The following is a 96,640-nucleotide window of genomic DNA, read 5'->3' as shown; positions in this document are numbered from 1 at the left end:
TTCTTTTTACACAATTATAGGGACTTAATCCTTTTTCCAAGCCTTCCAGCCGAGCTAGTGGTCCACTCGGCAAAGTCGACCACTAGCTCACGGCTTTTCCCCCGTTTCCTGCCCTTTTCCGGCCTTCCCAACCCAGCTAGTGGTCCACTTGGCAAAGTCGACCACTGGCTCGTGGCTTTTCCCACGGTTTCGCCCTTTTTCCGGCCTTTCCACCCGAGCTAGTGGTCCACTCGGCAAAGTGGACCACTGGCTCACGGCCTCTTCCCCAGTTTCCGCCTTTTTCCAGCCCCCTACATAGCCAATGGCCCACTCCTTTGAGTGGGCCATTGGCGCAAAACTATATTAGCGATGAATATCGGTATCTTCCTGGGTCCACTGGGTCTCTAGGTGGCTGACATAACGGAAGTCTTTAGTATAGAGCTGCATGCGCTGGCGAATAATCTCGTACCAGTCGGCGCCCTCGGTGACCGCGTAGCGATTGTAGTCGGCCATAGGCACCGTTTCGTAGAACTCGGCATTCTCGGCGCCCGTAATATAGATTGGCATGAACTTCGGATCAGTGACGGTTACTTGGCCGTCTTCGCCGCGTTTGAACGTCACCTCGGTGATGCCCCCTTGCTTATTAGCCGGGTAAATTTGCCCCGACATGAAGCTAGCCTGGGAGTAGATGGCAAAGGTCTGCTTGCCGTTAAACCACTGCATAGGTTGCAAGACATGCGGGTGGCCGCCCAAAATCAATTTGACGCCAGCATCGCTCAGGGCTTGGAAGACTTGCTCCTGAGTTGGATCTGGAGTAGTGTCATATTCCTGACCTAGCTGCAAAGTCACCACTACAGCATCGACCTTGTCTTTGAGGGCCTTGACATCTTCTACCATCTGAGGCAGGTCTACCAGGTTAATCAAATAAGGCTGGTCTTCTGGCACGGGCACGCCGTTGGTACCGTAGGAATAGGTCAAAATCCCTATCTTAATGCCATTCTTCTCGATAATGCGCGGGGTATCGTGATCTTCCTGGCTCTCAAAACTCCCTACATAAGGCATCTGCGCCTCTTTGAGGTTAGCAATAGAGGCTAGCGCCCCACGCGCCGAATAGTCCAAGGTATGGTTGGTCCCGTTGGTCACCATGTCCACACCGATGGCCTGAAGGGCCTTAATAATCTGCTTAGGCGCGTTGAAGGAAGGGTAACCAGTCACCGGATACTGAGGGTTGGCCACAATGACTTCCATATTAGCCAAAGTCACGTCAGCATAGGACATGTAAGGGGCAATCTGCGCCAGCATTGGGTAGAAATCATAGGCGCCCCCTGGGTTCTCCCAGCTGATGCCATCCTTGTGGAGCCGGTCGACCGCTGATTTGTAGAAAGGATTCTTGACGCTGGCCATCTCGCTGACAAATTCATGCAACAAGACATCGCCAACTGAGCGCAACTTGAGCTCCCCTTCTTTGCCTTCAAAAGGCGTCTCCTGGTCCTTAGCCTTGAGACCTACCAGAGGTTCTGCTAAGACCAGGGGCTTGGGCTCACTGCTAGAGCTCTCACTCACCACTGACTCAGACTCATGCGTCTGCAAATGATCGTGAGGCTGGCTTGCTAGGAGGCCAATCATGGCGAATCCGGCCACCAGAAAGAGAACAAAGGCAAGCCCAATAAGCTGCGGACGATACTTACTGAAAAACTCTGATTTCATAAACAAGACCCCTTTGTAGGAAGATAAGTGCTATAATTACAAAAATAAGACATTTATATTACATATTTTACATCCGCCCGGTCAACCCCGTCAAGCCATTCCCCTAAAAATATTAGAAAATTTACTTGAATTTTCGTCCTTCGCCCGCAAAAAGCAAAAAAACGGCAGAAGCCTTGGCTTCTACCGTTATCATCTATTCTTAAGCCTTACCGAAGTAAGCCTGAATCCCTTGGACTAGACCCTTAATGAGCTTGTCCTGGTAGGCAGCTTGATTAAGTTTCTGGAACTCCTCGGCGTTATCCATGAAGCCTAGCTCCACCAAAACAGCTGGCATGTCCGTCTTACGAGTCACATGCAGGTTCTGAGGACGTGCCCCTTGGTCACGGCCGCCTGTCATCTTAACCATTTCGCGTTGCAGAAGTTGAGCCAGACGCTTACCTTCTGTAATCTTGCTTTCTGGGTGATAAGGCATGGACATGAAGCCTTCTTCCTCAATGCTGTGATCGTGGAAGAGGGACAGAATCCCCTGCACCTTACCTGACAGAGCCGCTGGCATGGCGTTGTGGTGGACGCTGACGAAGATATCCGGCATGAGTCGGTTAGGCTCAAGCTCACGTTGGCCTAGTGGAATTTCCTTGTCGTCCACCCGCGACTCATAGACCTCATAGCCCAGACGACGCAGTCGGTCAGCCAGTGGCCGGGTAATATCTAAGTTCATGTCCTTCTCGGCACGACCAAAGGCCACTGCCCCGGTCTCGGCACCACCGTGACCTGCGTCGATGTAGACAGTCCGCTTGCCCATTGGCACTTCCACTAAGTCAGAACGTTTAGCATAGGCGAAGACCTTGTTATTGCGAATCAGCGCTACTTCAGCATTCTTAGCACCTGGCAGACTCGCCACGCCAAAACGTTGACCGAAGTAGTCCTTAACCGGCACAGTCTGGCGCTTACCATTAGCATCCAGGACCTGAAGCGTCGTGCCAATGCCGCGAACCTTGACTTCGTGGTTAACTAGACGCTCTTGGTATTGCAGCTGCAGACGACCACCCGGTGCTGTCAGCAAGAGGTTACCTCCTTGTTGGCTGAGGCTACGGTCACCATGCCAGATAACTTCGCTGGCATTGCCTACGCCGCCTACTACTTGATAGACTTGTCCCTTACGGATTTGGCTAGCGTCGAAGAAGAGTTCGAAGAGACGCGGGTTTTGAGTGGCTTTCACTTGGACATTGACCTTATGACGGCCATCCTGAGATAGGACTTGGGCACTCACTTCCTTAGCTGGCGCCGCTTCTCGATAGCCGGTCGCATCATAAGTTCCGTAAGACAAGTGAGCCAAAATCTTAGCTACCCCGTCTACTAGAGAGAAGTCATAGAAAGAAGTCGAAATCCCCTTGTCAACTGGCTTAGCAGGAGCCACCTTCTTAACTAGGAAGCGTTGCTTAGCTACCATGGCGGTCAAGTCCCCTGACTCTTGCTTGTAGCTGTTATCGCCTGCCCAGAGGGCTTCTTCCTTATTGTCCACACTAATCAGCACCCGGTAAGTCTGGTCGGCCTTAAGCGCCGTCCGGTCAAAGTCTAGGTTGAAGAGTCGCGGGTTTTGGCTAGCCCGCACCCGCAGGTCTACTTGATGCTGACCCTTGGTGGCTTCTAGGCGAGCCTTGATGACAGCTTGTGGCGCCACCTCGCGGTAACCCGTCGCATCATAAGTCCCATAGGCAATATGAGCCAGAATGGTCCCTACCGTGTCAGTCGCCGAAAACTCATAGAAAGAAGTGGAAATCCCCTTTTGCACTGGGGCTGCCTTACGTAGGCTGACGCGTGCGCCTTGGGCATTGAATTCTAAGCCGGCCACTGCCTGCTTATACTGGCGGTCGCCATACCAGAGTTGCTCCTGGTTATCAGCTACCTTAATCATGACCCGGTAGGCCATGTCCGTCGCGAGAGCTTTGGAATCGAAGCTGAGCTCGAAGAGCCGTGGGTTCTGGGTTGCCTTAACTTCTAGAGGCACATGGCCTTGGCCAGTGGCGGACTGGAGTTGCGCACTAATCTGGCTCTTAGGGGCCACCTTACGGTAGCCAGCCTCATCGTAATCCCCATAGGAAATATGAGCGAGGAAGGTCCCACGCCCGACTGATTCGGTAAACTGGTAGAAAGAAGTGGAAATACCTTGGTCAACGGGCTTAACCGGCGGCTGGCTGTTAGCCTTAGGGGCTAAATCTAGGGCAGGTACGGCTGGTAAGGCCGCCGGCTCTGCATGGCTAGCTGAAGCCGACTCACCGGATCCTTCCTCCGACTGATTGGCTGACGACATATCAGAAGTGGCTTGATCAGCGCTAGATGCCTGACTTTGAGCAGCAGACGCCTCTTGCGCTACTTCTTGGCCTGTTGCAGCGGGGGCCACTGCTGGGGCCGATGCTTGTAAGGGGTCCTGAACTTCATGGCTGGTCGGCGCGGCTGGACTGACTGATTCAGCCTGCACCTGATCCAAAATCATGACAGAACCCAGGGCAACGACCACTAAGGCCGCTAAACCATGTTTCTTCATTTTGGTGATTCCTCCTAAAAAAATACATTATTCATGGCTTGTAAATCCTTGTCTATCATACAAGTAAGCCATTCAAAAAGCAATAGATTTTTTATAAATTGGTAGCAAGACATCAAATTCTTATCTGCCAGTTAAGATGGCGTTAATTATTGTCATCACATGGTGATAGACGTCATGCGTTGGCTTAGGTCTTTTATTTTTTCAGTCAACTATACTATAATAGAAACTAACAAAAGGAGGCGACTTCAGCCCATGCAACTCCATAATGTCATTGTCTACGACTTCGATTCGCTTGTTCAGGCTCAGGATTGGCTTAGACATCCTCAGACTGCCAAGAAAGAATTCTTCGCCAAACTTCGCACAGCCATCCTCTTATCAGGTAATTTAACCCTATTTTATGCCAATATCTTTGATGGTATCCTCTTCTTACAATTCACGCCTCAGGAACTAGCCGAACAACTTGGCTGTCTACCGAGCGAACCGCTTCCCTTCATCGTCTATGGCCCCTCTACCCAGTTGACTTCCCTCTATGAAGCGGTTCAGGCTCTGGGCGCCAACTCTTGTCGCCTAGCCTACGGACTTCAAGTCCAAGACTTGGACTGGCTCTATCCTAGTCATCAACCCGCTAACAACCCCGCTCCCCAAGATTTTGAATCCTGGTATCAGGCACGCGTAGCCCTCTGGTTGCAAGCCATCGAGACAGGTCGGCTCAGCCTCAAGCCATGGCGCCAAGCTCATTTCCCTATGCAACAAGTCTTGCAGAAGGCTGTACAATCCATCCAGTCCCTACCCGAATCGACCCATCATCTCATCTTGACCCTCTGTCTAGCCCAAGAAGGCCAAGATGATGACAGCATCTGCCAAGCCCATCAAGCCCTTCAAGGCAGCAGCAAGATCCAGTTAGCCCTAAGCAAGCTTCGTATTCCACAAGACGTCATCGCTAAACGCCTACGGGCCCTCCAGCTAATCCATCGCCTGGGAACCACGCCGCAGGAAAAGCTCGTCGTCTTCACCTGGTGGAATGCGGCTTATACCCGTACCATCGCCCGCTTATATCAAGCGGACTATATCAACTTTGGTAGCTTTTTAACGGACGACGAGCGTCGCGACCAAGAGATGATGACACCACTTGGTTTAAGCCCCAAGCGCCATCATGTCTTAACGCGTTATTTCCGCCCCTTAGAATCCTCGTCACTCGTGATTACAGGGAGCATTCTATCGGATATGACCAAACTATCCGCCTTCAACTACGCCCAGCTAAGAATTAATGCTCGCGAGTTTTTCCAGGCTCAGACCCGGCCACTCAACCCCAACTCCATGCGGGACTTGGCCCTCATGGTAGGAGACTCCCTACCAGAATTCCAGAGTTTCAATCGCAAACGCCTCATCGTTTATTCCAAGTTTCTCTTGATTGCGATTCTGGCTACTCTATCCGTCTTATATGAACTTAATGTTCTAGAAAATGGCTCTTGGCTAGGGATTGCGACCATCTGCCTCCTAGCTGTTCCTTGGGATGAGCTCCAAGACTTACTGGCCATCCATCAGACTCAATCCGCTAGCCAACTTACTTTTATGGAGGACTTAATCTAATGACTAATCAATGGAAACCCATCTTCACCTATCGTGATCCAGATTTTATCCAACTTGAAGAGAAGAAAGCCCCCCTTAATCCGCAACCAGGGCAGCAACAATACGACCAAGTTCGCTTGACCTTAAAAGCTGGCCGACCTGGTGCCGTCGGCATTCTAGTCCGTGATCAGCAAATTGCCCTAGTCAGCCAAGAACGTCCTGCCATCGGCCTCACCCTCTGGGAGCTGCCCCGCGGCATGGGCGAAGCCAGTGATCAATCCCAAGTCGCTGGTGCTATCCGAGAAGTCCGCGAGGAAACGGGTGTCATCAGTCGAGACGCCCAATATTTAGGCACGATTTATGCTGATAGTGGCCTACTCTCTAACCCAATCTATGTGGTAGCCATGGCCTTCCAGGAACAGGCACAAGCCTTGGACCAAGAAGTCTCCCAAGTTGCCTGGTGGTCTCTAGAAGAGGTCCAAACCGCCATTGCCTCCGGCCAACTCTGCGACGGCATTAGCCTAGCAGCCCTTAACCTCTGGCGTTGCGCCGGCTATCCCCTCTTGGACGCTTAAGTTCCAAGGACTCTATACAACAATACCCCTAGCTACAAATGGGCTTGTAGCTAGGGGTATTTTAAAATTTGTTTATGATAGAGCACGTATTTCAGCTCTTCTCTACCCTATCTATTAGTGTAGACACTAATAGATAGGAGCACTTAATTAAGCCTTGCGTCTTTTTAAGAAGCCCAGGGCCAGCTGACCTAGATAGCTGACGAACTGCTCGCGACTAAACCAGAGAATAACCAAGTAGATTAGGCCGAAGACAGAGGCCGAGAGCGCCAAGGTCCAGAATGGCGAGATCCAGTTTCTGAATAAGAAGGTGCTCAGCGTTGCCAGGACCGTCGCCAGGCCAATCTTGCCTAGGTCGGCCAGGACGACCATTTCTCTGAGTTGATCGCGCAAGTACCAGGACTGATAGAGGGTGACAAGCAATTCTGCCAAGAGCGTGGAGAAGGCCGCCCCGGCTACCCCCCAGCTTGGAATCAAGACTAGGTTAAGGGCGAAGTTCAAGACCGCCCCCCAACAGACAGAGGACAAGACCACTCGCTCCTTGCCTAGCGGCAGGAGAATCTGAATCCCTAATAAATTAGACAGACCAATCAAGACTATGGTCGGCATGACAAGCTGCATAGGGAAGACCGATAGCAGGAATTGTTCCTTAGATAGGAAGAGAATGGCCGGTTCCGCCATGACGATAAAATAGGTCGAGAGCGGAATACTAGCGAAGCAGACGAAGGCGAAGGCCTTGCGGGTCACCCGCTTAAAGGCTTCATGTTGCTCGGTCTGAATATAGTGCGACAGTCGAGGTAGGAGCACCCCACCCAGGGCTGTCACTAGACTAATCAAGATGTTCTTAATCTTAATGGCCGCATCATAATAGCCTACGGCTTCCTTGCCAATCATCATCCCTAGCATAACAGAGTCCAGACTGGTATAGATGGTGGTGGCGACAGCCATAAGGAAGAACTGCAGGGCCGGGAAGAAGTGACGCCAGATTTCCAAATTAGGCTCTAGTCTGAAGCTGATATAGTGGCGGGCGTGAATGAAGTTAAGGACATTGGCCCCCACTGTCGCAAAGACCAGAATCCCCCCATAGATCAAATAGTCCGAAGTCGTATGAACCAGGAGGAACATGAGCACCAGGGACAAGCATTTGAAGGCAATGGAACGAACCGTAATATAACGGTACTGCTCCAAGCCCCGATAGAGCCACTCCATACCGAAGAGGTTGAAGACAATCCCTACCCCGTTAATCAGGAAGAGGATCTTATCTTCCGCAAACCTTGGCACCAAGGCAATACTGACCAGATAGAGAGCCAATGCGCCTAAGGTGGTAATGGCATTGAAGAAGAAAATCTCCTGAACCGTCTTGTTGAGCTCCCGCTGCTGGTTACGTACCCGCGCGACCGCCCGAATCCCATAAGTCGGAATCCCCACCATGCCTAACATGGTGGCATAGCTAGCCACCGAAGTAGCGAAGGCAATCCGCCCCGTCCCTAGTGGCAGCAAGGTCCGCGAGATATAGGGAAAGGTAATAATAGGAAAGATAAAGGACGACACCGTTAAGATGAAGTTCATGATAAAGTTGATTTTAATGGATACTTGTTTGTGTTGGGTCATGATCGACCTCCTTATCAATAAATCATCTAACGAACCCAGCTTGCACGGTTTGGCCACAGTCTAACAAAGAGCCGGGTTAAGTAATAAGCGGCTAGTCCTGTTAGAACTAAACGCAAAATCATCATAAGGACTAAGCCACCTAGGGACAGCATGCCAGCTGGTCCCAACAAGGCTTGGCCCAGACGCAATAAGACATAGTTCAAAGGGTCAGAGAAGATATAGATCCCTAGGCCATTTAGCAAGACTGCCTTTACAAAGCTAGACTCCAAGAAACTCTTCTGCTGAGCCAGTGACTCAGCCAAGAGATAAGTCAGTCCCATCCCTGCGACAGCCGCCAAGTCATTGACTAGACGTTGCAAAGCTGGAACGCCAAAACGCCCTACATAGAGCGATAGCAATGAGCAGACAATAAAGGCTGTCAGCCAGATAGTTAAGAAAACCGCTCGCTTAGTCCGGAAATAAGAAGTCAAGGTCTCGCGATAGGTCTCGAACATGGCTCCTAGCATATACCAAAGGAGAAACTCCATCGGTAGGCTAATTAAGGATAGCCCAACATAGGCACTCACTAGATGGAGCCCCCAAAGTGGCAGGAGATACCAAACCTGCATACGCGGCACCAAGAAGTAAGCTATTAAGGCCACAACGAACAAGGTATAGAGATACCACAAGTGCGAGTTACCTAAGAGGGTTAATTGGCTACCTTCCGCCATTAAGAAATTAGCCTGCCCAAAATAGCCACTCAGATACTTAAGAGGTACTAGATAGAGCAAGGTAAAGACTAGATAAGGAATCATGAGACGCTGCCATTTAGCCTCAGCAAAGCTACCAAAGCCTGACCAACGCCCCTTCTTAGTCTGTAGCGCGAACAAGGCGCCCGAGATAGCCATAAACAGAGGCATATGGAAGAGATAGATGACATAGCGAAATTTATCTATAAGATAATACCACTTGAATGACGTTCCACTGGGGGCAAGCGCTAGTATATTTACACCACCAAATTCATTTCCTACCTTATAATATGAGATATGACTAACTAAAACTAGGAGAATGGCAAATACACGTAATACCGTGTATTCATTAATTCGTTTAGACTGTTGCATCGAATCTCTCCTTCTTCATAATTTAGTGATTTAGGGTAATCTTATTGATAAGCGCCGCATATGCTGTCGCGGCAATCACATTAAAAAGCATCGTATTGTAGAAGATAGTTGTTAAAATCAAGATGAAGTACAAGCTAATGGCACACTTAGTTCGATTAGTAGAGGCGCCCGGCGCAAACAGTGCCATAAAAGGTGCAAACTGAACAATACCTTGTATGATGCCACCTTGAGCTAAAACAACGAAGAAGCTATTGCTATATCCATAGTTTGGTCGAATTGCACCGTTCATATAGTATTCAATACTTCCAAGACCACTGAAACCCCACCCTGTAATGAGGCGCTCGCGCCAGGCATTAAACCCAGCTACATAATCATCCATTCGAATAGCGGCCGAGTTACTAGCAGCCTTATCTTCAATTACTCGAGTTAAAGCATATACAAGTGCTGGAGTCGCCAATAAAGATAGAAAGCGAAAGCGGCTTTTCCGCACCAACAGCACGTGAGCTAAGAAACCTATCCCAATAACGTAAATCCCAGTTGTTGAGAAAATTGTTGCTGCTGTTAGTAGGATAACCACTAACCTCCATTTGCTTAATTCTTCTAATAGGAACAATTCGATGATAAAGGCCAAAGAAATAATCAAATTCCACATTGGCCCCTCTGTGAAGAAAGCACTATTGCGAATAAAGGTAAAGCCCATAACACCAATACGTTGAGTTTCATAATACAAATGGTAGTAACTATTTACTATATTACCACCACTCCAAGCATTCACAACTGTGCCACTTGGCTTTAATATCCCTAGGAGGCTCCCGAAGAACCAGAAAAAGAGGGATAGAACTGCAAAAACTACCACAATTCTATTAAAAGCTAGCAAGAAGTCCTTTAACTCTTTACGAAAAATCATCAGAGTAAGTGTCACAATAAATACCGGTAAACCAATCAAATTCAACAAGATGAAGTCTCGGCTTAAATTTTCTGATAGATTTCTTAGCAACAAAACACCTTCTATTCCATAATAGCCACCTAGTATTAGCATAGTGTTCTGGAATAATTTCGATGGGATTCTTGTTTCATATATTAGAAATGCACACTGTCCAATTGAATAAACAAGCAAAGTCACAAACCATAAGAGACGGTTTTGATGAACAGCATACATGGTCTGGCATTGCAATATTAGTAAACAGGCCCATATATAATAACTAAGGGTCGCAATTCTTACTTTCATTCTTTCACCCAACTTCTTTCGATTCTTCTGTACATACTAAAAATACTACCATTATCTTAGACTTTTAGCATCTTGATAAGACGCAATTTTCTTATTAATTAACGGTTTGATTAACCAACTGAGTACGCCTTTTGTCTGATAGTTAATGTAGGCAAGCCCACTTGTCTTATTACCTAGATTTAACTTGAATTTGAAACCCTTTTGCTCCATATATGCAAATAGCTCTCGATTCAGTTGATCTCCATCATCACTTCGAGGATTTCTTTCATTAACAGCAAGCTTGCCACGAAAAGTAATATCAGTAAAAAGAGGCTATTTTCAAAATAACGAGCATAAAACGAGGTATTCAATAAAGTAAAAAACACAAAGATAGATAGGCACTATAGAATAAATAGGTTGGTATACGAGATGGATATAATTTGATTGTCACTTAATCACCTTCACATTTGTTTGCAATGAGCTAGGTCTTGTTCCGCTTCCTTACAAGCAGATAGAGTCGGGGAGTCCAGAGAAAGAGCTGGTACTTCAACTTAAACTGGAGACTAACATGGTGCGATTGCCGAACGGTGTCCTGATAAACACGCAAGCGCCGGCGTATCCCATCAAGCTCTCCATACTGCTTAGCATTTGCAATTAGATCAATCAACCGGAAAGAGCCAGCCACACATTTGATATTGAGCGCAGCCTCCACCCGCTCAGCTTGATTACCAAATCCAGGCAAGAGCGCTCGATTTGCCTCCACCGCATCATAAAAATCATAGTGTTTAAGGCTAAAGTTTGAATTAACCGTACTTCCTGACCTTTGGTAATAATGATAGGTCACCAAGGGGCTTACCACAATCGTCTGAGCTGCTAAAACATGGGCAGCAGCAACAGAAAAATCCTCATAAATTTTCCCTACAGGAAATGGGTGGGACTCAATCAGCGACTTGCGATAGAGCTTACCACACGCGGAAACAGTCGCTTCATGATTATAGAGCATGGCCTCCAGAGCTTCTGCTTGACTGGATGTAGAGAGCCTGAAATCCGCTTCCATCAGTGTATACCCATTATAGGCTTCGTACACTGTGGTCAACTCAACCTTAGTCGAGACTAGGTCAGCCTTGTAGCGACGTTGCAATTCAATCATTAAAGACAGGCTGTACGGCTCGAGATAATCGTCCGGATCAAGGAAGGTCACCCACTCTGCCTGAGCCTGGGCTACCCCATAATTCCGTGCGTCAGATTGGCCACCATTGGCCTTGGCATAGTAATAAACATGGTCATAGCGAGACGCATACTCTTCACACAAGCGACCCGAATCGTCGGTAGACCCGTCATTGACAAGAATCACTTCATAGTCTGTATAGGTCTGGGCCAGGAGACTCTCCATAGCATAGTGGAGATAGTTCTGTACATTATAGACCGGTACAATAACAGATACCTTCATGTTAAGCTCCTTTCTGATTAGAGTGCTTGATTGAGCAGACGATGATAGTAGGTGTCGCCTGTCGCTGTGAGGGAAATCTTATAGCTACATTTATAGAGCTGAGTCGTTGACTTCACCCGGTCCCATTCGCTCACATCAACGAAATCATTGGCATGGTTAGCGATAAAATACAGGTCCTGATTATTCTGAGGAACCGCATCAATCGCCTTCCGAATGACATCTGAGTACCGATAGCCAATGTCCAAGAGGTAGTCAATAAGAAAATAATCAATCGGTAATCTATACCGTGTAAAGTATGCCACCTGAAAATCCCGCAAAAATCGGAAAATCACATGATTAGCTGAACCTGCTAGGCAGAACATTGCCCAGCGGTTATTGGCCACATACTTAGGATACCATTCTTTACCACGTGCAGGAATGGTATAAAAATCATTTGCTAAATACGAAGCACTACTTGTATCGGTCACATAGAGAGTCGAGTCGAACCAGACGCCCCCATAATCAGACAGGAGACTGCAACGAATCAAATCTGATAACTTGACGACATCAATGTCGCCTTGATCTACAAACATCCTGAGGCTATCTGGCACCTGGAAGTAGTCACTGAGATTGTCTTGAGTCAAAAAAGTCCAATTAAAACCATATTGCTCAGCAAAAGCTTCCTGAGATGCAAGCGTAGCTTGCACCAAAGGTGGTGCCGCCTCACGTCCTTGGAGCCAAAGGGAGAAAATCCGTCGTGGAGTGGTTTTCGACTCGGATGCCGGGCCTGTGAAGTCATAGTTTTCCAAGAAATCTTGGAAATCACGTTCTAAATAGGTTAGAATCGCCCGATGTTTGGCTAAAAAGCCATGATGAACCAAGGGGCGAAAGAAGGGAAGAGGAAGTTTGGCGAGCTTAGTTAGCACCTTATCCAGAAACTGAACCCACATAATCCTCCCATTAAAGACTTGCCGGTAGCGCGATAATTCACGCCACTTCTGTCTGATTTTGCCCATGGAAACATCTCCCTTCTAGTTAGTTCGGGTATTCTTAAAACGCTTGAGATAGTGGCGTAATAAGCCAAAGAGACGATAACGACTGAGTCGCAAGACATACACTAACTTGCTTGGTGCTTGCCGCTTAAAGTCCGGTGCTAGGGTAGCCTCGAAGGCCAACAGTTCTTTCTTCCCTTGGCGAGTATCCGGTAACATCAAATAGAGTCGAACCTGTAAATTAATCATACGCTGAATTTGAGCTTTGACGACTTGGGCGCGAATCCCTTTCAACTTACCTGTTTGGTAAAAGGACACAAGTCGGTAAATCACGTTTTGGTGCATGGCCCGGTTCTTAAGATAACTTTCAAGGCTGACACTCTGACCCACGCTACCTAGTCGATAGCGATAGATAGGGGCATCAAACAAGCTAACTGTCTCGATATAAGGCATAGGGTAAGTGATATATTCCATATCGACATAGAACATCTTCTCACCCAAGCGCACCGCATTATTCCGCAAAATAGAGCTTTTAATGGTCATGGTATGCATACCTAGTGTATGTTGCGTAATATTTAATAGTTCATCGAAAGTATAATGATGTTCTGGTGTCACACCTTGAAATTCGTGGTACAACTCTTCTTGATTGCTGTCAACATAGACCTTAGTATAAGGCGACACTACCAAGTCATCATCCACACCCGCTAGATAGTCTAGGAGCGCGTCAAAGGCCTGAGTATCCACCCAGTCGTCAGCATCTACAACCTTGAAGTATTTACCTCGGGCCGCTTCAATCCCGGCGTTAACGGTAGAGCCATGCCCCCCATTTTCCTTGTCGATAACCCGTACTACCTGTGGGTAGTCAGCCGCAAATTGATGGCCAATGGTCGAGGTCTCGTCTTTGGACCCGTCGTTGACAATCAACAATTCAATTTGATCAAGGTGGCGACTAGCCAGAATAGTTGGGACCGTCTCAGGTAAGTAGCATGCTGCATTATAGGACGGCATGACTACGGTCAATAATTTTTCCATCTTACTCTCCTAATAGTTCATGAATCAGGCCTTGCCATTGAGCCAGGATTCTTGCTTTATCGAATTTTTCGGTATCATCCATGGACCGGTCAGACATGGATTGTCTAAGGTCGGTATCCTCAATCAAGGTCTGGATGCGCGTCACCATGAGGTCCACATCGTATGGCGCCACTAGATAGCCATTGCGGCCGTCACTGACAATCTCAGAAGGTCCAGTTGGACAAGCGAAGCTGACAATGGGCAGACCATACTGCTTAGCTTCTAACAAGACCAAGGGCAGGCCTTCATGATAGGAAGTCATGACATAGAGGCTGTGGCCTGGATAGATATGGTCCATGCCTTTGACATTGCCCTTGAAGTCTACTTGTTGGAGACAGCCCGCTGCCTCCAGACTCGCTACTAGGTCAGCCTTGATGCTATCCTGACCTTCCCCGTAGATATCCCAAGTCCAATCCGGATTGGCTGGCAGGATTTGACTGGCAACCTTAGCCAACAAATCATAGCCCTTTTGTTGACTAAGCCGGCCCACCGTCAGAATTTTCTTAGCCGTCATATCAATTTCAGGCTGGCCCTCTAAGGCTTCTAACCAGTTGTAGATAAAGCTGACCTTGTCGGCTTTCAAATGATACTTTTCAATGTAATTTCCACGGTCTTCATCGGTTAAGGTGACTACTTTATCCGCAAACTTAGCGCCCAGAAAACGCTGAACGCGGCGCCCTCTGCCGTCATCAAAGGCCAGGCTATGATGGTCGCAGAAGACCGTCTTAATGCCAGTCCCCATGCAGGCTAAGAGCATGATGGTGTTAGTAGCGGGCGCAATGGAAAAGACCAGTTGAATGCCATGTTGCTTGAGATAGGTCCGTAGGGTCCGACTGGCTTTCCAGGTTAGCTCGCGTACCCGCGGATTGCCCTGGAAGAAGTTGTGAAAATGAACAGCCGGGTCCAAGTCGAAGGCCAGACCCGCCCCATCCATAGTCATGGACAAGAGATGCACTTGATAGTCGGCAGACAAGGCATTGGCTAGATTGACTGCTACCTTCTCAGCGCCGCCGACATGGCTGAGATTATAGCGTAGAATTGCAATTCGTTTCATGGCGGCCTCTTAGCGCAGGACCTTGCGTAAGGATAGAATCATAACCAGACCATTCAAGATGAAGTAACCTACTGTGAAGAGATCATTCCACCCCAGAAGAATAGCAATCAGCATGAAAACTTGCGGCATGCCAGAAATGGAAGTTAAGTTCAAGGCAATGATTTCAGCCAGGCCAAAGTTCTGACGACCTTTGAGTTGTTGGCTTTCTTGCGTCTTCACCGTGTTAATGGCCTTATGCATGACCAGGCGCGGGAAGATGACGAAGGCTCCTGACAGAGCCCCCATGACTAGTAGCCATTCAGGTTTCCAAATACTGAGCGCTGAACGATAGCTGGCCGCTACCCCCATGGATAAGTAGGTGATAAACATGGCAGCATATCCGCTCATGGCGTCAACTACACTACCCATTGGCGAAGAAATCCCCTTGTAACGGGCTAGGTTGCCATCAACCCCATCCAACAAATTCCAGAGGAAGAAGCATAACCAGGCCAGGACTTGACCGGCTAGAGTAGGAATTAGCAGCGTAACTAGCAATCCTATGCCTAGTGGAAGTAAGGATAAATAAGACACCTGGTTAGGCGTGATCGAGGTATTAATGAAGGGAATGGTTAATAAATAAGAGATTGGTCGTCCCACATAAAAAGCGAATAAATCTTTCTTGGCTTCTTGCCGCTTTTCTGGTGACATGGTCTTAGCTTCGATATCATTAATTGTGACCATTGGTAACTTGGCTCCTTTATTTTTTGAGATAACGGTATAAACGAGGACGAATTTGTGACTGGATAAAGCCTAGGATAGGCACAAAGAGTCCTTGTGGCAAATGGCGATTGAGGCGCGTCATCAGCCCATCCTCTTGCTGAATATATTGACCCTGATAGTAATGCTTAAAGTCCTCGATCCCAGCCACTTGACTGCCCTGCACCCAAGGGCGTTTGGAGGCGAAGCAAGTAGTAAAATGTCGCACCACTGGTTGGGCCTTGGCTTCCGCCAACATTTCTTCTGAATAATAATTGACTGGTTGCTTAAAAGCCAACATGGACCGGTAGTCAAAGTCATAGAAAATCGTCATGGCATTAAACCGCGGATGCACTTGCTTGTAGCGGTCATAGAGCGCCGCATTGAGAATACCTAAGTCAGCTTGTAGGACCTTGCCTCGAAATTTTTGAATAATAGCGATGAACTTGTCTTCAATTTTGTCCTGACGCCAAGCATCCAAATCAATCCATAGCACACCCGAGTTAAACATAGGCCGGTCAGCTGGAATACCCAAGACTTGCTTATACTGCTTGTTGAAAGTGTCCGATACCCCCATGACAATAGCCCCATCGAAAGGTGTCTCCACCAATTGATCTAGCGAGCCTTTGATGACCGTATCCCCATCTAAATACAGGACCTGGTGGACTGATTCCGGTAGGATTGTCCCCAAGAATAGGCGACCAAATTGACTCAAAGAGCCCCGGTCTGACTGCAATTCTGCTGGCAAGGTCATATCCTCTAACCATTCAATTGGCGCTTGATTGTACTGACGAGCTAACTGCTCTAACTTGAGCTTACTAGAATCGGTCACACCATAACTCAAAATCCAAACACGTGGGCTGAGGTGGCCATTGGTCTCATAAAGCGAGGCCAGCGAGACAGCTAAGATATCCACAAAATTATCACTTGTTGCGTATACAATATCCATTATTTTTTCCTCTTTACCGAAAAATAAACCGATAATTTCACATTATCGGTTCAGCACTATTAAGTTCAGGCTTACTCTGCCTTCTTACCATAATTGCCATAGTTCCCGTAAGAACCATAGGCACCATAGTGACTTGCCTTAAGGTCTACCTTGTTGAGGATAACCCCTAGGAATTTAGCTCCTGTATGTTCTAGGAGTTCCTGAATTTTCTTAACCGCACGGCGCTTAATCGCACCCGCTTCAACCACTAAAATGCTGGCGTCACACTGATGAGCCACGATAGAGGCATCGGTGACTAAGCCTAATGGCGGCGTATCCACGATGACATAATCATAGTGATGACGGCAGACATCGATTAGCTCTTGGAAGGAATCCCCCTGTAAGAGAGCCGTTGGGTTAGGTGGCACTGGGCCAGATAGAATCATATGTAAGTTAGGCTCTGTGGTCCCGAAGACAATCTCCTTAACGGTTGCTTCACCTGCCAAGTAGTGGGTCAAGCCCACCACCTTGGAGCGGATTTTCATGCGGCCGACGAAGACGGAGTTACGGGTATCCGCATCAATCAAGAGGGTGCGTTTGCCTAGGGCAGCTAGGGAAGTTGCAATGTTCATGGCAACCGTGGACTTCCCTTCATTATCCTTGGTTGAGGTAATGGCAATTACCTTAATATCCTTACCTGAGAAGAGAATATTAGTCCGAATGGCGTTATAGTATTCTTCCGCCTCTGGAGAAATGAGTTTTTTATTTAATCGTGGTTCAACTTGTTCCATAGGGTACACACCTTTCTACTTGAGCTTAACTTGAGGGACAACCCCCAAGAGGACCATACCTAAGCCGTCTTCCACGTCTTCTGCATAACGCACGCGGTCGTCTAAGAGTTCTCGCACCACGATATAACCTGCTGACAAGAGGAAGCCTATCGCTGCCGCCAAGAGGGTGTTACGACGAGTTTTGGGTGAAGATTTAATGTTGGTTGGTTTAGCTTCCTCCAAGGTGGTCACATCGTTAACCTTGGTGACGCGTTTAATTTGTTCAGAAGCCACTTCACGGACACGGTTAGCCAGATTGCTGGCCTTTTGTGGGTCGCGGTCAGAGACAGAGATGGATAGAATCCGTGTATCACGAGGAGAATCTACCTTAACCACACGTTTGAGTTGGCTAGGGGTCATGCTGAGGTTCTCAGAATTGATGACCTCCGACATAACGGTGTCAGACAGGATGATTTCCTTATAGTCCTTAACTAGGAAGTTCCCTAACTGCAAGTCTTGGGTGGTGACGGCCTTGTCTTCGGTCTGGTTAACCACATAGACGCGGGTAGTCGATTGGAAGGTTGGTCGAATGACTACTAGGTTAACGAGTAAGGTCGCAACTGCTAGCACAACCGTAACAAAGACAATGATAAATTTAGCCGCCCAGAGCTTGCGCAAGAGGGCCATCAGATCAATTTCAACAAATTCTTGCTTTTTAGTTTCCATGGGGGTGTGAACTTCCTTTTCCTATTATTTTTTCAGGGTTGGTGACAAAGAGTTGGTGGGCATAATCGGCTCCATATTTTTTAGCTACAAAGGCATAGGCTTCAGCCATATAATAAGGACGTCTTCCGACATTGTGCGCATCACTGGCAATGATATCGATTAAGTCCGCATCTAAGAGTTGGCGAGCCCGCTTCTTGAGCACCTTGTAAGGGTCAAAGAGCCCCATTGGCAGGAGACTAGCCGCATTGACTTGAATTAGACAGCCTAATCTTCTCATTTCTTGCACTCGTTCCGGATGCTTGTGGAAGGCGTCGTAACGCTCAATGTGAGCAATGACCACATCATATGCCAATCCTTGAATGGCTCGAATGGCACGTACAATTTCCCGGTAAGGGAGCCCATAATCGAATTCCACCAAGACATAATCACTGCCGGCTAAAGTCAGAATTTGTCCTAACTCTAGTCGGTCAAGCATACTATTAGAATAGAAGACTTCTGTGCCTAAATGCACAGTCAGGTCTGGTGCTACTTCTTGAGCAATAGCTTGAAGGTCCTGGAAATGCTTGTCAATAGTGGAACGACTAGCCTCGAAGCGCCCTTTGCGTTGGTGCGGTGTCGCGATGAGGGTCTTGATACCTTGATCATAAGCTTGACGCAAAAGTGCCCGCGTCTCATCCAAGGACTGAGCCCCGTCATCCACGCCATAGAGCACATGGGAATGTATATCTATCATGCTTATGCCACCTTATCCTCTCACTCAATATCACTGGCACTCTAGGGGGCGCCAAATTTGTCCAACCTATTGTAACATAGCCGCCATTAAAAGTATATAGACCTGTAAAAGTTAATCGGTTTCTTCTATACATTTTGCTCAATTATGTTAAAACTGAAAGTTAATCCGCTAATTGCTCTCCCTTATACTTCTACTAAAAGAGTTGATAAATTAGCGATTCAGCCACTTTCAATTCGTATAAGAACTTCTTCTAGCTTCTATAAGCTAGCTTTAAATTTTTTTTGTCTCCTCTGATATTAATCCTCTATATAATCAGATTCTGATGACGACTTTTGTGTCGCCACCACGCTCTTAACTACGTTGCTTGTGCTAAGACCTAACAATCACTATACAAATTACCTAGTCGACTCTAGCTAGCGGAAGACCCCCTTGTTAAGCTAGCACACAAACAAAGCAAAAGGCAGGGGATAGACCCCTACCTTTTAAGTTTACTTTATGCTATTGTGCCTCGCGTTCTTTCTTCAAGCCTAAGCCGACCATGAGGCTACCTAAGCCGGCCATGACCGCCGCCCAGAGACTGAGTGGGGCTTGGCTCTCACCGGTTGCGGGCAGTTGGCCTGCTGGCGCTTGGGCGACATCGCCACCAAAACCAGCGAAACCGGCACGCGCCACAGACAGAGGATCAATTCGGTCTGGCGCTTGGTTTTCTTGATCAGGGCCAGGCTGAGGCGCTTGATCTGGCTTGGCCTTAATCCGCAAGATCGTCGCCGTTAAGGGTTGCAAGGTGACAGATTCCGCATCATAGGCTACCCCTACTAGATCCGTCAAGGCCTGAGTCCCGGCACGGGCCCCATCCACCAAGGCTTCCGCCTTATCCAAACCAGGGAAGCGCTCAGGGTTGAAACGTAGCTTGCGAACCTTATTATCCGCGTTGACTACCACCACATATCGGTCGCCATTAGAGTCCACCGCCTGATAGGCAATGACATTGTCGCTATCCGCAATGTCTGGCGACGTCATCATGGTCACCTGGTCGGCGATTTCCTTAGCCGTTCCTTTGCGGAAAGCATCAGTAGACTTACGTAAGGCAATCAAGCCGCGAGTATAGGCCAGCGTCGCTTGGTTATGAGGATATTTGCCATCTTCCGCTACCTTACTCCAGTCAAAGCGGTTAATGATGTCGGAAGAATCATAGGAATCGTGAACGAAGTATGGATAGTCGAATGGTTTGCCCTGCTCATCGACTAAGAGATGGGTCTTATAAGGCGCCTTGTCGTCATCCACCTTATTCTTGTAGGCAGGGTCCAACAATTGCTTGGTCCGCCCCATTTCCTGACCGGAATGGATAAATGGCGTCCCTTGGGAGGTCAGAATCATGAGGTTACCCAAACGAATGCGTTGATGAATCTCAGCCGCATGGGTCTTAGGATCCTTCTTAATGGATTGGGCGATAATATCATGCAGAGTTAAGTTGTCGTGAGCAGCAATGTATTGAATCACATCTCCCGGTGCATCTGCAATAAAGTTACTTGGGTTGGCAATAATATTATTGAAGATTTGGTAGACACTGCGTGGTGCACCCGTTAAGAAGCGTGGTTGCCCTTCAGATGGGTAGCCGGACTTGAGCTCGTTACGAATCTCATCGGAGAAGACCGCCACACCATCAGTCGACCGCATCCAGTCTTGGTCGGCCGCTTGAACAGGCTCCCCTTCGTCCCCGACAAAGGTCCGCCAACCTTCCCCAAGCATGAAGACCTTAGGATTGAGGGTGCTAGCTGCCCGGTAAGCTTGGGCAATGGCTTCAGCATCATGGTCCCCCATCATGTCGAAGCGGAAGCCGTCCACTTTGAAGGTGTCGGTCCAGTATTTAATGGAATCGACTAGGACCCGACGCGCCATCTTATGGGTAGTCCCTAGACGCCCGCCACCAAAGCTTTCGCGTGGACTTCCATCAGCATTCATGAAGTGGTAGTAACCTGTCTCAATGTCTTCAAAGATATGGGTCTTAGCCGTGTGGTTGTAGACCACGTCCATGATAACCCCCATGCCTTGGTCATGGATAGCCTTGATTAATTGCTTGAATTCTTCAATGCGGGCTTGAGGCTTGCTTGGGTCGCTAGCATACATACCGCTGAGACTGAAGTAGGACTGTGGGTCATAACCCCAGTTGTAGTTATTGTTTTGGGTGCTTGGTTGGAGCTCACGCTGAGCACGAGCACTTTCATTAGCAAAGTAGTAACTCATGACTGGCAAGAGCTGGATATGGGTCACACCCAGTTGTTTGAGGTAGCTGAGACGTTCCGCAAAGGCTGAGAAGGTCCCAAATGGTGACTTGAGCTGACCTTCTAACTTAGGATCAGAGGTAAAGTCGCGGACATGGGCTTCATAGATGACCGCATCTTCACGTTTCTTGAAGCCTGGAATATTGGCATAAGATAATTTTGGCCCAATCTTATTTGGATCCACGATGGCAGCCTTGGCTACTTTTTCCTTGGCAGTGGCTTGGTCCCATTTGGCTAAGGACTTAGCATAAGGGTCTAAGACCAGAACCGACTGACCGCCACGCTCCACTTGGTAGTGGTAGAAGTAGCCGTCCAGATTCTTGGCTGGCGTGTTTTGGCCATCCAAGGTCACCGTCCACAGGCCCGTGCTAGCGTCCTTAGTCAAAGGCACGCGCGCTACCACTTGATCCGGATTGTCCTTGTCGTAGAGGACAGCCGTCACGGCGTCCGCGCTTGGCGCCCAGAGGCGCATAAGGGCGGAACCGTCTGCCTGTAGGGTAGAGCCTAACTCGCCCTGATAATTATAGAGAGAGTCCGTTAGCTTCCAACCGGTCTGGCTGTTGACGGTCTCGTCGTGGTAGGTCAGCTTAAGCGGCGTCCGGCTGACATCCTCTTGAGTTGTCAGAATCAGGCGCTTGTTAGCTGCGTCGACTTCAATCTTAGTGACTTTTACCGGCTGACCGGTATTCGTGCTAACCGCCAAATCTTGCTGGACTTTGGCTAGGTCCAACTGATCCACTGCCGTAAAGTTGGCTAAGACTTGGTGCGGCGCCGTCACTTCGGCGCGGGTAATACGTTCAGATAAGGTCTTAAATGGCGTCGTGTAGACCGTGTCTTCCTCATCATGCAGGTAAACTTGCTCATGGTTGGCGCGGTCGCTGAAGCTCATGTCTTTGGTTTGTTTTGAAGTTGCTTTGTTCACGAGTAAGAAATGAATGTCCTTTCCAAGTTCTGTAATAGGTAGGTCTAAGTAGCGACCAAAAGGCCCGCTCTGATTGAATTCTAGGGCGCCCTTAGGCCAGTCGCTAGATGGGTGCTCCACATCCTTACCCCAGACCCAGAGACCCCAGTTGTCATACTGGCCGTCAGCCCGGTGATAGTGGACGCGCAGGCGATTCTTGTTGGCTGGAATTGGCTCTTCCACGCTAGCTTGGTAACTCTCATCCAGCCAGGCTTGCTTCATTTGCGGGTTGGTGATGGCTAGGCTTAGGTCCTCGGTAAACTTCTTGCTGCCATCGTTGACGTTGTTGAGCAAGTAGTTGATGGCGGTCGCCTGCGGTGTCACCGGCACATCTAGGTAGTAACCATAGGCCGTCTTCTTGTCTTCCGAGAAGCGCATAGCTCCGGTTGGCCAGTTGTTGGACGGGGCTTGGACCCCGTTACCCCATACCCAGGCCCCGATTTCACTAATGTTATCGCTTGGCAACTTAGCAAAATGCATGCGGAAATGCCCCGCCGGAATCTCCGGCGCTTGGTTGGCTGGCGCCACCTGCGGCGCCGCTGCTGGGGTAGCTGTAGGGCTGGCGCCTGACTCGGCGGTGGCTGGTTGGGTGGTGTCGGCTGGGGTGGCGCTGTCAGTTGGCTTGGTGCTGTCGGCCGGGTTAGTGCCGTCAGTTGGCTTGGTGCTGCCGGCCGGGTTAGTACCATCACTTGCTTGAGCGCCTTCCGCCGCTTGGCTGGCATCAGCCGATTTCTTGCCATCAGCTTGGCCCGCTGAAGTGTCTTGTTCAGCCGGCTTGGCGCTATCAGCCTGCCCAGCGTCTGCTTGACTCGCTGGCGCTGCATCAGTTGCCGGCGCTGCTTGGTCTCCTGCGTCAGAACTTGGGGCTGGCGCTAACTGGCTAGTCGAGTTTTCTTCTGAGGTTTGACTAGCAGCCAAGACTTGAGCACTGCCCGGCAGGAAGTATAGAGTAGTCGCTACTAGGACAGAAGCCACTCCTACACTGAGTTTCTTAATGCCATAACGCTCTTGGCGTCGGACTTGAGTTGATCGCATATCTTTCATAGTTCAGATATCCCTTCTATATTATAATGCGCTTTCATTATTTTATTATAGCATGCTCTACCCTTCTTGGCTCCTAGCCAGGCCATTTTGTTAACGCTAACAAACTTTCTTCCAACCAAAGAGGGCTCCGCCAGTCCATTGTTCTGCCTATCAATGGACTGGCCTCACAAGAATCACCGAGAAACGCCCTTTTTGATAGAAAAAGCTCGCAGCTAGTCCATCGTTCCTCCTATCAATGGACTGGCTCATGCCTCCCCTCTGGCTTGGCCCTTTCTGTCAGATTTCTAACCTAGCTGGTAGTCCATTAGCTCATGCCTTTCGCCACATTTCGGGTACTTTTTACCTGTTTCCTGCCCAGCTAGTGGTCCACTCTCCAGAGTAGACCACTAGCTCGCAGCTTTCACCTCGGTTTCGGCCCTTTCCCCCAGTTTCCCACCCAGCTAGTGGTCCACTCTCCAAAGTGGTCCACTAGCTCGCGACTTTCACCTCAGTTCCAGCACTTTTACCTCGTTTCCTACCCAGCTAGTGGTCCACCCCAAAGAGTAGACCACTTGCTCGCAGCTTTCGCCTCAGTTCGGGCACTTTTACCCGGTTCCAACCCAGCCAGTGGTCCACTCCAAAGAGTGGACCACTGGCTCAGGGATTCTGCCTTGTATGTCACCTTTCCCCCATACCAAAAAGCCCCTGTCCTAAGGACAGGGGCTATACCATCTAGGCTTCTGGCGCTAGGTGGGATTTGATGACCATGAGTTCGCTATCTTCGATGGCTTCCAGGGAGTGTACTTCGTGAGGAGCCATGCGAATGATAACGCCGGGATAAATTTCGGCTGTCTCCTTCTCATCAGAGAAAAGAATCCGCCCTTTGACTGGGACGACAACCACCGTATAAGGGACGTGGTGCTGGCCAATGGCTTGCCCGGCAGGTAGGACCAGGTGGGTGACTGTCTGGCTAGGCGTTTCCACCAAATGCTCAAAACGCTCAATGTCTGTGCGACCGTGATAAACTTTCATACTTCAAACTCCTCTCTAATTCATAATTCTATTATAGCACAGTTCTTATCGATAAAAGCCATTAAACAGCTTGCCCCAACATTATCTCTATGCAAAAACCGCACCCCTTGCATCGTGGCAAGCAGGTGCGGTTCATGTCAATGCTTAATTTTGTCCAGCAGCTTATTCTCCCTCATTTGTAAAAATAAGCCTACCCCAGCCCAAGAGTCCCTAATCTCTCGAGCCAAGCCTCCTCAAGCGCAGAGCCCTCGCTCTGCACGCGCACCTGATACTGATGACAAAAATCTAGCATCTCCTTGTATATATGACGATCCGTTGAAAAAACGCCTTAAGCGTCTTAGTAGCCCTATCTATAAATAGCAACTACCTGACCATGGATGGGTGAAAATCCATTCAGCCATCGAATCCTTGACTTGAGGCACTTGAGCAAGCCTCTTCGTCATCCCTCTTACTTAGAAGGAAATCCTATGAAACTATATATTCGACAAGGAATCAGTACCCCCATACTCGACTTCCTTGTTGAGGAGTTTTATCAGGTTGCAAAGGCATTATAGCATGTCTTAAGTCGCTTGAAAAGAGTATAGACTCATTTTTTGTAGAATTATGCACTTTTTTGACAATCGACGATTTTTCTAAAGTTTTGGATGTTTTTTAGAAATAAATTAGGACAGAATTATCAGTCATATCATCCGCCTATATTCCTTGTAAAATAAAGATTATCATGTTTTTGAACTAGAGCTCTAGCCAGGCTAACATACTTAACAATATTGAAAATCTCTTTTCACCATTCAATATTCGAAATTTGTATATATACACAGACATTTGTATAGACTTTAATCCGATTTGTCGCGAAGTTTCACTCACGGCTCTCAATCGTGTCCGAACGCAAAAAAAGAGACCCGGCTATCGCCCGGCCCCTTTGTCTTCAAGTTTGTCTTTAACGCCCGCTACCATGCTACGACCAAAGCCCTTAATATGAGCTAGAAGGCCTAATAGACTGTCCCAATAAGTATCATCACCGCGCACCGCCAACATGACGGTCTCGCTCCCCATGTAAGCAGCCAGGAAAATCAAGAGGCTATAAACCAGATTGAGGACTTGCACACCTGTTCCTACCTCATGCTGCCAGTAACCCCAGACTTCTTGAACGGCATAAAGAGCTAGGATCAAAAGCAAATACCATACCGCCTTCTGCCATTCAGGCGTGAAACGTGATTTGCGGCGCAACAAAAGATAGCCCGCTACACCCGTTAAGATAATATTTACAGTCACTAGTAAGAAGTTCAGCATCTTACTCCCTCCTCGCATCATATCTTTCTCTACTTCTAGTATAGAAAGTTTAGGCTTCCTAGGCAAGGAAAAATTTGGGCCAAGGCCAAAAATCAGTCTCTAGACCGAGCTTTTGTCCAGTTTAAAACTACTTGTAGTTTTTTTCATAATCTCCCCCTATTTTGATGCGTGCTAGTTGCCTTTTTATGCAAAATTGCTATAATGATGATAGTATACTTGCGCACAAGGAGCAACAACATGAAAAAGGCAAAACTCTTCGCCCATATTATTCTTATTCTATTAGCTATCGGGACAGTAGATGTCCTAGCCAACTTCAGTGGCTTAGATCTCTTGACCCATCTCGATTCCTGGGTAGGTCGGCGCCCCGACCATATCTCGGCGCCTAATGAGTCTAGCCGCGAGTCGTCCAAGGACTCCTCCTCTAGCGACAACTCCAAGGAATCAGCTGAATCCAAATCGGAAAGCTCCTCTTCTAGCTCATCCTCTTCATCTAGCTCTACCTCATCTGAATCCTCTTCGTCATCTAGCCAATCCTCCGAATCTCGGCCAGGAACCCAAGACAACGATGACCAAGACGCCCCAACCAGTCCAAACACCCGTCAAAACGACGACTACACAGCGCCAGTCACACCGGCTACCCCAGCGCCTAACCCGGACCCAGTCCCACCAACACCGGTGGACCCAGTGGTCGAACCCCAACCAGACCCAACACCTGACCCAGCCCCACCAGCCGACGGTGGCGGCGGTGGCGGCGGCGTTGATGGTGCGGGGGAATAAGTAGATAGAAAAATCCCAATCCATGATGAATTGGGATTTTTTGTTACTATACTTTTATATAGAGATGGTATATTCTTATCCAAGTCAAAAGGGTTAGGTACTTAACTCACTTAAAAAAGAATAGTTCATATTCCACAATAAACTACATTCCAAGACCTATGGCTACTACATTGCCTCGAAACAGATATAATTTAATATCGTTGATTTCTACTAATACTAGTGGCTACAGATTATGCCTTCTGCTGCGAATAGAATCCACATGCTCTTAAGGCTTTAATTTAGTAAGTATAAATTTAACCATCACATTAAGATAATTTTTCATATAGTAATCTGGGATGCCATCCTTAACAATTGGCGTATAAATGCCATCCTCATCACAAGACACTTCACCGTTAAAATAAGAAATTATTATATTACCTTCCGATGCATCGAGTCCATCAACATTAATCGGTCCTTGAATACAACTTATAGTTAATGTGCTTTCGCTTCCTTCACTATCTATAACATCCATTGAATAATAGAAATCCAGTTTTTCATTAGTAACACTTGAAACCGCCGAAAATAGCTCTCCTGAATTATTATTACGCTTGAATTTCATTTCTGAAATATTAATATCTTCTCTACACCTAAGGGCCTCTATTATCTCAGCGGTCTTTTCTTCAAGAGCATTCCCAAATTCCTCAATTATCGCCCCTGCTTCTCTAATATTTACACCCGAATCGTTCTGCTTTACTTCAAATAATAGTTCTTTATATTTTCTAACAGCTTCCTGCTTTTGTTCAAGTGATTGTTTATCCGTATAAAGTTTCCTTAAAGCTCCTTCTACATATTTATCCATTTTATCTAGTAATCCATGGATTTTTTTATATGATGTTCTATCTAATATTTTATTATGAGCGACATGATTTCTACTTGACTCAAATTCTTCAAAACTATCGAAAAAACTACTTTCAAAGTATTCTTGGAAAAACATTTCCTTAAAATCCTCCTTGACAGTTAACTGCTTTTTGAGCATTTCAATTATTTGATGTTCTTTATTTTTGGTTACACCAACTAATAAAGCTTCAATAGCAGGGTCATAGGCTGGCTTCCATTCCATTCTCTTCATTGTTAATATCTTATATAGATCTTTAACATCGATAGCCATTAGGTGATCATCAATATTGTTGAATCCATAAACAGTCTTTTTGTATCCTGAGCATCTGGCCTTATACTTACCCTCAATGGCTAGTCCTGATTCTGATAAAATTCCCCACCAGTTTATTCCAATCGTCTTGAGCATGTATTCGTTTATGAATCTACGTATTTTATTCTCTATAATATAGAAACGACCATATAAATCTTTCGAGAGGAGAAATGCGTCTTCATCAAAAAGCCATACTATGTTTCTCCAATCATTAGCTATCGCTTTTTTTATAACTAGCTTAAGATTCTCTAGATAAGAATTTTCCTTATCAAGCTTATAATTGTTTGAGGTAATATCAATCGCCAAATGTTTTTCACTTTCGAAAGTACTAAAATCGAAGATTACATCTACGATAAAGCGCTCTTCTACTATGCTACAAAAAACAGTATTGGGATACTCGTCCTGCGTATATATAGTAATATCATTCTCAACTTGATTTTTTAACTCATCAGAGTTCGATAATATCGATTCCACATACCAATAATAATCTGAGATTTCTTTTTTTCCCCCAACTGCAACAAATTTAACTAGGTCCATCTTTTATTCCTCTCTCAAGAATTAGCTCTACTCATTATGCAAAATCAGAATTTTCAAGATACTCTCTTAATTCTACTTTCTCTTTATATTTCTCTAGCTCTATACGATACTCTTCAATATACTTTTTATGATCAATATAGTTGGCTCCACTTAGATTATCCTTTAATAATTTAAGAAAATTTATTTTTTCCATAATAATCGGAATCTCACTTCCAGACCATGAATAGGACAAAGAAAATAAGCTTATCTTCTTGAAGTCCTCGAACTTATTATTAGCTTTTAAAAATTCGAGAATATATTCTAATTTCCAATCAGGAAGAGCATTTACAACAATGTTTATCAGAGGTTTACATCTTTCAATTTCACTGATATTTTCTCTTAGTTTCTCAGTTAACCACGCTTTTTTCCGTTCTAATATAGCCATATCTCTTGCCTTTGTAAACAATAAACCTGCTATATCTTTTAAATAATAATATTCATCATTTTCGATGAGAGTCTTAAATGCGTAGTCCACACACTCTCGCCACTTATCGACGTCCCATATTAACTCAAAGATCTCATGTTCATTCCCATTATCACCAATATTACCTTTAGTCTTAACCCAATCCACATATCCATACCAGATAGCAGGATCTTGATTATATATTTTTATGAAAAGCTTACCATCGAAGTCAATTAGGTTACCCGTCGAAAGCGCATTAATATATATATGCGCTAATAACACAATATCATCCCTAAAGAAACTAATAAGGTCTTCAATATCATCTTCATTATGATACGCATAGTCAAAGAAACCCGCAAAGAGCTCTAAATTATCCCCTATAGCCTTAATTACATCTGCCTTGAGCTCACTATCTCTCTCAGCATAACGTGCTATCGTTTCAAATGTAGAAACTAAGCAGTTGTTATTTGCCAAATTATTTAGGATAAATGTTTTATAATGCGTAGCTGCAGACTCATCTATATTTTTTTCTGGTAGAATCTCCCAAATTAAAGATAACAATATATTTTTGTTGTCAAACACATGCTTATTCACAAAATCATACGTCACTTCATATCCGAAATGACTGAGCATATATTTTATCTGCCTATATCCACACATATCGCTAAATGGAGTATTCGCTTTAAAATAGCCCTCTAGGATCTTCAAATATAGATTTTCTCTCTCCTCTTCTATAATTTCAAAAACACAGTCCATCCCCTTCTTTAAAGCCCATTGGTCTTTGGAATCTGTTACCTCTTCCAAGAAACTGCAGATTCTAAATAATTCATGGAAATTCACCAAATCATAAGCTCTTATTTCTTTTGAGATAGTCTCTTTATGAAATTTCTCATCTTCTGCAAGTGTTCTTCCAATTGAATGTTCACAAGTCAACAATTTACAGACTTTGAATTCAGAATTATTTTCACCAATCATGAATCGTTGGTCTATTTTTTTTATGCCGATTCTTCTAGCTAATGATCTGTAATTTGAAATAATCCTTGCGTCAAAAAAATCTGGTTTTCTTTGGTCGATAACATATTTGTATATCGTATTAAAATCTGAATGTAGATACTTTCTAGACTCCTCTTCATTCAAACAGTTATATTGCATCCCTAAAAGAATACGATTAGTAGTATGATGATAGTCTTCATTTTTTCTTAAAGTAGCTATATTTTTCCATATACGAGTCCGCAAATTAGCCATTTCTTCAGTGAATTTAATTGACATTTTAATTAAATTCACTGATCTACTATCTTTATTCTTTTCTTCGAAAGACCTTGCAGTTTTTAATGCGGATTCTACAATATGTAAGTAAAGTACACTGTTATTATAATTGCGCCCCTCCTCAGAATAGTGCCACAACTTATTTAGTAAAAGTGCTTCATACTTATAGCCATAGTGATATGATTCCTTATCATATAAAAGTTTTCCACTCAGGGCAAAATAAAAATCCATTATTAAGTCTGGTCTTTTTTCAAAGTATCTCATCAGAAGATCAATAGCATCTTCATAGCTATCTGTGTATTTGAAGCCAGCTAGTATTTCTATTTCCCTAGTCTTAATATTATGGTGATTCTTCTTTGAGTTAATGTCATAATTGCGCAAATCAAAATCTACTACTACTCCTAACCTGATTCGATTGTTAATTATAGACAACGCTTTATATGGATTGACCAGATAAAATGATTCAAGGTACTCTGTATTTTGCCCCTCAGGTGCATTATCCCAAGCAGCAATTATTGAATCTTTAATATATTTATTGCATTCCTCCGAATAAAATATTTCCATTAACGTATTTAATGCATACACAGCTTTATTGCGATATCTTGGAAACGCAATAGAAATTAATTCTTTTACACTTATCCATTTTTTTTCGAATAGTACATGATACAATATATAATTTCCCAAGCTCTGATCCGCAATTTGTGTTATCTCATTCTTAAACCAGTCTATTAACTCTAAAGAATATAATTTCGAAATTATATCATCATCATCAAAATCAGCACCGTATGATTCCTTCAAATCACTGTATAGCTGGTTATCCTTATTTTTTACCGGGCCAGATACAGCAATGAAAAACAACATGAGAATATCTTCTTTCGTCAGTTTAGCCTCATCTATAATTCTTCCGTAGTAGTTCTTAAAAATATCCTCTGCGTTACGAATTGCCTGGTATCCATCCTCCCTCGATCTGATACCCGCAAGTAGGGCTAGCCTGATATTTCCGTTCGCAATTTCAGCTATTTTTTTGAGATACTGCGGATTCTTTATTCCTAAATTAGACTCCAGGATATCCTTTATCTCATCGTTCTTAAATTGTCCGATTTCAATTATGTTAGCCTCCGAATATTTCGATACTGCTTTTAACACGCTATGCTTAGCGTATTCTCTTACTGAAATAAGTAACCTGACATCAAAATCTGTTGGTAATGTCAATATAGTGTTAAAGATATTGTCTAAGCTTATAACCATATTAGCATCATCGAAAAAAATCAAATAACTTCCCGGATTAGAGATGTAAAACTTAATATCCTCATACAAAAAGTTCCCATTGCTTTTGACACAGTAAACTTCTGTAATACCATCATTCTCTCTTCTACACGCTTCTATGGCTAATCTAGTCTTTCCTATTCCAGACGATCCAGTCAGTACAGTAACTCTATTGTTTCGTATGCTATCGCAAATCTCTGTAATCTCTGACTCCCGGTGAAGAAGATTGCAATCAAGGGGTGCATTTATACCATTTGCGTCGTATGCTGTGACAAAATCTTCTATATCAAAAAACTGATTTGTGTCGATGGAAACTCCGAGTTCTGCTTTTGCTATATACGGATAATGCAACGCTAGATCGTGTGATAGTGTATCTATCCCAATAAGCTCAATCTCAACTCCTTGAATAGATTCCATAATATTATCAAAATCCTCCATATGGATGTTTGTAGAGCAATGACCACAAATGATTTTTTTAATTCTATTCTCAGATATTCGGAGTTTCGCCTCATCAAAACACGATAAAATATCTGCTTTTATTTTTCTTGCTGGCTGCGAGTTGACAGTTCCATAGTTAATTAGGATATAGTTTCCTTCATCTGTTAAGACGTAAGAGTCAGGCGTCCCTTTTGTTGGTTTATTAGTACCTGTATGAACTCCTAACGTTTGGATATTTTTAAACTTATACTTTTTATATAGATATATGTCAAACAGTTTTTGAAAAGCTCCCCCCTCCAACTGTAGAATTGCGCTTTGAATATAATTTACATTGCTCAATGTTCATTCCCCCATATATTGAGTTGCAAAGTTTTACCAACACTCTCTATCCCCTTTGATTGCATTCGAAAAATTTTATTCTCACTAGCGCGGCCTAATGTGTTGCGCTCTTCATGTTGTTTTCTTATGTTTCCCTAATACTAACAGAACATATTTATACTTCAACAAACCAGAGATTCTATAAGTTCATGAAGTTGTTATATATATTATAACATTATGTCAAACGATTTGTAAGGGTTTAATTTTAAGGGTACTCATCTTCGTGGCAAAAAAAATCATAGTCTTCTCTATTTTAGCAAATGTAAATGCATACCTCTTTTCACTTTGAAATTTTATCAGTGGTTTCATAGGAATGACAAAGCAACTTTCTGAGAAGTCTTTCCTTAGTTCTATAGAGCATGCTTTCTCATACTCTAGTCTCTACAGGATTTCAGCATATAAAAATTCTAACTCTAACTTAGCTTGATGTTGACTCAGCAATTTTTTAACTGACAGTAAACAAAACATCACAACAGAACAATAGGTATTCATACAATTACGAATATCTATGCCCATTTAACGGAGAAACAACGTGAGAGATTAGCCGAAAGATTCGCAAATTATGTCAATTTTTAAGGGCTAACGTATTCAAAACACATTCAAAGAAAGAAAAAAGGGGATAGACACCCTATTAAAACAAGGGACTGATTAATCTTTATGATATTGTTCTTGAAAGCGACTTTCTCTTTTGTAAAGGCCAGCAGCTCTCCAACTCTCAATCCATACCAATACAGAATTTCAAAGGCATAAAATGATTGCGATTTATCCTTAATAGCTTCAACAAAACCTTCATACCCTTCTCTTATCCAAAAAAGCATTTCATTTGCTCCCTTTTCACCATTTGTGCCCACATCACGATTAACATTGTTTTCAAACTATAGAATTTGCAATCGTGATTCAAGATACCGCTGAGTTGCGCCTGTATTGTCCTCAAATAAGTCAGAGAATAACTTTGTCCCGTATCATTTTTCATCATCATCTCATTAAACAGTTGATATGCAGTAGTTCTACTCACTTCTAAGAATTCTTGCACTTCTTATACGCCCATAAATATCTTGTGATTTTTTTCTTTCTTCTATTCAAAAACGGCGCCAAATTCTCTATTCCTATCTTGGGTTAGGACAAGCATCAATTTTATTAGCTTGTGTCTATTCGATTCATTATTCTTCTGTTCTGTTACTGGAGTTCATATTAGTTCTGTCGAAAGTGATTTTAAATTTTCTTTTTGATTATTATTTACTTCACCATTCTCACGCATTATACACAGAGAACTGTTTGCGCTTTGTACGATTTTGTGATAAAATATACGAAACGAAATCTAATTGTTTATAGAATGGAGCTTCCCTATGATATCCGGGCAAAAATTTAAAAGCTTCGATTGCTACAAAACTTCACTCAAAAGGAACTTGCAATTAAAGCTAGATTGACCGATGCTGTCTTACGAATTTATGAGTTTGTAATAAATCTCCCTCGAAAGAACAAATACAAAAAAATCATAGCAAATAGACTGTGATATTTCTGCCCTTATAAACCACGAACCGAACTCCATCCACGAGTTTATTCATACTTGTATTTGACCACGAAAAAGAAATGAAGCTTAGACCTCTGATAGGCGGCGCCATCATTGACTTACTGTCACATGATATTAACTCCAATGAATTTCTTGTGGAATGAGATGGAAATAAAACACTGTAATGGCAAAATCACAGATGGATAATTTAAGGATTGGAAGCTATCCAATCCAAAGAAATCAAGAAATCTAAAAATAAACATAAGATAGGTGTACCATATGGAAAATAATAATGAATTGATTATCGCTGGGGGTAATATAACTGCTGAGAGCTCAAAATTTCAGCAGTATCTGAACCTATTAAATCTACCGTCAGAAAACATCATTGCAGAAACCGATAATATAAATACTATAATAAGTGCTCTACCAAATTTATTATCCACTATCCCTCTAGAAAAGAAAAATGATGCAACTTATTTGTCAAAGTTCGTAGCTGCATCCGCAATAGGGTTATTTGACGCTGCGTTAAATTATGTTTGGAATGAAGTGGTAATCAACTTACGAGAAAAAATTATTTATTATGGTTTAGAAACATTTTATGATAATGCTTTAGGAGGAAAAACTCGCGAGGAATTTAAGACAGATGCAGATTTATCTGGTATTAAAGACAAAACACTTTTAGAGACTTGCAAAAAGTTAGAGTGGATTTCTGATATCAATTATAGGAAACTCTGTCACATCTTAGATATGAGAAATCAAATAGGTGCATCGCATCCTAATATTTCTACAATTAATCCTTACGAGCTTCTTGGGTGGCTTGAAGTATGCGTAAAAGATGTAATAAATGATCAGCCTTCTGCTTCAGCAGTAAATTCAAAAAAAATTATTGAAAATATTAAAAAAATGGATACTCCAATAGAAACAAACACCTTAGATGGGTATAAAATTTTATTTAAAGACTTATCTACAAATATAAGTTCCTCATTATTGGCTACATTATTCGGAATATATGTTTCCGAGAAAACCTCTCAACAGGTTCGTAATAACATCCTTTCTGTGTCATCAATTTTATGGGAATATACAACAGATCCTACTAAATACGATCTAGGCACAAAAAAAGAATACTACAAAAATAATCTTGATAAAGATAAAGAGGACTTGGCCTATACATTCTTTGAAAATTGTAATGGACTCCACTATTTAACGATAAACGAAAAAAGTCTTACTATAAGTGGCCTGTGCGATGATTTGTATAATGCTGCACACAGCTGGGATAACTACTATCACGAGCCACCAATCGCTAGAGAAATTATGAAATATATTAAAAGTAGCGAAAGTCTCCCCGAAGAGCAGACGACAAAATTATTGAACACTTTTCTTGAATGCAGAATTGGGCGAGAAGTACCGTATCAGAACGGAGTTTCACCTGGCGCAAAAGAATATTATGACTCACTTTTTAAATTACTTTCAAAAAATCAAGTAAAAATCACACTTGAACTACTTAAAAATCACCTTGATTCTTTTTATGATAATAGCAACGTAAAATCCAATAATGTAAAGGAAATCTTAGTAATTTTAAAATCCAATCAAATAGGTGAAAGGCTTAACGAAATTATAGATTTCCTGATTGTTGCTGCAAATAACAAACACCTACACACAGCGTATAAGGATAAAAACTTCAAAGACTTGTGTAGAGGAATAATTAATATCGAGTAAACCAAAAGAGTATTCTCAATAAAGAGAATACTCTTTTTATAAGCCACTTGGGGCCATTATTTGAATTACTCTTTTTACCACTTTGTACCATTTGTGTACTAGTGGGCCGATTTCATCGCATACTAGCATTACTATTACTTACTTTATTAAATTTCGCCTTCTAATCCTACTCAATCAATATGCATATTGTCACTCTTTAACACTAGACAAATACATTGAATATTTTCAACACACATTGATAACCATTTAACGTATTCACTCGTCAACGTGTTTTAGCTCACCATTTGATGGGATTTTTTGTAGCGAAACGCCATTTACTACCTATTCTTTATTCTCTGCTTCGTATATTTTTTTAGCCTTCTCATAGAAATCTAAATCTTTGAATATCATTAAGCCATACTTGTATGCGGTAGCGCTCCCTTTCTTATCTCTTATCTCATATGGAGTTATTCCAACTGCTATTTTATCACTTTTAACAAAAGCAGTCTTAAACTCATAGCTAGATGGGTCCAACGAGCTCAGTTGTATATTCAATATTAACGGCTTCTAGATATCCTAAAACACCATTGATTGAGAGTGGCTTTATCTCGAGCCCAATAGTCTTACCGTCAGTATTTGCATATAAACCACTATTCTTATCATCGCCCTTGTAGAACTTGAATTCCGTACCGTCCGGGAGTGATTCATTCTTCGGCTGATATCGATCCTCAATCTTAACAAACTTCATAAAGCGGTCATATGAGGCTTCCGCATCATCGTCAATGAGAGCCTCCATTTTTATAAAATGGTCCTTATATTGCCATGGGGTAGGGTCTTTGTCTTCTGCAAATAAGGTTGAGGGGATGGTGATAAGCGCAATTAACGCAAATAATGCAAGGAGTATTTTTTCATTTTAACACTTCCTTCTTTGAATTTACTTTTCAACACTAATTCTAAACTAAATAACCCACAAAGTCTATATTCAAAAAAGCCTCATATAGACGCCCCTTCTTTCTTAAAATCGACTAACTAGGTGCTCAGTTTCCCTATTCACTTCTTCAGTACCGTCAGTTAAGCCATCTCGCCAATATACCACATCACTTAGATTTAGAATGTTATTGTGCCCAGGCTCTCCGCATTCTAGTTTAGTATATTTTTGCGCTTTAACTACTCGGCAAATCCCTTCCTTCCCTGCTTCTTAGCAAACCTCTTGTTTATTTGAATTCAATTCTTTCAGGTGAGTAACCACTTCCTTAAGATATTCGACAACGCCCTCTTTTAAGGCTAATGTATTCAAAGCAAGAAAAAAAGGGATAGAAACCCTATTAAATCAAGGTTTCTATCCTCTTTACTTTATTCCCACTCTATGGTCGCCGGTGGTTTACTTGTAATATCATAGACCACGCGGTTAACATGGGCTACTTCGTTAACAATCCGAGCGCTGATTACTTGTAGCACTTCCCAAGGTAGGCGGGCGAAGTCACTGGTCATCCCGTCGATAGAGGTGACGGCACGAATCCCGATGGTGTAATCGTAGGTCCGGCCATCCCCCATAACCCCAACAGACTTGAAGCCTGGGAGTACAGTGAAGTATTGCCATACATCGCGTTCTAAGCCATGGTTAGCAATCTCTTCGCGCAGAATGGCATCTGATTCACGGACGATTTCGAGTTTTTCTTCGGTGATTTCGCCGATAACCCGAATACCGAGACCTGGGCCTGGGAATGGTTGGCGCCATACCAAGCTGTCTGGCATTCCCAGCGCTGTCCCCAAGGCACGTACTTCGTCCTTGAAGAGGGTATTGAGAGGCTCAATCAACTCGAACTGCATATCTTCTGGCAGACCACCCACGTTGTGGTGAGACTTGATAGTCTCGGCTGTCTTGGTCCCAGACTCGATGATGTCGGTGTAGAGGGTCCCTTGGGCTAGGAAGTCTACCCCTTCTAACTTGGCTGCTTCATCATCGAAGACATAGACGAATTCATTGCCGATAATTTTACGTTTTTGTTCAGGGTCGCTCACGCCGGCTAACTTGGACAAGAAGCGGTCCTTGGCATTAACCCGGATAATGTTAAGACCGAATTTACCAGCTAGGCTATCCATAACTTGGTCGCCTTCCCCTTTACGCAAGAGGCCGTGGTCGACGAAGATACAGGTTAATTGGTCGCCAATGGCTTTCTGTAAGAGCACCCCTACGACGCTGGAGTCTACCCCACCGGACAAGCCAAGCAAGACCTTACGGTCGCCGACTTGTTGGCGAATTTTGGCTACTTCAATTTCGATGAAGTCTTCCATGGACCAGTCGCCTTTGGCCCCACAGATATTGAAAGCGAAGTTGCGGAGCAAGTCATTCCCGTGTTCAGAGTGACGCACTTCTGGGTGGAACTGGACGCCGTAGATTTGACGGGCTGGGTTCTCGAAGGCCGCCACCGGGCAGTGATCGTTAGACGCCGTCACGCTGAAGCCTTCAGGCACTTGCACGATTAAGTCACCATGGCTCATCCAAACCTTCTCATGGCTACCTAAGCCAGCAAAGAGGCCTGTTTCACGTTGGTGAACATCTAACATGGAGCGACCATATTCGCGCTTGTTAGCAGATTCGACCTTACCGCCCAAGAGATGGGTGGTCAACTGCATGCCATAGCAAATCCCTAAGATTGGAATCCCTAATTCGAAGATGGCGGGGTCAATGGTGAAGGCACCCTCAGCATAGACGCTATGTGGTCCCCCTGAGAAGATAATCCCCTTGACATTGCCTTCGGCTTGAATGTCGGCTGCACTGGTATCATTGGGTAATAATTCACTGAAGACTCCAAATTCCCGAATGCGGCGGGTAATCAACTGGTTATACTGACTCCCAAAATCCAACACAATAATTTTCTCTAACGATGCCTGTGTTTTCATGCTTTGCTCCTTTACTTCATCTTATTATTGCCTATTGTATCAAAACCCTGTCCCGGTGTCATTAAATGTCGATGAGAGTTAGAATGTCTAGCCTCAACCCTATATATAACAAAAAAGGAGGGTTGCCCCTCCTCGGTGATGCGGCCAAGAAGACTCGAACTTCCACGGGGATACCCCCACTGCCCCCTCAAGACAGCGCGTCTGCCATTCCGCCATGACCGCAAAATCACTACTCGATTATTATAGCATCCTGGACTAAGCATGGCAAGCAATTTTTTCAGAATTTTATTGCTAGCCTCCTTGCCCTAAATAGAAAAGAGGCTGAGACAAAAGTCTCAACCTCTCTTATCTAAACTAGGCTTGATCTTCAGGACGTTTGGATGCAACGAGGCCTAATCCGGCTAGTAAGGATAGGGCAGCTGCGCTGAAGAGTAAGGTTTGATCACTTTCACCAGTAGCTGGCAATTGTCCCTTGCCCTCACTTGGAGTTACTTGAGCAGCCTGAGCCACCAATGGCCCGCCCGCTTGTTCTGCTGGGTTAGCCGGTTGACTTGGGGTAGCTGGCTGGCTAGGAGTAGATGGTTGACTTGGAGTTTCCTGACGCTTACCGAAACTTACAGCATAGAGGCTGAAGTGGTTAACAGTCAGGGCTACACGGCCGTCGGCCATCATTTCAAATGGCACTTCATTGACGATTTCTTTGGTGTCGCTGGTCAAGTAGTAAGCCTTGGTTACAGCCTTGTCTACTGGGAAGATAACCTTAGCATCACCTTTGACAGGGACTTCCTTGCCGTCTTTGTTGAGGAAGCTGATTTCATAGGCTTGATGCTCGTCTTCGCCTAGGGCTGCCAACTTCTCTTTGAGCGGCACAACAGATACTGCCACGATGCTTGGATCCAAGTGTTTGGTTGGAATCTTAACCGAAACGCGTGTATCGCCGTCATTATCCTCGAAGGTCGCTTCGGTCTTGTCAGCATTGAGGGTCACCTTAACCCCTTGGGTCTCATAGAGTGGCAACTTAGTGCCTGGTTGGTCTGGCTGACTTGGTTGATTTGGTTGACTTGGTTGGTCTGGCTGACTTGGTTGACCTGGCTGACCTGGCTGACTTGGTTGACTTGGTTGACTTGGTTGACTTGGCTCAGGCGCCTTGATTTGCTTGAGGTAATCAACTAGACGATCCAAGGCCGCCTTAGTTATCAGATTATCTTGGTTCAAGCCTTGATAATATGCTTCTACAGCAGTGGCTGCTTGACGAGCTACCTCACTATCAATGCCTTTAACGCGTGCAAGTTCCGCTTGATAAGCTGTCATATCCAATGGCGTATCCACTACTTCTGGCAAGACAAAGCGCAATTCAGCCGCTGATTGGAAGGCTCCGCCATCCCCATAGGATTCCGTCCCAGTAATGGTAGCTTTCTTAATCTTGATTGGTTTATCGAACGGAATAACCTTGGTTGTGGCATCATTTGCCCAGCCGTCAAATTCAAAACGGTGTTCCTTACCCGTCTCGTCTACCAAGACCAGGTTCCCTTTTTTGAGGCGACCGTTAGCACCATCTTGACGTGGGACATATTCAAATCGAGTCACTTCCAGTGGTTGCTTAAAGGTTACCGTCCCAGACTCGCCAATAGCACGTCGATCCCATGGTGTATGCCATAATGTCCCCGTATCCCCGTCAAAGGCATACCAGAACTCTTCCCCTTCGTGGGCTGGTGCTTCCACTGATTCGATATCATCCCATCCTGGGCTAGTCCGTTTGACTTGTAAAGCTTCCTTAGCAGCTTGCACGGCAGCTACCAGTTTGTTTGCATCTTCAACACTAATGTCATCTTCTGCTTCGGTCAAGGCTAAAATGGCATTCTTGTAGGCTTCTAGGCTAGCAGGAGTGTAGTTGCCATTGACCACTGGCGTATTTTCCTTGTAGGCTTCATCCACAATTAACTTACCGGTTAAGTTTACTTCTTCAATCTGAAGATTATCCATCATGAAGTCCTTATAACCGCGGAAATCCACGGCGCTACCGGTCTCACCCTTATTATCGGAGGCTTTGTTGGTAGAATAGATCCCGATCCAAGTATTGCCAGAATCAGAGGCTTGTACAATAAAGCTAGCCTTACCTGGCTTATCGGATCCTTCCCAGGTATTACGCAAAGCATGCATCTTAAGCTTGCTGCGACGAGTATATTCGCCATCCCCTTCAACAAAAGCATAAGCATCATGAGACCCTGCTTCATAGTCGAAGGTGACACGATAGGTCTTGCCAGCCTCGAAGCGGAAGTTTTGTGGAATAGTTTGATAGACAAGTCGATCCCGTCCAGTTAACCCATTAGTCTTGAGGGACCAGTTACCCTCAATAACATCGTTAATTTTCTTGCCGTTCCAGCCCCGTTGGGTATAAGGGTCATGGCGCTCTGACAAGTGAGTACGGTTATCAGAAACACCCTCTACGTTCCCCACAACAAATGGGAAAATTCCCTGTGGTACTTCTTCAAAATCTTGTTTGAAGGTACCCGGAGTCGTATTATGACCACCACTATACATATTGGACTGATTCTCGAAGATTCGAATTTCATCGAAGTAGGTAGCATCCTGATCAGCATCACGACCTAAGGTCAGAGTCACATTGCTAACATCGGATCCTGTTGTAAAGAAAACATACATATTTTGGAAGTAACTGCTATTGTCCACCGTCGCATTCTTAGCTGAAGTGTTATGGGCATGTGCTTGGACGTAGTTCTTAGCAATAGATTTATAGGTATAGTTGCTGATGGTCTGATTACCGGATTTAATGGTGATATCCGCCTTAGCATTACTACGGTTATCCACTCCAACATAGACAGCATAGCGGGTATTAGGCTTCAAATCCGTCAGTTTCTGTGTCAAGGTCACACGTTCCTTGTTCCCAGCAATACGTAGCATTTCATTAGCGCCTTGGGACTTAACAATTTGAGCATTTTGGCTATCCCCTGTCTTGGTCCAGTGATCTAAGGTGCCACTATTGAAACCTTGGTCATAGAGATGCATGCCTTCACTCCAGGTCATAGTGCGTTTGCCTTGAGCTACCTTGTAGAGAACATAAGGTTGATTAGCGAGCGCATCAATGGTGATGCGACCTTGGCTATCAACGGCTAGTTCTACTTGTTCCTGTTTACCTTGGTCGGTCAACTTGTAGAGATAGACCTTATCACCGCGCCAAGCTTCTGGCAGAGTCCAGGTGGTTTGCCCAGCTGTCTTGGAGAAGAAGTACATTTTCTCTTTGTCGCCAGTCAAGGCTTTACCGTTAGCATCCCAGTTCCATGGGGTCAGGTAGGCACCGGCATTTTCAATCACACGACCGTTGAGGGTGACCGTACGTTGACGGTAGCCGGCTTCATTTGGATCGTTAGATAGACGCTTGATGACGATTTGGTCACCCGCTTCATTAGCCAAATGCACTTCCATTTCTGGAATCCAATTGTAGGTTTGACCATTATCTGTCATTTGGACAGGGTGGCCGTTGACCCATTTGGTTACCTTGTAGTGTTGGAAGAATTTGGTCATGACATCGTGTTCGAAGAGGTTGGTAATATAACCTTCATAGTCACTCCGGCCTTGCCAACCCTCGAAGTCCTTCATGTCGTAACCACCCAGGAGCGGATAGTTGGCTGCCCCGCCATACCGTGGATAATCCCCTACCCAGGCATCTTTTTGGTGGTTGCGGATGAAACGAGCAATATTGGAGTTAATCCCCTTGTTGGTATAACCACCATAGGTTAGGTCAGCTGCCCAGTGTTGGAAGGTGGAATCATATTCGCCCCCGTGGCCCCACTCAATAGTGAAACGCCAACCTTGGCTGTTGATTTCCTTAGCAATCACGTGGGTAGCCCAAGCGCCGTTGTCCCCGGACTGGCCATTACCCCATACGTCTAGGTAAATAAAGTCGAGCCCTTCACCCAAGGTTTCCTTGAGGTCTTTCCACCGTTTGAGGCGGTTATGAGCTAAATCGTAAGCCGCATCAATGTTAATCCCTTGGTCTAGCCAGTTCCAACCATAGCTATAAGTCCCGTCTTCGCGTTTGCGCAAGATTGCTTCACTAAAGTATTTAGATTCTGGATAGGTTTCAGAAGCATTGACGTGAATCCCTAATTTTGCCCCGTATTGCTTAGATTTTTCAATCAGGGTCTTGAAGTCTTTGACGCCCCCAATACGACGACCAATATCGGCATAGTTGAGGTGGCCAGAGTCGTGCCCTTCACTCCCGTAACCCTTAAGCAAGACAGATTGGCCTAGGCCATCCGTATGCAGATTGACCTTCTTAATCCCGTCTAGGGTCATGAGGAATGGGTTTTGCGCATGAGAACCGAAGTTCATAGCAATCCGGTAAGCTACCAGATCCGGCACACTTTCAGAACCTTTAGGGTTATTCATAATCTTGCGGAAGGCAATGGCCCCATCCTGCCAGTCTACTTGTTTGTCCTTATTAAGGTCTTGGGCAAAGACTACCTTGCTACTTGGCAATTCGAGGGTATATTCAGGATAAACCAGTTTGCCATAGGCCCGTTGATAGTAGTAAGGCGAGCTTTGAATCCCGATATAGTTAACGCCGGCTACGCGTTGCTTGAAGGCGGTCAGACGCGTGAAGTCTTCAGAACCACCGCCGTAGCTAAATTGAGAGTTGCTCCAAACCCCGGCTGCGACTTTGTCAGAGGAAACAAAGCCATACATGAAGCCATAGGCGAAGTCATCCATCTTACCTGGCACTAGGTCCACATGGCTATCACCTGCCCGGTGGGTATTATTGGACATCCAAGAACCATCGAACTTAGCCCCAGTTTGATTAGAGCCGACAGAAACTAGGGTGTTACCTGGGAATTCAATCGTCGAAATCAATTTACGAGGATTGTCGATTTCCTTGCCCATGGTCACCAAGTTCTTGTTTTCTACCTTGGTCACATCAAAGTGCAGTTCATTGCCCACTACCTTGACTTGCACAGTAATAACCGCATCAATAAAGGCTTCAGGATTCTTAACCGTCAGCGTGTACTCGGCAGTCGCTTGATCCACCTTGCGGTAGGTCACTTGAGGCTTGACATCGGTCCCGTTAATGCTGAGCTTATCTAGTTTTTGCACTTGCCCGGTCATAGTTTGGCCGCCGAACTGATAGTGCTTGATGCGTGGGAAGAGGGTATCAATTTCAGCATCTAAGACGTCCGAACGAATGTGATCGTAGACGACATCTTGGTCGTTGGCTGCTAGGCCTGGATCTACTGCTCCATTATCTGGTTGACTTGGCTTGAGATTAGACTGGTCGTCTGCCTGCACAGCCACACTAGTCCGTTCATTGCCCCAAGTTGCCGCCTTGAGGTAAATTTTATTTTGCCCTTCTAAGGCCGTCTTCACTTCTTCTGGCACTAGTAAGGTATCAAAGAGGCTCTTCCCATTGTTAGTGGCATTGAGCTGACCATCCTTCTTGTAAGTGATAGAGAGATTGTTGACCTCTCCTGCTTTAGGGGCTGCTACCCGGCCTTTTTGATACCAGGTGCTAGCCTTAGGCGATTTATATTCCCAGAACCAACCATCGCGGTCGTAACCAACGAAGATATGGTTGGCAGGATCCTTATACTTGAGGAAAACCCCGAAGCGGGATTGTTTTTCTGTTGATAGGTCCTTGAAGGTCAAGTTGACACTGGCATTGCCGTCTTGATCCACTTCCAGTCCCTTTTTCTCAAAGAGGGCAGGGTTCTGGCCGTTATCATTCTGAGCAGTAGAAGCCAGTTTATTATAACGTACGCCACCTTCTTCCACGACTTCGACGGTCCCCTTACGGCTGCCGGCCGCAGTCCAGTCTGGTGCTACTGCTTTGCCTTCGGTGGTCGCAGGATTTTCCTCCTCAGTGGCAGCAGGACTTGGAGTCTCTGTCGCTGACGCCTCAGCTGGGCTGGCCGTCTCTGTTGGGGTGTCAGTCGCTGCTGGCGTATCTGTTGCTGTAGGGGCAGCTTCCGCACTTGCAGCTGGCTCAACCACATCAATGGCTCCCGCCGGAACAGGCTCTACCTCACTGGTGGCTGGGGTGTCGGAAACAGCTTCTTGGGCCGATGCACTTGGACTTTGGCCTAAGAGAAAGGCCCCAATAATGACGGAGCAAGTCCCAACACTGAGCTTACGAATGGAAAAACGACACTTCTTATCAAACAAGTTTTGAATCGAATTTCGCATGATAATCCTCCTTATAAAATATAATAGTTTCTTACCCCTCTATTATATTGTATCCCCTTACAAAATGAATTATAAATTCTTGCTGAATCATTTAGCTTTCTTGCGATATTTGTCTTTTAATTACGTTCCTTATGTCGGTAAATCTTGTTGTCTAGCCATCTCCATAATTTCTTAAATTTCTCTGTCTATACAGACCTCGGGCACAAAAAAGAGGCTGATTAATCAGCCTCTTGAAGATTAATGATGTCTGCGTGCTAAGTCTTGAAAAGGCAAGCCCCGGTCTTGGGCCCAGTTGCGCAAGTCTCCTGTCAGAATCAGATCAGTGGTCTGAAGTTCTTGCCAGTCACGTGCACCTAGAAGCAGATAGAGTTGGCGCAATTGCTCTTGCCAAGCTCTGACCCCTTCAATGGTCGCTTCAAGTCCCTTATTTTCCAGGCAGTGTAAGAAGAAACCGGCTAGCCCGACGGCTCTAGCCCCCATAGCGAGAGACTTAATAATATCAACCGGTTGATGAATCCCGCCACTAGCCAAAATCTCCAACTCGACAGGTGCTACTCGTGCTTCCAAAAGCGACTCTGCCGTCGTCTGGCCATATTGGTAGAGGGCTTGGAATTGAGGCGTCTCGTGCCGTTGATCTTCAATCTGGATGAAATTAGTTCCACCCCGACCGCTGACGTCCACTGTCTTCACACCGACTTCAGCCAAGCATCTTAAGGTTTGTTGACTCATACCGAAGCCTACTTCCTTAATGATAACCGGGCAATCCAGGCCATTAACTAAGCGCTCAATTTGCTTTAACCATTGGCTGAAGTCGCGGTCCCCCTCAGGCATGACCACTTCTTGGGGCCGGTTGAGGTGGATTTGCAAGGCATTGGCACCCATGGCCTCCAAGACTCGCTGAGCCGACTCTAGGCTGTGATGGGCCCCCAGATTAGCTAGGATAAAGCCATCTGGATTGACCTGACGCATCACTTGATAGCTAGTCGCCACTGTCGGATCCTTGACCATGGCACTAGCCGAACCAGCCGCTAGCGCTAGCCCCGTCTCCCGCGCCACGATAGCCAGTTGCTCATTGTATTGGCCGGTTAACTTGGAACCACCCGTCATGGCATTGATGTAAAAAGGAAAGGCATGCGTGTGCCCTGCCCACTGAGTAGTCAGGTCAATCTCATCTTGAGACAGGAGCGCCAAGGGATGGTGGACAAAGCGTAGTTGATCGAAGCAACTAGCTGTCTGAACCCCAGCCTGTTGGGCCAAGGCTAAGTGAAGATGGTCGGCCTTACGATGGGCCACTAAGTTTTCTTCTTGCATTAATTTCCTGCCTCCTCAGAGGGCCTTTGAGGCGCCCCTATCTCTAGTTCGACTAAGGTGATGCCGGCTGCCTGCCAAGCTGCCGCCAACTCTTTCTTGAGTCCTTGGCCTTGGCCGACCGCAATCCCGCAGTCTCCCCCTCCAGCCCCCGAGGATTTGGCCTCGAATTGATAGGCTTGAGCGATAGTCACCAACTCTCGTAAGGCGGGTGTCTCAATAGAGAGGGTATTGTGTTTTTCAATTTGTAGTAGTAAATGTCGGTAGTCGGCCAGGCGCGATTGGATGGCTAAGCTGTCGCCAGTCTCAAAAGCTGCCTTGATGGCCTGGACTGTCTCCTTGGCCGAACTTAGAAAGGCCTGATAGGCGGCACCAGACCGGTCCTGCCACTGACCAATTAGGTTGTCGGTAGAAGCTGGTACGCCAGTCCACCCCACCAAGACCTCTAAATCCGCCGGCGCAGACATAGGCTGGATGACCAGGCTAGGCCAGTCTTGACTCAGCAGGGATAAGATCGAATGGTTTGCTAGGGCGTCTTGTAGCCAAACTCGGTCTGGGGCCACATAGTAGAGCCAGCCGCCAAAAGCATTGACCGCTAAATCAGCCAGACTCCCCTTGGAACCTAGGCGCATCATAGCCATAGCAGCCAACTTATAGTGCATGAGCGGCGACTTAGCCACCAAGCCATAGAAAGCCAATAAGGCCTGGATGACTGCCACCGTCACTGCTCCGCTAGAGCCAAAGCCGTATTTACGGCCATTGTCAGCTAGTAGCTGACTGTCTATACTTAGGCGATAGTCTTGTAAGGGGCGTCCCAGTTCCTTAACTAGGTCTTCCACTAATTGCATAGCGGCTAGAACATAGCGCCACTGGCTTGAATCAGCCTCATAGAGATTTGCCCGCTCATAGTGCCAGTCTTCTAAGCCTGGCAGATTGGACTGTAGCAGGCCTCGTCCGGGCCAGGGACTGATGCCCACTTGGCAATGCAAATACTGGCCAACTGCGAAGAGCAGGGCAGGCTGGTCTGGGGCCAAAACAGCATACTCGCCCGCTAGGAAGAGTTTGCCGGGTGCCCAGCCCTGATTAGTCCCAAAATTCAATTCAGGTGCCAAATCAAAAAGCTCTAAAAGCTGGTCCATAGCTTCCATGGGCTACCTCCTTCTTAATCATTAATTGGATAAGGCGCCGGGCCAGGATAGGCCACCGCCAATTGCTTGGAGTCGAATTCAGTCATAAAACGATTGCGAATAGCCTCTGCTTGACTCGATGGGCAGAGGACCTTGACATTAGGGCCGGCATCCATGGTGAAATAAGCGGTAAAGCCTTCTTGCCGTAGTTGTCGCACCAAGTCCATAGCCTTGAGCGAATCCGCCTCCCAATAGCTAAAGCTTGGGTTGGCCGCAATCATAGTCGCATGCATCTTCATGGCATTGTGTTCGGCAATTTGGCCGACACGGTCTAAGTCATGGGCTAGAATAGCAGGTTGAATGGCCGCCAAATCCTTGGCGACTTCATCCGGCCACAAGGCATAAAAAGGCGAGGTCTCCATGGTCAAGGCCATGCCTTGGCGGCTAGAAATTTTCTTGGTCCCTTTATTAACCATAACGACTAGCATGGCTAAATCCCACTCGGCTGCCTCAAAAGGTTCAGCATAAGAAGAGTCGCTGTCCTCTCCCTGACCCGCATGCCAAATAACGAAGCCACCAAAGAGACTACGGCTAGCAGAACCTGAACCCTGACGGGCTAAAATAGATAGTTGACGTTGGGATAAGTCCAAACCTAAGGCGGCATTGGTCGCACAGGCCAAGGCCGCGTAGGCAGAGGCCGATGAAGCCAAGCCAGCTGCCGTCGGCACATGATTGGTGCTGGTTACCAGGGCCCGGCAATCGGTCTGGGCGAGGGCCCGAAAACAGTCTAGGAAGGCTGAGACTTTGGCTACTTGACTAGCCTCTTGCTCCTGGCCATCAAGAATAAAACGGTCATGAGTTAGCTGGGCATCAAAAGTCACTTGGGTATCGGTGTAGAAGGCATCTAAGGTCAGTGACAGCGAACTGGTCACTGGCAAGAAGAGGGCCTGGTCGCGTTTGCCCCAATACTTAATCAGGGCGATATTGGTATGAGCGCGATAGGTCGCGCTCCCTTTTGGCTGATTTGGCTGAATCATCGGGCTCCTCCTCTTTTTAAATGGCCATGGTCCAGGTGCGGCCGGCGCCTGCTTGACGCATGGCCTGACTAATGGCCTCGGCCTGCTGGGCTTGGCTGGATAGAGCAATGACACAGCCGCCCAAGCCCCCGCCCGTTAACTTGGCACCTAGGGCACCCGCTAACCAGGCGGATTTGACAATATTATCCAGCTCAGGGGTCGAAACCTTGAGCTGGTTGAGATAATAGTGGTTGTAAGTCATTAGACGACCCAAGGCCACCAAATCTCCTTGGCGAATGGCCTGTTGGGCTTGAATGGTGCATTCCCCAATAGCCGCCATGGTCTTCATGACCTGGTCAGGTCTGTCTTGCGCTAGCTGAGCTACTTGAGCGACAGCAAGCTTGGTTTGGCCTGCCTGGCCGCTATCGGCAATCACCAAATAGCCTCCTAAGTTCATTTGGAAGGCTTGTGGCGTTAGGCCCTTACGATAGAGGGCGGGCTGTGTGGTGGAGGTCATCAAGGTATCCAAGCCACTTGGCGCTCCGTGAGCCAAGACTTCAGCTTGGTTGACCATGTAGTGCAGCACTTCCTGAGTCAGACTGACCCCATAGTAATCGGCCAAAGCCCGAACCAAGGCAACCGCCACAGCGGCCGACGACCCCATCCCTCTTTCCTGAGGAATGTCGCTATCAATCCGGATATGAATGGCCGAAGCCTGATCTTTAGGTGCGCAGTGCTCCTGAGCCAAACTAATGGCGGCTTGAACATTTTGTAGTTCTTGAGGCGCATCTGCCAAAGGCCCCTTGTAGTAGCGGCAGGACAGGTAGTCTGCCTGGTGTTGGGTGGGTGTTACCCGGACACGGATGGCCACAGCCGGTACCGGCAAGGCAATGGCTGGGTAATCGTAGACAACGGCATGCTCCCCCATAAGGATGACTTTACCGTGGGCGGTCCCCATACCTACTGGGCTCTCCGCTACTTGGCTTTTTATATTTAATTCTTTATGTTGATTTTCTAGCATCTTTTTAGGCACAAAAAGGTCCCCTTTACGAGTCAATTCGTCATGTTCTATTGTAGCGCATCCCAGGAAAAAGTGGGATTTTTAGGGAAAGTTTTAAGCAATCTTAAACTTTCTTAGATTCTGTGGTAAAATAAGCCTAAGCATCCCCGTCAGGAGGTATCTCATGTCATTGGAAATGTTCACGCGCTACGCGCCCCAAGAGTGGCAAAAGCTCCACCAAGAGGGCCAACCCATACCCCAGGTCCATGAATTGGCTCGACTGGTCTCACTTAATGACCGCCTGTCTCAGGCAGACGTGGCCACCATCTATGCCCCTATGATTCATTATTTGGATATGATGATGACCTATCAACAAGCCTATCAGTCCGCCAAGTATCAATTTCTGCAGGGCCAAAACCATCCCTCGCTCCAATCCCACCAGCCTTTTGTCATTGGGATTTCAGGGAGTGTGGCGGTCGGCAAGAGTACAACGGCCCGGGTCTTACATGAGCTACTGAGCCGGACCTATCCAGAGCGCAAAGTCGCCCTAATGACAACTGACGGCTTTCTCTATCCTAACGCTGAATTAATTCGGCGTGGCATCCTAGGCCGCAAGGGTTTCCCAGATTCCTATGATATGCCTCGCCTCCTAGACTTCATGCAGCGTATCAAGACGCGTAAAGGGCCAGTCAGCTACCCCGTTTATTCCCACCAGGTCTATGATGTCTTAGTCGGCCAAGAAGCCGTCATGGAAGATCCCGACATTCTGATTGTGGAAGGGATTAATGTCTTGCAACTGCCACAGAACCAGAAACTCTATGTCAGTGACTTTTTCGATGTCTCAATCTATATTGACGCTAATCCTGTCCATATTCAACGTTGGTACATGGAACGTTTCGAGCTCTTGCTGGACTTGGCCAAACAAGATCCTCATAACTACTATTTCGAGCTGTCCCAAAAACCACGCGAACAAGCCCGGCAGTATGCTAACGAGGCTTGGCAGACCATTAACCTAGTTAACTTAATTCAAAATATCGCCCCTACACGTGAGCGTGCAGATCTGATTTTACATAAGGCCTCCAACCATTTGGTAGACGGCATTTATGTTAGAAATTACTAGAACCTCAACTAAACAAAAAGTCGCCACAAGTTAAACTTATGGCGACTTTTTATTTAAGTAATAGATTTAGAAATCTGCTGGCAACTTAGGCACAATCCCTAAGCCCTTGGTGCCATCACCCGTATGGGTACCAATTACGGGACCAATATTGGTATAGCTAAGTGGCATACCAGGATAGGCATCCTTCATCATTTCATCCAACACCTTTAAATCTTCTGGCGCACCAGCTTGGCCAATGCCGACATGCACGCCTTGAGGGTAGCGTGTTTGCCATTCTGCCACTAGTTCCACCATGCGACGGTAAACCTTCTTGGTTGTACGGATTTTTTCAGTGACAGCAATCTTGCCTTCTTCAAAATGTAGCAGGGGACGAATCTGTAAGATATTACCCAAGATGGCGCTGGAAGCCGACAGGCGGCCACCCTTAACCAAGTTATTGAGATCTCCTACCATGAGATAGACATCCGAATGACGAGCCGACCATTCTAGGCGACGCCCCACTTCCTCTGCTGACAAACCTTGGTCAATCCAGCCTAAGGTTTCCTTGACTAAGATTTCCATGACCATGCAGGATGAGCCAGAGTCTACCGCATAAGCGTCTAATTTATCCTCATACTCGCACAAGAGCATACGGGCAGTTTGATAGGTTCCGCTGATTTCACTGGAGAGGTGAATAGCATAAACCGTATCATAGCCAGCAGCCACTAATTGGTCCAAGAGGGCCAAGTAATCCCCTGGTTGGGGTTGAGAAGTTGTCGGTAATTGGCTTTCAGACTTGAGGCGGGTGTAAAATTCATTTAATAATTGCAGATCCGATGTATCCTTCATGACTGAGCCATCACTGAAATTAACCGACAAGGCAACTTGATAGACGTCTGGATGTTGGGCTAAGGCCTCTGATAAGTAGGCAGTAGAGTCAACAATCACAGCTGCTTTCATCAACATTCCTCCTTAATTCAAAAATACGCTCCAGAGGGATTATATCAAATATCGCGCCAAATGTCTTGCTATGTGGTAGAATAATCTGGAAAGGAGGCGCCCCAATGAACTATCTGACCATTGATCAAGCCAGTGTCCACGAAATCGAAATCAAGAAGTCCCGCTTCCTCTGCTATCTCTATCCACTCCAGGATCCAGCCGCCTTCCCACCAATCCTTGCCGCCTTGCGCAAGGAACATTACAAGGCTGCGCATCATTGTAGCGCCTATATTATCGGCCCTGATTCCCTGACCCAGAAAATGAGTGATGACGGTGAACCTGCAGGCACAGCCGGTGTTCCCATGCTGGAAGTGCTTAAACAACGTCAGTTGACTAATCTAGCCGCCGTGGTAGTCCGCTACTTTGGTGGGATTAAGCTAGGGGCTGGGGGCCTCATTCGTGCCTATTCCAGTGCAGTCAGTGAAGCCTTGAATCATGCCACGATTGTTGCTAACGTCAACCAATTGCTAGTAGCCTTAGAACTGGGCTATAACCAGGTCGATTCCTTCCAGTATTTTCTAGACCATAGCGACTTGGATGTCACGGTTATGGACACCGAGTATGCCGGCCAAGTCACCTATACTTTGGCTATCTATCAAGACCAAGCTGCGACCCTAGAAGCCCAACTACGCGACCGTTTCAATGGCCAAATAGGCTGGCTAGAACTAGGCGAGGAAACCGTCAATGTCCCCGTTAAACAAGCAGCTGACCAAGACTAAGATATATACAAAAGACCCGAGACAAGTGTCTTGGGTCTTTGTTTTCTCTAAAATTTTTCGAAGAAGCTCTGCAACCAGTTAACAAAGGCACCTTGCTTGAGATTGTCAGGCAAGACCTGGTTCACAACCGCTACATGTTGTTCAAAAGAGCGGTTCATGATTTTCTGGATTTCTCTCAGGCGCATATCGCGCCCCTGCTGTTCTGCCGTCGCAATCTGCTTGAGAACCTCGATATAACTGTAGGCCAGACTCAAAGTCAAACCAGAAGCAATGGCTCCCGTCACAGCGCCACCCGTTACTGTTCCTAAGCCAGGTAGAATCTTGAAGACAGATGATACCACGAGTTTACCCACCAAAGTCGTGCCACCGGTCCCACCTAAACCCATGACCAAGCTAATTAACTGAGATTTCTCTAACGACACCCCGAAGATGGCCGATAGATGAGCTAGCATGGTAATTTGCATGGGAACTAAAAGCGTCGCGTCCGCTACCGGAATTGGCACAAAGCCAACCCCAAATGCAGTCGTCACATAGGTTTGCGCCCAACGCCTAGCCTCTTTGACCTTTCTTGCCAAATCGACCTGTTGGGCGTTGATAAAAGCCCGGTGGACTGACTCCGGCACTAAACTTAGACTCAATTCCAGGAGCTCATTCAAACCATGAGGCGGAATCAGGGCCTGTTTAGGCAGGCTATAAGCCTTGGCCAGAATAGGCACAATCCCCTTAACTGGCAGGGTCATTGCCTGTAACTGATTAAGAAATTCCTGGTTACCTGGATCCAGTTGTTGGGTCAAGACCAGAATAACCGGCACATATTGGGCCAAGGTCTTGATGATTTCTAGTTCCATGGCTTCAATTCTAGCCATGGTCGAATTCAAGCAGTAGTAGACCACGTGAATTTTATCGCGCGGGTCGCCTTGACGTTTTTCAATCAGGAGATCCGACAAACTAGCTAAGACCTCCCGCTGGGATTCAGCTGTCAACTCCAGCCCTTTGGTATCATAGAGGGTCAGAGGCACGCCTTCCTTGGTAATACGCACTAGCTGTTGAGTAATGGGTAGCCCGGCCCCTGTGCTTGCCAGATTTTCCCGGAAAAGGGCATTAATGAGCGTGGATTTACCACTCCCAGTTTTACCCGCCACTAGGACATTGAGGGGCTGCATCTTGTCAACTTCAGTCTGGGTTTTATTGAGTAACTCATCCACCAGCTGGGTGTTGACCCGACGCTTGAAAAGTTGATTTAGTTGGCGCATAGGCCACCTCCTGGACTGACATTAGTCGTTGTTACGACTAGATAGAATAATCAAACGGAGCAACTGTAAGGCTGTAGCACTGGCTGCCGCCACATAGGTTAAGGCTGCTGCATTAAGCACCTTGCGGGCAGCCGGCATTTCTTCTGGGGCCAAAAGTTGGTTTTGTTCCAAAATTTTAAGTGCCCGCGCACTCGCATCGAATTCCACTGGCAGGGTCACCACTTGGAAGACTAGGACTAGGGAGAAGAGAATAATCCCGAATTGGACCAAGCCCATCATTTGGAAAATAAAGCCGGCAATAATAACTGGCATGGCCGCTGCTGAACCAATTTGGGTCACAGGCACTAAGGCATTACGCAAACGGAGCGGGAAGTAGTTCTCAGCGTCTTGAACTGCGTGACCACATTCGTGAGCAGCAACCGCAACGGCTGCAACCGAAGTTTCCATATCGGTCGCATCAGACAGCCGCAAGACCTTGTGACGAGAGTCATAGTGGTCAGTCAAATCACCTGAAACATGTTCGACTTGAACATTGTTAATTAGAGTTTGTTGCAGAATAGCTTGCGCCACTTGGCGACCAGTCGTGCCCTTGCTGGTTTCCCATTCACTGTATTTACTGAAGGTGGATTTTACTTTCCATTGGGCGTAACCAGCAAAAGCCATCCCGATAATGATTAAGAAGTAAGTTGGGTCAAATAAATATCTCATGGATATCCCTCCATTATTTTCAAGTTATACCTTATTATATCAAGTTTAAGGACCCTTGGCATCTTTTAGGCTGAGCCCTTTGGGAAAACTTAAGAAATCTACCATCCACCAAGTCATGACAAATGTCACATCATGTCATGACAGGCGCTACTACTAGCCTCCGATTTCTTGGCCTATAATAAAACCATCAACAGCAAGGAGGGAACTATTATGAGTCTCATTAATGTAAAAGGTGCCGGCAAGACCATCAAGGGCCGCCCCATCTTACAAGATATCAACTTCTCGATTGAGGCTGGCGAATGCATCGCCCTCATTGGTCCTAACGGGGCCGGCAAGACTACTTTGATTGAACTCTTACTTCATGACAAAATCCTCAGCCAAGGGAGCATCACCATTAAAGGTCTAGCAGTGGGTAACCGCAAACTCAAGAGCACTATCGGCCTCCTACCTCAAACTAATGAACTCCCTAAAAACCTCAAGGTCAAGGAATTAATCAGCTTCTTCCAATCCATCTATGACTACCCTTTGACGCAGGAAGAAATCCAAGATATTTTGCGTTTCAGTCCAAGCCAATACAATCAGATGACCCAATCCTTATCCGGTGGTCAACGCCGCCTGCTAAGCTTCGCCTTAACCTTGATTGGCCGTCCTTCCGTTCTCATACTAGACGAACCAACAGCTGCCATGGATACTTCGACACGCCAACAGTTCTGGGAAATTATCCATCGAATCAAAGAAACCGGGACCACCATTCTCTACTCTTCCCACTACATTGAAGAAGTCGAACACACAGCCGAACGTATTCTAGTGCTCCACCAAGGAAAGCTCATTCGTGACACAACACCACACCGTATGCGGTCAGAAGAATTAACCCAGTTCTTTACCGTCCCTTTGCGCTTCCAAGAAGTATTGGCTAAGCGCCAAGACATTATGGAACTGACTGAAAACAGTGATAACCTGACCTTCCATACTAAGAATGGTGCTGAAGTCTGGGCAGCCCTTAGTCAAGCAGGTTGCACCTTCAGTGAATTAGAAGTCGCTCGCCGCACCTTACTCAATAGTATTTTCGAAACTACCCGAGACGACCAAGAAAGCGAGGTAAAATAAAATGAAAAACTTACGCGCCCTCATCAAGGTAGAGACCTACTTTACATTACGCAATTGGCAGAGTTTAGTCATGGCCATCGGCATGCCCTTGGCTTTCTACCTCCTCTTCTCTGGTATCTATCAAGCGGAGATGCCTTATAGCTACAGAGTCTTCATGATGATTTCCATGACGGCCTCTTCTCTTCTAAGCTTCAACGTTTTCGCCCTACCCTATAATTTAACTGCAGATAAGCATAACAATTGGCGACGTTTTCTTCACCATTCACCGGTGTCTGTGGTACAATATTACTTAGTAAAAGCCTTACGCTTTGTCTTGCTCTATTCCCTCGCCATCGGCGTGGTCTTCAGCTTTGGTGGCTTAGTTCGTCAAATTACCCTACCGGCTGGTGACTATTTCATGGTCATTCTTATTCTCTTGGTCGGGATGATTCCCTTCTCATTTATTGGGGCCCTCATTTCCTACTTGCCAAGTGAAGAAACTATCTCCATGGTTGGGAACATCGCCTTTATGGCCATGTCACTCTTAGGCGGCCTCTGGATGCCTCTGATGTTTTTCCCTCAATGGATGCAAAACCTAGCCAAATGGATTCCTAGCTACCACTTAATGCAGATTATCCAAAACTGGTATACTAACCGTGTCTGGGCATGGGATTCCATTTTAGCATTGGTAGCCTATGGAATCTGCTTCTTAATCCTAATTGCCTTGGTGCAACGTAAAATTGAAGTAAAATAAGTCCTTTAGAAGGAGGGACCATCGTGTTCCAACGCCTGAAAATCGCGATGAAACAGACGCACATCATGTTCTATATCAGTCTGGTCTTCATTCTATTCCCCGTTATTGAATCCATCAATCAGTCCCCCATCAATTGGGGGCTTTTGGGCTTGACCTTTATCTTTTTAGTTTCCTATCTCTCCCTCTTATGGAGCCAAGACCAACGAATTGTCACCCTTAGTTGGATTTATGCGGCAGGCTATATCTGTTACTGTGCCCTTTCCCTCAATCCTAACTTTATTTGGTTCCTCTTTTATTTGGGCAATGTCATGGCCTATTGTTTTCCTCGTTCTTCCCTCTGGTCTTGGCGTTGGTTAAGTATTTATGGTATCGCCCTAGGCATCTATGTCTATCACACTTGGCGGGGCTTGGATTCCATTGAGTTATTCTATCTGGGCCTGCTAATTGGCTTCATCATCCTCTTTTCCATCGGGCAACGCTTCGGTCGATTGCGAGAGCTCATGCAGGAAAGAGAAGAAGCTAAAAATAAGCAAATCAACTTACTTTTAGCTGAAAATGAACGTCATCGAATCCGGCGTGACCTCCATGATAACCTAGGCCATCTCTTCGCCACCTTAGCTGTTAAGAGTGAATTAGCCACTAGCCTGATGGCACGTCAAAAATATGAGGCTGCCCAAGAACATGTTAAGGATATTCACAACCTTACCCAGGAAGCCATGCACCAGGTACGGGCTATCATCAACGACTTAGACCACCACGACTTGGCTAACGAACTCATCCGTCTGCAAGAAATGTTAGAAATATCTGGCATCCAGGTGGTCATTGACAACCAACTAGGTAACCTGTCCTTGACTCAGGACCAATCCTCCACCCTAGCTTTGTGCTTGCTAGAAGCCTGCAACAATATCATCAAGCACGCCCAAGCCAAGCATGTGCTAATCCGTCTCTGGCGGAACGACAATTTCCTCTACGCCTTTGTAGAAGACGACGGACAAGGTTTTGGCCCCGTGCAGGAAGGTGAACTCCACACCATCTTGGACCGCCTGCAAATTCAAGGCGGACAGCTCAACATCCTCAGCCGTCGCCAACCTACCCAAGTCCAACTTAAAATGCCCTACGAGAAAGGATAGGTGATTCCATGCGCCTCTTAATTGCAGAAGACCAAGCCATGCTTCGAGATGCCCTCTGTCAACTCCTAGAGCTAGAAGACCAAGTAGAAAGCGTCCACCCAGCCAAAAATGGCCAGGAAGCCATGGAGATTATAGGTAGCCAGACCATCGATATCGCCCTCTTAGACATTGAAATGCCCTACGCCAGTGGCTTAGATGTGCTAGAGTGGTCTAAGGCCCATCACCCTGAGGTTAAGGTCCTCATCTTCACCACCTTCAAGCGTCCCGGCTACTTCGAGCGCGCCCTCAAAGCCGATATCGATGCCTTCGTCCTCAAGGAGCGGCCTGTCCATGCCCTCATGGAAACCCTGGAAAACATCCTAGCGGGTAAGAAAGAATATGCGCCTGAGCTCGTTGATCGCCTTTTCACTCATCACAATCCCTTGACCCCACAAGAGCGCCAGCTCATGGCAGGCGTTAGAGAAGGGCTCTCTAACAAGGAGTTAGCCCAGGAGCTCCATCTATCAGAAGGTACCGTCCGCAACTACATATCTACCGTTCTGCAAAAACTAAGCGCCAAAAATCGGGCGGATGCCATCCGTATCTGCCAAGAAAATGGTTGGTATTAAAAATTTCGCCAAAGAAAAAAGACTGAGAAGTTAATGCTTCTCAGTCTTTTACTTTATCTTAGTCTTCTAAGTCCACGTTGTGGTAAACGCGTTGAACGTCGTCATTATCTTCTAAGACTTCAATCAAACGCTCAAATTTAGCTAAGTCGTCACCTGTTAAGGTCACTTCGTTTTGTGGCAAGAGGTCTAATTCTGCCACTTCAAACTCGCTAATCCCCATGGCCTCCAAAGCTGATTGAATGGCGTGGAAGTCGTTAGGTTCGCCGTAAACGACAACAGACTCACCTTCTTGCGTTACTTCACGGACATCTACATCAGCTTCTAATAAGCCCATCATGATTTCGTCAGCATCTTGGCCGGCGATAACGAAGACAGCTGTCGCGTCGAAGAGGTAGCTAACAGACCCGCTGACACCCATGTTCCCGCCGTTCTTACCATAGGCCGCCCGCACATCACTGGCAGTCCGGTTTACGTTGTTAGTCAAGGCATCCACGATAATCATGGAACCATTTGGCCCAAAACCTTCGTAGCGGAGCTCTTGGAAACTTTCATCGCCGCCACCTTTGGCTTTTTCGATAGCACGGTCAATGACATGCTTAGGCACATTATAGGTCTTAGCACGATCAATGACAAATTTCAATTTTTGGTTACTATGGGGATCTGGATCGCCTTGTTTAGCTGCTACATAAATTTCAATCCCGAATTTTGCGTAGACCTTACTGTTATTGGCGTCCAACTTGGCTTTTTTTTCTTTGATGTTGGCCCATTTACGTCCCATTCTTTCACATCACTTTCTCTTAAGATATTACTATTATAAGGCTAAGCCCCCGCTATGGCAAGGTCTGACACTCATTTGCCTTGCCAGTGGGCAAGTAGGCTTTTAGTAGCCCCCGACCTTGCGAATGACTTTATAAACCTGGTTGGAAACCCAACGTCCTACTCGCGTATTCGCTGTTGTTAAGCGGCCAAAGAAAGCATAACGCAAGACTTTGAAGGCCTCAGGGTTACGTTCTTGTAGGAAGTTCCAGAGGTCTTGGCGCTTAGCTATCGCTTCTGGGGTCCCAATACGATTGAGCAAGGCGCTAGAAATACTGTTGACAATCTCCAAATGTTTAAGCAAATACTGGCGAATGCTAGGGTGTAGCGGCTGACTAAAGTCAACTGCTTCAATTAAAATTCGGTTAACTTTGAGTTGCTGGTCAATCCGCCCCATCATAACTCGTTCATTGACCGACTGGTCATCGCGGCCAATCAGATAACGATAGAAGTCGACATCCAGATAATAGAGGCGCTGAACATGCTGAATCGGTTGATAAACAAAGACATTATCTACATAGAAGGTGTGTTCTGGCAAGATAAGACCACAATCTCTTAACAGTTGGGTCCGATATATCAATGAATGCATCATGAGATACTCGCCTACTGAGAAAGGCTTGACTTCATCCCAGCCAAAGAACTGATTAATAGGCAAATTACGCTCGTAGCGAACCGTTCGCTTGGCGCCTTCCTCTCCCTGCTCATAAACATAATTGGTCAAGAGAACATCCACCTGGGTATTCTCTGCTTCAAAGCGCTCAAGGGTTGCCATAACCGCCGCCAAAGCCGACTCATCCACCCAGTCATCAGAGTCCACTACCTTGAAATATTGGCCCGTCGCATGGGCTAGACCAGTATTGACGGCCCCACCATGCCCCTTGTTAGCCTGATGAATAGCCTTGACCTGGTCTGGATAGCGGCGCTGATAGTCTTGAGCAATGGTCAAGGTTTCATCCTTAGAGCCATCATCAATGACCAAGATTTCAATCTGGTCGCCTGCCGGCAAGAGGGACTCAATAGCCCGTCCCATATAATCTGCGGAATTATATGAGGGGATTGCCACAGTTAGTAATTTCATTAAATATTCTACCTTTCTAGTCGAAACATTGAAGTCAATGGCGCCTAGCCTTGGGCAGGCTTCTTGAAGAGGCGCTTGAGGCCAATACGGCCTTTTTTCTTATCTAAGACAGTGACTTCAACTTCCAAGATATCCCCCACAGCTACCGCTTCTGAAGGATGCTTGATGAATTTCTTGGATAGTTTGGAAATATGAATCAGGCCATCTTGCTTGACCCCGATATCCACAAAGGCACCAAAGTCGACCACGTTGCGGACCACGCCTTGTAGTTGCATCCCAACTTCGAGATCGTCTAAGGACATGACATCTTCACGTAAAATCGGTGCTGGACCAGCATCCCGGATATCATGTAGGGGATGCTTGAGGCCCTCAATAATATCTACAATGGTTGCCTGGCCTACTGCTAGCTCCTGAGCAAGTTGGGCTGGTCTAAGGGCACCTAAGGCCTCCACAGCATGATCAGAGCCAATCGCGTCTAGAGCTATACCTGCACGGTCCAGAATCATACGCGCTACTGCGTAACTCTCTGGGTGAATGCCGGTCTGATCAAGTGGATTCTTACCCCCAACAATCCGGAGGAAACCAATGGCTTGCTCATAGGTTTTAGGCCCTAGGCGCTTAACATCCTTAATTTGACGACGGTCTTCAAAGCGACCTAACTCATCACGTAGGCTAATCAAGTTTTTAGCGGTTGTCGCGGTCAAACCCGACACGTGTTGCAAGAGGGAAACACTGGCTGTATTCACATCCACACCTACTCGGTTAACAGTGGTATTGACCACAAAGTCTAGTTCCTCGGTCAATTGCTTTTGAGCCACATCGTGCTGATACTGACCCACACCAATGGACTTAGGATCAATCTTAATCAATTCAGCCAAAGGGTCTTGCAGACGGCGGGCAATGGAAACCGCGCTCCGCTCTTCTACCTGATAATCCGGAAATTCTTGACGGGCTAGTTCACTAGCTGAATAGACAGAAGCTCCCGCCTCGTTAACAATCATATATTTAACCGGTTGGTCCAAGGTCTTGATGACTTGAGCTACGAACTGCTCAGATTCCCGACTGGCGGTCCCGTTCCCAATAGCAATGACTTCAACCCCGTGTGCTTTAATCAAGTCTGCCAATTGGCCACTAGCCGCTTGACGTTGGCGTTCACCTGCTGGTTTATGAGGGTAAATAACCCCTTTATCCAAGACCTTACCGGTTTGGTTAACGACCGCTAGCTTACAGCCCGTACGGTAGGCAGGGTCTAAGCCCAGCACTGTCCGCCCCTTAAGAGGTGGCGTCAGGAGCAAATGCTTGAGGTTGTCCCCAAAGACTTGGATGGCTTGCTTATCTGCCCGCTCAGTCGCTTCATTGCGAAGTTCCCGCTCAATGGCTGGAAAGATGAAACGTTTGTAAGCATCTCGAATGGCCGCCTGCCCTAAGACACGCTTAGCTTCTGGGAGATTTTCAGCTAGGACATGCCGCTCCAAATAATTGAAGATTGGCGCTTCATCCACCTCAATAGATACGCTGATAACCTCTTCCTTCTCAGCTCGGTTGAGAGCTAAGGTCCGGTGCGCTGGTAGGTCGCTAAGTTTATTTTCGAAGTCATAGTACATCGCATAGACTTGGTTAGGGTCCGCCTCTTCCTTCTTGAGCTTGGTCTTGAGGATGGCATTATAACGCATGTATTTGCGGATAAATTCGCGGTAGGCAGCATTGTCTGACACCCATTGGGCCAGAATTTCATGGGCACCAGCTAGAGCAGCTGCCACATCAGTAACTTCTTCGTTAAGATATCCAGCAGCAGTCTCTTCGACGTCCCCTGCCTGCTCATTCAACAACCATTGAGCCAAAGGTTCCAAGCCTTGTTCAATGGCCACCATGGCCTTAGTCCGACGCTTCTGCTTATAAGGGCGGTAGAGGTCTTCTACTTGTTGCAAGGTGCTAGCCGCTTCGATTTGCCCAGCTAATTCTGGAGTCAGTTTTTCTTGCTCATCAATCAGACGCTTAACTTCTTCCTTACGCTCGGCCAATTGCGTGACATAACGATAGCGGGTCTCAATCTCGTGAATTTGGACTTCATCTAGGGCGCCTGTTTTTTCCTTACGATAGCGCGCAATAAAAGGAATGGTGTTGCCTTCGGCCAAGAGCTCTAAGACGACACTGACCTTATCAACCGGCAACTTAAGTTCCTTAGCTACCTCTTGTACTTCATGTGTTAATGTTACTGTCATGATTTAATCGTCCACCTTTGGTGCGTCCGAAGGAACGCAGAATGTTTCGAGAAGGGTCTCGTGATTGATTCGGACAGCCAATAGATGGCCACCGTATACTGCACCGCCATCAATGCCAATCAAATCACCCTCACGATGCCAAACATGATGAGTCTGGCCATCGTCATTCAGCCGGCCAATTGGGGTGTGGCCAAAGATAATTGGCCGCCCAGTCTTATTAGGCAGCGTATGGAAGGGTTCGCGAATCCAGACAAAATCGCGGCGTGAAGAATCTTGCCACTGGTCGACTTCCGGATTAACCCCAGCATGTGCAATGATGAAGTTGCCAAATTCTGTATAGAGGGGCAGGCCCTCCAACCAGGCTTGCAGCCACGGCTGAGTCTCCTTCAAGCAGTCAGACAGCAACTGGCCCGATTGGTCTTCTAGCCTACTACGCGTCGTCTCTAAAAATTCTGAGATGGTGGTCAAACCACCGTTACGCTTATAGCGGCCAAAGTAGTTTTCTGGGTCCGTCAAGGTCTCCAATAACATATCCTCATGGTTACCACAGAGACAGATAGCGCCATGACTGGCTTGAAGCTCCCTTACTTTTTCAACCGTGGCCTTCGAATTCGGTCCTCGATCAATCAAGTCTCCCACAAAGATTAGTTGTTGATCTTCTGGGCGCCAATGGGTCAATAGTTCTTCCAAAAGATGGTACATACCATGGATATCCCCAATAACAAATGCTTCCTGCTTAGTCAAGGCTATCGCCTCCTTCTCATTCAATCCTCTTCATTATAGCATAAAAGCCTTTAAAACACGATATCTAGCCCTAAAGCTCCTCGTTTATCAGACATTTTGTTACGAATTCTACACATTTTCATTCCGCCTATCCTTGCAGTGTTCAAAAACACGAACATTTAATTTTTTTTGAAGACAAATCCTCTTAGAACTAGTTCTATCTGCTACTGTCTATGCTATACTCAATTCTGTTCTATTAATCCAAACATTAGGAGGCTATTATTTTGGAACGTTTTTTCAAATTACGTGACCATGGAACGACCGTGGTAACTGAATTTATTGCAGGGATTACGACCTTCCTTGCCATGGCATATATTGTCTTTGTCAACCCGTCAATTCTGTCTCAAACCGGCATGCCTAGCCAGGCTGTCTTTCTAGCTACACTTTTTGCGGCAGCTAGCTCGACATTGGTCATGGGCCTTTTCGCTAATGTCCCCTACGCTTTGGCTCCAGGTATGGGCCTTAATGCCTTTTTCACCTTCACCGTCTGCTTCGGTCTAGGTTTCACTTGGCAAGAAGCCTTAGCCATGGTTTTCCTGTGCGGTATCTTCAACATCCTGATTACCGTCACTAAAATCCGCAAGCTCTTGATTGTTTCCATCCCAGAATCCTTACAACACGCTATTTCTGCTGGGATTGGGGTCTTTATCGCCTACATCGGGGTGAAGAATGCAGGCTTCTTAAACTTTACAGCCTCCGGTTCTAGCATCCTTTCTGTTAATGGCGGCCCAGCTAGCGCTACCCAATATGCTGGCGGGGTTACCAATGTCGTAGCTGATTCCGGTATCGTTCCAGCCTTGGTCAACTTCACTCAGCCATCTGCAATTCTCGCTTTGATTGGCTTAGCCATCACCATTATCCTCATGGTCCGTCAAGTCAAAGGTGCCCTACTCTTAGGGATTGTCATCACTACCGCCTTAGCCTTTCCAATGGGCCTAATTGACCTATCAAGTGCCAACCTAGCACAAAATTCTCTTGGCAATGCCTTTGGAGAACTCGGTCAAACCTTCTTAGTTATCTTCCGTCCAGAAGGTCTTCCAGCCCTCTTCGCAGACTGGAGCCGTCTCCCCTTAGTGCTGATGACCATCTTCGCTTTCAGCCTCTCTGATGTCTTCGATACCATCGGGACCTTCGTCGGAACTGGTCGCCGGACTGGCATCTTCTCAGCTGAAGATGAATTGGCTCTACAAAATAGCTCAGGTTTCAGCTCAAAAATGGACAAGGCTCTCTTCGGAGATTCTATCGGAACCTTGATTGGTGCCCTCTTCGGGACATCTAACACCACCACCTATGTGGAATCTGCCGCAGGGATTGGAGTTGGAGGACGAACAGGCCTTACTTCTGTCGTCACCGCCTTACTATTCCTAGCGACCATGTTTATTGCACCTTTTGTTAGCCTAGTACCTGCTGTTGCCACTGCACCTGCCCTTATCATTGTCGGTGTACTCATGATGGCTTCCTTCAGTGACCTCAACTGGACAGATTTCGCCGAGGCAGTGCCTGCCTTCTTCTCTTCCATCTTTATGGGCTTCTCCTACTCTATCTCTTACGGGATTGCAGCTGGTTTTATTACCTACGCTATCGTGAAAGTAACACAAGGCAAGGCCAAGGAAATCCACGCCCTCTTGTGGGTCTCCATCGCACTCTTCGTCCTTAACTTCATCATTCTAGCTGTTATCTAATGATATCTAATCACTAGCAGAGACTCTGTCTCTGCTTTTTTGCTATAAAAAAACTGAGACCTATGGTCTCAGTTGCTTATGCTTATTGTAACCAGTTAAAGTGCTGGTAATGGTTATTGATTTGCTCCCAATCTTCAGGGCCAAAATGAGCAAGGGCCTCTTTCATCAAAGTGGCTAAATCGGTCTTCGACAAGGTCTTCATTTGGTCGCTTGAAAACATATGATAGTCGCCCCCGCCGCAGGCACGGTATTGGGTTAGAGCTAGGGTATAAATGGCGTCTAAGTCCAACTCTTGCCCCTTACGTTCATCCACGATACTTACCACACGTTGCCCTACCGGCTGAGTCAAATCTACTGTGGTCATCAAGCCACTGAAGACATCAAAGTTATAATGCTTAGGCTTAGGCGCAATGTAACTTGGATTAATGGCCTTACGCCCATCCTGATCCAGCACCAGATAGTTGAGATCGAACTCCAAGGCATCCTTGATTGTCTGACCACTTACCTCAACAGTCGCAATTAAATTATAGTAAGGATAACTAGCTAGCAGAATTTCATTGGTAATAGGCCCATGGAAATCTTTAAAGGCCTCATTAACTAAGGCAATGGCGCTAAAATCGGCTCCTGTTTCCCGCAATTGCAATTGGTTAAGGAACTCAATATAAGGATGCCCGTAGATACGTGCTTCAAAAGCATCATGAGTAACAGGCAAAAGAGGTGCTTCTCCTAGAACTTGATTCAACCAAGCCGCCCCTTGGCTCAGCTCTGGTTCCATGACCTCGCGTACTGCCTGACTCGGACTCGTTTGGCTAGTTTCGTGCAAGCTCGCTTGACCAGAAACAACTCGATGGTCTTGATCCAAATCTAAAGTAACTTCCGCTACATACTGGCCAGCAAAGCCTGGTTGCACTACCCAAGTCTGTCCTACTTGTTGGCAAATCACACGGTGTTGGTGTCCCGTTAAGAGCACATCTAGGCCTGGAATCCCTTGCAGCATCTCAGCCCCGCGGTTTTCGCCCGTTAAAGCTTCAAGGGGTTCAAAACTATCCAAATCTCGTTCAAAACCACCATGATAAGCCAAGATTAAGACGTCCACCTGAGGTCTGATTTGCTCAGCATATTTCTTGGCCACTTGATAGGCATCGAGGAAGGCTAGCCCTTCATAATGCGCTGGTAACTCCCAATGGGGAATATACTCGGTTGTCACCCCAATAATCCCAATCCGGATGCCTTCACGTTCGGTAATGACATAAGGTTGGCCGAGTGCTGGTTGACCCGTTTCCTGCCAGACAATGTTGGCACACAAAATCGGTGCCTCTAGCTGATTCAAAATATTATCACGATAGTCTTGGCCGAAATTGAACTCATGATTACCAATTAATTGATAATCGTAGCCAATTATATTCATAGCCCGAGCGAAGACGCTACCGTCGCCCGCTTCCTGCTTGCAGTATGTGGCGAAGGAAGAACCCTGTATAAAGTCTCCTAAATCAATGGTTAGGACAGGATGATTAGCCTTTTCTTTCAATTTTTCAATCGTTGCTGCTGTGTTGAGCAATGAGCGCTCAGCATTTTCTGGTGCTTTGAGCCAGAAACCATGTGTGTCGCTGGTCATCAAGATGGATAATTGCCGCATAGTACGCCTCCTTAGTCTTAGCCCTCCTATTATACAGCATCCCGCCAAGCCTCTCAAGTAGCCTAATAAAGTCAAAATAAAAAGGAAAAGACCAAGAGGTCTCCAGCCCCTCAAGGTCTTTTCCCAAGTCAGTCAAGAAAACGAGCGATGCCTTACCCCCACGTAAGGTCGCACCATTTTCCGGCAGTGCACTCCTTGCATTGCCTAAGTCTATCATACAGCACTTGATTGGCAATGAAAAGGCTTATAGGCGGTCTGTAGATGAAGCTTAACACTTCTGACATCTGCCCTTTATTTGATTGCAAATATTACGCTCTTGTAACATTTGCCTAGACCAATCCTAGGCAAGAGCTTCTATTTGATCTAATAAATGATCGACGTAGCCGATCGCTGAATGCAAGGCGCCAGCATCCGCCATAGATACACCAGCATGTTCTGCTAAGGCTAACGGTCCCATGGTACCACCAGCTTTAAGAACTTCTAGCCATTTGTTGATTGTAGTTTGATCACCAGCAGCAATTTTTTGCCCTACAGCCGTCCCAATGGTTAACCCTGCTGAGTAGGTGTAAGGATAGAGGGCCATGAAGTAGTGCGGCTGACGCATCCAAGTCAATTCGGCACCTGGATTAATTTCCAGGGCATCGCCCCAGAATTCCTTAAGGGTTTCTAAGAAGAATTGGTTGAGACTGTCGGTATTGAGGAATTCATCACGGTCTACCGCTTCTAGCACCTTACGTTGGAAGTGTGCTTCCAAGAGGTGGGTGACCATGTTGTGGAAGTAGGTCCGAGCAATAAACTCAGCAATCAAGGTCCGTTTTTGCGCGGCTTCTAAAGGTTGGCTGAGCAAATATTGACACATAATCACTTCATTAGCCGTTGAAGGCGCCTCGATAAAGTAAAGGCTGGCTTCTGGTGTAATAGGCGATACATGCTGGTTGGTTAACTGGAAGTGCCCTGCATGCCCCAATTCATGAGCCAGAACAAGCACTTCGCTAAGTAAGCCTGTCCAGTTGAGCAGAATATAGGATGGACCATCGGCTACCGTCGCGCAGAATCCTCCGGTTGATTTAGTCTGGTTCATCGGATAGTCAATCCAACGCTCATCGAAGGCGCGACGCACAATTTCTTGATAGTCAGGGCCAAGGACCTTGAAGGTATCTTCTACCATGGCACGGGATGCCTCTATGCTGATGGTTTCAGCAGGCTCCTTAGAGAATGGCATCTTAATATCTGCCAAAGATACTTTGTCCAAGCCCTGTTCAGCTGCTAGTAAGCGCGCATAACGACGCATCACCGGCGCAAACTCTGACATAATGACATCAATTTGGCGATTATAGGCTTCACGACTCACATCTTGTTTAAAGAGTTCGTAATCAATGATTGAGTCAAAACCTCGCAACTTAGCTTCCTTCTTGCTCGTTTGCACATAGTTGAGGTAGTTAGCTGCTGCCGTGTGTTGATAGCGCGCCAAGCCATCATGGAAAGACTTCCATGAAGCATGACGTAATTCATAGTCGCTAGCCCCTTCGTAGTCCCCCTCAAATTTGACGAAACTATTTGGATAGGTCTTACCCGACACTTGGAAATCGTCGAAGGTCAAGTCCTGGAACTTGAGGGTTCCATAGAGAGAATATTGGTTGTAGAGCGAGCTCTGGAAACTAGATAAGAGCTCTTCAACCTCCTTAGAAAGGACGCTAGGCTTTAAGCGCAAGACTTCATTGAGATAGCCAGCATAGCGCTTGCCCTTGTCAGATTGACTAAACTCTCTCAGGTAAGCTTCATCCAAGGCTGATAACTCTGGTGCTAGAAAGGCAAGCTTAGCCCCGACTAATTCGAAGAGTTGATCCAACCCCACTGCATTGGCTTCATTCTGAGCATCTAGTTTGTCGGTCTCATAGGCTAGTGAACCATAATGAGAGACCCAGGAAATAGCCACTTGAATAGCCTCGTAGTCGGCTAAGGCCTTTTCTAATTGTTGCGCTTGGCCCAGAGTGCCCGCATAGTTAGCTTCAAATTCCGTCACCTGTTTCTTCAAGCCCTCCACGGCCGCTTCATAGGCCGCCTGGTCTTGATACAAGAGACTTAAATCCCAGGTCTCCGCTAATGGCAGTTCCTGTCTTAAAGGTAATGACATCTTACTTTCCTCCTTGTTCTGCACGTAATTCAGTGATAAAGCGTTCAATGCGTTCAAAGGCTTGCTTCAATTCATCGATTGAGTAGGCATATGATACCCGTACGAAGCCTTCACCTGACTGACCGAAGGCCGAGCCCGGCACAACCGCCACCTTGTGCTCCCGAATCAGACGGGTAGCAAACTCTTCTGAACTTAAGCCAAATTGACTAATATTCGGGAAGATGTAGAAGGCGCCAAAAGGCTCAAAGCATGGAATGCCTAAGCGTTTGAGCTCCGCCATCAAATAACGTCGACGTTGATTATAGCTGTCACGCATCATTTCCACATCACTAGCCCCATTCTTAAGAGCCATGGTGCCCGCATACTGGCTCATAGTTGGCGCAGCCATAATGGCAAACTGGTGAATTTTCACCATCTGAGCCAGAATTTCTTCTGGTCCACAGCAATAGCCCAGGCGCCAACCGGTCATGGCATAAGCCTTAGAAAAGCCATTGATATAGATAGTCCGCTCCACCATACCTGGCAAATCAATGAGCGAATAGTGCTTCTTACCAGTATAGGAAAGCTCACTATAGATTTCATCCGTAATAACCAAGAGATCGTGCCGCACAATGACTTCAGCAATGGCTTCTAAGTCCTCTTTGGTCATAACCGCACCTGTCGGGTTATTGGGGAAGGATAAAATTAAAGCCTTGGACTTAGGAGTAATCGCCGCTTCTAACTCTTCCGCCGTCAGCCGAAAATCATTGGCTTCCTTAAGTGGAATAGGCACCGGAACGCCATCCGCCAGGGTAATACATGGCAAATATGAAACATAGCAAGGTTCATGATAAATCACTTCATCTCCAGGTTCTAGACAGGCGCGCAAGGCTAGGTCGATGGCCTCTGACCCCCCGATTGTGACTAAAACCTGAGTGGCAGGATTGTATTGAACCGCATGATTGCGCGCGATGTAATTAGAAATCTCGGTTCGTAATTCCATCAGCCCACGGTTAGCCGTATAGAAAGTCCGACCTTTCTGAAGGGTGTAAATCCCCTCTTCGCGCACATGCCAAGGGGTATCAAAATCAGGTTCCCCCACCCCTAGCGAAATAACATCTTCAATTTCATTGGCGATATCGAAAAATTTTCGGATACCAGAAGGTTGGATAGATTGCACCTTCTGGTTGATAAAACGATGACTCATGGGGTTACCACCATCCGTTTGTGTTTGTCATCCTTTACGAACATGGTGCCGTGGTCTTTGTATTTAGTTAAGATAATATGAGTCGCTGTTGACTGAACTTCTTCAATCACAGACAAACGACTAGAAACAAAGAGGGCAATTTCCTTCATGGGTGCCTTCTTAAGCTCGACTAGGAAGTCAAAGCCCCCAGACATAAGGTAGAGGGAGTCTACTTCTGGGAAGAGATAAATTTTTTCTGCAATACGGTCAAAGCCTTGCCCGCGTTGAGGGTTGACCTTCAATTCGATAATGGCAGAAACACTTTGATCATCGGTTTTATCCCAGTTAATTAGGGTATGATAACCGACAATAATACGGTCGGCTTCAAGTTCTGCAATGGTTTTGATTACTTCTTCTTCGCTATAACCTAGACGAACAGCTAATTCAGCTGGTGAAATTCTACTGTTACTTTCTAATACTTTTAAAATCGCTTGGCGTTGATTCATGATGAAACCTCCTACTAGACTTGTGGCCAGTCTTTGCTGACACACCCTATTCCTATTATAGCACAAAGCGAGGCTAAGGCGAAAGACTGGAGGTCAGCGCCAAGCAAGTCGAATCTGCGCTAGAATAAAAAAAGCCGAGCGACCTCTTAAGGCTACTCAGCAAGTCATATTCAGAGAATCAATCCCCGACTTTGATTCGGTCGGTAAGATCTCCTGATTGACTAAAATCAATCGGATAATCTAAGCTAGGCTGCGGCATCTGGTAGCCCAGATAGGTCACAGCAAAGTCCTTGAGCCGGGCGCCCACTTCACGGAATTCACGCTTGAATCGGGTGGATTCTGTCTCTTCAGCCGCAAATCCGACGGCTTCTAGGCCCAGGCCACGCGCTAACATAAGCGCACGAGAGAGATGATAGCCCTGGGTGACGATAATAACTCGTTCCTGTCCCAGAACGTGTTTGAGCCGATAAAGGCTATCATAAGTCGAGTAGCCCGCATGGTCTAAATAAATCCGTTTACTGGCTACCCCATGCTGAACCAGATAGTCTTTCATGACTGCTACTTCATTATAATATTGATTGGTGTGGTCGCCACTCATAATGAGAGCCTTATTTGGAAATGTTTGGGCTAGCGCAAGGGCCGAATTTAGCCTCCCTGCCAAAACCTTACTTGGTTCCTTATTGTCGATAATCCCAGCCCCCAGCACTAGAATAGGTACTTGGTCGCCGGCCAAATCGGAGTCTTGGATCTGTTGAGGCATCTTGGTTTGGAATTGGGCGCTAACAATCACCCAAAGATTAATGGCTAGGATTAGCAAGAGCCCTAAGGATGCTAGGCCAAGGATTGCTTTAAAAATTGATAGAATCATTCTCACGAGCCTCCCTCCTTCTCAAATATCTCAGCTTTTATAGTATAACAGTATCCTGAAGAGAAGTCTAAAATTGTCAGTCCTGTTGCGAAATTTAACTCAGCTGTTATCCGTTTGTCACGGACTCTGCCACTTATCTATGGTAGACTATAGAAGATTACCCCGAGGGCTCCAGCCCCCAACTATCAAATATCCCATAGAAAGAGGAAACCCCATGAAATTACGCCATATCTTTTTATTTTTGCTGGCCATTGTCTTAGGTGCCGGCGCCACGATTCTCTATCTCAAACTCCAAGAACCTGCGCGCAAGAACAATCAGACTCAAGAATCTAGTTCTAGCCAGTTAATCAGCCAATCTTCTTCTAGTAAGCCTGAATCTAGCAGTAGCGCCTCTTCCTCTTCGGAGCCACCACAGTCTTTCCTGAATGAAAGTATTCCAGAAGACGCTAGCTACAAGAAGACGGTCTTGCCTGCCGAAATGGACGGTAACGAACTCAACAAGAAAATCAACGAATTCTACCAAGCCAACTACTCAGCAGAAGAGAAGGCTGCTAGCCAACAAGCACTTAGCCAACAAGAATTAGCAGATTTGCAAAACTACTTGGATCAAGCTGGCAATGTCAGTGGTTTGGAAACTAAGGTCGACCAAATCGCGGTTAAGTTAGGCAACCAAACCAGTTATGTCGTTCGTTTAGTTGTACCAATGACTCGCCAAGAAGCCAACAGTCGCGTCAAGGACAGCGATATCGAACTCATGAACCAAGCCTTGTCCTATGTCGGCAATCGCCTAGTCTTGGTAGCCTACTATGATCAAGCTAAGCAAGCGGTGGTGCCTGTCAGCCTATCTAACAGCTCCCGCCCCGCTCTCTTCTACTACAACGTACAACCTTAAAGTAAATCGAAGGCCACCTATCACTTAGGATAGGTGGCTTTATTTGCTTGGGAAAGGCTAATTTTCAGCTGAGTCTCGAACCGTGTCAATGCCTAAAACTACTGCCAAAACTAATACCGGATGAATAGTCTCATCATAGATTTCAATCTCGAAGGTATCGGACCAGGTCATAATCTTGCTCCGAATGGTCGCGATAATTTCTCCATCTGCATCATAAAGACTACAGCCCTTAAGCCAAGAAATACCATCCACTGTCCAACCTAGACCTTGAATCGATAAACGGGTACTTAAGATGCTGAAGCGCTCTTGAATGGTCGCCACTGCTTGGCCGCCAATACTAATTGTTAGGCGTTGGAAGAAGAGCTGCCACATAGCCTGAGTCACTGTCGCTAAGGCTGTTCCTGTCTTGGCATCTAGAATGGTCATCTGACGACGAAGCCAGGGCATACGGCCTCGAACTTGATAGACTACATTCCCTGCTTCATCATAAATCTCAAAGTTTTGGCGAATAGACATAAAATGTTGTTCCATATAGAATTTCATCATATTCTCTCCTTACTTGTGATAGGCGTGCCCCTTCATAATCCGAAAAGCCCGGTAAATCTGCTCGACTAGGACCAGGCGCATGAGTTGATGAGGTAAGGTAATCCGTCCAAAGCTGACCCGCCACTGAGCTTTTTGTTTGAGTCGCTCCGCCAGGCCTAGGGAACCACCAATAATAAAGCTTACCTTACTTTGACCATGTAGGGCCATGCGGTCCAAACGCTGGGCTAAATCTTCAGAAGAGATGAGATCTCCTTCAATAGCGAGGACAATGACCTGACGGCCAGCATCTAATCGAGCCTCTATGCGGTCTGCTTCCTTATCTAAAACTTGTTCGATTTCGAGGGGGGACATTTTCTCTGCGGTCGCTTCATCGGCCACTTCAACGATAGAAAGGTTGGCATAGGCGCCAAGTCGCTTGGTGTATTCAGCAATCCCTTGTTTGAGATATTTCTCCTTGAGTTTGCCGACACAGATAATTTCAATTTGCATCCTGATTCCTCCTACCTTTATCATAGCATTTTTTGATGATTTTTTGTATGATAATAAGGAATTGAATTAGAATCGAGGTTCTCGCTATGCAAGATCTATTCTCCCCGAGCAAATGGACCGCAACCCAGAAGCTAACGGTTAGCTTTCTGGTGGTTATTTTGACCGGGAGCTTTCTCCTCTGGTTGCCTATTTCCAACCAGCCAGGAACACATCAATCTTATTTAGACCATCTTTTCACCGCCGTCTCTATGGTCTGTGTGACGGGTTTGACTGTCCTATCCATTAAGGACACTTATACGGTCTTTGGCCAAATTGTCGGTATTGTCCTTATGCAGATTGGGGGTTTAGGGCTCATCACCCTGATTTCTGTCAGTCTCTTCTACCTGAAGCGACGCATTTCACTCAAGGACCAAACCACCTTGCAGATGGCCCTTAACCGTAATACCAACGACAACTACAAGGACTTTCTCTTTAATGCTTATCGCTTCACCTTCGCAGTGGAAGCCATTGGCGCCCTGGTTCTGATGACGGACTTCATCCCACGCTACGGTTGGGCAAAAGGCGCCTTCAATGCAGTGTTTGTTGCGGTTTCTGCCTTTTGTAATGCTGGTTTTGACAACCTGGGTAGCAACAGTCTCCAAGACTTCGTCCTCAATCCGACAGTTAACTTTACGGTTGCCCTACTCATTATCGCGGGAGGGATTGGTTTCACCGTCTGGGCCGAGCTGAGCGAAAGGCTGAATCACTACTTCCATTCTCGTCCGCGACTTTTGCGTTTGAGTTTCCGCCGTTTGAGTTCCCACTCCCGCCTAGCGCTGATAGCAACTGCTACCTTGTTATTTGGCGGAGCCCTTATCACTTGGCTATCAGAACTCAGACATGGCTCAACTATCGGTAATTATAATATCTTCCAGCAGTGGATGATTTCTTTCTTCCAGTCTACTGCCTTCCGTACGGCAGGCTTCTCGACTTTGAACTATGAAGCGACCCATCCCTTCACTAACCTAGTTTATATGATTCTCATGCTGATTGGGGGAGCACCTGGCGGTACAGCCGGTGGGATTAAGGTTACCACGGCTGCCATCATGTTCTTACTCTTCCGTTCCGAGCTCAAGGGCCACACTGAAGTAACTTTCCATAAACGGGTTATTCCAGCCAGCGCCGTTAAGCAGGCTATGACCATCATTCTCTTTTTCTTCACGGTCTTAATGATTGGCTATTCGCTCTTACTCTTGGAGCATCCAGATTTGAATCCTTACCATCTCCTCTTCGAGGCCATTTCTGCTATGGCCACTGTGGGTTCTTCAGCAGGGATTACCTCGCAACTTACAACTTGGGGACGCATCATTATTATGGGGATGATGTTCTTGGGCCGGGTAGGTCCCTTTACCGTCTTTCTCAGCTTGCTCCAACGTGACCGCAAAGAAATTCACTATGCCGATACTGATGTATTAATCGGCTAATCAGAAAGGATCTGTACACTTATGAAACCAAAACTTAATACTCGGATTATTGGCGTCTTAGGTCTGGGGGTCTTTGGCCGTACCGTCGCTAAAGAACTTAGCAAATACGATGTAGACGTTATCGCCATTGACAACCGACAAGCCAATGTCCAAGACGTGGCGGACTATGTTACTAAAGCGGCCGTTGGCGACATTACCGATTATGACTTCTTGAAAAATATCGGTGTTAAGGAATGCGACATTGTCATTATCGCAACCGGTACTAACCTGGAAAGCTCCGTACTAGCGGCTATGCACTGTAAAAAATTAGGTGTCCCTCGTATCGTGGGTAAGGCTCGTAGCTTAACCTTTGAAGAGGTCCTCTATGAAGTAGGCGTCCATGTAGTGGTCTCTCCTGAACGCGACTCCGGTGTCCGATTAGCATCTAAGATTCTCCGTAATAAGATTGACGAAGTACTACGATTAGACGATGATACCTCGATTGTCGAATTTACGGCGCCTGACGCATGGGTCGGTAAGACTGTCTTAGAATTAGACTTGCGTCGCAAGTACGAACTCAACCTAATTGGTATGCGGGAAGAAAAAGGCGAGAAGTTGAATTCTTCTATTGCCATCAACCACCCAATTGAAGCCAACACCATTTTGGTCGCGATGGCTAATTCTCATGTTTTTGAGAAATATGACTACTTAGGCTACTTTAACGACTAAACCGACTATCATAAAAAGCCATGGTTTGAAACCATGGCTTTTTTGCTAATACATTAAATTTAGGAAGGACGACGACGCATGAGGATGAGGCCAATCGCTGCAATGACTAGTAGAGCACCCACTAACAAGAATGGTAGGCGGTCCACCTCACCTGTATTTGGCAGGCCCTTCTTATTCTCTCTTTTGCTTTCTTTCTTGACCTCTACCTTACTACTTGAGCTTTGACTTTCTTTTGATTCAGATTTAGAGTCAGAAGGCTTAGATTCGTTAGGTTTTGAAGATTCGTTGGGCTTAGATTCACTTGGCTTAGAAACTGAGGATTGAGAAGACTCAGCTGGTTTGGATTCAGCTGGCTTAGAGGCTGTGGATTGAGAAGATTCGGCCGGTTTGGATTCACTTGGCTTAGACATTGAAGATTGGGAAGACTCAGCCGGTTTGGATTCAGCTGGCTTAGAGGCTGTAGATTGAGAAGATTCGGCCGGCTTGGATTCACTTGGCTTAGATTCTGAAGCTTGCGAGCTCTCTGCTGGCTTTTGTTCAGGCTTAGGTGCTGGCAATGAAATAACAGGTAGCACTTGTTTATCCGCTTCATCTTCCAGAGGCAACTGCGCTAAGTAGCTATCGAATTTTTTCTTGAGCGCCGCAAAATTTTGAATGGTTTGACTAGCATCATATACGCTAGCGGTCACCAAACCTTCAGACGTTTCGCGTTCTTTGGCTGGTTTATATTCCTTAACACCCGCCATACCATCTTTTTCAAGACCTTGTTCTACTAGCCACTTATGAGCCGCAGAGACAGCTTGATCACGATTACCCTCTACCAAGAAGTAGAAAACAAGCCCTTCTGTATTATCTTGGGCATTAACTAGAACATAGCGCACAATACTGTGTTCCTTAGCTTGCGCTACTTGGCTGGCCTCCGCCTCATTATTTGATGCAGTGGCTTGTGCTGCAACTGGATAGCTACCCAAAACACTGGCAACTAAACCCAAAACTAAGATTCCTTTCGACCACTTTTTCATGGTGAATCGCTTCCTTTCCTTTTGTTACACTTATTGTAACTCTGTTACAGAAAGATTACAAGTGAATCTTTGTTTTTTATTATTTATTTCCCGAATAATTCATAAATTCGCAACATTCCGCTTATTACCGGTCCAAATCGACAACGCAGATTATTACGTAGATGTTACAAAAATAAAAAGAGCCCCTGTTTTCACAGGAGCTCCAAGCTTCAATTTAACCTTGGGTCAAACGTTTGCGGATGTAACTAGAGCTATACTCGACAATCAAGATAAAAGCAATTAGACCAATTAATATGGCACCCACTTCATCCCATTTGTAGCCGTTAATCGCAAAAGTCAATGGTGCCCCAATCCCGCCGGCGCCAACAACCCCTAGAATCGTAGCGTCACGTAGGTTCATATCGAAACGGAAAATCAGGGTAGAGATCAAACTAGACCAAAGTTGCGGAATAATCCCGCAGCGAATTTTCTGGAAGGTAGAACACCCCGCCGCATCAAGCGCCTCAAGTATTGAATCATCTAAATCATCAATGGTTTCTGAGAAGAGCTTAGAAATCATCCCAATCGAAGTAACTGATAGGGTCATGACCCCAGCGAAAGCACCCGGACCGGTTACGCGGATAAACATGAGCCCGTAAACAAAACTTGGGATGGTCCGAACTGCCATTACGAAGAGGCGTGTAATGACAGTAATGGGCATTGGCATGACCTTACCTGAAGCCAGAAAGGCCAAAGGGATAGAGAATACAGCCCCTACAATGGTTCCCATGAAAGCAATAGCTGCCGTTTCTAGGAGCAAGTGGAGTACGCCGCTCTCACCTAAACCAAGTAAGGTTTCCAAGTTAGGGTGGAAAATCCCGCTAATAATATTGAAGGCAATGGTTGGGCCCTTTTCAGAAATATCAATAGAGCCCAAAGCTGACCAGGACCAAACAATGAGAATTACTAAACCAAGCACCCATAAGGCCTTGAAATACTTATCTGAGGTACGTGATTCATACATTTCATTAATTTTATTAATCATGATCCGAACCTCCTAAGTTAGTTTAGAGCGCAAGTAGCGACTGGTATACTCGATAATCAGGACTGTCACATAGAGGGCAACTAAAATCATGCCTAAATTCGTGTACTCACGCCAAGCAATCTTCTCATTCAAGATGACCCCAATCCCACCAGCACCAACCCATCCCAGAATGGCTGCGTGACGGACATTCCCTTCAAAAGTATAAAGGGAAGAAGCAAGATAGGAAGGTAAGACTTGTGGCAAAATGGCGCCTAGAAAACTATAAACCCGGTTAGCACCTAGGGCTTCCATGGCTTCAAAAGGTTTCATATCAACCGTTTCAATCATTTCATAGAGTTGCTTAGCCATAAAGGAGAAGGTGAAGATGGCAATGGCCACCGTCCCAGCAAAAGTCCCAATCCCAAAGACCAGAGTCAAAACACTGGCGTAAATCAATGTCGGCACTGTCCGAATCAAACTAAGAACTAATTTCATAGAGCCAGTAATCCACCGGTTAACAACCATGTTATAGGAAGCAACCACAGCGGCTGGAATGGCCAGTAAGGCGCCAATGACAGAGCCTAAGATAGACATTTTAATGGTATCTAATAGCGGTCCCTGAACAGAAGCCCAGTAATCCCAATTAGGCGGATACATCCGTCCTAAAATAACAAAGAACTGATTTCCTCGCTTGAGCAAGGTCGACATCTTGAAGCCAGTAAGTTCTATAGAATAATAGAAAGCTAGGACAACCAAGATGAGATAAAGCCAGGTTAGAGAACGTTTCTTGCTGACGGTTTTACCATTGGGTAGGGTTCGGGTTCGTGGTCCCCACATACGATGCCAGAATGCATTCATCATCATGTCCCCCTATTCAATCGCTTGGCCCTTGTAAATCACATCCAAGATTTCAGGTGTGACTTGGTCAGAAGGTCCGTCATAGACAACTTCCCCATCACGAATACCAATGATACGATCACAGTATTCCAAGGCTAATTCCACATGGTGAATATTGAGTAAAATCGAAATCTTATCATCGCGATTAATAGCTTGGAAATCTTCCATTACGGCTTTGGCTGTAACAGGGTCTAGAGCTGCGACCGGCTCATCGGCTAGAATAATCTCTGGGTTCTGCGCCAGCGTGCGTGCTAGGGCCACCCGTTGTTGTTGGCCCCCGGAAAGTTGGTCTACTCGAGTGTAGGCTTTTTCTAAGATTCCCACGCGGTCCAAGGCGGTCAGCGCTCGAATTTCTTCTTCCTTCTTATAGTAACCAATGAGAACCCGCCAAAAAGGAATATCTGGCACAAAGGCATTCATCACATTGCTGATGACAGATGCCCGCGTTACTAGGTTGAAAGACTGGAAGATCATGCCAATTTTACGGCGAAAACGGCGTAGGCTTTGACCTTTTAATTGGCTAACATTAGTCCCATTGACCGTTAACTCCCCTTCGCTAATCGGATGCATGCAGTTAATGGTACGAATTAGGGTAGACTTCCCCGCACCTGACAAACCGATAATCCCAACAAATTCTCCTTGTTCTATGGTCAAGTTGACATTCTTCAGAGCCGTCACCCCATTGGGATAGCGCTTGGAGACATTCTTGAACTCTATCATGTGTAATCCTCTCTTCTCATTATAATGGCAGACAAGACGCAATCCTTAGAGATACTCCTGTCTGTGCTCTCTTATCACAAAAAGAGCAGAGCCTCACGGAGACTCTGCCGTCTTGAGCGTCATGCGGACTAGTTGCCCTTAATTAATTTTTGCGCTTCGCGCTCTTTGTTGTAGTCTTCGTCTTTGGCTTCTTTATAACCGGTGTGGTTGTAAATCTTGATGACTTTCTTACCTTCTTCGGTCTTAGCAATATCCATCAAGGCTTTCTTGATTGCTTCGTTCAATTCAGGTGAAACAGTTGTGGAAGTCTTGCTAGCAGATACCGTGTCATTGACGATGTCTGGCGTTACGCCGATAACGTTAGTTGCTTCCCAGATAGGTGCTGAAGCGCCCATTTCTTTTTGCCACTTGTCAACGTTGTCGCGACGTAAGTCAGCATAACCAACAACAATATCAACTTGTTCAGCAGCCAAACGTGTCATGGCATTGGTATAAGAATCAGATTGTACCACGTTAGCTAAATCGGTAATCTTCTTACCAAAGTTTTCTTTGAGCCAGAGGGTTGGGTAAATGTAACCAGATGCTGATGAAGATGAGAGAACAGTCCATTTAGCAGAGTTGAGGTCGTCCCAAGTTAACTTTTCACCCTTATTGACTTTCTCAGCTAATTCCTTACCTTTGGCAGATGGGCCAGCTAAAACCAAGCCTTTGTAGAAAGTTACTTGCTCATCAGTAGGTTCGGTTGCTTTCTTGTCATTCCAGTCTTTTGGCTCAGCAGAGTTTTTGTTAAGCCCTTGACGAGTAGCAGTTAAGAGAACTTCCACATCATCAGAAAAGAGAACATAAGTCCCTGATGGGATAAAACCATAGTCAAGAGTCCCTGATGCTAATCCTTCCCCTACAGCTTCAAAGTTAGTCCCTACTGTGATTTCTACGTTCTCAACTTCAAAACCATTTTTAGCAAGTTCGTCTTTCAATAATTTCTTGAGCGGTTCAGTCGATGTTACGATTTCGTCTGGGTTACGTGACGGCACGAAACCAATCTTAATCGTGTCAATTTTCTCTGCCGCCTTGGCAGTAAACGGTGCGATTAATCCGGCCACAAAGGTCGCAATTAAGGTGAAGATGGCAAAAAGCTTCAGGCTTTTTTTCATTTTAAGGATCCCTCCAGCAAAAATAATAGATTCTACCCAAATTATAGCAAAACCCTTTCTTCCGGCAAGAAAAAAATTATCAAAAGTGCCTTTTTGCTGGGTTTATTTTTCAAACGTTCGTGTTTTTCGACCATTGCCTCAGTACTCAAAAAAGCCCATGCCTCTTGCCGGAGGTGTGGGCTATCATTATTGACTCCTAACGTTGGCCTGGGAATGGTAAGCGTGGAGTTTGACCTTCTTGACCATTCTCTTGCTCTTGTCCTTGACCTTGTTGGCCTTGTTGATATTGTTGGAGATTATTGTTGCTTTGTTGCTCAGGTTGGGCACCAAGTGTTACTTGGACTTTGGTTTCCTTTCCTTCTCTGAGGACGGTTAACTCTACTTTGTCACCTACATTATAGGCATAGAGCTCCCGACGTAACTCCAAGATATTCTTGATTTCCTTATCGCCAATCTTGGTGATAACGTCATATTTCTTGAGGCCTGCTGTTTCAGCTGGTGAGCCTTTGACCGTATCGGTTACCACGACCCCATCCGTTTGGTCGGACTTGAGTTTGAGAATTTCGGTCTTAGACCGGCTAGTGATGTTAGCTAAGTCATTTTGGCTAATTCCAATGAAAGGCCGGGTAACTTTGCCGTCTTTTTCTAGCTGTGCAATGACGCGTTGCACTTCCTTAGACGGAATGGCGAACCCCATCCCTTCGACGTCTACATTCGAGAACTTGCTTGAGTTGATGCCCACTAGATCGCCGTCCTTATTGAGTAAGGCACCACCGGAGTTACCAGGGTTAATCGCTGCTGAAGTTTGAATGAGCGTGGTCTCAATATCGGCTTGGCCGTCCTTGTTGAGGTCCATTGGCACAATCCGTGATTGACCAGAAATAATCCCTTGGGTCACAGAGTTAGAGAACTTACTACCTAGAGGTGACCCAATCGCAATGGCGATACTCCCTACCTTGGTTGCGTCAGAGTCAGCAAACTTAATGGCCGATTTGACATTCTTAGACGAGATTTTGATAACGGCTAAGTCAGACACCGCATCGCGGCCAACTAATTCGCCATCTTCTGTGGTCCCATCAGCTAATTTGACTTTAAGGGAATCAGCATTTTCCACCACATGGTTATTGGTTACCAAATAGGCTGTATCACCGTCAATCTTATAGATGACGCCACTACCTTCACCCGCTAATTTTTGGGAGGCACTTGGGTCTTCCAAGTCCACTTGGTTTTCACCTCCCGTGCCATAGCCATATAAATTATTTTGTTGGCTTTCTTTCTGGTAGTTTTGGATAGACACGACAGAGTCTTTAGCCTTCTCAACAGCCTTCATAATGGTTTCTTCAAATTCACTGGCTGTTCCTTGGGCTTGGACCGTATTAGTCTGATTTTGAGATGCCGTCGGTGTCACGACATTTTGCAAGGCCAAGCCACTTAAGATAAGCGCGCCCCCTGTTAAAGAACCTACGACTAATTTAATGATTTTTCTGCTTTTCATTGAACTTCCTCTTTTCTCTCCTATGAGTTTATTGTTTTTCTTGATGCTTCTATCCTAGCACTGACATGTGAAAAGAATTTGAAAATTATATTACAAAGCAGTTATTTAATTGGTAAAGAATACAGATTTCAAGCCCCATTTCACAGCAATTTCATTCATATTTTGATTGCTAGACCCCGCTAGCTTCTAAATAGGCTTATCCGCAGAAACAAAAAAGACCAGGAGCAAGCTCCCAGTCTAATCTTGATGACTAGCATTCATGAATCTTCCCACATTTTGGACAGCGTCCTCGCATGCGATTAGCTAAATCAATGAATTTGCAAACCAATTGGCTATCCAAAGAATAAATCACATGCTTACCTTCCTTCTCTGAGCGAATAATCCCATGCTTCCGTAAAGTAATCAGATGGTGAGAAGTCGTCGCTACGGTGGCATCGATTAAGCGTGAGATTTCATAGACGCAGAGGCGTTCATAGACCGTCAAAACATGCATAATTTTCACTCGGTTGAGATCACCCAAAACCTTGAATAAGGTTGCCTGTGCAGCCAGTTGATCTGGATCCATGACTTCCTTGAGTCGCTCACATTCCGTACTAATCACTTGTTCTTCTAGACATTCATATTCTGCCATGTCTTCCCTCCTTATAGGCCATGCATCATCATGACAGCCACACAGTTATTAATAATATGTACACAGATGGCATATTCAAGCCTCCTGGTTTTCAAATAAGTTAGTCCTAAGATTAAGCCCATGCCAGCGTAGAGGCCCCATTCTAAAGCATTAGCTGGTTGATGTAGGAGACCAAAAATGACACTGGATATCCCCAGACCTAGCCAAGGTAGCTGAGGCAATAGATACTTCATCACTAAGCCCCTGAAGAGAATTTCTTCGACAATAGGTCCCAGTATGGCCAAGGCCAAAAAGGTTAAGAGGAAAGGGGCACCCTGTGTCGATACTTGCAAGGCCGCCTGATTCTGCGTGGTCTCAAAGGCTGGGTTGTAAGCAATCAGGACTTGGTCATAAATTGTCAGGTAGCAATACATAATTCCGTAAATAGCAAAACCTCCGACTAGGAGCTTCCATTTATTGAGTGTCCAATCAAAGAGCTTAAAGCCCCAAATAGAGACCCCTAGGATTAAAACCACTAAAGCTATGGCCTCCAGAATGACAAAAGCCCAAGGATGTATATAGACCAAGTCACTTAAATCGGCACCTACTAAGTCATAGGAGTCAATTCCTGATTGAGCCAGACCATACTGTATCAATCCCCACTCGGCCAAAATTTGGCTGACCAGATAGGCACCAATCAGCAAAAGCACCTTCCACCAGCTGCCCTTAACAGGATCTTGCCAGGCTTGGTTCATTCTTTGCCACATGCGCCTTCATCTCCTCTTGCTTAGTTAATCAATTTTTCCAGTTGGATAAGGCCTTGGAACCAGTCCGCACCTAAGATTTCATTGAATTGTGCTTGACTTAAGACTGCATCCCCTGTCGGTTCCGTCAGTGACGCAGCTTTCATGTCTAAATGGTACTCTAGCGCCACCTTGCCTTGAATCAAGCCAACTGAGATTTTTTTATTGGCATAGTCCAAGCTGATGGTCCCATCGTAATCATCTGTGAACAAATCAAAGGTCTCTTTAAGTCTTGGAAAATCGGCTTGATGCTTCTTCATAATAGCCGTCCACTGCTTGCCAGCCTCATCCGATAATTCATAGCTTAACACTTGGCCGTCTTTCTTGCTTGGTTGGGGTTGAGTCGCTAGCCATTCCGTTAAAACCGCTTGATAGAAGGCCTGCCAATCTTGGCTGATTTGATAACTAGTTTGGGCCTGTTCTGTAGAATCTAAGGCTACAAATTTATCCTTGAGTGCGGTGGTCTTGCTTTCATCCAGATGAGCTAATTTATCTAGGGCCGTATCCTTAACAGCCTCCGCTTGACTATTAGCCACTTGCTTGGCAAAGCCCATCAAATCTTCAACTGCCTGCCAAGCAGCCGTCACCTTGCCCTCTGATAGCTTCATCATGGCAGTAAAAGGTAGGGCGTGTGAATCTGTTTGATGCAAGTAACGCATGTCACCAGAATTGATGGTAACCAAGGTTTTCCCCTTAGGTTGGCCATTATCACGGCCATCGATTAAGGCAACATTCATGACTACACGCGCTTGGTCGTGATAGAGAGCGGTTAGGATTGTTTCTGGCTGGTCTATTTTAATCTCTGGTAAGTCTTTATTGGGATCCTCTTGCTTACTAAAGGACTCACTAGAGTTGGAACTTTCGCTCGTCGGCTGACTGGCTTGTTCTGAGCCAAACTGGGTTACAGGCGATAAATCTTGGCGTTCTTGCGCACCAATCCGGGAAAGGGCCTGTGGCACCACTGAGAGTTGGTTGACTAAGATTAGGGCAAGGGCACATTTTTTAAGTGATAATTTCATAGGCTTTGACTCCTTTACTGTGGGGAAAGAGTAGCGTTAGTGTTGGTTTAAATAGGCTTTGACATCTGGTCCGACAAAGACCTGTCCTTGATCCGTCAACAGAATCGGGCGCTTGACTAACATGCCGTCGGTCGCCAGAAGCTCGAATTGCTGGTCCGAGCTTAAGTCATCCCAACGGTCTTTAAGGCCCATGCCACGGTAGAGCTGTCCGCTAGTATTGACTAGCTTCTTGGTCGAGCTGAGACTAGCCTGCTGGTACCATGTTTTTAACTCTTGAGCGCTAGGACGATCCATATTAATCTCGCGATAGTGATAAGTAAGGCCTTGGGCCTCAAGTAGTCGCTCTACCTCCCGGCAGGTCGAACATTTTTTTAGACCGATTAACTCCATGCTTTTCCTCCTAGCTCTACTTGGTTAAGTAACATTCAAGTAGGTATTTGATATTCTTTACCTCCTCATTCTACCACAAAAACCTAAGAAAAACTAAGGATATTCGCTAGACACAAAAAGACACCCCTTCCTCACGGAGAGGAGAGGATGTCTAGTATTCGCTCACTTAATCTAAGACAGACAAGCGCTTAGTCCACGGTGTTGCGGTGCACGCTAAGACTTGGTTAAGAGCTTCAATATTGGCCTTGCCTTGGGATTCTAGCCAGTCACGGCAAGCTTGGTCACCTTCTGAGGCGAAGATTGGCACAGCATCCTTCCAAGTTGCACGGCCACAGAGTACCCCATTGAATTCTGCACCTGCTTCTTTGGCGAAGTCCAGGGTTTCTTGGAAGAGTTGCGCAGAGACACCGGCACTGAGGTAGATGTATGGCAGATGGGTTACCTCGCTTTGTTCTTTAAAGAGTTTGAGAGCTTCTTGACGGCTATATACTGCTTGCCCCTCCGCAAAACCTTCCACAAATTTCATATTAACAGGCACTTCTACCTTCAAGACATCAACATGGTAGCGTTTGTGGGAGAAAATCTTCATGGCTTCCAACACTTTGTGAGGTTTTACTTTAGCAAATTCCGCCCCCTTTTCATCATTGAGGGTCGCATCATAGGAGACAATTTCTAAGAAGAAAGGAATATCTTCCGCCTCGCACTCAGATCCGATTCGTTCAACGAAGGCGTGTTTGCGTTCATTAATCGCTTCATCTTCATCCACATCATAGTAGAGTAGGAACTTAACCGCATCTGCCCCTTGTTCTTTGAGGCGGTAAGCAGACCACTCAGGTAACAAGTCTGGCAAACGACCAGGTTCAGAGGCATCATAGCCTGTTTCTTCATAGGCTAAGAGCAAGCCCGCGGCGATTGAACGACGTGCAGCCGCAGGTAAACCATACTCTGGATCTAAGAGAATAGACGATGCGTATGGTGTCAATTCTTCGGAAATGGCAATCTTAAAGTCTTCAACAGCGCGTTGTACATCTTCAACGCCACCACCTGAAGCAATCATCTTACGCAAGGAACCACGTTGGTCAATGGCTAAGGCTGAGATAACCCCAGATTCAGTCGATAGTTCTTGTAATTTTTGGTATTTAGCTTTTGATACTTGTCTCATCATTGTTCTCTCCTTTTATGAGGCTTGTTTTAGGCTTGGTAGCGAAGCTCGCCATCCAAATAAGTGGCCTCTAATTCTAATTGATCGCTGACTACTATGAAGTCTGCTTCATAACCAGGGGCAATGCGACCACAGACTGATTCAATGCCAACCGATTGCGCAGGTGTCAGAGAGGCCATGCGCAGGGCTTCTGCGGGGCTTACTAGACCCCAATCCACGACATTTTTAACCCCTTGTTTGAGCTCTAAGATAGAGCCCGCTAAGTTGCCGGTGTCCTTGAGACGGGCAGTCCCATCTTTGACCACTACTTCAAATTCACCTAAGCGAGACTGGCCTTCTCCCATACCACCAGCCCGCATACAGTCTGTAATCAAGACGGTTTCCTGAGGGCCTCTCGCACGTGTTACCACTCGCGCAGCCGCTGGATGAACATGGTGGCCATCACAGATCATCTCAGCAAAGACCTTGTCTAGGCTCAGGGCCGCCCCTACCATACCTGGGTTGCGGTGGTGAAGCCCGCTCATACCGTTATAGATATGTACAAAGATATTGGCGCCGGCATCAACTGCTGCAGCCGCTTCTTCATAGGTCGCATCTGAATGAGCCAAGGCCGTATAGACGCCTTTGGACTTGGCAAATTCAATGAATTCCTTGACACCCTTGCGTTCTGGGGCAATGGCAATCTTATTGACTAAGCCTTGTGACAGTTCGTGCCATTTGGCTAACTTTTCAACGGATGGGTCGCTCATGTATTTAGGGTTTTGGGCCCCTTTGTATTTTTCGGTGAAGAATGGACCTTCTAGGAAAATCCCACGAATCTTAGCCCCGGTCACCTCTTGATAGTGATTCCCGATAGTCTCGCAGACATCATTCAACAATTGAGCAGAAGATGTCAAAGTGGTTGGCAACCAAGAGGTCACCCCACAGGATAGGAGGCCTTCGGAAATCACCTTAATGCCCTCAAAGTCATTATCCATGACATCATGAGACTTGTAACCATGAATGTGGGTGTCCACTAAACCTGGGGCGACAATGGAGTTACTATAATCTTTGATTGGAGCATCTTGTGGCTCTTCCATCAGGATGGGACCAAACTTCCCGTCTTCAATGGTCAAGTAGGCCTTGTCAATGACTTGGTCATCGAGCACAATTTGCTTAGCATAAACATAGTATTTCATACGCTTCTTCCTTTCTTATCTAGGCGTAAGGATGAATGGTAACACCCTTCACAACACGATTGACCGTGCCACTTGGTGATGGCGTGTCTGGTTTGTTGTGAACATGAACAGACGCCAACAGAGCCAAGACCTGACCGACTACCAAATATGGGAAGGCCAGATAGGCATCCGGTAAGTGTCTGTGATCCGAATCGAAATCAAAGACCTCTACCCCAGGCGCAGCCTCGGTCCCCACTTGAACGGCCACGATGGTCTGGGCAATCTGATCACCAGCCAACTCTGCTAGGATATCTTGGTCATAGAGACGGGTGTAGGCTTGGTTGGAAACGAAAACCAGGGCCAAGGCCTCAGAATTTACAAAGGATTTAGGCCCGTGACGGAAGCCCATGCTGGAATCATAAACGGTTGCCAATTGCCCCGCCGTTAACTCTAGGATCTTCAATTGGGTCTCACGACCTAGGCCTTCAAAGCCACCCGATCCCAGATAGATGACCCGCTGTGGATTCTTAGCAATCAAAGCCTGAAGTTGAGCTTCGCGAGCCAAGACTGTCTCGGCCATCTTGGCAATCTGGTCGACATAAGCCGCCTTATCGGCATCAGAGGCAGGATCAAAGACTAGCAAGGCGGTGAGCATCATGCAAGAAAAACTCCCTGTCATGGCAAAACCTGCATCATTGGAGCGACTTGGTTGCAAGAGCACTAGGTTGTGGTCATCCCCTTGCGCGGCTTTAGCTAAATGGCCTTCTGGCGCACAGGTAATGGTTAATTGATAAAAATCCTTGACCAAGGACTGGCCTAATTGTACGGCCGCCACACTCTCTGGCGAGTTACCGCTACGGGCAAAGGACACCAAGAGGGTTGGCAAATCTGCCTGGAAGACGGTCGCCGGATTGGAGACAATGGTCGTCGTCGGCTCGTGACGGAAGTTAAGTCGAGACACGTCGTTAACTTGACGTAAATAATTTGTAATGGCTTGTCCAACATAAGCAGATGACCCTGCTCCTGTAAAAATCACTTCTAGGCGCCCATAAGATTCTAACAAGGCACCTATAAAGCCCTTAATTTCTTCCTGACGGTCAAGATACATTTGATAGGTTTCGCGCCAGATAGATGGTTGTTGCTTGATCTCTCGCGTTGTAATTTCAGCACCTAGTGCCTCTAACGCGGCTTTGTCTAATTCAAACATGGCCTAACTCCTCTACTGATTTTTCATTATATTTATATTCTACTCTGTAAGGGCTTTTCTTTCAATATGCGTTTCGACCAAAATTAAACTGAAACTTGTCTTAAGTAACAAAAATAAAAATTTTTGTCTGTACATGAAGCGCTACCATGTTTTTTGTGGTACACTAAGGGTAGATTAATTTATTGCAATTTTTGGAGGTATTATTCCATGGAAATACTTGTTTATGATCAGTTCGATGCGGCATCCGATAAGGCCTTTGACTTTTTCGTCCAGGCGCTGGCAACTGGTCCCAAAACCTTTGGCTTAGCAACTGGTTCGACTCCCGAAGCGCTCTATCAACGCTTAGTAGAGTCCGATTTAGATTTTAGTCAATCAGTTTCTGTCAACTTGGATGAATACTATGGCTTGTCTAGCGACCATCCAAAGAGCTATCACTACTTTATGCACCAACATCTCTTCCAGCACAAGCCTTTCAAACATTCCTATCTGCCTGACGGGGACCAAACTGATAGCGACTATGAAATCCAACGCTATAATCAAGTCCTAGCAGATAATCCCATTGATTTACAAATCTTGGGGATTGGCTCTAACGGTCACATTGGCTTTAATGAGCCTGGGGCGCCATTCGATGGCTTAACCCAGCTAGTCGATTTGACTCCATCCACTATTGAGGCTAACAAACGTTTCTTCGATCGTGTCGAAGACGTACCGACTCAAGCCTACAGTATGGGGATTGCTTCCATCATGGCCGCTAAGAAAATCATCCTCATGGCATACGGCGACAAGAAAGCTGATGCTATTTACGGACTGGTTGAAGGGCCTGTGACCCCTGACCTGCCAGCCAGCATCCTCCAGCGTCACCCTGATGTGACCCTCCTCTTGGACAAGGCGGCTGCAGCTAAACTTCATCTCTAAGAGAATTTCCCATTATATCATATATGATATAATGGGATTTTTTTTATTAGACTTAAAATCAGAGCAAGAGGGCTAAACTTCAGTGTCTAGCCCTCTTGCTTAGGAACCCTATTTAAAAGATCTGAATATCCTGGGCGGGCATCACTAGGAAGCCAGCTCCAATAATTCCGTTGTCTCCCCCCAGGTCTGTGACACGAATGTGAGGCAGAATATGCATTTGTTCTTTGTGAGCATACCGCTCCAGGACCGCCTTAATCCGCTCCACATAGAATGGATTCTTGACTGCCACGCTACCGCCAATGACAATTTCTTTAGGATCTAGGAGGCAGATCATAGCGAATAGTCCAATGGCCACCCCCATGGCACTTTGGTCTACTAATTCATTGGCAATTTGTTCCCCTTTGAGGGCACGAGCGAAGACTTGGGCTACCGTAATCCGATCATCCAAATAGAGGGCGCGAGCCATGGCCTCAATCCCAGGGCCAGCGCAGACACTTTCCAAAGGACGAAGGCCAGTAGAGGAGGGCACTGGCAAGAAGCCAATTTCACCTGAGAAGCCATCACCGCGAATAATCTGATGATTAACGATATTAGTGCAGGCAATCCCGGTTGAGACCGTCAAATAGCCGAACACATCCAGCGGCCCCATGCCAGCCAATCGATACTCCGCATAGGCAGCCGCCTTGACGTCATTCTCAATGGCGATTGGCACTTGGGCGTAGCGGTTCGCCAGGCGCGCTACCACCGGAAACTTCTCCCAAGGGATATTATTTTGGAAGATAGCTACCCCGTTTAGGCTATCCACCTTACCTGGTATACCTAAGCCGATACCGGTCAAATCCGATACATCCACCCCCGCCTCTGCTAGGCAGGCGTCAATGACACCCACTACGCATTCTAACATGGCCTCACTGGAAGAGGTATCGCTGGGCACTTGAACACGGTGAGTGATACGTCCCTGCTCGTCAATGATAGCCGCTGCTACCTTGGTTCCGCCGATATCCACACCCATTGCTTTTCTCATTTTCCTTCCTCCTCTCCTTTGGTAGAGCCATCCAGCCTTTAGTCGCGTTTAGGATGGTTAAAGTCGTAGTTATAGTCAAAGAGCACAGCTAGCAAACCAGCCAAAGCTAAGAGCATGCCCAAGAGATTTTCTCGGCTAACCGTGGTTTGAAGGTGAATGATAAAGCCAACGCAGACCAAGGCAACCAGAAGACGAATGAGAACACGAATTTTATGAGACATCTAAATCTCCTCCCATCGAATTTCGCTCGCAGCCAAGGAAACTTCTTTGCTAATTCCTTGACCATCATAGACAGTCGTGACTTGTGGCTCAGCGGTATTATTGACAACTGCATACTTGCCCTTAGCTGGGTAGGCATGAACCTCAACAGCTGAGTTGCTACTATGCCATTTATTAAAGTCAGCTTCCTTATGGGCAGCGTAGTAAAGAGCCCGCATGAGTAAACGCGTATTGTCAATGCTGTAAGGTAAGCCAGCTAGGTAGACCCCGCGGCCTTGACCATAATCGTGTGCCGCCATATGAACTTCGCCATTGCTGTATTCTAAAATTTCTGTCTCTTCACTTAGGGCATAGAGGTTATGCATGGACTCCCCGAAATCTGGCACCTGACCAGTCACTAAATCTGCCGTAATAAAGTGACTGCCTTGGGCTTGAGTGAAGTATTTGTCAGTCGATAGGGAGAAGCCTAACTCCTTATCCACCCCGAGAATTTCAGCTAATTGGAAGAAACGACCATTTTGGAGATGGGCACTTGGCTCACCAACGCCCACCAAACCGCCACCTTGGTAGACGAAGCGACGAATGGCACTTAACAATTCTGGCCGTGCCCAATGTTGACCACCACTAAAGGCGGTTCCGGCATCGCCTGCGTTAATTAAGACGTCCACATCTGCCGGCACACCGTCAGCAATCACCTGGTCAAAACTCAAGAAGACTACCTCAACCGCCGCACCACTGAGGGCTTCTAGAATCCCCAGATAGGAGTAGATTTGCTTATAGTGCAAGGCATGCGCCACCATGTGCGTTTGCCAGGTCCGAAGTGCCCCCCAAGCATTGAGAATCCCTACTTTTAGCCCCACATAAGGCTTGGTGTCTTTGACAATGGCGTAGATATCTCGGAATTCATCCGCCACTTCTTCGATATAGGAAACAAATTTAGGGAATTTATAGGCGAGACTGAGATAACCCCCATAACCAATCCGGTCAACGGGCTTACGCATAATGGCCCGGCGTGCTGTTAGCCAATTCTCGTTGGCTTCAATGGTCGGATCATTTCCTTCATAGAAAGTATCTGGGAAGAAGTATGGCAGGAAGCGACCTTCGGTATATTTAACATGTGGAATATCGGCAATCATCCTTAAGGTAGCTCCGCCGCCGACTGAGCCAACCACTGCGTCCAAGCCAATATCCTTGAAATAAGGGCCATAAGGTTCGGTCCCAATCCAGTTATCGCCTAGGAACATCATGGCTTCTTTGCCAGCTTCATGGACAATATCCACTAACTTCTTGGCTTCTTGAGCCACAAAGTGGCTTTGGAAATCGACATAGTCTAAGTAGGCCTTAGAAGGCACGCGGAAAGCCGTATTATAGTAACCTTGGTCAACAAAATCTTCCGGTCTCAGACGATAACCTTTGGCTTCTTGGAAGGCTAGGATGGCTGCTGGTGATACAGAAGCTCCATAGCCAAACCAGTCGACAAATTTCTCTTTGGCCTTGTCATTGAAGACCAGGGTGAAATGGTAGAAGAAGGTGGTAAAGCGGACCACATCCGTCTTAGGATTCTCTTGGCACCAACGTCTGAGGTAGTCACTCATGAAGCGGTTGGAATGTGGCTGACGCACATCAAAAGGAATATCGTGAGCCACTGAGTCGCCCCAATTATTAGTGATATGGTTATACATTTGAGTTGGGTCCCAAATCTTATAAACCAAGAAGGAAACCGTATATTCATGGAAGGGTTCTGCCCCTTCCACCATCACTAGGTCCCGCTCTTGATCCACCTGCCACTGGCTGCTTGGGACTACTTGGCCAGTGGTGCGGTTAATGACTTCCCACCACTCCTTAGGATCATGGTGATAGTCAGGTACTACTTGTTCCCGATAGTAGCCCTGCATGAAATCAATGGCTAAGCTTTCTTGGCTTGCGGTATGGAAGGGCGACATCAAATAGAGTTGTTGGCACTCTTCCATATGGTCTTTGATAAAATCATTATGATTTCGAGCTACAAAATAGGTCGTATAAATAGAAGCATCTAAATCTTTGACTGCCTCTTCTAACTTGGTCCCATCGGAATCGCGGATGGCATCAGCCCCCCAGCGATCTAATAATTCTTGAGTTTGCGCAAGGAAATTGCGCTCACTTGGTAACGTAAGTCTGCCTTTTGATTTGGCCATTTACTACATCTCCTTCGTCATCTAAATCTCATTATCAAGGCTTGGCTTATTCCTTGGAGCCGCCCGCTGTCATCCCCTCGGTCAGACGCTTCTGAACGAAAATATAGAGGATGAGGGTTGGCAACATGACCATGACCATGCCGGCATAGAGTTGGCCGTATTGTTGGGCCGCATTTTGCGCTGCCATTAAGTTCATCAAACCTACCGGCAGGGTCCGTAACTCTTGTTTATTCATCAGGGTAAAGGAAATGATATATTCATTCCAGAAGCCCAAGAAGTTAAAGAGAATAACCGTGATAATACTTGGTTTAGCCATAGGAATCATAATCCGCATCATGGTCGTAAAATGATTGGCCCCATCGATCGAAGCCGCTTCTTCAAAAGTTGACGGTAAGGTCATGAAGTAGCTAGATAAGAGATAGATGGTAAATGGCAGAGAAGTTGCCGCATAGACCAAGGCTAAGATGAAACGATTGTTTAAGAGTTCCGGCATCATGGCAAAGCCTTTTTTAGCATCGACCAACATCAAGAAGATGGGTACTACAATGTAGTTAACGTTGATGAAGAGTCCACCCTTAAAGAGTTGACGTAAAAGGCCACGCCCTGGGAATTCAAAACGCGCTAGAACATAAGCGGCTGGCAAGGCTAAGGCTAAGAGAAGAGCCAAAGCCATAGCCGTTACGACTACCGAGTTGAAGACATAAGCTCCCATGCTAGCCCGGTTCCAGGCATCGACAAAGTTCTGCCAGTAGAGCCCCATTGGCAAGGACCAAGGCGAACGGTAGAATTCTGAATTTTCCTTAAGTGAGGCCAGAAAGACCCAGCCCACTGGCACAATAATCGAAATAGCCAGGAGCGACAGCACTAAGTAGATAAAAATCTTGTATAAACGATTCGTTGAACGACTCATTTGACTGGCTCCTTTCTAGTATTCAAGAATGTCCCGCTTGGTTACGGCACTAACGACCGCTGACAAGACGAAGGAGAAGATGAAGATGACAACCCCAATGGCCATCCCGTAGCCATAGGATGAGTTGGTATAGGCTTGCCCATACATGTAGGATAAGACTACCGAGGAGGCCCCATTTGGCCCTTCACTGGTCATGGTTTGAACCAAGAGGAAGCTGAGGTTAATGGTAGAAATAATAAAGAAGGTCAAGGTGGTCCGAATGTTATTCCAGACTAGTGGCAGGGTCACGGCGAAGAACTGCTTGACCTTACCCGCCCCATCTAGATCAGCTGCTTCATAGAAGGAAGTTGGGATATTGGCCATTGATGCCATGTACATGACCATGTAGTACCCAATGGCCTGCCATACCAAGGCACCAATTAAGGCATAGAGCACCAAGTGCTTGTCCCCCAACCAGAGAATCGGTGGAGCCTGCTCCCCTTTGAAGATTGCCAAGAAAGAATTTAACATCCCGTTGTTAGGGTCATAGATGGCGGAGAAAATCCCGGAAATAACAACGATGGATAAGATATTTGGAATATAGAAAATTACCCGGAAGAAGTTTTGCCCCTTAACTTTCTCTGTCGATAGAATGGAAGCGAAGAGAATGGCAATGGCTAGGGTAATAATGGTCACCAGCACAATTAAGACAATGGTATTTTGGAAGGCCCGGATAAATTTGGTGTCGTTAAACAACTTAACGAAGTTATCGAAATAAACGAAAGTCTTTTTAGCTGAGAATCCACCCCACTTGTAGAGAGACATGCGAAAGACTTGAAATGTCGGATACAACATGAAGAGGGCGAACAAGAGGGTCGCAGGTATCACGCAAATCAAGGCAAAGCGGGTTTTGGATGCTTTTGAATTCATGATAAGTACTCCTTTCTAAATCGCCGTGCTGGCGTCTCTTATAAGTATGACCCTGGCTCATAAGAGGCATCAACACGTGCGTTATCAATAAAAGTCCCACTCCCACCAAGGCGGAAGTGGGCACTATGTCAATGCTTAAGCTAGCATTAGTGGCTGATGCTGTCGTGGAACTGTTTCATTACTTCTACGACGTTTGATTGCCAATCTTTCACGCTGAGGTCACCAGATACTACAGAGTTGAATGCTTCGTAAAGTGTTGCCTTGAGGTCTACCCCTTCGATAGCTTCAGCAGATACGAAACCACCTAAACCTGGTAATACACCTTCGTCATAGACTTTATAGAAGACTTGTTTTTCAGCAGGTAACTTGCTGATCAAACCTTTAACTGGTTGAACAGCCCCGTGTTTAGCGAAGATTTCAGCTGCCTTGTCAGAGTAGAGGAAGGCAATGAATTCTTTGGCTGCTTTTTGCTGTTTAGCTTCTTTTGGAATCCAGATATGTTCCAAGAAGGTATAAGCGTATTGTTTGCCGCCTTCTTTGAGGGTTGGCACTGCAGCCATGCCCCATTCGAAGCCGTCAGCACGTGGTGCATCTTTCATTTCGTCCACTACCCAGCTACCGTTTGGCATGAAGAGGGCTTTGTTGTCTAGGACTGCTTGTTGGTTCTTAGTGAAGCCGTCTTTGTTAGCATTGGCTACAGTAGTTGCTTCTGTGTTCTTAGCTAACTCACCTAAAGTTTCGAAGACCTTGGTTAAATCAGCGCCAGACCAAACTTCTGGATCGTAGTTCATGGCTTTGTTGAAGAGTTCTGCCCCACCAGCGGAGTAAATCACGCTAGAGAAGAAGGTGTCTAAATAGCCTGCTGTTGGATAGGTGAAGAGGGCAATGTTTTCTTTCTTAGCTTCTTCAGCTAATTTCCACATTTGATCCCAAGTCTTAGGTACTTCCCAACCTTTAGCTTTGAAGAGCGCCTTGTTATAGAAGAGACCTGTTGGAGAGTAGAACATTGGCATTAAGTAAGTCTTGCCATCGTTATAAGGGTTAGTTGAAGTAGAATCAGTGAAGCCTGGTAAGAGTTTTTCCTTAACTGTCTTATCTTCGCCTGGGACCTTCATGTCCAAGACATCAGTCAAGTCAGCTAAAGCCTTATCCTTGATTAAGGTCTCTGGCAAAGCTTTCTTACGGCTTTGTGCTAAGAGCACAACGTCTGGATAGTCACCAGATTGGAGACGTGGGGTGATCGCATCTTCGAGTTCTTTTTCCATGGTCAACTTGATGTCGACATTTGGATTGACTTGCTTATAGGCTTCAATGATTTCTGGCCATAACTTGGTCCCATAAGCTGTTTCGATGGCTGCGAAGTCTAAGGTCACCTTTTCTTCAGCTGACACATTGGCAACTCCGAAGAAACTTGGCAAAGCACAAGCTAAAGCAGCTGCTGATACTAAAGCTTTTTTCATGTAAAACACTCCTTATAAAATTTTATTGGATCTTACACTCTTATCATACCATAGGTGCAACCGTTTTACTTGCAGATTCTTGTTGTAAACTTGCAGATTCTTGCGGATTGTTGTATAATGTAACTAGATAAATGATAGCGTTTTAATAACTTTAAGGAGTGTCCCCACATGTATATTCGCTATACCATCACCCATCAACCTGAGGAAGTCAGTCAAAATCATTTCCAGGTTCTATCAGTTAATATTGTCTCCTACGATGCTAACTGGCATTCCACTATGCATCATCACAATTTCGCCGAAATTTTCTATTGTTTGGACGGATCTGGTTATCTGCTGACTGAATTCGGGCGGACCCCCATCCACAAACACTCTCTCCTACTGGTCAACCCCTTCATCGAGCATACGGAGCATACCTCCCTTATCTACCCGCTCAAGTATCTAGTAATAGGAATCAAGGGGCCAGAGATTATCCTACCCTCTCACGCTACAGATAATGGTCTATTTAGCTTCGAAGATAGCAACCATCAGTTCTATCGTCTTATCCGTGAAGTGATGACAGAATGTGAGTTAAACCAGCCTTACTCTAGCCAAATCATCGACCATTTAATTAATTCCTTGATTCTTAGACTTAATAATGTAGCTAATAGCCAGCTAGCTATGGCACGGGAGACGCCTTTATCTGCCAGTGTCAGCTTAGCTAAGCACTACATCGATAACCATTTCTCCAAGAACATTAATCTTGAGCAATTAGAAGAGCGAGCCCATGTTTCTCGCTTCCACTTATCCCACCAATTTAAGGAAGAACTCGGCCTCTCACCTATTAACTATCTCAATCAAGTCCGCCTGACACAAGCGCAAGAACTCCTACTGACTACCAATTATACTGTACTGCAAATTACTGAGATGGTCGGCTTTAACTCAGTTTCCTACTTCTCTAATAAATTCCACGAGGCAGTTGGCATGACACCGCGCGCCTATCGTAACCTCCATGCCTCAAGCCTGATCCAAACAGGCAGTCTCAAAGAATCGTATCGATTACCCGATAATTTGGCGAGAAAAAATTAGCACAGTTTCTTTATGAAAAACCACTGGCTCTCACGTCAGTGGTTTTGTTGTTAAATCAGTGAATTTTTATGAAAATATGCCATATCTTATTAGTCAATATCGCTACTTTTTACACTAAGTCTAAACAAGTAGCAAGTCTATGATAACAACAGTTGTTGCGCTTTCTCGGTTTTTATGGTATAATATAGTTATCAAAATCACAAAGAGGTGTTTTTTATGGTAAAAGCGAGTAAGGAACGTTGCGAAAACTTAGTTGCTCTGTTGGACGGTTACTCCAAAAAAGGCGGTCACCATCTTAACATCAACGTATTTGACCGGGATACTTTAATGGATGCTATGGAACATCCAGAAAACTACCCTCAATTGACTATTCGTGTGTCTGGTTATGCTGTTAACTTCAACAAATTGACCCGCGAACAACAATTGGACGTTATCAACCGTACAATGCACGAAGGCATGTAATCTTGCCTTTAGCCCTGGCGCTTGCTAGGGCTCTTTTATTGGCTCTATCAACCCAATATACAAAAAGAACCTTGAAGATTACTTCAAGGTTCTTTTTGACTCATGCTTTCCTATCATTTCTGATGGAAGAATACCGGCGGCCGGGGTCGAACCGGCACGCCCTCGCGGGCACTGGATTTTGAGTCCAGCGCGTCTGCCAATTCCGCCACGCCGGCATGATAATATATGAGGTTTAAGGCGGTAACCGGATTTGAACCGGTGAATGAGGGTTTTGCAGACCCTTGCCTTACCACTTGGCTATACCGCCATTTATGAATAAAAAAAACTGGGGTAGCTGGATTCGAACCAACGAATGACGGAGTCAAAGTCCGTTGCCTTACCGCTTGGCTATACCCCAATGATAATATAAAATAGGCGAACGAGGGGAATCGAACCCCCGAATGTCGGTGCCACAAACCGATGCGTTAACCACTTCGCCACGATCGCCATAATAGCACAACAGGGACAGTAGGAATCGAACCCACACTAACGGTTTTGGAGACCGTTGTTCTACCGTTAAACTATGTCCCTAAAAAGGAGGGCATGTTCTTCCCTACTATAATTAATGGAGGGAGGCAGATTCGAACTGCCGAACCCTAAGGAGCGGATTTACAGTCCGCCGCGTTTAGCCACTTCGCTATCCCTCCAATGGCTTGGGACGGAATCGAACCGCCGACACTTTGAGCTTCAATCAAATGCTCTACCAACTGAGCTACCAAGCCAATACGGTCCCGACGGGATTTGAACCCGCGATCTCCTGCGTGACAGGCAGGCATGTTAACCCCTACACCACGGAACCATTTTGGAAATGGAGGTTAACGGGATCGAACCGCTGACCCTCTGCTTGTAAGGCAGATGCTCTCCCAGCTGAGCTAAACCTCCAGGTTATTTAATTAATATTAAATTAATTATGATCCGTACGGGATTCGAACCCGTGTTACCGCCGTGAAAGGGCGGTGTCTTAACCACTTGACCAACGGACCATATTAACGGAGAGTATGGGATTCGAACCCATGAGACAGTGTTACCCGCCTACACGATTTCCAATCGTGCTCCTTCGGCCAGCTCGGACAACTCTCCAGCTAACCAACTCCGCAAGTAGGGCTCGAACCTACGACA

The 96,640-nt window shown here is 46.1% G+C and carries 77 protein-coding genes and 12 tRNA genes; 17 read left to right on the top strand and 72 right to left on the bottom strand.

Annotation, left to right across the window (positions count from 1 at the left end):
* Positions 1-342 precede the first annotated feature (342 nt).
* Together HMPREF3093_RS01200 and HMPREF3093_RS01195 are read right to left on the bottom strand one after the other, a co-directional pair.
* The gene (locus tag HMPREF3093_RS01200) at positions 343-1,686 is read right to left on the bottom strand and encodes a CapA family protein (protein ID WP_070755209.1); all 1,344 of its coding nucleotides are present in this window, start codon (positions 1,684-1,686) and stop codon (positions 343-345) included.
* 199 nt (positions 1,687-1,885) lie between these two features.
* Positions 1,886-4,231, bottom strand: coding sequence for an N-acetylmuramoyl-L-alanine amidase family protein (locus HMPREF3093_RS01195; protein WP_070755208.1), 2,346 nt, complete (start codon positions 4,229-4,231; stop codon positions 1,886-1,888).
* 252 nt (positions 4,232-4,483) lie between these two features.
* Here HMPREF3093_RS01195 and HMPREF3093_RS01190 point away from each other — a divergent pair, with 252 nt between their 5' ends.
* Both HMPREF3093_RS01190 and HMPREF3093_RS01185 read left to right on the top strand, forming a co-directional pair.
* Positions 4,484-5,821 (top strand): hypothetical protein, encoded by a 1,338-nt coding sequence (locus tag HMPREF3093_RS01190; protein ID WP_070755207.1) that lies wholly within the window; start codon positions 4,484-4,486, stop codon positions 5,819-5,821.
* The gene (locus HMPREF3093_RS01185; RefSeq protein WP_070755206.1) at positions 5,821-6,375 is read left to right on the top strand and encodes an NUDIX hydrolase; all 555 of its coding nucleotides are present in this window, start codon (positions 5,821-5,823) and stop codon (positions 6,373-6,375) included. Before HMPREF3093_RS01190 ends, HMPREF3093_RS01185 begins: the two co-directional genes overlap by 1 nt.
* A 147-nt stretch (positions 6,376-6,522) precedes the next feature.
* On the opposite strand, the gene HMPREF3093_RS01180 is transcribed toward HMPREF3093_RS01185, so the two are convergent.
* The 15 genes from HMPREF3093_RS01180 to HMPREF3093_RS01110 all read right to left on the bottom strand — a co-directional run bounded on the left by HMPREF3093_RS01180 (position 6,523) and on the right by HMPREF3093_RS01110 (position 25,316).
* Positions 6,523-7,983 (bottom strand): flippase, encoded by a 1,461-nt coding sequence (locus HMPREF3093_RS01180; protein WP_070755205.1) that lies wholly within the window; start codon positions 7,981-7,983, stop codon positions 6,523-6,525.
* 26 nt (positions 7,984-8,009) lie between these two features.
* Positions 8,010-9,083 (bottom strand): acyltransferase family protein, encoded by a 1,074-nt coding sequence (locus HMPREF3093_RS01175; RefSeq protein WP_070755204.1) that lies wholly within the window; start codon positions 9,081-9,083, stop codon positions 8,010-8,012.
* Between the two features lie 22 nt (positions 9,084-9,105).
* Positions 9,106-10,311: an O-antigen ligase family protein gene (locus tag HMPREF3093_RS01170; protein ID WP_070755203.1), complete on the bottom strand. Its 1,206-nt coding sequence runs from the start codon at positions 10,309-10,311 to the stop codon at positions 9,106-9,108.
* Between the two features lie 460 nt (positions 10,312-10,771).
* On the bottom strand, positions 10,772-11,740 hold the full coding sequence (locus HMPREF3093_RS01165; protein WP_070755202.1) for a glycosyltransferase family 2 protein: 969 nt from the start codon (positions 11,738-11,740) through the stop codon (positions 10,772-10,774).
* Positions 11,741-11,757: 17 nt separating this feature from the next.
* Positions 11,758-12,735: a capsular polysaccharide synthesis protein gene (locus HMPREF3093_RS09445; protein ID WP_083316226.1), complete on the bottom strand. Its 978-nt coding sequence runs from the start codon at positions 12,733-12,735 to the stop codon at positions 11,758-11,760.
* 15 nt (positions 12,736-12,750) lie between these two features.
* Positions 12,751-13,743 (bottom strand): glycosyltransferase family 2 protein, encoded by a 993-nt coding sequence (locus HMPREF3093_RS01155; RefSeq protein ID WP_070755201.1) that lies wholly within the window; start codon positions 13,741-13,743, stop codon positions 12,751-12,753.
* A gap of 1 nt (position 13,744) precedes the next feature.
* Positions 13,745-14,836: a glycosyltransferase family 4 protein gene (locus HMPREF3093_RS01150; RefSeq protein ID WP_070755200.1), complete on the bottom strand. Its 1,092-nt coding sequence runs from the start codon at positions 14,834-14,836 to the stop codon at positions 13,745-13,747.
* 9 nt (positions 14,837-14,845) lie between these two features.
* Positions 14,846-15,556: a CDP-alcohol phosphatidyltransferase family protein gene (locus HMPREF3093_RS01145; RefSeq protein ID WP_257244453.1), complete on the bottom strand. Its 711-nt coding sequence runs from the start codon at positions 15,554-15,556 to the stop codon at positions 14,846-14,848.
* Positions 15,557-15,572: 16 nt separating this feature from the next.
* Positions 15,573-16,520 carry a glycosyltransferase family 8 protein gene (locus HMPREF3093_RS01140; protein ID WP_070755199.1) on the bottom strand — a complete coding sequence of 316 codons (948 nt, stop codon included), beginning with the start codon at positions 16,518-16,520 and terminating at the stop codon, positions 15,573-15,575.
* Positions 16,521-16,591: 71 nt separating this feature from the next.
* Positions 16,592-17,290, bottom strand: a complete 699-nt coding sequence (locus HMPREF3093_RS01135) for a tyrosine-protein kinase (protein ID WP_070755198.1) — start codon at positions 17,288-17,290, stop codon at positions 16,592-16,594.
* 15 nt (positions 17,291-17,305) lie between these two features.
* Positions 17,306-17,995, bottom strand: a complete 690-nt coding sequence (locus HMPREF3093_RS01130; RefSeq protein WP_070755197.1) for a Wzz/FepE/Etk N-terminal domain-containing protein — start codon at positions 17,993-17,995, stop codon at positions 17,306-17,308.
* The gene (locus HMPREF3093_RS01125; protein ID WP_070755196.1) at positions 17,985-18,728 is read right to left on the bottom strand and encodes a CpsB/CapC family capsule biosynthesis tyrosine phosphatase; all 744 of its coding nucleotides are present in this window, start codon (positions 18,726-18,728) and stop codon (positions 17,985-17,987) included. Before HMPREF3093_RS01125 ends, HMPREF3093_RS01130 begins: the two co-directional genes overlap by 11 nt.
* 498 nt (positions 18,729-19,226) lie before the next feature.
* Positions 19,227-23,015, bottom strand: a complete 3,789-nt coding sequence (locus tag HMPREF3093_RS01120; protein WP_070755195.1) for a pullulanase — start codon at positions 23,013-23,015, stop codon at positions 19,227-19,229.
* Between the two features lie 711 nt (positions 23,016-23,726).
* On the bottom strand, positions 23,727-24,026 hold the full coding sequence (locus HMPREF3093_RS01115) for a cupin domain-containing protein (RefSeq protein WP_070755194.1): 300 nt from the start codon (positions 24,024-24,026) through the stop codon (positions 23,727-23,729).
* A gap of 903 nt (positions 24,027-24,929) precedes the next feature.
* Positions 24,930-25,316: a hypothetical protein gene (locus HMPREF3093_RS01110; RefSeq protein ID WP_070755193.1), complete on the bottom strand. Its 387-nt coding sequence runs from the start codon at positions 25,314-25,316 to the stop codon at positions 24,930-24,932.
* Between the two features lie 237 nt (positions 25,317-25,553).
* On the opposite strand from HMPREF3093_RS01110, the gene HMPREF3093_RS01105 reads away from it, so the two are divergent.
* Positions 25,554-26,093 carry a hypothetical protein gene (locus HMPREF3093_RS01105; RefSeq protein ID WP_070755192.1) on the top strand — a complete coding sequence of 180 codons (540 nt, stop codon included), beginning with the start codon at positions 25,554-25,556 and terminating at the stop codon, positions 26,091-26,093.
* A 265-nt stretch (positions 26,094-26,358) separates the two neighbouring features.
* Here HMPREF3093_RS01105 and HMPREF3093_RS01100 read toward each other — a convergent pair whose 3' ends face one another.
* From HMPREF3093_RS01100 to HMPREF3093_RS01090, 3 genes are all read right to left on the bottom strand, one after another.
* On the bottom strand, positions 26,359-27,816 hold the full coding sequence (locus HMPREF3093_RS01100) for a hypothetical protein (RefSeq protein WP_070755191.1): 1,458 nt from the start codon (positions 27,814-27,816) through the stop codon (positions 26,359-26,361).
* 34 nt (positions 27,817-27,850) lie between these two features.
* A complete protein-coding gene (locus HMPREF3093_RS01095) occupies positions 27,851-31,567 on the bottom strand; it encodes a hypothetical protein (protein ID WP_070755190.1) in 3,717 nt (1,238 codons plus the stop codon).
* Positions 31,568-32,205: 638 nt separating this feature from the next.
* Complete coding sequence (locus HMPREF3093_RS01090; RefSeq protein WP_143227629.1) at positions 32,206-32,457, bottom strand: site-specific integrase; 252 nt, start codon at positions 32,455-32,457, stop codon at positions 32,206-32,208.
* A 938-nt stretch (positions 32,458-33,395) separates the two neighbouring features.
* On the opposite strand from HMPREF3093_RS01090, the gene HMPREF3093_RS01085 reads away from it, so the two are divergent.
* Complete coding sequence (locus HMPREF3093_RS01085; RefSeq protein ID WP_070755188.1) at positions 33,396-34,832, top strand: hypothetical protein; 1,437 nt, start codon at positions 33,396-33,398, stop codon at positions 34,830-34,832.
* Between the two features lie 499 nt (positions 34,833-35,331).
* Here the strand turns inward: HMPREF3093_RS01085 and HMPREF3093_RS09740 are convergent, their stop codons facing one another.
* The 8 genes from HMPREF3093_RS09740 to mvk all read right to left on the bottom strand — a co-directional run bounded on the left by HMPREF3093_RS09740 (position 35,332) and on the right by mvk (position 48,394).
* Entirely contained in the window at positions 35,332-35,559 is a 228-nt protein-coding gene (locus HMPREF3093_RS09740) for a hypothetical protein (RefSeq protein ID WP_180363246.1), read from the bottom strand.
* A 605-nt stretch (positions 35,560-36,164) separates the two neighbouring features.
* The gene (gene guaA / locus HMPREF3093_RS01070) at positions 36,165-37,715 is read right to left on the bottom strand and encodes a glutamine-hydrolyzing GMP synthase (protein ID WP_070755185.1); all 1,551 of its coding nucleotides are present in this window, start codon (positions 37,713-37,715) and stop codon (positions 36,165-36,167) included.
* Between the two features lie 139 nt (positions 37,716-37,854).
* A tRNA-Leu gene (locus HMPREF3093_RS01065) sits at positions 37,855-37,937 on the bottom strand.
* Between the two features lie 132 nt (positions 37,938-38,069).
* Entirely contained in the window at positions 38,070-43,910 is a 5,841-nt protein-coding gene (locus HMPREF3093_RS01060; RefSeq protein ID WP_070755184.1) for an endo-alpha-N-acetylgalactosaminidase family protein, read from the bottom strand.
* A gap of 237 nt (positions 43,911-44,147) precedes the next feature.
* Positions 44,148-45,221, bottom strand: a complete 1,074-nt coding sequence (fni, locus tag HMPREF3093_RS01055; protein ID WP_070755183.1) for a type 2 isopentenyl-diphosphate Delta-isomerase — start codon at positions 45,219-45,221, stop codon at positions 44,148-44,150.
* Positions 45,221-46,366 carry a phosphomevalonate kinase gene (locus tag HMPREF3093_RS01050; protein WP_083316225.1) on the bottom strand — a complete coding sequence of 382 codons (1,146 nt, stop codon included), beginning with the start codon at positions 46,364-46,366 and terminating at the stop codon, positions 45,221-45,223. Before HMPREF3093_RS01050 ends, fni begins: the two co-directional genes overlap by 1 nt.
* Before the next feature lie 14 nt (positions 46,367-46,380).
* Positions 46,381-47,382: a diphosphomevalonate decarboxylase gene (mvaD, locus tag HMPREF3093_RS01045; protein WP_070755182.1), complete on the bottom strand. Its 1,002-nt coding sequence runs from the start codon at positions 47,380-47,382 to the stop codon at positions 46,381-46,383.
* Between the two features lie 16 nt (positions 47,383-47,398).
* Positions 47,399-48,394, bottom strand: coding sequence for a mevalonate kinase (mvk, locus tag HMPREF3093_RS01040; RefSeq protein ID WP_257244452.1), 996 nt, complete (start codon positions 48,392-48,394; stop codon positions 47,399-47,401).
* Positions 48,395-48,545: 151 nt separating this feature from the next.
* Here mvk and coaA point away from each other — a divergent pair, with 151 nt between their 5' ends.
* Positions 48,546-49,481 carry a type I pantothenate kinase gene (gene coaA / locus HMPREF3093_RS01035; RefSeq protein WP_070755181.1) on the top strand — a complete coding sequence of 312 codons (936 nt, stop codon included), beginning with the start codon at positions 48,546-48,548 and terminating at the stop codon, positions 49,479-49,481.
* Positions 49,482-49,547: 66 nt separating this feature from the next.
* Here the strand turns inward: coaA and HMPREF3093_RS01030 are convergent, their stop codons facing one another.
* On the bottom strand, positions 49,548-50,420 hold the full coding sequence (locus HMPREF3093_RS01030; RefSeq protein ID WP_180363245.1) for a DegV family protein: 873 nt from the start codon (positions 50,418-50,420) through the stop codon (positions 49,548-49,550).
* Positions 50,421-50,524: 104 nt separating this feature from the next.
* Here HMPREF3093_RS01030 and HMPREF3093_RS01025 point away from each other — a divergent pair, with 104 nt between their 5' ends.
* Positions 50,525-51,178, top strand: a complete 654-nt coding sequence (locus tag HMPREF3093_RS01025; RefSeq protein ID WP_070755180.1) for a YigZ family protein — start codon at positions 50,525-50,527, stop codon at positions 51,176-51,178.
* Positions 51,179-51,225: 47 nt separating this feature from the next.
* On the opposite strand, the gene HMPREF3093_RS01020 is transcribed toward HMPREF3093_RS01025, so the two are convergent.
* Entirely contained in the window at positions 51,226-52,431 is a 1,206-nt protein-coding gene (locus HMPREF3093_RS01020) for a YcjF family protein (RefSeq protein WP_070755179.1), read from the bottom strand.
* A gap of 21 nt (positions 52,432-52,452) precedes the next feature.
* Positions 52,453-53,139 (bottom strand): zinc metallopeptidase, encoded by a 687-nt coding sequence (locus HMPREF3093_RS01015; RefSeq protein WP_023392224.1) that lies wholly within the window; start codon positions 53,137-53,139, stop codon positions 52,453-52,455.
* A gap of 210 nt (positions 53,140-53,349) precedes the next feature.
* Here HMPREF3093_RS01015 and HMPREF3093_RS01010 point away from each other — a divergent pair, with 210 nt between their 5' ends.
* The 4 genes from HMPREF3093_RS01010 to HMPREF3093_RS00995 are packed head-to-tail and all read left to right on the top strand — an operon-like array spanning position 53,350 to position 56,717.
* Positions 53,350-54,246 carry an ABC transporter ATP-binding protein gene (locus HMPREF3093_RS01010; RefSeq protein ID WP_070755178.1) on the top strand — a complete coding sequence of 299 codons (897 nt, stop codon included), beginning with the start codon at positions 53,350-53,352 and terminating at the stop codon, positions 54,244-54,246.
* A gap of 1 nt (position 54,247) precedes the next feature.
* The gene (locus HMPREF3093_RS01005) at positions 54,248-54,979 is read left to right on the top strand and encodes an ABC transporter permease (protein ID WP_070755177.1); all 732 of its coding nucleotides are present in this window, start codon (positions 54,248-54,250) and stop codon (positions 54,977-54,979) included.
* 23 nt (positions 54,980-55,002) lie between these two features.
* Positions 55,003-56,109 (top strand): sensor histidine kinase, encoded by a 1,107-nt coding sequence (locus HMPREF3093_RS01000; protein ID WP_083316223.1) that lies wholly within the window; start codon positions 55,003-55,005, stop codon positions 56,107-56,109.
* A gap of 8 nt (positions 56,110-56,117) precedes the next feature.
* On the top strand, positions 56,118-56,717 hold the full coding sequence (locus HMPREF3093_RS00995) for a response regulator transcription factor (protein WP_070755176.1): 600 nt from the start codon (positions 56,118-56,120) through the stop codon (positions 56,715-56,717).
* 58 nt (positions 56,718-56,775) lie between these two features.
* Here the strand turns inward: HMPREF3093_RS00995 and HMPREF3093_RS00990 are convergent, their stop codons facing one another.
* The 4 genes from HMPREF3093_RS00990 to HMPREF3093_RS00975 form a co-directional block, all read right to left on the bottom strand.
* Positions 56,776-57,495 carry a YebC/PmpR family DNA-binding transcriptional regulator gene (locus HMPREF3093_RS00990; RefSeq protein ID WP_023392229.1) on the bottom strand — a complete coding sequence of 240 codons (720 nt, stop codon included), beginning with the start codon at positions 57,493-57,495 and terminating at the stop codon, positions 56,776-56,778.
* A gap of 102 nt (positions 57,496-57,597) precedes the next feature.
* The gene (locus HMPREF3093_RS00985; protein WP_070755175.1) at positions 57,598-58,611 is read right to left on the bottom strand and encodes a glycosyltransferase family 2 protein; all 1,014 of its coding nucleotides are present in this window, start codon (positions 58,609-58,611) and stop codon (positions 57,598-57,600) included.
* A gap of 44 nt (positions 58,612-58,655) precedes the next feature.
* Positions 58,656-60,833, bottom strand: a complete 2,178-nt coding sequence (locus tag HMPREF3093_RS00980) for a Tex family protein (protein WP_070755174.1) — start codon at positions 60,831-60,833, stop codon at positions 58,656-58,658.
* A gap of 3 nt (positions 60,834-60,836) precedes the next feature.
* A complete protein-coding gene (locus tag HMPREF3093_RS00975) occupies positions 60,837-61,577 on the bottom strand; it encodes a metallophosphoesterase (RefSeq protein WP_083316222.1) in 741 nt (246 codons plus the stop codon).
* Positions 61,578-61,840: 263 nt separating this feature from the next.
* On the opposite strand from HMPREF3093_RS00975, the gene HMPREF3093_RS00970 reads away from it, so the two are divergent.
* Entirely contained in the window at positions 61,841-63,298 is a 1,458-nt protein-coding gene (locus HMPREF3093_RS00970) for an NCS2 family permease (protein ID WP_070755173.1), read from the top strand.
* Between the two features lie 82 nt (positions 63,299-63,380).
* Here the strand turns inward: HMPREF3093_RS00970 and HMPREF3093_RS00965 are convergent, their stop codons facing one another.
* From HMPREF3093_RS00965 to HMPREF3093_RS00945, 5 genes are all read right to left on the bottom strand, one after another.
* Positions 63,381-64,934 (bottom strand): bifunctional metallophosphatase/5'-nucleotidase, encoded by a 1,554-nt coding sequence (locus HMPREF3093_RS00965; RefSeq protein WP_070755172.1) that lies wholly within the window; start codon positions 64,932-64,934, stop codon positions 63,381-63,383.
* Positions 64,935-65,274: 340 nt separating this feature from the next.
* The gene (gene pepF, locus HMPREF3093_RS00960) at positions 65,275-67,068 is read right to left on the bottom strand and encodes an oligoendopeptidase F (protein ID WP_070755171.1); all 1,794 of its coding nucleotides are present in this window, start codon (positions 67,066-67,068) and stop codon (positions 65,275-65,277) included.
* Position 67,069: 1 nt separating this feature from the next.
* A complete protein-coding gene (locus tag HMPREF3093_RS00955) occupies positions 67,070-68,254 on the bottom strand; it encodes a pyridoxal phosphate-dependent aminotransferase (RefSeq protein ID WP_023392237.1) in 1,185 nt (394 codons plus the stop codon).
* On the bottom strand, positions 68,251-68,739 hold the full coding sequence (locus HMPREF3093_RS00950; RefSeq protein ID WP_023392238.1) for an Lrp/AsnC family transcriptional regulator: 489 nt from the start codon (positions 68,737-68,739) through the stop codon (positions 68,251-68,253). Before HMPREF3093_RS00950 ends, HMPREF3093_RS00955 begins: the two co-directional genes overlap by 4 nt.
* 178 nt (positions 68,740-68,917) lie before the next feature.
* On the bottom strand, positions 68,918-69,607 hold the full coding sequence (locus HMPREF3093_RS00945; protein WP_070755170.1) for a SanA/YdcF family protein: 690 nt from the start codon (positions 69,605-69,607) through the stop codon (positions 68,918-68,920).
* A gap of 214 nt (positions 69,608-69,821) precedes the next feature.
* Between HMPREF3093_RS00945 and HMPREF3093_RS00940 the strand changes: the two genes are divergently transcribed.
* The gene (locus HMPREF3093_RS00940) at positions 69,822-70,499 is read left to right on the top strand and encodes a hypothetical protein (protein ID WP_070755169.1); all 678 of its coding nucleotides are present in this window, start codon (positions 69,822-69,824) and stop codon (positions 70,497-70,499) included.
* 57 nt (positions 70,500-70,556) lie between these two features.
* Here the strand turns inward: HMPREF3093_RS00940 and HMPREF3093_RS00935 are convergent, their stop codons facing one another.
* Complete coding sequence (locus HMPREF3093_RS00935; protein WP_070755168.1) at positions 70,557-71,042, bottom strand: LURP-one-related/scramblase family protein; 486 nt, start codon at positions 71,040-71,042, stop codon at positions 70,557-70,559.
* Between the two features lie 12 nt (positions 71,043-71,054).
* Positions 71,055-71,534: a 23S rRNA (pseudouridine(1915)-N(3))-methyltransferase RlmH gene (rlmH, locus tag HMPREF3093_RS00930; RefSeq protein ID WP_070755167.1), complete on the bottom strand. Its 480-nt coding sequence runs from the start codon at positions 71,532-71,534 to the stop codon at positions 71,055-71,057.
* An 86-nt stretch (positions 71,535-71,620) separates the two neighbouring features.
* Here rlmH and HMPREF3093_RS00925 point away from each other — a divergent pair, with 86 nt between their 5' ends.
* Entirely contained in the window at positions 71,621-72,997 is a 1,377-nt protein-coding gene (locus HMPREF3093_RS00925; RefSeq protein ID WP_070755166.1) for a TrkH family potassium uptake protein, read from the top strand.
* Positions 72,998-73,018: 21 nt separating this feature from the next.
* The gene (locus HMPREF3093_RS00920) at positions 73,019-73,705 is read left to right on the top strand and encodes a potassium channel family protein (RefSeq protein ID WP_023392244.1); all 687 of its coding nucleotides are present in this window, start codon (positions 73,019-73,021) and stop codon (positions 73,703-73,705) included.
* A 59-nt stretch (positions 73,706-73,764) separates the two neighbouring features.
* Here HMPREF3093_RS00920 and HMPREF3093_RS00915 read toward each other — a convergent pair whose 3' ends face one another.
* The 13 genes from HMPREF3093_RS00915 to HMPREF3093_RS00855 form a co-directional block, all read right to left on the bottom strand.
* On the bottom strand, positions 73,765-74,727 hold the full coding sequence (locus tag HMPREF3093_RS00915; protein ID WP_070755165.1) for an LPXTG cell wall anchor domain-containing protein: 963 nt from the start codon (positions 74,725-74,727) through the stop codon (positions 73,765-73,767).
* A 214-nt stretch (positions 74,728-74,941) separates the two neighbouring features.
* Entirely contained in the window at positions 74,942-75,751 is an 810-nt protein-coding gene (gene phnE / locus HMPREF3093_RS00910) for a phosphonate ABC transporter, permease protein PhnE (protein WP_070755164.1), read from the bottom strand.
* A 12-nt stretch (positions 75,752-75,763) separates the two neighbouring features.
* Entirely contained in the window at positions 75,764-76,588 is an 825-nt protein-coding gene (phnE, locus tag HMPREF3093_RS00905) for a phosphonate ABC transporter, permease protein PhnE (protein ID WP_070755163.1), read from the bottom strand.
* 12 nt (positions 76,589-76,600) lie between these two features.
* Complete coding sequence (phnC, locus tag HMPREF3093_RS00900) at positions 76,601-77,347, bottom strand: phosphonate ABC transporter ATP-binding protein (protein ID WP_070755162.1); 747 nt, start codon at positions 77,345-77,347, stop codon at positions 76,601-76,603.
* A 128-nt stretch (positions 77,348-77,475) separates the two neighbouring features.
* Entirely contained in the window at positions 77,476-78,501 is a 1,026-nt protein-coding gene (locus HMPREF3093_RS00895) for a phosphate/phosphite/phosphonate ABC transporter substrate-binding protein (protein ID WP_070755161.1), read from the bottom strand.
* A 196-nt stretch (positions 78,502-78,697) separates the two neighbouring features.
* Positions 78,698-79,996, bottom strand: coding sequence for a S1C family serine protease (locus HMPREF3093_RS00890; protein WP_070755160.1), 1,299 nt, complete (start codon positions 79,994-79,996; stop codon positions 78,698-78,700).
* 250 nt (positions 79,997-80,246) lie between these two features.
* The gene (locus HMPREF3093_RS00885; protein WP_070755159.1) at positions 80,247-80,627 is read right to left on the bottom strand and encodes an ArsR/SmtB family transcription factor; all 381 of its coding nucleotides are present in this window, start codon (positions 80,625-80,627) and stop codon (positions 80,247-80,249) included.
* Positions 80,628-80,638: 11 nt separating this feature from the next.
* Positions 80,639-81,373 carry a CPBP family intramembrane glutamic endopeptidase gene (locus HMPREF3093_RS00880; RefSeq protein ID WP_070755158.1) on the bottom strand — a complete coding sequence of 245 codons (735 nt, stop codon included), beginning with the start codon at positions 81,371-81,373 and terminating at the stop codon, positions 80,639-80,641.
* A gap of 20 nt (positions 81,374-81,393) precedes the next feature.
* The gene (locus HMPREF3093_RS00875) at positions 81,394-82,428 is read right to left on the bottom strand and encodes a hypothetical protein (protein WP_070755157.1); all 1,035 of its coding nucleotides are present in this window, start codon (positions 82,426-82,428) and stop codon (positions 81,394-81,396) included.
* A 36-nt stretch (positions 82,429-82,464) separates the two neighbouring features.
* On the bottom strand, positions 82,465-82,818 hold the full coding sequence (locus tag HMPREF3093_RS00870) for a Spx/MgsR family RNA polymerase-binding regulatory protein (protein ID WP_070755156.1): 354 nt from the start codon (positions 82,816-82,818) through the stop codon (positions 82,465-82,467).
* 166 nt (positions 82,819-82,984) lie between these two features.
* The gene (gene lacD, locus HMPREF3093_RS00865; RefSeq protein WP_070755155.1) at positions 82,985-83,980 is read right to left on the bottom strand and encodes a tagatose-bisphosphate aldolase; all 996 of its coding nucleotides are present in this window, start codon (positions 83,978-83,980) and stop codon (positions 82,985-82,987) included.
* 29 nt (positions 83,981-84,009) lie between these two features.
* Positions 84,010-85,158, bottom strand: coding sequence for an N-acetylglucosamine-6-phosphate deacetylase (nagA, locus tag HMPREF3093_RS00860; protein ID WP_070755154.1), 1,149 nt, complete (start codon positions 85,156-85,158; stop codon positions 84,010-84,012).
* 19 nt (positions 85,159-85,177) lie between these two features.
* On the bottom strand, positions 85,178-86,344 hold the full coding sequence (locus HMPREF3093_RS00855) for an SIS domain-containing protein (protein ID WP_070755153.1): 1,167 nt from the start codon (positions 86,342-86,344) through the stop codon (positions 85,178-85,180).
* A gap of 207 nt (positions 86,345-86,551) precedes the next feature.
* On the opposite strand from HMPREF3093_RS00855, the gene HMPREF3093_RS00850 reads away from it, so the two are divergent.
* On the top strand, positions 86,552-87,259 hold the full coding sequence (locus tag HMPREF3093_RS00850) for a glucosamine-6-phosphate deaminase (protein ID WP_070755152.1): 708 nt from the start codon (positions 86,552-86,554) through the stop codon (positions 87,257-87,259).
* 112 nt (positions 87,260-87,371) lie between these two features.
* On the opposite strand, the gene HMPREF3093_RS00845 is transcribed toward HMPREF3093_RS00850, so the two are convergent.
* The 6 genes from HMPREF3093_RS00845 to HMPREF3093_RS00820 form a co-directional block, all read right to left on the bottom strand.
* Positions 87,372-88,283 (bottom strand): ROK family protein, encoded by a 912-nt coding sequence (locus HMPREF3093_RS00845; protein WP_070755151.1) that lies wholly within the window; start codon positions 88,281-88,283, stop codon positions 87,372-87,374.
* 38 nt (positions 88,284-88,321) lie between these two features.
* Positions 88,322-88,504, bottom strand: a complete 183-nt coding sequence (locus tag HMPREF3093_RS00840) for a DUF6903 family protein (protein ID WP_070755150.1) — start codon at positions 88,502-88,504, stop codon at positions 88,322-88,324.
* Positions 88,505-90,676 (bottom strand): 1,3-beta-galactosyl-N-acetylhexosamine phosphorylase, encoded by a 2,172-nt coding sequence (gene gnpA, locus HMPREF3093_RS00835; RefSeq protein ID WP_070755149.1) that lies wholly within the window; start codon positions 90,674-90,676, stop codon positions 88,505-88,507.
* Between the two features lie 46 nt (positions 90,677-90,722).
* Positions 90,723-91,586 carry a carbohydrate ABC transporter permease gene (locus HMPREF3093_RS00830; protein WP_070755148.1) on the bottom strand — a complete coding sequence of 288 codons (864 nt, stop codon included), beginning with the start codon at positions 91,584-91,586 and terminating at the stop codon, positions 90,723-90,725.
* A gap of 15 nt (positions 91,587-91,601) precedes the next feature.
* The gene (locus HMPREF3093_RS00825; protein WP_070755147.1) at positions 91,602-92,495 is read right to left on the bottom strand and encodes a carbohydrate ABC transporter permease; all 894 of its coding nucleotides are present in this window, start codon (positions 92,493-92,495) and stop codon (positions 91,602-91,604) included.
* Positions 92,496-92,641: 146 nt separating this feature from the next.
* Positions 92,642-93,955, bottom strand: a complete 1,314-nt coding sequence (locus tag HMPREF3093_RS00820) for a carbohydrate ABC transporter substrate-binding protein (RefSeq protein ID WP_070755146.1) — start codon at positions 93,953-93,955, stop codon at positions 92,642-92,644.
* 168 nt (positions 93,956-94,123) lie between these two features.
* Here HMPREF3093_RS00820 and HMPREF3093_RS00815 point away from each other — a divergent pair, with 168 nt between their 5' ends.
* Both HMPREF3093_RS00815 and HMPREF3093_RS00810 read left to right on the top strand, forming a co-directional pair.
* Positions 94,124-95,020: a helix-turn-helix transcriptional regulator gene (locus HMPREF3093_RS00815; protein ID WP_070755145.1), complete on the top strand. Its 897-nt coding sequence runs from the start codon at positions 94,124-94,126 to the stop codon at positions 95,018-95,020.
* Positions 95,021-95,227: 207 nt separating this feature from the next.
* The gene (locus HMPREF3093_RS00810) at positions 95,228-95,482 is read left to right on the top strand and encodes a glycine radical domain-containing protein (RefSeq protein WP_373690440.1); all 255 of its coding nucleotides are present in this window, start codon (positions 95,228-95,230) and stop codon (positions 95,480-95,482) included.
* A gap of 131 nt (positions 95,483-95,613) precedes the next feature.
* Here the strand turns inward: HMPREF3093_RS00810 and HMPREF3093_RS00805 are convergent.
* The 11 genes from HMPREF3093_RS00805 to HMPREF3093_RS00755 form a co-directional block, all read right to left on the bottom strand.
* Positions 95,614-95,697 (bottom strand) — tRNA-Leu (locus HMPREF3093_RS00805).
* 20 nt (positions 95,698-95,717) lie between these two features.
* Positions 95,718-95,789: transfer RNA gene (locus tag HMPREF3093_RS00800), tRNA-Cys, on the bottom strand.
* Between the two features lie 18 nt (positions 95,790-95,807).
* Positions 95,808-95,879, bottom strand: a tRNA-Gln gene (locus tag HMPREF3093_RS00795).
* A gap of 16 nt (positions 95,880-95,895) precedes the next feature.
* A tRNA-His gene (locus HMPREF3093_RS00790) sits at positions 95,896-95,968 on the bottom strand.
* Positions 95,969-95,981: 13 nt separating this feature from the next.
* Positions 95,982-96,052, bottom strand: a tRNA-Trp gene (locus HMPREF3093_RS00785).
* Between the two features lie 35 nt (positions 96,053-96,087).
* Positions 96,088-96,168: transfer RNA gene (locus HMPREF3093_RS00780), tRNA-Tyr, on the bottom strand.
* Between the two features lie 2 nt (positions 96,169-96,170).
* Positions 96,171-96,243, bottom strand: a tRNA-Phe gene (locus HMPREF3093_RS00775).
* A 4-nt stretch (positions 96,244-96,247) separates the two neighbouring features.
* Positions 96,248-96,320 (bottom strand) — tRNA-Asp (locus HMPREF3093_RS00770).
* A 10-nt stretch (positions 96,321-96,330) separates the two neighbouring features.
* Positions 96,331-96,403: transfer RNA gene (locus HMPREF3093_RS00765), tRNA-Val, on the bottom strand.
* A 29-nt stretch (positions 96,404-96,432) separates the two neighbouring features.
* Positions 96,433-96,504: transfer RNA gene (locus HMPREF3093_RS00760), tRNA-Glu, on the bottom strand.
* 7 nt (positions 96,505-96,511) lie between these two features.
* Positions 96,512-96,601 (bottom strand) — tRNA-Ser (locus HMPREF3093_RS00755).
* Between the last annotated feature and the right edge of the window lie 39 nt (positions 96,602-96,640).

It is taken from the genome of Abiotrophia sp. HMSC24B09, from assembly GCF_001815865.1.
Taxonomy (GTDB): Bacteria; Bacillota; Bacilli; order Lactobacillales; family Aerococcaceae; genus Abiotrophia.
Note: the sequence above shows the minus strand (reverse complement) of the source record. Positions and strands in the feature narration are given on the sequence as shown.

What these genes read in the sequence shown, in the direction of transcription:
- HMPREF3093_RS01110 (WP_070755193.1), bottom strand. Translation starts at nt 25,316, where the DNA reads ATGCTGAACTTCTTACTAGTGACTGTAAATATTATCTTAACGGGTGTA.
- HMPREF3093_RS01010 (WP_070755178.1), top strand. Translation starts at nt 53,350, where the DNA reads ATGAGTCTCATTAATGTAAAAGGTGCCGGCAAGACCATCAAGGGCCGC.
- HMPREF3093_RS00870 (WP_070755156.1), bottom strand. Translation starts at nt 82,818, where the DNA reads ATGGAGTTAATCGGTCTAAAAAAATGTTCGACCTGCCGGGAGGTAGAG.
- HMPREF3093_RS00965 (WP_070755172.1), bottom strand. Translation starts at nt 64,934, where the DNA reads ATGCGGCAATTATCCATCTTGATGACCAGCGACACACATGGTTTCTGG.
- HMPREF3093_RS01185 (WP_070755206.1), top strand. Translation starts at nt 5,821, where the DNA reads ATGACTAATCAATGGAAACCCATCTTCACCTATCGTGATCCAGATTTT.
- HMPREF3093_RS00915 (WP_070755165.1), bottom strand. Translation starts at nt 74,727, where the DNA reads ATGAAAAAGTGGTCGAAAGGAATCTTAGTTTTGGGTTTAGTTGCCAGT.
- HMPREF3093_RS00955 (WP_023392237.1), bottom strand. Translation starts at nt 68,254, where the DNA reads ATGAGTCATCGTTTTATCAACCAGAAGGTGCAATCTATCCAACCTTCT.
- HMPREF3093_RS00845 (WP_070755151.1), bottom strand. Translation starts at nt 88,283, where the DNA reads ATGAGAAAAGCAATGGGTGTGGATATCGGCGGAACCAAGGTAGCAGCG.
- HMPREF3093_RS00925 (WP_070755166.1), top strand. Translation starts at nt 71,621, where the DNA reads ATGCAAGATCTATTCTCCCCGAGCAAATGGACCGCAACCCAGAAGCTA.
- HMPREF3093_RS01085 (WP_070755188.1), top strand. Translation starts at nt 33,396, where the DNA reads ATGGAAAATAATAATGAATTGATTATCGCTGGGGGTAATATAACTGCT.
- HMPREF3093_RS00920 (WP_023392244.1), top strand. Translation starts at nt 73,019, where the DNA reads ATGAAACCAAAACTTAATACTCGGATTATTGGCGTCTTAGGTCTGGGG.
- HMPREF3093_RS01015 (WP_023392224.1), bottom strand. Translation starts at nt 53,139, where the DNA reads ATGAGATATTTATTTGACCCAACTTACTTCTTAATCATTATCGGGATG.
- HMPREF3093_RS01195 (WP_070755208.1), bottom strand. Translation starts at nt 4,231, where the DNA reads ATGAAGAAACATGGTTTAGCGGCCTTAGTGGTCGTTGCCCTGGGTTCT.
- phnE (WP_070755163.1), bottom strand. Translation starts at nt 76,588, where the DNA reads ATGAATGCATTCTGGCATCGTATGTGGGGACCACGAACCCGAACCCTA.
- HMPREF3093_RS00980 (WP_070755174.1), bottom strand. Translation starts at nt 60,833, where the DNA reads ATGACAGTAACATTAACACATGAAGTACAAGAGGTAGCTAAGGAACTT.
- HMPREF3093_RS01020 (WP_070755179.1), bottom strand. Translation starts at nt 52,431, where the DNA reads ATGCGCCAACTAAATCAACTTTTCAAGCGTCGGGTCAACACCCAGCTG.
- HMPREF3093_RS00815 (WP_070755145.1), top strand. Translation starts at nt 94,124, where the DNA reads ATGTATATTCGCTATACCATCACCCATCAACCTGAGGAAGTCAGTCAA.
- HMPREF3093_RS00840 (WP_070755150.1), bottom strand. Translation starts at nt 88,504, where the DNA reads ATGTCTCATAAAATTCGTGTTCTCATTCGTCTTCTGGTTGCCTTGGTC.
- HMPREF3093_RS00985 (WP_070755175.1), bottom strand. Translation starts at nt 58,611, where the DNA reads ATGAAATTACTAACTGTGGCAATCCCCTCATATAATTCCGCAGATTAT.
- phnC (WP_070755162.1), bottom strand. Translation starts at nt 77,347, where the DNA reads ATGATAGAGTTCAAGAATGTCTCCAAGCGCTATCCCAATGGGGTGACG.
- HMPREF3093_RS00990 (WP_023392229.1), bottom strand. Translation starts at nt 57,495, where the DNA reads ATGGGACGTAAATGGGCCAACATCAAAGAAAAAAAAGCCAAGTTGGAC.
- HMPREF3093_RS00825 (WP_070755147.1), bottom strand. Translation starts at nt 92,495, where the DNA reads ATGAATTCAAAAGCATCCAAAACCCGCTTTGCCTTGATTTGCGTGATA.
- HMPREF3093_RS01190 (WP_070755207.1), top strand. Translation starts at nt 4,484, where the DNA reads ATGCAACTCCATAATGTCATTGTCTACGACTTCGATTCGCTTGTTCAG.
- HMPREF3093_RS01100 (WP_070755191.1), bottom strand. Translation starts at nt 27,816, where the DNA reads ATGGACCTAGTTAAATTTGTTGCAGTTGGGGGAAAAAAAGAAATCTCA.
- pepF (WP_070755171.1), bottom strand. Translation starts at nt 67,068, where the DNA reads ATGTCATTACCTTTAAGACAGGAACTGCCATTAGCGGAGACCTGGGAT.
- HMPREF3093_RS00855 (WP_070755153.1), bottom strand. Translation starts at nt 86,344, where the DNA reads ATGTTTGAATTAGACAAAGCCGCGTTAGAGGCACTAGGTGCTGAAATT.
- guaA (WP_070755185.1), bottom strand. Translation starts at nt 37,715, where the DNA reads ATGAAAACACAGGCATCGTTAGAGAAAATTATTGTGTTGGATTTTGGG.
- HMPREF3093_RS00950 (WP_023392238.1), bottom strand. Translation starts at nt 68,739, where the DNA reads ATGAATCAACGCCAAGCGATTTTAAAAGTATTAGAAAGTAACAGTAGA.
- HMPREF3093_RS00895 (WP_070755161.1), bottom strand. Translation starts at nt 78,501, where the DNA reads ATGAAAAAAAGCCTGAAGCTTTTTGCCATCTTCACCTTAATTGCGACC.
- phnE (WP_070755164.1), bottom strand. Translation starts at nt 75,751, where the DNA reads ATGATTAATAAAATTAATGAAATGTATGAATCACGTACCTCAGATAAG.
- HMPREF3093_RS00935 (WP_070755168.1), bottom strand. Translation starts at nt 71,042, where the DNA reads ATGAAATTCTATATGGAACAACATTTTATGTCTATTCGCCAAAACTTT.
- HMPREF3093_RS01130 (WP_070755197.1), bottom strand. Translation starts at nt 17,995, where the DNA reads ATGGAAACTAAAAAGCAAGAATTTGTTGAAATTGATCTGATGGCCCTC.
- HMPREF3093_RS01175 (WP_070755204.1), bottom strand. Translation starts at nt 9,083, where the DNA reads ATGCAACAGTCTAAACGAATTAATGAATACACGGTATTACGTGTATTT.
- HMPREF3093_RS01125 (WP_070755196.1), bottom strand. Translation starts at nt 18,728, where the DNA reads ATGATAGATATACATTCCCATGTGCTCTATGGCGTGGATGACGGGGCT.
- rlmH (WP_070755167.1), bottom strand. Translation starts at nt 71,534, where the DNA reads ATGCAAATTGAAATTATCTGTGTCGGCAAACTCAAGGAGAAATATCTC.
- HMPREF3093_RS01105 (WP_070755192.1), top strand. Translation starts at nt 25,554, where the DNA reads ATGAAAAAGGCAAAACTCTTCGCCCATATTATTCTTATTCTATTAGCT.
- HMPREF3093_RS01165 (WP_070755202.1), bottom strand. Translation starts at nt 11,740, where the DNA reads ATGAAGGTATCTGTTATTGTACCGGTCTATAATGTACAGAACTATCTC.
- gnpA (WP_070755149.1), bottom strand. Translation starts at nt 90,676, where the DNA reads ATGGCCAAATCAAAAGGCAGACTTACGTTACCAAGTGAGCGCAATTTC.
- HMPREF3093_RS00850 (WP_070755152.1), top strand. Translation starts at nt 86,552, where the DNA reads ATGGAAATACTTGTTTATGATCAGTTCGATGCGGCATCCGATAAGGCC.
- HMPREF3093_RS01180 (WP_070755205.1), bottom strand. Translation starts at nt 7,983, where the DNA reads ATGACCCAACACAAACAAGTATCCATTAAAATCAACTTTATCATGAAC.
- HMPREF3093_RS00880 (WP_070755158.1), bottom strand. Translation starts at nt 81,373, where the DNA reads ATGTGGCAAAGAATGAACCAAGCCTGGCAAGATCCTGTTAAGGGCAGC.
- HMPREF3093_RS00940 (WP_070755169.1), top strand. Translation starts at nt 69,822, where the DNA reads ATGAAATTACGCCATATCTTTTTATTTTTGCTGGCCATTGTCTTAGGT.
- HMPREF3093_RS01025 (WP_070755180.1), top strand. Translation starts at nt 50,525, where the DNA reads ATGAACTATCTGACCATTGATCAAGCCAGTGTCCACGAAATCGAAATC.
- HMPREF3093_RS01150 (WP_070755200.1), bottom strand. Translation starts at nt 14,836, where the DNA reads ATGAAACGAATTGCAATTCTACGCTATAATCTCAGCCATGTCGGCGGC.
- HMPREF3093_RS01030 (WP_180363245.1), bottom strand. Translation starts at nt 50,420, where the DNA reads ATGAAAGCAGCTGTGATTGTTGACTCTACTGCCTACTTATCAGAGGCC.
- HMPREF3093_RS01115 (WP_070755194.1), bottom strand. Translation starts at nt 24,026, where the DNA reads ATGAAAGTTTATCACGGTCGCACAGACATTGAGCGTTTTGAGCATTTG.
- HMPREF3093_RS01200 (WP_070755209.1), bottom strand. Translation starts at nt 1,686, where the DNA reads ATGAAATCAGAGTTTTTCAGTAAGTATCGTCCGCAGCTTATTGGGCTT.
- coaA (WP_070755181.1), top strand. Translation starts at nt 48,546, where the DNA reads ATGTCATTGGAAATGTTCACGCGCTACGCGCCCCAAGAGTGGCAAAAG.
- HMPREF3093_RS00890 (WP_070755160.1), bottom strand. Translation starts at nt 79,996, where the DNA reads ATGAAAAGCAGAAAAATCATTAAATTAGTCGTAGGTTCTTTAACAGGG.
- HMPREF3093_RS00885 (WP_070755159.1), bottom strand. Translation starts at nt 80,627, where the DNA reads ATGGCAGAATATGAATGTCTAGAAGAACAAGTGATTAGTACGGAATGT.
- HMPREF3093_RS01155 (WP_070755201.1), bottom strand. Translation starts at nt 13,743, where the DNA reads ATGGAAAAATTATTGACCGTAGTCATGCCGTCCTATAATGCAGCATGC.
- HMPREF3093_RS09445 (WP_083316226.1), bottom strand. Translation starts at nt 12,735, where the DNA reads ATGGGCAAAATCAGACAGAAGTGGCGTGAATTATCGCGCTACCGGCAA.
- HMPREF3093_RS01050 (WP_083316225.1), bottom strand. Translation starts at nt 46,366, where the DNA reads ATGGAAGCTATGGACCAGCTTTTAGAGCTTTTTGATTTGGCACCTGAA.
- mvaD (WP_070755182.1), bottom strand. Translation starts at nt 47,382, where the DNA reads ATGATTCAGCCAAATCAGCCAAAAGGGAGCGCGACCTATCGCGCTCAT.
- HMPREF3093_RS00820 (WP_070755146.1), bottom strand. Translation starts at nt 93,955, where the DNA reads ATGAAAAAAGCTTTAGTATCAGCAGCTGCTTTAGCTTGTGCTTTGCCA.
- HMPREF3093_RS01140 (WP_070755199.1), bottom strand. Translation starts at nt 16,520, where the DNA reads ATGGATATTGTATACGCAACAAGTGATAATTTTGTGGATATCTTAGCT.
- HMPREF3093_RS00945 (WP_070755170.1), bottom strand. Translation starts at nt 69,607, where the DNA reads ATGATTCTATCAATTTTTAAAGCAATCCTTGGCCTAGCATCCTTAGGG.
- HMPREF3093_RS00995 (WP_070755176.1), top strand. Translation starts at nt 56,118, where the DNA reads ATGCGCCTCTTAATTGCAGAAGACCAAGCCATGCTTCGAGATGCCCTC.
- lacD (WP_070755155.1), bottom strand. Translation starts at nt 83,980, where the DNA reads ATGAGACAAGTATCAAAAGCTAAATACCAAAAATTACAAGAACTATCG.
- HMPREF3093_RS01170 (WP_070755203.1), bottom strand. Translation starts at nt 10,311, where the DNA reads ATGAAAGTAAGAATTGCGACCCTTAGTTATTATATATGGGCCTGTTTA.
- HMPREF3093_RS09740 (WP_180363246.1), bottom strand. Translation starts at nt 35,559, where the DNA reads ATGAAGTTTGTTAAGATTGAGGATCGATATCAGCCGAAGAATGAATCA.
- HMPREF3093_RS01060 (WP_070755184.1), bottom strand. Translation starts at nt 43,910, where the DNA reads ATGCGAAATTCGATTCAAAACTTGTTTGATAAGAAGTGTCGTTTTTCC.
- HMPREF3093_RS01145 (WP_257244453.1), bottom strand. Translation starts at nt 15,556, where the DNA reads ATGGTCACAATTAATGATATCGAAGCTAAGACCATGTCACCAGAAAAG.
- HMPREF3093_RS01120 (WP_070755195.1), bottom strand. Translation starts at nt 23,015, where the DNA reads ATGAAAGATATGCGATCAACTCAAGTCCGACGCCAAGAGCGTTATGGC.
- HMPREF3093_RS01005 (WP_070755177.1), top strand. Translation starts at nt 54,248, where the DNA reads ATGAAAAACTTACGCGCCCTCATCAAGGTAGAGACCTACTTTACATTA.
- nagA (WP_070755154.1), bottom strand. Translation starts at nt 85,158, where the DNA reads ATGAAATACTATGTTTATGCTAAGCAAATTGTGCTCGATGACCAAGTC.
- fni (WP_070755183.1), bottom strand. Translation starts at nt 45,221, where the DNA reads ATGCAAGAAGAAAACTTAGTGGCCCATCGTAAGGCCGACCATCTTCAC.
- HMPREF3093_RS00875 (WP_070755157.1), bottom strand. Translation starts at nt 82,428, where the DNA reads ATGAAATTATCACTTAAAAAATGTGCCCTTGCCCTAATCTTAGTCAAC.
- HMPREF3093_RS01135 (WP_070755198.1), bottom strand. Translation starts at nt 17,290, where the DNA reads ATGGAACAAGTTGAACCACGATTAAATAAAAAACTCATTTCTCCAGAG.
- HMPREF3093_RS00830 (WP_070755148.1), bottom strand. Translation starts at nt 91,586, where the DNA reads ATGAGTCGTTCAACGAATCGTTTATACAAGATTTTTATCTACTTAGTG.